The organism is Enterococcus sp. DIV0008 (assembly GCF_050542615.1).
Lineage (GTDB): Bacteria > Bacillota > Bacilli > Lactobacillales > Enterococcaceae > Enterococcus_D > Enterococcus_D innesii.
This window is the reverse complement of the sequence record NZ_CP172937.1, coordinates 1-115,343: the sequence shown is the minus strand read 5'-3', so window position 1 is coordinate 115,343 and position 115,343 is coordinate 1. Positions and strand designations below refer to the sequence as shown.

The window sequence follows — 115,343 nt, the reverse complement described above, 5'->3', positions numbered from 1 at the left end:
CTGATCGGTATTATTTTAGGATTGATATCTGTGGTGGTTGGGATGATTGTAAAAGGTGCCAATGTGGCCGTTTTGATTAATCCGGCAGCCGCGATTATCATTTTCGTCGGTGTGATCGCAGCCGTTATCAATTCATTTCCCAGCAGTGATATCAAAAAAATCCCGAAGATCTTCGGCGTTCTGCTGAAAAATAAAGAATACGACTTAAAAACAACCATCAATACCATCGTTGAATTAGCCAACCAAGCTCGGCGCGATGGCCTACTATCTCTTGAAGGTGCTATCCAAAACTTAGAAGATCCTTTTTTAAAAAAGGGCTTGGAAATGGTGGTGGATGGCATCGCTGCCGAACAGATCCAAGAAATCATGGAAAATGAGATCTATGGGATCGAAGAACGGCATCGCATCGGCTCGGCTATTTTTAAAACCGCCGGCACGAGTTCCCCGACCTTAGGGGTGTTAGGAGCCGTGATCGGACTGATTGGGGCGCTAGGCAATTTAGAGGATGTAGAAGCACTGGGTCATATGATCTCGGCGGCTTTCGTGGCGACCCTTTACGGTATTTTCTTCGGTTATGTGCTGTTCATTCCCTTTAGTTCACGACTGACCTTAAAATCGGAGCAAGAGGTCCAAATGATGTCGATCATCGTGGAAGGGGTCTTAGCGATCCAAGCCGGACAATCACCGAAAAGCATTGAGAAAAAATTATACAGCTTGATCGATCCGAAAAAACGGCAAGAACAATTATAAAGGGTGAAGCGACATGAAACGAAAAAAGAAACATGAAGAACATGTAGACGAAGCGTGGCTTTTGCCTTACTCGGATATGTTGACCTTACTGCTGGCTTTGTTCATCGTCATGTTTGCCATGGCGAAAGTCGATGATGAGAAGTTCCAAGAAATCCGAAGCGAATTCGGCACCATCCTTTCCAGCCACCACAGCAATGCCTCCGTCATCGGGTCAGTGATCGATATGGGCGAGACCACGCCGCGAAAAAAAGCCGCCACTTCTGCCGAAGCACAAGCGCAAGAAGCAGCAGTTCGGACCCAACTGGAAAATCAACAGCTAGAAAAAATCAGCGACCAGCTGTCACAAGAACTCGCCGCTTCTGGCTTAAAAGACCAGACAGAAGTTCGCTTGGAATCTGATGGCTTGCATATCACGTTAGCTAGCAGTATTTTGTTTGCCTCTGGCAGCGCCGAGATCACGGACACCACTCGTCAGTCACTGGATCTACTCTCGGACTCACTGAAAAAACTAAAAGCTAACAAAATCGTGATCGCCGGGCATACCGATAACGTACCGGAAAAAGGCAATGGCCGCTACCAATCTAACTGGGATCTTAGTTCCGCTCGGGCCATTACCGTTATGGAATACTTCATCAGCAAAGGCGCTGTTTTAGAAAAAAATGCTGCCATTCAAGCCTTTGCCGATACCGAACCGAAAGCCGATAACAACACCCCCCAAGGCCGCTCGGAAAACCGCCGCGTGGAGATGATCATTCAGCGGACTGAAACGGCACAATAGTCCGTAATAAGGTTTTATAAATATCATTATGAATAGCCAAGACGACCAATATCCGTCTTGGCTTTTTTGTAGTCTCCTATTCACTAAACAAAAATCACCCACGAGCCATTCTTGCGAATAGCTGATGAGTGATTTTTTTGCTTGGTTTATTTTTCCACTTCAAAACGATTGGTCAATCGCTTCAACTCTTCTGCAATGTCTCTGAGGTCTGCCACATGGTTGGTAAATTCATCCATGGTTGCCAAGACTTCTTCTGCATTTGCGGAAACTTCTTGTGTACCAGCGGCATTTTCTTCCGTTGATGCGGAAATGTTTTCTAAGTTTTCCAGTACACTGTTTTGAATATTTTCGATACGGGCACTGGCTGCTTCAATATGATGGATGCCTTCGATCATATAGCTGCTGCGTTGGAAAACTTCTTTTGAAGACGAGATCGCTTCTTTGATCAAGTTGGTTTGGCGAACGCCACCTTTGACAGACGCCGACGTTTGTTTAACCATTTGACTAGATTGCTCACGAATTTCTTCAATGATCGCTTCGATCTCTTTGGTAGAGGCTTTGCTTTGTTCCGCCAATTTACGGATCTCAGCAGCCACGACGGCAAAGCCTTTGCCCGACTCGCCAGCACTTGCGGCTTCGATCGATGCATTCAAGGCTAGCAAGTTGGTTTGGTAAGAAATATCGTTGATGACCCCAATGATCGAGTTGATATTTTGGATACTATCATTCATTCCCGTCATGTTCGACATCAAGCGCTCCATCTGTGCCAACTCTTGTCGCCAGCTGTCATCGACTTGATCCATGATCGTTAAGTTTTCTTGATTGATCTTCGTAGATTCTTGTGACTTGCTGCTCATGCCGCCAACATTTTCTCGTAATTCTTTCACGACTTGCGACAGATTTTGCATTTGTGACACGCTGTATTCTGTTTCTTGGGCTTGAGCACCGGTCACTTCAGCTATCCCCGTAATGGTTTGAGAGACTTCTTCTGTCGCAATATTGGTTTGTTTTGACAATTCTAATAAAGAATCCGACATTCCTGCGACACTGTTGCTTTCTTTTTGTACTTTTTGGATCAATGCACCCGTGCCTTCGATCATCACATTGTAATTGTCCGCCATTTGCTGGATCTCATTGCCTGCTTTGTCTGGATATACAACTCGGCGTGCCAATTGATCCCATGTCCATTTTTCGCCTTTGGCTCTTTTGGTTTTGCTCATCTTCTCTAGTTTGCCTTCACCGACTTTTCTAAAGTAACGATTGAAGCAATCGATGATCGCTGCGACTACTTTGATCGCGGCATAAGAAACCAGTCCTACAAAGAGCAGCATCAAAATCGTAACGATAATGGTGGTGCGGACTAAAGCTCCTAGCTCTTTGTCTAGATCACTAGCTTTGACTTCGGAGTACGCCCAAACATTGGAATCAGCAGACTTGTCATACAACACATCGTTGACTTTATTCGAGTCGCCTAAACCAACCATGCCTGTCGGGTTTTTAGCTTCTTTGATTTTTTGGAATACTTCTTCTTCTTTGATATTCTTACCGATTTGTTTGGTGTTTTTTGAGGTCACGATGACCCCAGATTCTGAAACTAAGGTGACATTCCCAGTCCGCCCTACGGTAAAGGAAGACAAGATGTTTTGAATGCTTTCATAGGAAACATCGACGCTTAAAACCCCCACTTGATTATGGGAGTTTTTGACCCTGATCGAAGCCGACGTCACAAATTGATTCGACACCGTATCTAAATAAGGTGCTGTCCAATAGACTTCTCCTTCGGCTTTAACGGCCCCTTTGTACCATGGTCGAATCGTGGGCTTATAATCATCTGGTAAGGGATTGAAGGTCACATACTCATCATCTTCTGTTCCAAAAGTCACCGCTAAGAAGCTGTTGCTTCCAGCAATCGCTAAAGAAAGATCTGAACGGATGCGTCCCATACTGAATTCTGTTTTCATCGCTGGCAGTTCAGCCATTGATTTCAATTTGCTTTCCGTCGATCGGCGCAAACTCTTTTCTTCCGCCAAGATCAAATTGACGGCACTTTCTTTGTTCAAATCATTTCGTTCAATCAATAAGTTCTTGGTGGTTAAATAGGAACTTGTCAGCATGACAATGATCGGGATCCCCGCAACCAGCATCAAGGTGATCATCACATAAATTCCTATCGTCTTTTTTCTTTTTTTCACAACTGTGCCACTCCTTCATTTCCAATTTCACACAATCCACTGAAGACTCGTCCGTAGACGACCCTTAGTAAGGATAATCGGTCATTTCTTTGAATAATTAAGAGGATTCATTGTCAGAAACGGCTGCAAGCGCATTTTCTTTTTTGCTAAGGCTTACGGTTGCTGTTGTAACGAATAGAAAAGCTCCTCAGTCATAAAGGAGCGTTGCGACTGCATAAAAATAGCCAGCACGGAAGTTTCCGCACTGGCTGTAGGGTCCCATTTAATGGGACTGCTTTTTATTATCTATAACTCTTTGATGACAGCTTTTTCTTCCGCCGTCAAAGCGAAATCAAAGAGCGCTAAATTTTCGGCTTGATGTTTTTCTGAATGGGATTTCGGAATCACGATCACCCCACGCTCGATTTGGTAACGCAAGACCACTTGGCTCCAGGTTTTTTGATATGCTTCACCGATTTGGGTCAAGGTTTCCCGTGCCGCTTCCGAAATCCCGGAAAGCGGACCCCAGGCTTCTGGCACTACCTGATTGGCTAAGGAATAGGCGATGATCGCATCATTCCACTTGCCTGGATGCGATTCGATCTGATTGACCGCTGGTTTGATCCGACTGTTTGCCAATAAATAGCTAAGTTCTTCTTCTTGGAAATTGGACACCCCGATCGCTTTTAAGACTCCTTTATCGACATAAGCCTCAAGAACCGCCCAGACAGCGGCGATCTCTGCCAAGTTGTCCCACGGATGATGGATTAAATAAAGATCGATCGATTCCGTCTGCAAGGCTGCTAAACTCGCTTCGACAGACGCTTTCACGGCAGCTGCATCTTGCGTATGCTGTGGTTTGCCAGGAATCTTAGAAGTCAGGAAAAATTCGCTGCGGTCGATCCCGCTTTCCTTGATGGCTTTGCCTACCACGGCTTCGTTGCGATAAGAAATCGCCGTATCAAAATGCCGATACCCAAGCTTGATGGCAGTCAATAGCTCTGTCGTATCATCATTGATCGCACCTTGGTATTCTCGGTTTTCTTTCCCAAATGTATTCGTCCCACTGCCGATCACTGGAATCTGAATGCCGGTATTCAATTCAATCGTTTCCATGTTGCTCCCCCCTTTGTGTTGTTTCTAGTCTATCAAAAAAGCAGGAGTAAGGGGAAGAAAAACTCTTATTGCCGCTAAAAAACGGGGAAAAGCACAAAACGCATGTTCAAGCTGCCCCTCCTCCGTTATACTGAGGGTAAGACACGAAACACCCAAATAAGGAGGGTTACTTTTGAAAAAAACACTATTTTTTCTTTGTGGATCACTGACATTCGGTTTAGGTACGTTAGGAATCTTTTTGCCTTTCTTACCTACAACCGTCTTTTACTTGCTGACGGCTTATTTCTGGCTGCGGAGTTCCGATACCTATTATCAACGCTTGGTTCAATCAGAAAATTATCAAAAATACATTGAAAAACCACTCGTACAAAAACAGCTGAGCACCAAAGGAATGCTCCGGATGTTTGCCATGATGCTGATAGTCTTTGCAATTCCTGCACTATTGATCTCCAATCTGCTGGTACGTTTCGTCCTCGCTGCCATCTACCTCGCCCATGTCATTGGGATCACTTGGTATTTAAAAGGACGCAAACCTGCGATCCAAAAAACGGATCAGCCCCTGTAAGTACGACGCTAAACGAACACGCCGTAATCCACCAAGCAAGCGAACCTTGCTAGTGGACTGCGGTGTATTTTTTTCTCCTATTTTAGCGGGTGCTCACTGACGCCTCTTCGATGATGGGGGCCGATTGGGCGATCGCTAACCAGGCAGCAGGGATTCGGTATGGGGAGCAAGAAACATAGTCGATGCCGATCTCTCGCAAAAATGCAATGGAATAGGGATCGCTGCCGACTTCGCCACAAACACCGATCGAGTGCTCTGGCTGACGATCTCTTACGCCGGCGATCGCTTGACGCATCAAGGTGCCAACACCTACCTGATCTAAGTGCTGGTAAGGATCTTCTTGTAAGATCCCCGACTGCAAATAGGCTTGAATAAAGCTGCCGGCATCATCCCGCGAAAAGCCAAAGGTCATTTGGGTCAAGTCATTGGTACCAAAACTAAAGAACGCCGCCTCTTCAGCACACTCCCCAGCAATCAAGCACGCTCTAGGTGTCTCGATCATCATGCCGATCTCGATGCGCAACGGTTGCTGCAGGGTGGCTTCTGCTTGAGCGATCACCTGTGTCAACGTCTCTTTCAACACCTGCAACTCTGCAGGCAAACTGATCAGGGGCAATAAGATCGCCGCCTCTACCTCGACTCCTTGCTGCCGCAACTCCACAGCCGCTTCACAAATCGACGCTGTTTGCATTTCATAAATTTCTGGATAGCTCAGTCCTAAGCGGCTGCCGCGATGCCCCATCATGGGATTGACCTCTTGCAGTTCGTCAATTCGCCGCTCGATCTCCGCCAATGATTTTTGACTACGGCGGGCCATCTCAAGACGTTCATGCTCATGGGGCAAGAATTCATGGAGTGGCGGATCTAATAAACGGATCGTGCACTTCTTTCCTTGCGCGGCCTGCAGCATTTCTTTGAAATCGGCTTTTTGATACGCCTTGATCTCAGCCAACGCCGCCAATCGTTCCGCCTTCGTTTCTGCCAAGATGACTTCCCGCATTTTCCACAAACGCGCTTCCCCAAAAAACATATGCTCCGTCCGTGCTAAGCCGATGCCCGCTGCACCAAAGGCCAGCGCCGCCTCAATGTCATTTTTCGTTTCCGCATTTGCGTAAACCTTTAGATCTGCCTGGGCTTGCGCCCACGTCAAAAGCTGATCCAATAAGACCCGTTCCTGCACACTGGTCATAGGCAGCTGCCCTTGATACAGTTTGCCAGTACTGCCGTCTACCGAAAGCACGTCACCTTCTTCAATCAGCAACTCACCACAGCGAGCCTGCTTCAAAAATACATCGACACTTAATGCCTCGCATCCTACCACACAGCAGACCCCCAGACCACGGGCGACCACCGCCGCATGCGAAGTCATCCCCCCACGAGCGGTAATGATCGCTTCACTCACCACCATACCTTCAATATCTTCAGGTGAGGTTTCCTGCCGCAGCAGCAGGACTTTTTCTCCTGTGCGGCTGGCTTTTTCTGCTGCCTCTGCAGTGAAATAGACATGTCCTGAAGCTGCCCCTGGACTAGCCGGCAAGCCTTGCGCAAAGGCTTCGGCTTGCTGCAAGGCTTCGGGGGCAAATAACGGGTGCAACAATTGATCGATCATTTCTGGTGTAATGCGATCTAGTGCCTGTCTGATAGTGATCCGACCTTCTGCGACCATATCCGTTGCGATTTGCGCTGCGGCAGCGGCGGTTCGTTTGCCGTTTCTTGTTTGCAAGACAAACAACTGACCGTCATCGATGGTAAATTCAATGTCTTGCATGTCTTGATAGTGATCCTCCAAACCCTCAGCCAGTTGCTTTAGTTCCTGATAGATCATGGGATGCTGCTGTGCCAACGCTTGGATCGGTTGTGGTGTACGAATGCCAGCAACCACATCTTCCCCTTGGGCACACACTAGAAATTCGCCGAAAAGTCCCGGTTCCCCGGTTGCTGGATTGCGGGTAAAGGCGACACCCGTCCCACTATTTATCCCACTGTTGCCAAAAACCATTTCTTGAATCGTTACGGCAGTCCCTAGATCGTCAGGGATCCGATGGAGGGAACGGTAGGTCTTGGCCCGTGGGTTGTTCCATGAACGAAAAACCGCCGTGATGGCTGCCAACAATTGCTGAAACGGGTCTTGCGGAAACGCTTCTTGAGTATGTTCCATATAAATACTTTGAAACACGCGGCAGATCATTTGCCAATCATTGCCGGTCATCATTTGGTCTGACGCATAATTCTGCCGTTTCTTATAATCTGTCAAGTAGGCTTCAAAGTGCTCTTTTGCTACACCTTTCACCACATCCCCATACATCTGGATCAAGCGGCGGTAACAATCATAAGCAAAGACGGGGTCCCCTGTCTGCTGAGCCAACCCTTGGACGGTTTCATCATTCAACCCAAGGTTTAAGATCGTATCCATCATCCCTGGCATGGAAAACTTGGCACCACTGCGGACAGAAACCAACAACGGCGACTGCAGTCCGCCAAATGTTTTGTTCCTGCGGACTGCCAATTCTTCGATGGCAGCTTTGACTTGCTTGATGATCGCCTCAGGAAGAACCTGTTCTTCTAAATAGGTCAGGCAAATGGTGGCCGGGACGATAAATCCTTGAGGAACAGGCAAACCCAAATTGGTCATCTCCGCAAGATTTGCCCCTTTCCCGCCTAATAGTGCTTTTTGCTCTTTCGTGCCTTCTGAAAACCATACGACTGCTTTTTCCATCATGTTCCTCCTTTTAAATGTTATATACTATTTCGATTAATTAGCAGTATATAGTATGACACATTTAATCGTCAAGCCAAAAAAAGAAAACTTTTAAGGGATTTATCCTTTTTAAAAGAGAAGGATTGCCTTTTCATTCGGAAAATCATATAATCAATAGCATAGCACATAAAAGAAAGAAGGTGACACATTGAAATTAAGCCAAAGACAAATGAAAATCATTGAGATCGTCAAAGAGCATCAGCCAATCAGTGGGGAGACCATTGCGAAGCAGTTAGGTTTGAGCCGCGCAACCTTGCGGAATGACTTATCGATTTTAACCATGACCGGTTTATTAGACGCCCGACCGAAAGTCGGCTATTTCTACACAGGACAAACCGTTGAGCCTTTGCTTTTCGAAAAACTCTACCATACCAAAGTTGCAGAAGTCATGATCCCACCGTTGCTGATCTCACAAACGGTCTCCGTTTATGAAGCAGTCACGACTTTGTTTATGTACGATGTCGGTTCCCTCTATGTCAAAAATGACCAAGACGAACTGATCGGGGTACTCTCCCGCAAAGATTTGCTGCGCTTTGCGATCAGCAATGCCGCACCAGAAAAAACACCCGTAGCGATGATCATGACTCGCATGCCAAACATCGTGACCATCACACCGGCAGAAACGATCTTGACGGCTGGTACGTTGTTAGGACGACATGAAGTCGATACCTTGCCTGTGGTCGATCCGCAGGAACCAAAAAAAGTCATCGGCAAAATCACGAAGACACGGCTGATGAATTACTTTATTCAAGCAGGTAATGACAGTGACAACACACACTTTTAGGGGGCAAAAACAATGAAGAACGTTCGAATATATTTGATTTCAGATTCCATAGGCGAAACGGCACAAAAGCTGATCGCCGCCGTTTCCGCGCAGTTTCCCACGATCGACCTTTCAGATATCCAGCTCTTTCCCTTTACTAATGATGAAGAGAGCTTAGGCGAGATCCTCAAAGATGCCTTGCTAGACAAATCGATCGTCGTTACCACCTTAGTCAATAAAGAATTAGTCGCTTTTGTTGATGCCTTTGCCAAACGGACTGGTTTGCAGTATGTCGATTTTATGTCGCCTTTGACCACGATGCTAGAAAAAACATTCGGTGTAGAAGCCGTCCAAGAGCCTGGTGCCTTGCATCGCTTGAACCAAGCATATTTCAGCCGGGTGGCAGCGATGGAATTTGCCGTAAAATACGACGACGGCAAAGACCCACGGGGATTTCTCGATGCTGACTTTGTCCTCTTAGGGGTTTCGCGAACCTCAAAGACCCCATTGAGCCTATACATGGCAAATCGTGGCTACAAAGTGGCGAATCTGCCTTTGATTCCTGAAGTCGCTTTGCCAGCCGAAGTGCACCAAGTAGACCCACGGAAAATGGTCGGTTTGACTACGAATCCAGAATCCCTTACGGAAATCCGGCGGTCCCGGATGCATTCATTGGGCTTGAAAGAAGAGACCCATTACACCAATTGTGAACGAATCGAAGCAGAATTAGCCTACGCGAATGAATGGTTCAAAAAGCTGAACATTCCGGTGATCGATGTCAGCAAACGCTCCATTGAAGAAAGCGCGATGCTGATTGAAGAACAAGCCAAAGAACAGGCCCATGTTCAATAAAGACACCTTGGCAAACCTGACCGAGATCATCAACTTGGAAGCCATCCAGCAGCTGCCGAAAGCTACCGAGCATTTTGTCAGCGATCTGCATGGCGAATACGATGCCTTTGACCATATTTTGCGGAATGGTTCTGGCAGTATTCGAGAAAAAGTCGAGACTTTGTTTACCGGTGTCTTGACGAAAGAAGAACAGACTGAACTCTGTTTTGTCATTTATTATCCAGAGGAGCTATTACAAGAACAGGCCTGGACCCCTGCCGATTGGCGCTTGAAGATGGCACAGCTAGTGAAAGTTGCCCGCTTTACTTCCAGTAAATACACACGCTCCAAGGTACGCAAAGCATTGCCGACTTCTTTTGCTTACATCTTAGAAGAACTGTTGTACCAATATGATGCCGACTTCAATAAAGAAGCTTACTATCAGGCGATTTTTGATAAGATCATTGAATTAGAGGCAGCCCCGCTTTTTTGCCAAGAACTGGCGTACTTGATTCAGCGTTTCGTAGTGGACCATCTCCATGTCTTAGGCGATATCTATGATCGAGGACCGGCGCCAGACAAAATCGTCGATCGCTTGATAACTTTGCCTTCACTGGATATTCAGCTAGGCAACCATGATATCTTGTGGATCGGTAGCTTTTGCGGCTCGCTGCCCTGTTTGGCCAATACGATCCGCATCGCTGCTCGCTACGGCAATCTGGCATTATTACAAGATGGTTATGGGATCGATTTATCAAAAGCACTGGCTTTTAGCCAAAAATATTACACAGAAAATGCCGGCTTTTATCCGCAAAAAACAGTGGACCCTTTATCAAGCCAGCAAAAAAAAGCCGCCATGCTTTTGCAGCAGGCATTTGCCATCATCCAATTCAAAGTCGAAGCAGCCGTGATCCAGCGGCGACCGGCATTTGCGATGGCAGAGCGCTGCTTATTGCATCGCTTGTCTCAAGATCGGCAACAAATCCAGCTAGACCAGACCTATCCTTTGATCAACGGCTGTTTTCAACTAGTAGATCCCGATGATCCTTACCGTTTGACAGCCGAAGAACATGAAGTATTGCAAGATTTGCTGCGCCAATTTCAACGCTCGCCCCGCTTAGCTGCGCATATGCGCTTTTTGGTCGAGCATGGCACATTGTACCAGCGCTTCAACGACAACCTACTGTATCACGGCTGCCTGCCTTGTCGGGAAAACGGCGATTTCCTGGCCTTTACTTTCCAGCAGCAGCCCTTAGCAGGCAAAGCGTTGATGGACTTTTTTCAGCAATGTTTGCAGGAAAGCTTTGCCCAACCAGAAAACCAAACAGACCTTGCCACCGATATGATCTGGTATCTTTGGTGTGGCGAAGGCTCTTCCCTCTTCGGCAAAAAAGCCATGAAAACCTTTGAGCGCTACTTTATAGCAGATCGCAACACCCATAAAGAACAAAAAAATGCCTATTATTCTTTAAGGGAAAACGAAGACTTCTGCTGCCGTGTCCTAGCTGCCTTCGGTCTGCCGCCGACAGGCCACATCATCAATGGCCACACCCCTGTCAAAGTGCGTAAAGGCGAGACGCCCATCAAGGCAAATGGTCGTTTATTGGTAATTGATGGCGGACTTTCCCGCTCCTACCAATCCGTCACAGGCATTGCTGGTTACACGCTGTTGTCAAATTCCTTCGGCATGACCTTAGCAGCCCATCAACCCTTTACAGATCGCCAGCAAGCCATCCAGCAGCGACGTGACATCGTCACTCAGAAAAAAATCGTCGTGCGGCAAACGGAAAGAACCACGGTAGGGCAAACAGATATCGGCAAGCGGCTGCAGCAAGAAAGCCGCGTGCTTTTTGAAGAATTAAAAAATCATCCGATCCCTTGACGAGTCATTCGTCAACCAATCGGATGATTTTTTTTACAGTCCTTTGGAACTATGAAAGGCTTTGAGTTTTTCCAACGCCTGCAGCACAATGATCAAGACCAAGATCGCTAAGGCTAAAAAGAGCGTTTCTAACCCTTTTCCCTGCGCTAAAAGCAACTCCCTTAAAATCGCTGTGATACTGATCAAAATCAAGTAGCGCACCGGAATATGGTGACCTTCTTTTACGTAACGCAATAACATCAAAATAATTTCCAGTAAAATAAACAATGTTGCGATCTCTTCGATCAATAAAGAAAGATCGCTAACTTCATGCAGTGGGATCACATGGACAACGATTTTATAGATCGCTTCCGCCATCACCACCAAAACCAACAGAACCAACAGTCCTAACATAATATCAACCACAACACTAATCAATTTTTCGAAGTGCTTAAAATACTTTCCCATAACACCCCTCCTCGCACTTATTATAGCGAAACTACTCAGAATCACTTTATGATATGCTTGCAAGTGCAGCTTTTTTTATGGAGGCAGTGAATAAAAACGTAAGACGGCTCTTTTCTGTTCCAGCAATCCGCCAACAAAACCTTCCTCTTTGCTATTTTTTGATGTCTCAGAGTGAGAAATCGCGCATCTTTCGTTCACTTGGTGTGTTCATGGCTCTGAACATAAGCAAATAAAAAAGCTAGGCACAAGGCCTAGCTGAAATGGTCCCTTTAAGATGAGATTGATTTTTACAGTCAGGCTCAGTGAGCCCCTTCGACTGTTAGATCAACATTTTCACTCGTATCTTCCGCGGCTTCCTCGTCGCTATTGGAGGTTTCTGAAGACGGCTCAGTCGTTTCACTGCTGGAGCTGCTTGTTGTAGTACTGGTCGAACTCGTACTGGAAGAGCTTGAAGAACTGCTACTAGCGCTACTGCTAGAAGTATCGCTGGTGGTGGTTGATCCGCCACTGGGCGCGGTACTCGAACTGCTTTCGCTACTTGCTGAAGTGCTGACGCTAGGCTCTGTCTCTGCTTCACTTACGGAAACAGACGTGCCTTCATTTGTCGACGCTTCGATCGAGCGACTAGTCGTTGAAGACGGTGTATACGAACTAACACTGGCTTCATAAAAAATCTGACTGGAATCAGAGGTTTCTTCGATACTGCTGCTTGCTGTCTGGTAAGGTGGCTCAGAGGAACTACTGGAAGAATCTCGTACAAAGGGCGCGGCAACAAAGGCATTGGCGTCTTGATTGATCGCCACACTCAAAAAAACCGCAACAAAACAACTGACTAATGCCGACTGCATATTGAACTTGAATTTCATCGCACTCCCCATCCTTTCCCCAAAAAAGTGGTTGGACCTTCCGACAACGATCTATCTCATTCTTATATTATACAAAAAAAAGCAACCGTCAACAAATTAAGTTTTATTTTCAAAGATGACAAAGACATGAATGCCCGTTGCGCAACAAAAAAAGCCCGAGGGCGACGGTCGATCACCTGCGGGCCCGTCCCTTTACTAAGGGTTGGCAGGTGCGACGGATGCTCGTTCCTCTGGCTTTAATAGTTCCTTTACTTAAGAAATTCTTTTACTTATAAGTTTCGCAGATGATTCGGGTCATGGATCGGTGCTTCAATATCACTGTCTCCCATGCGCGGTGTTGGATGAACGGACTCATCGGGCATCGCTGTTTCACCTGGTAACGGTTGATCGATGATTGGCTCAGTATCTGCATCACGATCCGTTATTTTGTCCATCGGCTGATAATCGTAGACGCCGACAACGAGTTTGTCTCGTTCGATGTCATCTCGGTAGCCGTATAATGGATCATGTTCATCGTCTCTGTGATCTGAATCGCCAAAAGAAAACGCATCTTTGATTTTTTCCCAAAGCGAACGATCTTCGTCTTCACTAGCAGCATGCTCCACTTCCACATCATCGATGGATTCTAACCCAAATTGATCGATGACTGTTTGATTCGCATACAGCACGATATCGTCTTTGCCATAGCCTTCGTTTGTCAATTGCTCAATAACCGGTAATACTTCTGTTCGAGTGTCGTAACTGCCAATAATCGTTAGGTTTCTGTTGTGCATGTGAAATCCTCCTTATTTTGTGTACGCTTCGATTGTTCTGGTTCTGAAGCAATTCTTTTAAAACTAGCAATTTCTATTGCTTCTTTCATTCTAACGCAGGGTTCTATGATTGACCAAATAGTTTGATTGCGCTTACGAAAAACAAGTAGTTTCTTGAAAAACCGCTAACAGCTTAGTAAAAGCTTGATCCAGCATAAAAAAACCGCGTGAGCCAATGGCTTGCACGCGGTTTTTTTACTTGTTACTTGGAAACGATCAGTTTTTGTCCGACAAAGATCGTATAGCTGCTGTTGATGTTGTTCCATGATGCGAGTTGACTGATACTGGTGTTGTATTTTTGTGCCAGTGACCATAAGCTGTCACCTGATTTCACCGTATGCGTCTTCGTTGAACTACTGCTGCTGGTATTCGTATTAGAAGACCCACTGCTAGCAGCTGTCAAGTAGGCACCGCTGACCCAACCTTTGCCAGAAACATAATACCATTTGTTCGTGCCATTGACGGTCGTCCCGGTTTTTGTTGCGGTAACCGTGACGGTTGCCCCTTTGCTTAAAGAACCAGTAATACTGCTGCTGGTAGAAGCATCGGAACGAACATTTAAAATCTCGGTGGTTTTCATTTGCTGATTTGTGGTTGTTGAACCGTTATTATTGGAAGAGCTGCTGGTTGTTGTCAAGTAGGCACCACTGACCCAACCTTTGCCAGAAACGTAATACCACGTTTTATTGCCTTCCACTGAAGTGCCGTTCTTTTTCGCTGTCACGGTAACGGTTACCCCTTGACCAAGCGTTGTCACAACACGGCTGCTAGTAGAAGCATCGGAGCGAACATTCAATGCGGCCGTCGTTTTCATTTGTTGATTGATACTTGAACCATTGTCTTCTTTTTCCGCTTCAGAAGCATTATTGTTGGTCACTTCAGTAAGGTAGGCGCCGCTGACCCAACCTTTGCCAGAGACATAGTACCAATTTTTATTGCCGTTGACTGATGTACCGGTTTTCATAGAAGTGGCAGTAAAGGTCGTGCCTTTGCTAAGTGAACCAACCACTGATCCGCTAGTGGACGCGCTAGAACGAATATTCATCGCTTCCGTCGTCTTCATTTGCTTATTGATCGTCGTACCAGAATTGCTATTGTCAGAACCGGTGTTGCCTGATCCGCTATTGTTGTTTGAAGAGTCGGTCGAAACCTTCGTCAAATACGCGCCGCTGACCCAACCTTTGCCAGAAATCTTATACCACGTGGTGTTGCCATTGACGCTGGTGCCGGTTTTGGTCGCCGCTGCCGTAAACGTCGTATTAGCTGCTAACGAACCAGTAATAGAGGCACTGGTGGAAGCATCCGAACGAATATTCATAGAGGCCGTGGTTTTCATCTGCTGATTGATCGCTGTTTCATCACTGACGATCGTTTCATTGCTATTGCCGCCACCTGTGTTTGAGCTGCCGGTATCATATTGCGTTAAATTATACGTACTGATCAAATTGTTTAATTTGCTGGCATAAGAAGTATCGGTTGCATAACGCCCTTGTAGCCAAGCGGTCGCTTGTGTGTAAGAGGTCGTATTGCTTTTCCACGCACCGCTGTAATAGTAGTTGCCGCTAGAAAAACTCGTGTTGCGCAACACATATGCATTGTCTTCAAAAGACTCTTTTAATGATGGGTATTTCCGAAACTTAGCGCTGATCAAATAATAATTGCCGGAACCATCATCTTCATAGGTATCCATTGTCACATATTGGCCGTTGTAGCTACCTTTGATCCCAAACATATTGTTGGCCGTGGTCGTCAAAGTCGAGGCGCCCCAACCAGATTCCAAAATCGCTTGTGCCATCATAACAGAGGCATACAGATCGTTTGCTGCCGCCACTTCCGTTGCATAGCCGCAAATCTGACTGATAAAGGCAGCCGGATCGATCGTTGCCCGTGAAAATAATGCCCGACTAGTCAAATCAGAAAGGGCTGATGGTACTTCATCTGCTTCTAAGACTTCATCACTAGCGACTGTTGTGCTTTCTGTCGTCGCTGTTTCTGATCCCTCAGTAACTGCTTCCGTCCCTGACTCCTCCGTCGTTTCCGAAGTTTCTTCGGTCACAACAGGTGCTGGCGTCGATTCTGTGGTTTCCTCAACTGGCGTGCTGTCGGTTTCAGGTGTACTGCTGATTGTTGTTTGTTCAACGACTTTAAGGTCGTTGCTAGTTTCTGCCGTTGCCGTTTCAGCCGCATGCCCTAAGGTCGGGATAAACGTTGATCCCGCTACTAAAGTAGTAGCCATCGTAATACTTTTTTGGGTATATTGTGTGCGCTTCAAGCGCTTTTCTAAGCGGCGTCGTTCTTTACGAATTGTCATTTAATCCCTCCGTCGTATTAGCCTTTTTTTATTGTAACACGATTTATTAAAAAATGGGGGGTTAAGATGAAAAAACAGTGAAATCAACGAGATAAATTCTTGCTATGAAACAGTTTTCTCTTTTGCTTCATCTGCCAATACTCTGTTCTAAAAAAAGAAAAAAGAGTGGTTTTGGCACCAAAAAAGCAGCCTTTATCAAAAAGACTGCTTTTGGTGAATTGTTATTTAATAACAGGTGCGGGCTTTTGGGCTTTTTTTAGCATCGCATAGCCTATGTTGAGAACAAGCCCAAAAACGGCCAAGAAAATTGCCGTATAGAAGGCTTTTGTATAATCTCCTTGGTTACTTTCTGCGATTGCTGCTGCCACTCTAGGACCAAAGAATGCCGCCGTAGAATAACCAACAAAGACGATTCCATAGTTGACCCCTTGATTGATCGGTCCGTAATTTTCCATAACGATCGATGGGAAAACCCCCATCACGCCCCCGAAGCACAGTCCTAAACCGATGATCCCGACAGTGAAGATCACAGTTGTTTGACCAAGCGTCAATAGGAATAAGGACAATGCCACCACACCATAGATGATCATCAACGTATTCGTCCGACCAATTTTATCAGAAACGGTGCCCCAAAGGACACGACCAAAACAGTTGCTCAATGAGTACAAGCTGACATAAAAAGCAGCGGCAGCCGCCGTCAAACCAAACATACTTTGCCCGATCACTGAGGCGTTAGAAGCAATCATCAAACCTGAAAAAGCCCCTACCCCTAACATAACAATAATCAAGTAAAAAGTTGGTGTCTTCAGCATGTCCAGCCAATTCAGATTGATTTGAGGACCATTTTTTCCTTGATTCGCTGGTTGCCAACCCGCTGGACGGTAATTTTCTGGTGCTTTACGAATAAATAGACTAGCCACCAAGACGATCACGATATAGGCAATTCCTAAAATCCGAAAGGCTGCTAAGACATCTTGTGATTCGATCAAACGATTCGCAATTGGTGCGGCAATAATCGCTGCTCCACCCATGCCTGCTGTGATCAAGCCCGAAGCCAGTCCCCGTTTATCCGGGAATAGCCGAATCGTATTGCTTAAACAAGCCGAATAGGCAAAGCCTTGCCCTAAACCAGCAAAAACTCCATAAGTCAGGTACAGCATGGCGGGTGAGTTGACCAAACCCGTCAGGAAGAAGCCCGCTCCGAACAAAACGCCTCCACCAGCGATGACCCACCTAGCAGCTCCTCGGTCTGTCAGCAAACCACCCAAAATCATGGTAATCGGGCCAACTGCGGCATTGATGGTAAAGGCTAGCATGATCTCTTCCATGGACCAACCTTTTAATTGACTAAGAGGTCCTGCAAAAACACTAAAGGCGTATACAGCGCCCGTACACAGTAACACTGCGGTCGAAGCGATCAGAATCAGCCAGCGATTGATTTTTGTTTCCATTTTTTCTCTCCTTTGTTTTAAGCATGTTACTTTATTCACATGTTTTTTCAAAAGCTAGCGCGCGTGACGAGTCACAACGCGCAAGGCTTTTTATTCGAGATGTTCTGCGACTGCTGTCTTTCCAGCAATCCGGCCAAAAGTGAAGATGTCTGTCAACGAATTGCCGCCTAAGCGATTGCCGGCATGGATCCCCCCAGCAACTTCTCCTGCTGCATACAGCCCTTCAATGATTTGATCTTCCTTCGTCAACACGTGGGTTTGCGGATCGATCTTCAATCCCCCCATCGTGTGGTGAACCGCTGGTTTTCTTGGTGTGGCATAGAAAGGCGCTTTTTCCACTTTCAAGTCGAAAACATCTTTGCCAAACTCTGGGTCTTTCCCAGCATCCACATAGCTGTTATATTTCGCAACGGTCGCCTCTAAGACGGCTGGATCAACATTGATCTGCTCTGCCAGGCCAGCCAAGGTCTCACTGCGGAACAGCGTACCAGCAGCTACTTGCTTATCGATTTTTTCTTGGCTCGTGTTATAAGCGGTTTTCTTAATCTCTTCATCCGCGATCAAATAGAACAATCCGCCATTATCGATCGCCGCTTGGGTCAATACATCGCGGCTTTCGTACTCATTGACAAAGCGCTCACCCTTTTGATTGACCATCACAAAGTTAGCTGGTGGCACTTGCAGCCCACTGAATAAAGCCCCTGTGTTTGGATCAGATACGGGCATCATTTGCGAAAAGCCCATGCCAACAAGGTCCGCGCCAGCACTTTCCCCTAGCTTGATCCCGTCACCAGTGATCGCTGGTGAATTTGACGTTTTGATATCGTCTTCGATCTCTGTCCAATAGGTATTGTATTGTTTCAACATTTTCGTGTTCGCTCCGAACCCGCCGGAAGCTAAAATCACTGCTTTGGCATGGATCGTGACTTTTTGACCGTTACGGCCTTCCCCGATGATTCCAGTAACCTTGCCATCTTCGATCAATAATTCTTTGACAGGCGTATCGGTTAAGATCGTTCCGCCATGCTCTTTCACGAATTGATGTAAAGCAGAGACAAAGGCATACCCTTCGTTTTTGACTGGTTTATGCCCACGGCGCCATTTCGCTCCTACTGGCATATCGACATTGTTCATATCAAATTCTACGCCGATTTCTTCTAACCATTTCACTGAGGCCAATGCTTGATCCGTCAAGATCTTCACTAGCTCGTATTTCCCATAGATCGGTTGCCCATTCAAATCTTTGCGTTTTCCGCCTAAATAGGTTTGGATTCGATGCCATAAAGCAGAATCAAACAAGTATTCTTTTTCTGGCGTCGTTTCTGAAAGATAGGCAGTGATTTGTGCCTTCAAAGCTTTGAAGTCTGGCAAGTATTCTGCATCGATCTCTTGTTCATCGATCGTCAGCACTTCTTCTAAAGCACTGCGTTCGCCAGGCAATGCGGAGAAGCCGTTTTGCCATTTTGGATCCGCAGCATTCATCGGTCCGCCAGTACGTACGGTATTGCCGCCGATCGCTGGGAATTTTTCTACTAAGATCACGTCTTTATTGGCTTGCAGCACACTGGCAGCTGCACTCAGGCCCGCGCCGCCGCCGCCTACGACAACGACATCGGTGGTATACGTTTCATCTTCTGTTTGCAAAGCACTGGCGGCTTTTGGACGTTTGCGCAAGATATCTGGGTTCGCACCAGCCATTTTCACGGCTTTTGCTACCCCATCGACGACACCGTTACTAGTAACCGAAGCACCAGAGATCGCATCGACATTCAAGGTTTGCCCTTCAATAATTTCTTGAGGGATCCGTACGAAAACGACATCAGCGATCCCTTCGGATTCACCAGACGTATCGATATCGATAGCTTCGATCCGTTCTTCGCTCAATTTGACGACCATTGGTAGATCCCCGTTATGTCCTGGTGCTGTGACGGTGTATTCGCCAGGCTCATAAACGACTTCTTCTGGTACGTTCAACAAATTAGCGACTTCCGTAAACCGAACGAACTTGCGGAAACAACTTTCCAAAAAGTCGATCGTTCGTTGATCTTTTAAATTGCCTTGTTCATCAAAGGCTTGATGCGCACGTCCCAACAAGAACTCATTTCCTGGCATAACTGTTGCATTGACACCCGGTGCATCAAGGATTTGGCGCAAATGCAGCTGTGCTCGCGAGGAGCCTTGTACATCGTAGGATGCACCGACGATCATCACCGGTTTGCCATCAAAGGGATGGAGATTGAAGGAGAGCCATTCCAAGACGCTTTTCAATGCGGAAGGAATCGAATGGTTATGCTCTGGTGTCGCAATGATCACCCCATCGGCTGCTAAAATCTTGCTATTTAACCGTTGAATCACTTCACTATTGGTTTGATCTTGTGTTTCATTGAACATTGGGACATCCTTGATTTCCAGCAGTTCAATTTCTGCTAGGGCAGCAAATTCCCGCTGCATAAACGCCACTAATTGGCGATTGGTCGATTTTTTGGCGTTCGTTCCGATTAGGCCGACAAATTTCATGACTAGTTCCTCTCTTTCTTATGCTTGTTCCCACGAAAATTTCTTTGCACGTTCTTTAGCCGTTGAATATTCACTGACCAGACGGTTCGTGATTTCGACAAACAAGACAAATTCATTGAAACAATCTTCTAGTTCGGCAACTTTTTCGTTATCGATCAAGTTTCCTTGTTCATCGAAGGCTTGCATGGAATGCCCTAACAAAAATTCCGCACTCGGCATGATTCGGGCTTTGACTTCAGGAGCATCTAAAATCTGACGCAAGTGGGCTTGGGCTCTCGAAGAACCTAGTGCACCAAGAGAAGCACCCGTGATCATCACTGGTTTATCGATCAAAGGGCGCGTCGTATAAGAAAGCCATTCAATCATGCTTTTTAACACCGCTGGGATCGAGTGATCGTATTCTGGTGTACTGATGATCACCCCATCCGCTGCTTCGATCTTCTCTGACAAGGCTTGGACTGCCGCTGGTGCCGTCCGATCTTCTGGTTCATTAAATGCTGGCAGATCACTGATTTCGCAAAGTTCGATCTCCGCTTGGTCACTAAAATGGCTTTGAATAAATTGCAGTAAGCGACGGTTGGTCGAACGCGTCGAGTTGGTTCCTACGATTCCAATCAATTTCATTATCATCTCTCCTAATTGTGAATAATTTAACATTTAACCATAAATAAAAAGTTTTTGACCATTGGCTTTGATTTCTTTTTTCAATCGTTTCTCAAGTTGGTTTTTACGACCTACTGAGATGAAAGGCTTCTTCCTAAACAAAAAAATCTTCCCCAAGTACCCATTTAGTGTACGACTGAATTCTTTATTTGTGAAATATTTATTTAATTATCTATCGATAACAAATTTGTTATAATAAGAAAAATGACTAGGAGGACCACGCAATGGTACTTAAAGATTCCCATCTGATGTTGCAATACCTCGATACCTTGCTAAAGCATAGCAACTACACCAAAGCCGCCAAAGATCTCTACATTTCACAGCCTTACTTGACGCAAACCGTGAAACGTGCCGAACAAGAGCTGGGAACGCCCATCATCAATCGGCTGCCGGGACATTTTCAACTGACGGAAGCTGGTAAAATCTATTATCAATATCTAGAAACCTTGGAAACAGAATCTGCCAAATTGAAAAGTCGGCTGTCTTGGTATACCGCGACCGAGAAGCGTTCTTTGCGCTTAGGCATCTTGCCGAGCCTTGGCTCTTACCTGCTGCCGCTCTTTTTGCCTGCGTATTATGAACACTACCCCAACGTGCACTTTTTCTTGCGGGAAGACCTGCCCAAGCACAATGAAAAACGCCTGCTGAATGGGCAGCTGGACTTTTTTATCGGACAAAATCCTGAGACGATCGCACCGAATCTAACAGTCCACAGTACCAATCAAGAACGGTATCTAGCGATCATTCCGCCTTGTTCTCCCCTGTATCAACCAAAGAAGCGGTATTTAGCACCTGATTCATTGGCTGTCAAAGACTTGCTGCAAAGTCCGTTGATTTTGACCGCCAGCGGCTCGGCGATTCGGCGCCAAATCGATCAATTGCTGCAAAAATACAAAGTAGAGGCGAATGTTCTCATAGAAAGCAGCAATATTTATACCGCAGCGGCATTGGCAGAAAACAACCTTGGGATTGCGATCGTACCAGAAAGCGTGCTGCAAGCAGCGACCGCGACCCCTTTTAATCTTTATCCAATGCCAGAGGAACTCTTGTCCCTCACCTATTTTATTGCCCATCAAGCCGAACGGGCATTGTCAAACAGCGAAGCCGCCTTGATCGAGACCTTTTTGCAACACGTCTAGCTTTCCTTTTTTACCAAAAACAAGCAGCGATCACCTATATTCCTAGGTAGTCGCTGCTTGTTTTCATTCTGCTGTTGGCGTTTCGATCGAACGGGCTAATTCTTGCGGATAGATTAGTTCTCCTTGTTTGGTAATGACTAATCCAGTAATCCCTTCTAACGGCGCCAGCTCCTGTAAGATGGCTTGTGGCTCTTTGCCGAATAAGCGGGTCGTCCAAATCTCTCCATCAACCGATCTGTCGGAGAGAATCGTGACACTGGCAATGGCTGACTCTAACGGATAGCCCGTTTCTCGATCAAAAATATGATGATAGGTCTTGCCCGCTACCTGATAGGTTCGTTCATAGATCCCTGATGTAACAACTGATTGATTGCGCACCTTCAATGCGGCGACAAAATTCCCTCTCGGTAAGAAAGGGTTTTGGATCCCGATCCGCCAATAGCCATCAGCATGGCTCGGGGCATCGCCGTAAGTCATCACATTGCCTCCAAGATCGATCAAAGCGGCTGTGACACCAACCTGTTTGAAATACGTCATCAACAAATCAGCAAAATATCCTTTTGCCACAGCCCCTAGATCAAGCTTCATGCCGGCAGCTAACCCGACGGTTTGCAACGCTTCATCCAAAACGATTTTGGCAGGATCAGTCTTTGGCAGCAGCTCCGCGATTTTCTCAGGCGTTGGTAGATGGGCATCTTGGAACCCGATCCGCCATTCCTGCACTAAAGGACCGATGGCAATATTTAAGTAGCTATCTTTTGGCAAGCTATGGGTTTTCCCTAGTGCGATCAATTCAAACAATTCCGGTGCGGTGGCGATCGCTCCTTGTCCTGCCTGCTGATTGATCTGCATCAACTCAGATGTAGGGTCATTGGCACTAAATCGCTGTTCAAAGGCCGCAGCTCTTTGAGCAGCTTCCTCTAAGATCACTTCTGGGGTTTCATGCTGCACCCAAATCGTGATCACCGTTCCCATTCCCTGTAACACTCGTTGGCCTTCTGGCATTGTCCTTGCTCCTTTGTCCTCTTCTTTTGGCTATCATAGCAGTTTCTAGGAGAAAAAAGTAGTCTGCGGGATGCCGCCACTGCTTTTTTTAAAAAAAAACTGCGAGGTCTCCCTCGCAGTCTGCTGTTTCTATTGCTCAATGATAAAAGTCGAAGCGACCTTTCGCCAATACTTCTTTGACCCCACCAGTTTGGTACAAGGAACGGTCCATAATGGCTTTTTTCACCACGGAAGCGGGATAGCCTTTGATGCCCATTTTCCCTACTAAGCCAAAGGCATGGGTATTGCCGATCGACGCCACTGAACCTAATGATTCAAAGTGGAAATCTGTTGGTTTTTCCCCGTTCATTTGACGTAAGATATTTTTACCCGCATGCTGCCCCATCTTCAAAGCGATTTGAGCCGTTGTTGGATATGGGCGATTGGTCGCTGGGTCCATGACTGCTGAAACATCACCGACAACATAGACGTTACTATGATCAGGGTCAGTTAAGTCTTGATTGACCATCACACGACCCCGGCGAGCAGAAAAGTCTGATTCAGCCATCACATGGCTACCGCTGACGCCTGTGGTCCAAACGATGGTTTTGGCTGATAATTCAGCTGTTGCTCCTGTATCGGCATCATCTTGATAGACAACGACACCTGGTTTGATTGCTTTGATGGGTTTACCAGTCAGGAAGTTCACGCCCCATTTAACGAGATTTTTGATCCCGTAATCCGATAGTTTTTCATCAAACATCGGTAATAAACGAGTCACTGCTTCGACACAATACAGTTTGATGTCTTCTGGCTTGACGCCTGCTGCTTTCGCAAAGGTTTTACGGTTTTCCACCAATGAACCTAGCAATTCGATTCCGGTAAAACCAGCACCGCAGACAACGATTTTTAGGTAGTCAGGATTTTGTGTTTCTTTGTATGCCTTCATTTGTTTCAACAAATGATGATAGATGTTTTCTGCGGAGTCGACATCCACCATTTCCAACGCATGCTCCTCGACACCAGGGATCCCAAATGATTCTGATTCAAAGCCTAACGCCACGATCAAATAATCATAGGTGCACGTGGATTGATCTTTAAAAACGATCACTTGCTGGTTACGATCGATCGACGCCACTTCCTTTTGAACAAATCTCGTCTTTTGGGGACGAACAACATCATTGATGGGATAGCAAATGCGGTCTCTGGGTTGCGTACCAGCCGCAACTTCATGAAGATCGGTTGCCTCATAATGATAATCGTTTTTGTCGATCAATGTGATGTGAAACGCTTCTTTTGCTCCTTGCAGTACGTGCAATGCTCGCAATCCAGCATACCCTGCTCCTAAAATGACAACTTCCTTCATGTTTCCTTACTTCCTTTCTTTGCTGTAAAAATTATAAAATCAAACCAATCGCAAAACTTAGCACTTGTACGCATGCTCCGACCGCAAGGATCCGAACGGCACAAATGAAGGTCTCTCTTTTGATTTGTTTTTGCATAAATCGTTTTGTCTGTTGCCAGACAAAGGGCGCCGCGAAAAAGGTCAGAACCAGTGACCAAGGCGCAATGTTGAGGGCAACTGAGGCAATGATCGCAACAAACGCCAAGACGTTCATCGCGATAAATAATTTCAACGCACGGGCTTTACCAAGGTAATGCACCAGCGTATAGCGCTCATTTTTTTCATCCTCTTCCAGATCACAAATGTTGTTTGCCAACATCAAGTTGGCGATCCATAATGTGTTGGGTAATGAGATCAAGAAAATACTACCAATCGTGGCAACGTTCCATTCAAAGGTTTGATAGGCATTGAGATAGACACAGATCAATGAGATCATAAAGCCCATCGTAAAGCCAGAAAAGAACTCGCCTAAAGGCAAACTAGAAAGCGGCCGTGGACCAGAGGAATAAAAGATCCCGACTAGGTAACAATACAGCCCCATCCAAAAGAGCGGCCAGCCAACCACCATTGCCAAGGCGATCCCCATAGCGGCGGAAATGATGATCATGGAGACCATCAACCAAAAAACCAATTTGACAGACAACTGCTCCCGACCAATGATATTGGTTTTTTCTTTGTAGTCATGCCCTTCTGTGGCATGATGGTAATCGTTGTAGTTATCTAAAATATCCACCGCCATATTGAAAATCAGCATGGCAATGAAATACAATAAGACATAGCCAAGATGAATCGTTTGATAATTGTACCAGCTGTAGCAGACACCAATAAAAAATGGCAAAATACTGGCGGTTTTTGCTTTAAATTCGACAAGTTCTAAAAATACAGGTAGCGTCACAACTTCACCTCCTTTAGTGAGTGCATTAAACTAGTCAATCACGCCCCTTTACGCTAGAATAAGGGCTGAATGACTGTTAGAAAGGGTTATACTATGTTTGACTTTTGGATCGATTATCCGACGATCGAACAACGATTGAAAACCGTATGTTCCATCATTGAAGAACACGTTACTGTTCGTAACAAAGAGATACAAGATGTTTTGATCGACTTTACTTATTCAGGTGGAAAAATGCTGCGGCCAGCGCTCTTTTTTTTGTTTGCTGACTTAGGCGATCCCCATTATAAAAAAACCGACCAATTAACAAAAATTGCTGCTTCTCTAGAAATTTTACACATGGCCACTTTGATCCATGACGACATTATTGACGATTCGCCGCTGCGGCGTAGTCAAGTCACTGTTCAAGCCAAATATGGCAAGGATATCGCGGTCTACACGGGTGATCTTCTGTTCACCCAATTTTTTGAGCTTTTGATCGAAAGCATGAATGGCTCCCCGTTTTTAAAAACCAACGCACAAGCCATGAAACGGCTCCTTTTAGGTGAACTTGATCAAATGCACACTCGCTACAACATCCATGAATCGATTGACGACTATCTGCAAAGCATCAACGGCAAAACCGCTGAACTGTTTTGGCTCGCTTGTCTCGAAGGCGCTCATTTTGGCGGCCTCGATACAGAAAACCAAGAACGGGCAGGTGAGATCGGTCGCAACATCGGGATCGCCTTTCAAGTATTCGACGATATTCTCGACTACACCTCTGATAGCGGCACCTTGAAAAAACCGATTCTAGAAGATTTGGCGCAAGGGGTCTATACCTTACCGCTGCTATTTGCCAAAGAACAGGCACCTGCAGCATTCGCTCCTTATTTGAATAAAAAAGCAGCACTCTCCTTGGCAGAAGCCCAAGAAGTTGCGGATCTTGTCGTCCGTTACGGTGGTGTCGAAAAAGCGCGTGCTTTCGCGGTCACCTACACGCAAAAAGCCTTAGACGACATCGATCTACTGCCAGAAGCACCTAGCAAAGCCAAAATTCGTTCATTAACTGAACTGCTCTTGCAGCGCAATTACTGAGCCATACAGCAATGAGAAGAAAAGCGTCCATCACTGATTGATGGACGCTCTTTTTTATCGTCGTCCTTGGTCAATGGCCAATAAGTGTTGAAAATGTTTATTTTCTGCTGCCAATTCGGCAGGTGTTCCGCTCATGGTCAACTGACCATCTTCAATAAAAAGCACACGATCCATCATCGAAATTCCTTGCAAGTGGTGGGTGATCCAAATGATCGTTTTGTTCTCCAACACTTTGAAAAAGGTTTCGAGCACGCCTTGTTCCGTGATTGGGTCTAAGCCGACGGTTGGCTCATCCAATAAGATGATCGGGGTGTCTTTTAGCAAGATCCGCGCCAATGCCAAACGATGCCGTTCCCCGCCGGAAAAACGCAAGCCGGCTTCATCCACCATCGTCGCCAAGCCGTTAGGCAAAGCTGCCACCATTTCTTTCAACCCGACTTGCTCCAGTACGCGCCAGACTTCTTCTTCCGAAGCCGACTCATTGCCTAGCCGAATATTATTCAAGACGGTCGTATGAAAAAGATAGGGACTTTGATTGATGACACCGATCAAGTCACTGATCGACTCACTCAATGCCGTCACAGGTACGTCGTTTAAGGTGATCGACCCTTGCGTCGGTTGCAGATCGCCTCGCAACAAGGAGGCAAATGTACTTTTCCCAGAACCGCTGCGACCAAGGATCGCTAGTTTTTGATGCGCAGGAATCGTTAGATCCAGCCCATGAAGCACTTCTTTGCCTTCAGGATACTGAAAATGCAAGTCCTTGACTGTGATCGACACGAGGCCCGTCACTTCAGGTACTGACGGTTGCTCCATGGAGACTTGGCGATTTTCTTCTGGCAATGCATTGAAGCGATCGATGGAGTCTTTGTAGCGATTGGTTTCTTGAGCAGCTGACGGTAATGGCGCAAATGCATCAACTAAAGGAAAGACACACAGGACAAAGGCAGCGATCCAGTTGGCTGCTCCTCCGTGGTTACCTGGAAAGCGAATGCTGGTCCAAAGCAGCAATGCGACAGCGATCACCCCAAAGATGCTTTGTAAAAGAAAATCACGCCGGCGATCAAAGGACAGCATCTGTTCATCCACCGCCCGCAACTGCGTTTCCAGTTCCTTATGGGCAGCCACGTACTCGCTCCCTCTTTGAGAGAAGACCCAATCAGAAACCCCTAATACATTATCCGTCAATGTCGTATACAAGTTGTTTTTCATGTGTTTTTGCTTTTCTTGCCGCGCGCCGTTGATAATCACCGACCAAAGCGGCAAGACAAAGACGATGATCCCTAATAGCAGCAGCATCACCAAAGCAAACCACCAAGAAAAATAGCCGAGTCCAATGATCAAGAACGCATACAAGATCCAAGCGATCACAGTAGGAAAGATCGTCCGCAAATACAGGTTTTGAATATGGTTGATATCTTCTGCCAATAAGCCCAAGATATCCCCCGTGCGATGTGCTTGCTTAAAGAAGATCGCATCTTTTTCTACTACGTTGTATAATTTCAAACGTAAATTAGAGGTCATGCGCAAGACCCAGCTATGACTGGTCAACCGTTCCAAATAGCGAAAGACTGGACGGCCGATCCCAAACGCTCGGGTCAGTACGATGGGGATGTAAACCAATAGAATGTTTTCTGGGATCGATGCCGAGCGGCTGATCAGGTACCCAGAATTAAACATCAGTGCGCCACCACAGAAAAAGGTCAAGAAGCCTAGGAATAAGGCCAACGCCAAAACGTTTTTGTATTTTGACAAGAAAGGCTTGACCCAGGTATCGGTTTTCAATGAGCGCAATAAGCCGATTTTATTCAAGCTGTTCCCTCCTCATTCCATTGACTAGTTCTGTAAAAGCACCTTGCTTTTGCTGCAGTTGTGCCAAGGTTCCTTGTTCCACGATTCTTCCTTGATCCATCACGATGATTTCATCCATTTCTTCCATCCAGTGCAAGCGATGGGTTGCAAAAAAGACTAGACGGTTTTCCATCAGCGGCAGCATCCGTTCCTTTAAGGCAACTTCAGTTTCAATATCCAAATGTGCCGTTGGTTCATCAAACAAAAGAATCTTTCGTTGCTGATCTAAGAAGGCACGGGCTAAAGCGATCCGTTGGGCTTGTCCACCACTTAGATGCCGTTCTCCTTCTCCTAACATCGTCTCCAACCCTTGCGGCAGCTCTGCCAAAAGCTCAGTCAAGCCAGCCACTTCAATGGCTTTCAGTACGGCTTCTTTGGTAGCTGTCGGCTGATAAAACGCGACATTTTCCTGCAAGGTCAACCGATAGATATAAGGATTTTGCGGAATATAGATCAGCTGTTCTTGCCAGCTTGCTTGGCGAAAGGCCGTGGTCTTCGCCCCTCCAAGAGTGATCTCGCCACTGTCTGGCACGAGAAAGCCACTCAAAGTATTGATCAAGGTAGACTTGCCAGAACCGCTCAGACCGATGATCCCGATCTTTTTGAAGCCAGTCACGTTCAAGTTGATATCCGTCAAAGCCGCTTTTTCCTCGTAGGAAAACGCCAGCTGATCGATCGTTAACTGGGCGTCTTCCTGCCAACGAGGCACCGTTACTGCCGGTACTTGGGCTTCGGGCTGATGCAAGATCTCCGTCACCGCAGTCATCGCATTTTTCCCGTCTAAGGTTGCATGGTAATCACTGGAAAAGTCGCGGATCGGCAAGAAGTATTCTGGTGCTAAAATCAAGATGGTTAACGCTGGAAACAGCAAGATTCCTTCATTGATCAGCCGCAAGCCTAGCAAGACTGCCACGACGGCAATCGATAAGGTCGTGAAAAAGTCTAAGGCGAAGGTCGATAAAATACCGACTTTTAATGAAGCCATCGTCGCTTTCCGAAACCGTTCGCTGGAAGCAAAGATACTCTTGCCATATTTTTTACTGACCCCAAACAATTTCAGCGTGTCGATCCCTCGCAGGGAGTCGATGAAATGATTGGACAGTAATTGAAACGTTCGGTATTGTTTTTCCGCTTTGCTTTGCGCGGCATAGCCCAAGATGATCATAAAAATGATGATCAAGGGGAACACCAACAGCAAGACCAAGCCCGACTCCCAATCCAGATAAAAAACGAGTGCCAAAATGACCCAAGGAATGATCGACATATTCATGATTTTGGCAAGAATCAATTTCAAGTAGTTTTCGACTTGGTTGATCCCTTCCAAGACCATCGTTGTTACATTCCCCGTCCCTTGCTGTTGTGCGATCTGAGGACCGACCCGAAACAATTTCTCCAACAATTGATCCCGCAGATCGGCGGCTTGCTGGTAACTGTAATCATCGAGTCTTTTGGAACGGAAATAGATAACGGCTTGTCGGGCGATAAACGAACAAAAGAACAGCAGAATCCAGCCCCACTGTTCCTCTAATGGTCGTCCTTCCCATAAGCCAGTGATGGCACGTGCCAATCCATACGCCTGCCCAATAATGAAGAGCGCCTGCAGGAACGAAAGTCCCGCAAGCAGCCCTAAAAGTTGTTTCATTCCTGGGAGCTTCATGATTTGTTTATCAATCATTTATACCCCTCCAACGCCTCCGTATGACTGATCCGTTTACGGAAGATATAGTAACTCCAAGCCGTATAGGCCAAGACGAAAGGTAAGATCGTCAGTGAAAGATAACTCATGATCTTCAATGTGTAGCGGCTTGAAGACGCATCAGCGATCAACAGGTCATAGCTTGAATCGATCGAACTGATCAAGACTCTTGGGAATAACCCTGTGAAGATCAATGCCACCAAAGCGATCAACGTCAAGCCGCTCGCAATGAAAGCCATCATTTCTTTGCCTTTAAAGACGCCGATATTTGCAATCAGTGTCAGTACAACGATCACGAGCAACAAACCAAGCGTTGTCGCAAAATGATTTTCGAAGAAATCCGTTTGGAAGTAAAGCATCACAGCAAAGACGACTAAGCCTGCATATAAGATGCCATAAAAAATACTTGCATAGTTGCGTGCCCGTGCCCGAATCGGACCTTCCGTTTTCAAAGCGATATAGTTTAATCCGTGCAAGTAGCACAACAAAGTCAACGCGATACCGCCAACGATTGAAAAGGGATTGACGTAATCCGTAAAGGTTGCCGTCATGTTGCCATCTTCACCCAAAGGCATTCCTTGGATCATGCTGACAAACATCAGACCGAAGAAAAACGGTACGATCGTACTGCCGATCGTCAACGTCCAGTTCCAAATGTTTTTGTGTTCTTTCGGGAAGTTCGCTCGAAACTCAAAGGAAACACCGCGAATGATCAACCCGACTAAGATCAATAACAAAATCAAATAAAAACCGCTGAACAAAGAAGCATACCAGTATGGAAACGAGGCGAACATCGCTCCGCCGGCGGTCAATAGCCACACTTCATTGCCATCCCAGACAGGCCCGATCGTTTTAACGATCTGGTCTTTTTCCTCTTCATTGTGAGCCAATGTCTGCACAGACATCCCCACACCAAAGTCAAACCCTTCTAAGAAGAAGAAGCCAGAAAATAAAAGCCCAATCAACGTGAACCATAGTAATTGCAGACCGGTCATCCTTCAAACGCCTCCTTATCAAATGGGTCTTCGTACCCTTCTTGGTTGTCTCCTTGGCTGATTTCACCGAAGGCCTCTTTTTCAGGTCCATGATCCATTTCCCGTTTCACCAGATAGACCATCGTTCCACCTAAGCCAGAGAACAAGAGGAAGTAAACGATGTTTGAGATCAAGAGTGAGGTCACGGAAACGTTTGGTGACACACTATCTTCGATCGTAAACAAGCCGTAAACCGTCCATGGGTAACGTCCTAACTCCGTGATCAACCAACCAGCTGTATTGGCAATAAATGGGGTGAACAAAGTGATCGCCACTACCCAAAGCAGCCAGCGTTTTTCAAAGAGCCACGGTTTCTTCTTACGCGTAAAATACAACCCCAGACCAGAAACCAACAGCATCAAGGCACCAAAACCAGCCATGATCCGGAAGCTCCAAAAGAGTGTGTTGACCGGCGGGTAGTAATTACGGTCGCCGTAGGTTTCAATCAATTGCTGATTGACCGTATCCATCCCATCGATTGAGCCGAAGGGTTCATTGAAGGCTAAGATACTCAACATATATGGAATCGAAATACCGAAGACTTGGTGATGTTCCGCTTCATTCGCCCAAGCAACGACAGTCCAAGCCGCAGGACTCCCGGTATCTTCATAAGTTCCTTCCATTGCGGCAAATTTCATTGGTTGTTCTTCAACCAAGTATTTCATTTGTTCATCCCCGGCTAGCAAGACGGTGAATGAACCGAACAATGCCACCGCAAAACCGATCCGCATTGATTTTTTGAAGAAATCGCGGTCAATGTCTTTGTCTTTCTTCAATAGACGAAAGGCTGATAAGCCAGCAACAATGATTCCGCCCATCGTGATGGCTGCGGTGATCACGTGTAAAAACTCATACCACACTTGTGGATTTGCCAATAATGCACCGAAGTCAGTCATTTCTGCCCGGCCATTGTTCAAGGTATACCCCACTGGATGCTGCATAAAACTATTGGCAGCTAAGATCCAAAACGCCGATAGCATCGAACCAAGCGTCACCAACCAGAAAAAGGTGGCGTGCAGCTTAGGACTGACCCGATCCCATGTAAAGATCCACAATCCTAAGAACGTCGATTCTAAGAAGAACGCCAACAAAGCTTCTAAAGCCAAGGGCGCACCAAAAATATCCCCGACAAAACGAGAATAGTCTGACCAGTTCATCCCAAATTGAAATTCTTGAATGATCCCTGTCACGACCCCGACAGCAAAACTCAATAGAAAAATATTCCCCCAAAACTTCGTCATCCGGCGATATTTTTCATCTTTTTTGATCACATAAAGTGTCTCCATAATTGCAACGACGACACCAGTTCCGATCGAAAACGGTACAAAGAAAAAGTGAAAAATCGTCGTCATCGCAAACTGGATTCGCGCTAGTGTCACAATATCCATCCTACATCCTCCTATTTCATAAAAAAGTGCATTAAAATAATTCTAAAGAAAGAAAAATTCCAACTTCGAATATACTCCTCTAATCAGTAAAAAAGAAGCAAATTGCTTGCATTTACTGATTTTTAATCACTTCCTCTCCGATTCTTAAACATAAGGCGCTTTCATCAGCGGAATACAGCTTTTTAGGGATCTTCCCACCCGTAACGAGTTCCCTCAGAAAGCAAAGGATCACTCAATAAAATTCCCGGGAAATCCTCCTTTAAAACAAACGTGCTTAATGACTGATACATGGAAAACGTGGTCCTCATCCCTAATCTTTCCAATTGATCTAACGTTTGTTGCATTAAGTCCGCCGCTTTTGGCTTGTTTTGTTTTAATAGACATGTCCAGCCTTCAAAAAAAGGCATAAAGATCGCTTGCTCAATGTGTTCTTTTTCATAAACATGATCTCGCCATAAATGAAAGGTCTTTTCCGCATAATCCACCTCATCAAAAACAGCAAAGACGGAAAACACCGTCTCAAAGGTGTTGTATAGAATATCTTTGTTGCCGGGGATTTTGGCAAAGCGCTGGCTCTTTTTGATGGCGATCGTCAAACAGCGCCAAAGCAAAGCTGGCTCCATCGAAATTGCTACGCGGGCAAACAGCCGCAGCTCATAAACACCCCATGTATCGGTATTCAGCAAGTAATGCTTGGCAGAGTCCAAACAGTAATTGTGTTTCAGGTAAGCCTCCTCGATGGGCACCCCTTTAAAAAGCTCCTCTTTCATCAAGTAGTCAAAACGGATCAGTTGTAAGAAGTGGTCCAGCTCCAAGGAGTAATGCTGTTGAAAGTACGTGGTCAGCTTTTGATATTTCTTTTTTAATTTAGGTACTTCATCAATGGATTCGATCCCCATCGAACGGACATAGTCAACCATTAGCCTTTGAGCCTCCGAATGATGCTCCCCCGTATGCAGCAGCTGAAATTCGGCAAAACTCACTTCCAATTTATCTAGCAAGCGATGAAATCGTTCGCAGGAAATCGTCGTTTTGCCATTTTCAAATTGCGATAGCAAAGACATCGACAATTGTTCATCCACTAATTCCTTCAACAGCAAGCCTTTACTTTTGCGAAGCTCTTTCACTGTCGCACCATAATTGTTCATTTTTTCACCTTCTTTTTCAATATATTGAAATAAGCAGTTGCTTTTCCCAAAGAGCCTTTATAGTTGAATTATCTTATAGAAACGAGGGAAAAGCTATGGATACCCATATAAAAAAGAAAATGCTTCACGTGAAACATTTACAAAAAAGCTTCAAAGACAAAACCGTTTTGAAAGAGGTCACTTTTGACGTCACTCCTGGCGAAGTATTTGTCTTACTAGGATCAAACGGCGCTGGAAAAACCACTTTAGTCAAAATTTTGTCCACTATCCTACCTTTTGACCAAGGAACCGCGCGGATCGATGGGATCGACTTGACCAAAGATCCAGCAGCGATTCGCGAAAAAATCAGTCTGACAGGGCAATTTTCCGCCGTCGATCAAGAACTGACCGGACGAGAAAACTTGCTGATGATTGCTGCCTTGCGCCATGTCAAAAACAAACAGTTTATCGTCCAACATTTGTTAGAGCGTTTTGATTTGGTGGATGCCAGCAACCGACTAGTCAAAAATTATTCTGGTGGCATGCGACGACGCTTAGACATCGCCATGAGTTTCATCGGCGAACCTGACCTGCTCTTTTTGGATGAACCAACGACCGGGTTAGACCCGCAAAACCGCTTAGCCACATGGCACATGATCAAAGAGATCGCCGCTCAAGGACGAACGATTTTCCTGACGACCCAATACCTCGAAGAAGCTGAATTTTTAGCAGATCAAGTCGCCATCTTGCATGAAGGGAAAATCATCTTGCAAGGAACACCAACGGAAGTCAAAGCACTGCATCCTTCACAAACGATGGAAATCAGCGTATTGACGAAAGAACACTTGCAGACCGTGCGACAGCATCTGTCTGACTTTCCGCTGCAAGTCAATGAGTCCAGTCTCTCTCTGGCATTTCCCGTCAGTCAAGACTTCCAGCATTCCTTCACGCTGTTGCAGGAACTTAATCAACTACCGATCACTATCACTAGTTTCAATCAAAAGAATGCTTCGTTAGAAGATATTTTTCTAACACTTGTCCAAGGAGGAAACCAATGAAAGCAATTATAGAAACCAACACCTTATTCAAACGTAATCTCTTGCTATCGATTCGCAGTATGGAGACTTTGCTAAGTGGGATTTTGACCCCAGCGATTTTAATGATCCTCTTCGTCTATGTTTTCGGGGGAGCCATGAACGTCGGCGATACCTCTTATGTCGATTTTGTCGTTCCTGGTGTTCTCGTCCAATGTATCGCCCAAAGCGCCTCCTCCGTTGGGGTAACGGTGACGGAAGATTTGAAATCCGGCATGGTGGAACGGCTGATGACCTTGAACATCTCTAACTCAGCCTTTTTAAACGGGCATGTCTTCGCTGCGACCCTTCGGAGCTTGATCAGCACCTTGGTCGTGTTGATCGTTGCCATGATCATCGGATTTCGCCCCCAAGCCACAGTTGCTGGCTGGGGACTCGCCTTCCTATTGATCTTTTTCTTCACCTTCGCCTTTACTTGGGTCTCCGTTCTGGTTGGTCTCATCGCCAAAAGCCCCGAGACAGCGACCTTATTTACTGTCTTGATCACCCTTTTGCCCTACTTAAGCTCTGGTTTCGTCCCTACGGAGACCATGCCGCGCCCGTTAGCCGTTTTTGCTGAATACCAACCAATGTCGCCGATCATCCATTCTTTGCGCGGGCTTTTGTTAAACTTGAAAGATACCACCTTGATCAGTGCCTTTAGCTGGTGCGGCGGTATCGTAGTGGTGAGCTGGTTCTTGGCACGGATGCTTTATCAGAAACGGTTACGTTGATAGCGCTGGCTCCCTTTTTTGACTCTCTTATAAAAAAACGGCAACGACTAAGCTCCTGCTTCGTCGTTGCCGCTTATTTTTTAATCGAGGACTTCTCCGTTAGAAGCCGTCACTTTCTTATACCAGTCAAAGCTGGCTTTTTTGTACCGTTTTCCTGAACCATTACCCCAATCATCTAGATCCACGTAAATGAACCCATACCGCTTGCTCATTTCTGATGAGGAGCAGCTGACAAGATCGATCGGTCCCCAAGGATAGTAGCCGATCAGTTCTACGCCATCATAGATTGCTTCTTTCATTTGTTCAATGTGCTGTTTCAGAAAATCAATGCGATACGTATCATCGATCGTCCCTTCTTCATTCAATGTCTCATAAAAGCCCATACCATTTTCTGTGATCATGATCGGCAATTGGTACCGATCATAATACTCATTCAAAGCAATCCGTAACCCAATTGGATCAATCGCCCAGCCCCAGTCATTGGCTTCTAAATAAGGGTTAGGCGAAGCTGCGTCTTCTTTCCCGTAGTTTTCACTATGAATGATCCGCGTGTAGTAATAGGAGAAAGAAACAAAATCGACCGTATGCTTGAAGTCCGCTTCATCGTTTTCCCCAAATTGAATCTCGATGCCGTTTTCTTCAAAAAAGCGATAGGCATAATTCGGATAAGTTCCCCGCGCAAGTACATCTGAATAATAATATTCCATTTGATTATTTTTGAGAGCACTCAGAACATCCAACGGTTTACAAGTAGCTGGATAAACATTGCCATAATAAGACATCATCCCAATTTGAAAAGAAGGATCAATTTCTTTCCCTACTTTGATCGCTCTCGCACATGCTACCAATTCATTGTGAACCCCTTGGTACTTAGCTTGCTTCAGATTGTCGACTCGGTCAGCGGGAATACCAAGGTGGTTAAACGATTCATGGGTAATCAAGTTCATTTGATTGACTAAGATCCAATATTTGACTTTTCCTTGGTAACGCTTGAATACGACTTGCGCAAAATGAACAAAGAAATCAATCAGTTTTCGATTTGACCAGCCGTCATAAGCCATCGCTAAATGGATCGGCATTTCATAATGAGACAAGGTGATCAAGGGTTCCATGCCGTTTTCAAGGATACAATCGATCAATTCGTCATAAAAGCGCAACCCTTCTTCGTTAGGCGTTTGCTCGTCTCCCTTTGGAAAAATCCTCGCCCAGCTAATAGATGTTCGAAACGAATTCATGCCTGTTTCTGCCAAGAGTGCCAGATCCTCACGAAATGTATGGTAAAAATCGATCCCATCCCGTTTCGGGTAACGCCCTTCTTGATCATTTAAAGCAAATTCTACGTCTGCCGTCGTTATCTCTTTGTTGCTTTTCTTTTTTATATCGATATCATCACGAAAGCGATTGATGTCTGCCACGCTCCAGCCTTTTCCCCCTTCAAGATAGGCCCCTTCTAATTGATTTGCGGCAACTGCACCTCCCCAATAAAACTCGGCAGGAAATTGCTTCTTATTTTTCTTCATGTCATTGCTCCTCTTCTCAAAATTTGATTGCTCGCCTCTTAGACTTATGCTTCGGTTTGACCTTCTTCAAGTACTAATTTGCGCTCGTAGGCCTTGAAGAAAGGATAATAAATGCCCAAATAAATCAAGAAATTCACCACAACTAAGACAGCACCGCGAATGCTGGCTGTTGCGATCACTGCTGAAAAAATACTCGGAACCGTCCACACAGCCGCTAATGGATACGCCATTCCGGGAACAAGATTGGACACAAACGCGAAATAAGTCACGAAAGTGGTCACGATTGGTGCCACGACAAAGGGAATCGCCAGTGCTGGATTTAAAACGATCGGCAACCCAAACAACAACGGCTCATTGATGTTGAAGACCCCAGGAATAAAGCTGAGACGACCAAGCTGTTTTAAAAATTTTGATTTGGAGAAACACATCATAGCGCAAAGTGCTAAGGTTCCTCCGCCACCGCCGATCCATAAGAAAGTAAAGATAAACGGCTGTACCCCCAGATTGGGAATCGCTTGTCCGGCTTGTGCTGCTGCCATGTTTGCTTCAGAATTGACTAGCCAGATCGGCAACATCACCGTCGCTAATATTTGCGGATGAATCCCAAATAGCCACATGATACAAGTCAATCCTACATAGACCAATGGTGCTGCTAACGAGTTGGAAGAAACACTTAACAATGGCGTGATCAAACTTGCAATCAGGGCATTGATATCAAAGCCGATCAAGTGAACAATGATCCAAACGATCGTCATTGAAAAAAACACGGGAATAATCACTTCAAAACTGCTGCTGACGTTCGTAGGGACTTGCTCAGGCAGTTTAAACCCGATATTGTATTTTTTACAAAGGCGCATGCACTCGACTGCTAATATAGCGGTCAAAATACTAGCAAACATGCCTTCTCCTCCAAGATATTGCGTAGAGATAAACGTTCCTTCATCTAAAGAGGTGAAGGTCAATGTAGTAAAAAAGGTAAAAATTGCAGAAACGCCCCCTGCCAAACTATCCAGTTGGTAGCTTTGCGCTAATCGTGCGCCAATGCCAAAAGCTGCATAGATCGAAAGCAGTCCCATGCTCATATTGAAGGGAATGATCAGTTTTGCCACTAAGTCGGGATGATTGCCCATAAATGATACATACGATTGAGGCCATGGAATATACGGAATCAATAAAAAGATCGATCCAATCACTGTGATTGGAATCGTTGCAATCAATCCATCGCGAACAGCACTCAAGTGACGTTGATTAGAAAGTTTCATCATTGGCGGCATCACTTTGGTTTCAATAAATTGCATTAATTTATCCATCAGTAAATCCTCCTAAATTTTTTAAGATATATCTTAACTTGAATATAAGCGCTTTCTCATAAGGAAACAATAAAAGCTATTTTCCAAAAATGGAAAATAGCTTTTTACGTTTACTCTTTTCTCATATTCATAATCATAAAAATCATCCATAGATGAAGCACTTTTTGCGAGTAATAATTCGACGACATCAATGGAACGACCTCTTTAAACAAGACACGCTCTTCAAAGAGACTGCTTTGAGCGGCTTGCTCGCTGAACGTCAATAAAACTTTCTGACAGGCCGTTTTTTCAAGCAAGTAGGCCTTTTTGTCGATCCAGCTGCCTGTTAGATTGATCACAAAACAAATATCTGTTTCCCGCAATACTTGATCAATCAGCTGGTCTTCCGCATTACGGTTCACTTCAAAAACGATATAGCCCATTTGACTAAGCAGTTCCCGCAGGAGATTAACAACCGAAAAAGAATAGCTGTTACCCAAAATCGCCACTCGTTTTTTTCGTTTCATTTCTTCTGCGATCCGTGTGCATTGGTGTTGATCAAATTGGTCAAAAATCTGTTTTTGGACCATGTACTCTCGGGCTAAAAATTGGTCAACCATTTCAGATACTTCACTCTTTGTATCGAGATTCGCTAGCATCCCTTCAAACATCGTATTCGCCAAATGGTACTCTTGTTCAAAATAAATCGTGAGGTCATTACGCATTTCTTTAAAACTAGCATAACCAAGTTTCTTACAATATTTAGTGATACTGGCAGGGGTCGTCTGTGCAGCATAGGCGATTTCTTCAATATAGATTGCAGGAAATTCATCGATTCGCTCAATTAAAAGTTTTGTTATCAAAAAATTCAAATCGTATTTTTTACATTTAAATAGATGTTCATTTAAACGAATGTATACTTGACTTGTCGTTTTCATAGCGACCACCTCACTTGCTTATTTACGCTGCCGGTTTCTTCTATCTTAGCATAGGCATCCATTTCTTAGAACCTTTCACTTATCGTACCTTTTAATAGAAATCAAAAAAAGAGTCCGCCTACGCGCAACTCTTCGATTCAGATCCCCAGTTATTTCATTAACTGCTTTAACTGTTCATAAAAATTCTCATGGGTGCCACATAACAAGACTGGAATCACTTGGTCATTGATCACATCATAAGCAATACGATAGGTTACCCCTGCATACTTAACACCCTTCGACCAGATTCCAGCTAAAGCGCCATTTTTTGATCGCCGCTATACGGTTCGACAGCTATTTCATCATAAATGACATGAAGAAACTTTTGTTTCAGCGATTTCTCCTTCAACTTTTTTAAATAATTCACTACTTGTCCAGATGGAATCACCTCATAAGCCAACTTCAGTTGCCAACTCCTCTTTGGTCATTGCTTTCCCGTCGGTAGCAGTATCCTTTGCAATTGTCTTAAATGAAGAAATCAGCTTACTCTTACGCGCTTTAAATTCGGATAAAATATCTTCGTGTTCGTATCCCTCATTAATAATATCAGTCAAGATATCTTCACTGAAATCATCGAATGGTTTTACCGGTTCAATAAATTCATACAAGATTCCATTTTCTACTAGCTTTGCTTCTACTTCCACACCATTGGGAATATCAAAGTCTTTGGGTACCGTCAACATAATGGAATTCCCTTGTTTTCTTGTTTTCGTAATCATCGTTGCACTCCTCTCTCTGTTTTTGTAATTACTCTGTAAGAACATTATATTGTAATCGAATGTAATGACAAGTAATGCCGAAAGCTGAGTGTCAAATTGAGAAAATAAACCGCCTGCTACTTTGCCTTATTTATTACTATCGATGCAGCAGGTGATAAGGCCTATTAAACCAAAGAGCCCAATCTCCTTTTCCAGCGAAATATCGACAAAAATACGGTATACTGGACTTGATTGAATAAAAAGGCAGGGATACCCATGGATCTTAAAAACCGTCTGATCGCCTTCGCTCAGACCTTCAATGATGTTCAGGTCGACCATCCGTTTGCAAAGTTTCCAGAGTACCAAGTCTTGCGGCACCGCAAAAGCGGCAAATGGTTTGGCTTGCTGATGACTGTAGAAAAGCAGAAATTAGGCCTGGAAGGAACGGGAATGATCGAGATTTTAGATGTCAAAGCAGCGCCCGAAATGGTTTCGATCATCAATCAAAGTCGCGGTTATTTACCCGCTTATCACATGAATAAAAACCATTGGCTCACCGCATTACTAGATGGCTCTGTATCAGAAAAACAACTCCAATCTTTATTACGAGACAGCTATGAACATACCCGTTAAACCCAAATATCACCAAAAAACCGATCAACGATGCACCTGTATAGGCGCACCGTCGATCGGTTTTCTTTTATAACGGATCCTGTGTCATCCGTGAGTCTAACGAAACACTTAGGCCAACTCTTCTCCGTTTGTTGCAATGACTTGTTTGTACCAATCAAAGGATTTTTTCTTGGAACGATCCATCGTGCCGTTGCCTTCGTCATCGAAGTCAACATAGATAAAGCCATAGCGTTTGCTCATTTCGCCTGTTGAAGCACTGACAAGATCGATACAGCCCCATGGCGTGTAACCGATCAAGTCTACGCCATCAGCGATCGCTTCCCCCATTGCTTCAATGTGGCGGCGCAAGTAATCGATACGATAGTCATCTTCGATCTTACCTTCTTCGTTAAAGGTATCAATGGCTCCTAAGCCGTTTTCCACGATAAACAACGGTTTTTGGTAACGATCATACAGTTCATTCAACGCGATGCGCAGCCCTTCTGGGTCGATTTGCCAGCCCCATTCACTTGCTTCTAAGAATGGATTGCGGACGCCGCCTAACAAGTTTCCTTGCACTTCATCGGCTTCTTCTGTGGTGATATCCACGGCAGAAGACATGTAGTAGCTGAAGCCAACATAGTCAACAGTATGTTCAGCAATCAAGGCTAAGTCTTCTTCGGTAATCTCAAGATCCTCTTTATTGACGCCGTGTTCTTTGTACAAACGATCCGTAAAAGATGGGTATTTTCCACGTACTTGCACGTCGGCACAGTAGTAGTTGAAGGCTTGATTATGGATCATCGTCGCCACTTGGTTGACCGGGTTCGCATCAATGCTGTAAGTCGTTGCATAAATGATCATACAACCGATCTGTAACTCTGGGTTTAATTCATGGCCGATTTTGACTGCTTTACTGCTGGCAACAAATTGGTTGTGCCACGCTTGAATCACGTTTGTAAAGTCGCTGGCACCCGTGCTATTGACCATTCCTTGACTCAATGCGGAGAAATGGAAAGCAGAGTTAATCTCATTGAAGGTCATCCAGTATTTGACTTTGCTGTGGAACCGTTCCAAGACAACTTTTGCAAAACGTTCATAGAAATCGATCAATGCTCGGTTTTTCCAGCCACCGTATTCTTTGGCTAAATGCAAAGGCATTTCATAGTGAGAGATCGTAACCACTGGCTCGATCCCGTATTTCAAACATTCATCGATCAGCGCATCGTAAAATGCTAGCCCAGCTTCGTTTGGTGTCGTTTCATCGCCTTTTGGAAAAATACGTGTCCATGCGATGGAAAAACGATAGCTCTTGAAGCCCATCTCTGCAAACAACGCAATGTCTTCTTTGAAACGGTCATAATGGTCGATCCCGCGATGATTTGGGTAGGTGTATTTGTCCTCATCGATCGTCCAATCAAACGTATCACTGCCTAAAATCGCTAAACGCTGTTTGCCGCCAGGCATTGCATCCGCCACTGACAAGCCTTTGCCATCGCGATCGAACGCCCCTTCTAATTGATTCGCTGCGGTCGCGCCGCCCCATAAGAAATTTTCTGGAAATTTTGCCATTTGCTCGTTCTCCTTTTGTTTTCTTTTGATAAACCTACATAGCTGATTACTGAAAAATTCCCGATAAAAAACAAAAAACCTAAATAAGAGCCGCTGCTAAAACGAGAAGAGCGCTTTCTTATTTAGGTCTTGCCTGATCGAGTCAGTAACAATCCACGTGGGTTTTCTTTCTTTAACTATAGCACTAACTCATTGGCTTGTCATCATAAAATCGGTTTCTTTTAAACCGTTTCCCCCGTTGCAGGTACTTATATTCGTTTAACACTTGAACCAACGGTGTATGAATAAACATAATCACTCTAATCGAATTCACAGTTATCTCAATCGTTGTTTCTATATTTTGTAAGGCTCTTCTATCCTAGATGTAAGGACATAAGTCGTTGTTTTTCTGGTATGTCAAATACAATTGCTTTGTCTGCTCTTTTTTCAAAGAGCCTCCTTCCCCCTCCTGAGAAATGGCGTGATTGCACCCAGAAGATTCGCTTCACTTTGAAACTTACATCCTTGGATCTTTAATGGGGCTAACATCAAATCGATCAAATCCACTCGGTCACGCAACTCTTGATACTTCGATTGAACTTGATCAATCAAAATACTTTGTCGACTGATCCCTCCCCCAATCACGACGATTTCCATATCGATAACTGCTTGCAGATTGATGATCAGCGTCGCGATACGTTCACAATAGTTTTCAAAAAGCTGCGTTAATTCAAGACTAGCTTCCTGTTGGATTGCCTCAAAAACAGCGAGTCCATCATTTTCATCTTCAAGCCCTAAAAATGCGGCACCTTGCTTCACAAATTCAACCGCCGAATGCGTAAAACCAGTCACATCTGAGACATTCATCAATGAAGGAGCCTGGATCATGAAGCTTAATTCACCGGCTTGAAAATGGCTGCCTTCGAATAATGTATGATTTAAAATCAACCCCCCGCCAACACCAGTCCCTAAAATGATCGCTGCACCATTTTTTACACCTTGCAAATTTCCCAGCCACTGCTCAGCAAGCGCAGCTGCTTTCCCATCATTTGTTAGCTCACACTGAATGCCGCAAGCTTCTTCGATCAGTGCTTTTACCGGAACCTCATGGAGATAACCCAAGGAACCCCCAAAATAGACGATTCCTTTTTCTGCATCCACTTTTCCTGGTAGACTAAGACCTACACCTGCAATTTCGGTTTTGAATCGCTGAACAATCGTTCGGACTACTTCAAGAAAATCCTGCAAGCTTTGAGGCGTTTTTTGTTTGTCACAGGCAGATAAGCGTCCAGAATCATCTACAACACCATATTTAAAAAGTGTGCCCCCGACATCTATACTTAAATATTTCATTACGTTCCTCTAATTTCTATTTTTATTTGCGACTCATTAATCCAATGTCAACCGTTTGCCAATCAACAAATAAATCACCGCAAAAATCAGCATGACCATTCCAGAAAAGATAAAAGCAAAAGCAGCACGCTCATTGCCAAACATGATCGCCGGTAACGAACCGAAGTATGGGGCTAGAAAAGAACCCAGATTTGTGCCGACCATTGCTATTGAAATCGCCAAATTGATCGATCCTTTTGGTGCTTTACTCATGATCAATCCCCATGAATAAGGCAGTAGCAAGGATCCGCCAAAGCCTAAGAAAACAACGATCAGAGTAAATGTAACAAAATTCGTGGTCTGACTCAGAAAGATAAACCCAAGTCCCAGAAATAGATAGCTAATTGGTAAAGAAAAATGTTTTGTATGTTTAACGAGTTTACTGTAAAACAGATTGGCAATGATCGAAACAAACGTGTAGATCGACATGACGATACCAATGAATGAGGGATTGGCAAAGTTTTCTTCTGCGACGAAGATACTTGATTTTAGGAAAAAGACCATCAAAAACGCAAAACTGATTAGTAATGCGATCGCTTGCAAAATAACTGGTAAATTGACGGATTGCTTTGTTTTGTTCCCAATTTCTTCCTCTGATGCGTCGATATCAGTAAGTTTTGGTTCATCATCTCGAGGTCCCCAGATAAAATAAAGTACTAAAGGAATGATTCCGACAAAATTGGCAGCAAAGGCAATTTGCCAACCGTTAAACATCAGGATACCAATCAAAAAGGTAACGGCTGTTTGTCCAGCACTCTGAACGGCACTTTGTAAGCCGATAAGGCGCGCTTTTTCTTCGCCCTCATAATACTCGCCAATCAAACTGACGGCTAAGGAATTGAACAAACCAAAGCCCGCACCTAGGACCAAACGGGAGATATAGATCAATGAATAGCTGCTGGAAAAGACAGGAAATATTCCTGCAAGAAAAGATAAAATCAATCCCAATAATACTGTTTTTCGTGTCCCAATCATTCGAACAAAAAAGGAACTAAGTAACACGAAAATCATTACTGTGAAGTTGGAGGCAGTTACTAATGCCTCTACCGCCGTTGCACTTTGATCGACAAACGATTCTTGCATCAAGCTAACAGTTGCTGCAATTGCGCCACTCGTTGTCAGCATCAATGATAAGGAAAGAAGGGCTACTTTGAACATGAAGTGTTCAGATTTTCTATTTGTTTGCATAATTATCACTCCATCATTTTATTTTGCGATTAAAATAACTCGCTGATACGTTGTCAAAGTGCCATTCGTTAACTCTAAAATCAAATGAATTGTTTGACCAGATTGGATATTTTCTGGAATTTTCACTTCGACGGTTTCTGTGTTTTCTCGAACAAGCTTGATTGGATCAACGGGTGTTTTAGCAAGTTTTTCAGATACCTTACCAAACAATAAGCCCATTGATTCAAATTCAGCGCCTGTGGGAACAGGTGCCGTTTGATAGGTTGATGCCTCAAAATAATGCCACCATTTAAACGCCAAATCTCGCTGATTTGGATCAGATGCTTTTGCTTGAATCTGGACGGTTTCTCCGGGAGTAACTTGTTGATCGTTCCCCTTTTTAATAGATACAACCGGATAGTGGGCCGCTTCATCATACGTTTTGGCAACACACCAGGCTGCCCGACCTTTAAAATCATCTTGAATGTCATCGAACCATCTCGTTAAGGTATATTGTGCTTCATACCTTTGGTTATAAGGATTATAGTCCATTGCACTATTGATGTACTTGCGGGCACCAGCCACTTTTTCAAAACGGCCGCCCCAACCGCCATAGCTGGGATCATCACTATTTCGTAGCCCATTGTTTAAGAAATAGAAGTAAGAAGGGGAATCTCCTTCTGAGATAAAATCAAAGCGCGCATAGTCAGGATTTTTCTCTAAATATTGATCAATCCCTCGCTGTTCTTCTTCAAGTTCGCCTTCTAAAACATTGCCATCACCAATCAATGCATATTTTTTTAATAATGGGCCGTAATTGTCTCTTAGACTTAACTGCCATTTGGGCTGTAATCGTGTAGCTAGCTGAGACTCAACCATTTTCCAGGCATAGGCAAAATACCAGAAATTGAAACGATCGTTGATCACTTCAATCGACCAATTTTTCTCAATATATTCGCTATAAGTAACATCTTGGTCAAGAATGATATAAATAATCACCTTTTTTTCAATTCGTTCTTTGATTGCCGACCAATTTGGCTGATGAGCATACTTTTCCTCAATCGATCTCAATGCCCGTGCCGTTGTGTTCGTTCCTCCCCATGTTTGAATGTATAGTTTTCGTGGATCTGTATCATTGATCAAGTAGTCCTCAAGGAATTTGGAACCCTCGGTTTCTTTGGTCATTTCTCCCGGAGAATCAATGTTGCCAATATAGTAAATACTTTTCAAGTATTCGGGAGAAGGATAGTCTTCAGCGTGTATTTTCAAGTTCGGATATACCTGAGCATAAAGATCGATAAAGTCATTGATCCACTCAGATCCTGTCCAACGATACGGTTCAATGCCTTTATCTGGATCCCCAGCATAATGATAAACTGAACTTGTCAAGACAATCCCCTCGGTATCAAAACAGTCGCTATAAAGTAAATAGCGTAAAAATGAATTCATATCATCGACTTCACCATCGGTCGTTATAATTGTTCTGGCTTTATTATTCATTGTCATCATCTCCTTTTCTTCCAAAAATAGCGTCTTGCTTTATTAAAAATTCAGCCATCCTGTTCATCTCGAAAAAGCAAAACGAGGCATCCTGTTCCTATGATTTTCCTCTATCCTTCACTAAAAGCAGCTGACTTCTCAATGAACCGTTTCCATTTTTCATATTTCAAACGGATCACGGCCTGTTCGGCTTGCGGAACGATCGTGGTTTGCTGAATAGCTGGTTCATTCATGGTTGGATTGGCAACAAGCATCGTGCCGATGGCTGAAAATTCTTCGACTTCGCTGACGATGACGGGTTTATTGATCAAAGTCGCTAATAAGCTCATCAAGGCGCGGTTTTTCGAAACACCGCCATCGATCATTACCTGATTGATCAGTCGTTCAGCGACTTCTTCCATCACATCGATCACTGCTTTGATTTGAAAAATGATGCTTTCTAACACGGCTTTCAACAGCTCATGAGTCGTCGTCGTGCGTTTCATGCCGACAAAACTGGCGGTCATCGTATTATCCCAAAATGGGGCACCCATTCCTTGCAATGCTGGGATAAAATAGATGTCTTCTTGACTGTCACTGGTCAGCACTTCTTGACAGATCTCAGCTACATCTGGCAGCGGAGCCACTTGCTCACTGAACCAGTTGATGGCGTCACCACAGGAACGGATGATGCCTTCTAGCGCAAATGCTGTTTCCTGGCTAGTTTGCCAGCCGACCGTCGTCAAAATGCGGCGATCCCGCAACGTCTGCTCCTGCTGCACTTGCATCATGATCGAACAACCGGTGCCCATCGTGATTTTTACATCCCCAAGGCTTTGACAACCTTCCCCGAATAATGCCGCTTGTGAATCGGCTAAGATCCCTTTGATAGGGATTCCGTGATAGCTACCGAAAACCGTATCAGCAGGTTGGATCACTGGCAAGTCTGCTAAATGGATGCCAAAAAGTTTGACGAGTTCTGCATCCCAACGGCCCTCTTCAATATTGTAAAACAATGTTCGGCAAGCGTTGCTGGCTTCTGTCGCAAATACTGTCCCTTGCGTTAAATTCCACAACAGCCAGCTGTCCATCGTACCGATCGCCAACTCGCCAGTTCCCGACTTTTCCTTGATGGCTGATAATTCTTGGGCCAACCATTTCACTTTGGTGCCGGAAAAATACGGGTCTAAGCGCAAACCGGTCTTTTGATTGATCGTCTTTTCCCAGCCTTGTGCCGTCAATTCTTCACAAATCGCGGCGCTGCGATTGCATTGCCACACGATCGCATTGTACAGGGGATTGCCAGTCAATCGATCCCAAGCAACGATCGTTTCTCGCTGATTGGTCAATGACAAGGAAACGATTTGATCTGCAATGATCGCTTGGTCTTGAAACACTTGTGCCAGCAATTCTTGGACATTTTGCCAAATCTCGAGGGGATCATGTTCGACCCACCCGACTTTTGGATAAATTTGGCGATGTTTTTTATCGTAACGCTGCAGGATTTTCCCTTCTTGAAACAGTAAGAGCTTGGTACCGGATGTACTCTGATCTAAAACAAGCTGATAGGTCTTGTCCATCTTAAGCTCCTAGAAACGCAACCGCTGTTTTCGCTATTGAGGCACCATCTAAGCCATAATGGGCAAACAGTTCTGCCGAAGAACCAGTAATCAAGGCTTCATCCGGAAAAGCAATGATTTTTTGTCGAATGTCCGTTTCTTCTGCCAGCGTTTCCGCCACGGCAGCTCCTAAGCCGTTGTATCGGCTATGTTCTTCCACAGTGATCACGGTGCCTGTTTCTTTCGCCACTCGTTTGACCGTTTCTGAATCAAAGGGCTTCAAGGAATGAACATTTAAAACGGTAGCAGTGATGCCTTGTTTTTCCAATAGCTCAGCAGCATCCAACGCTTGGCGCACGGTTTCGCCGGTGGCGATCAATGCGACATCTTGGCCGCTTCTCAGCTCAATGGCTTTGCCGATCTCAAAAGGATAATCTGCAGAATCATAACAATCTTCAACAGGATTACGACCGAGACGGATATAGGCTGGTTCATTTGATGCCGCTAAGGCTTTAAACATTTGGATCGTTTCAAAGCGATCTGCTGGCAACAGCACTTGCAAATTAGGGATCGCTCGTGCCACTGCGATGTCTTGCAAGGAATGATGACTCATGCCTAATGCCCCATAGCTGACACCGCCGCTGATGCCTACGAGTTTGACATTCTTATTCGAATACGCGACATCGACTTTGATCTGCTCGATACTGCGCATGCTGAGAAAACAAGCTGGAGATGCAACGAAAGGGCGTTTGCCCATATGGGCTAAGCCGGCCGCAATACTGACGATGTTTTGCTCTGCAATCCCTACTTCCACCAATTGTGTCGGTAATTCCTTGGCAAAAGGTGCCAACGAAGCGGAACCACGAGAATCACTGGTCAACACCGTGATCGCAGGATTCTTTTTTCCTTCTTCAATCAATACGTCGCACATCGCTTGGCGATTGGCAATATTATTTTTTCCCATGAGTCAAAACCTCCATTTGCTGATCAAGTTCGGCAATGGCTTGTGCAAGCTCTTCTGCCGTCGGCACTTTATGATGCCATTGCGCTTGATTTTCGGCTGCGGAATAGCCTTTGCCTTTGATGGTTTTGGCAATGATCAGCTTCGGTTGATTGGGCTGATGCGGTTTTTCTAATGCAGCCACCAAGGCAGCCATATCATTGCCATCAACGATATGCACATCCCAACCAAAGGCACGCCATTTTTCATCTAGCGGCTCCACGGCCATCACATCTTCCGAGGCTCCAGTGATCTGCAAGCCGTTGCGATCAATGATGGCGGTCAAATTGTCCAGCTGGTAGTTGGCAGCCGCCATGGCTCCTTCCCATACCGAGCCTTCTGCTAATTCGCCATCTCCCAACAATGTATAGGTTTGATACGTGCGGTGATCCAGTTTGCCTGCCAAGGCGATCCCTACTGCAACAGGTAAGCCGTGCCCTAGCGAACCAGTATTCATCTCAACACCAGCTACTTTATTGTTTGGATGACCGATCAGTCGTGAACCAAATTGCGAAAAGGTGGCTAATTCTTCTTTTGGCAAAAAACCTTTATCCGCTAAAACGGCCCATAGTACTTCTGCCGCATGTCCTTTACTTTGGATATACTGGTCACGATCTTGCTTTTGGGGGTCTTTCGCATCGACATTCATTATCCGATAATACAAGGCCACTAAAATATCGGTACAAGAAAGATCCGAACCAGTATGACCCGTTTTTGCTTGATAGATCAGCTCTAACACGGATTTTCGAATCGTTAAAGCCTTCATCTCCAGCTCGTTTATTTCCATGATTGATCCCCTCTCAAGTATGCTTTGACGTCTTCTTCGATCGGATCATAAAAATCTGGCTGCACGCCGATGTATTTGCACGCTTCGTACAAAATCGGCACCACATTTTTTCTGACCGCCGCAACGTGATGAATATAAGGGCCCTCAACAAGTTTGAATTCCAAGCGATTCAAATTCGCAAATTCCAGATAGAGATAGGTCCCTTGATTGTATGGTCCATCGATCCCTTTACCAGTGCCCATCAGTAGTGAGTACTCGCCGTTGTCCCCATCAAAGCGACACAGCGTATACTCGTCTTTGATTGCCCGAAAAGCGACTGATCCTGGATAGTCAAAAACAAAATGTCGTTGCGGCAAGATCGGTTTGGTCTCTGCGGTGGAATAAGCAAAAACCCCTAAGTGCTGCAGCAATTCGCCATTCTCGTTTTCTGGATGGCGGCAGTTGACATCCGCAAAGATTGCTCGGTGTTCCCCCAACGAAGCGGCTTCGACCAACAGTTCCGAGATCGCCCCATGGACATCCGTCTCACAGACAAAAGGTAAGCCTTCTTCTTGTAACAGCGACAAGGAGGCATACGGTAAAATACCGATTTCGTCTTGTAAGGCCGTCCAACACTGGATGACCCCTGCATTGCAGCCGTAGCTTTCACATAAGTTTTGCAAAGCCACTTTGAGGGCTGCCACCATCTCCAAATCTCTCGCCGAAATTTGGACTTTCGTATTGGTTTCAAAATAATCAATGACTGCTTGCAATTTATCTGGCTGCTGTTCTTTGACTTTCTTGATTTCCTGCACCACTTCTTGAATCGGTACTGGTGATAGCGAGATATTGAAACGCTCCAATAGTTCGCCTTCGTTGCAGATCACGGTCCAAAAATCAAAGGGGCGCGGGCCAACTTGCAAGATTCGTGTTTGTTTGAAGGTCTTGACGACATTGCAGACTTTGATAAAGTCTTGCAAGCCGCGGGCAAATTCTGGTGAATCAATATCAGAATTTTTGACATAGGTGAAAGGCACCTTGAAACGGCGCAAGACTTTCCCAATAGCGAAAAGACCGCATTGCGTATCCCGCAAACGTGAACCGTCGGCGGCTGGCGTCTCATCTTTGGGTCCCCACAGTAAGACGGGAACATCTAGTTTTTTGGCTAGACGAGCACAGGCATATTCCGTACCAAAGTTTTCATTGGCTAGAAAAAGACCGTCGATTTTTGCTGCTTTGAATTTTTCGGCGATTTTTTCAACCCCTTCATCATCGTATAGCAAGCCATCTTCGTTGATATCTAAAATATCTACATAATCAATGGCCAGTTCGTCCATTTTTTGTCGTGTCAGATTGGCGTACTCAATGGCTGCTTCTGCACTAAATAAATTTCTTCTAGTCGGGGCGAACCCGATGGTTACTTTATCCATAAAACCACCCTTTGCGTTTTAGTATATTTAGCTAAATTTTTATTTCTTCGACGATTCGTGCTACATTTTTGCTCAGAAATTCCTCATCCGTCAGTAAAACGATTTTTTTATCAGGAAAGGCTGCGGCGACTTTCGCTTGATTGAAGCGGGTTTGAGGAGCTAAAATCAAAAAATCATAGTCATTCCCCACCATAAATATTTCTGAAAAAGGCGCGGAATTCACTTGGTAATACTGATCATCCGCTAGTTGTTCTTTGAGCGCTTTGACGAGCAGTGCGCTGGAGAGCCCAGTTGCACAAAAGAGACCGATCTGTGTCATCTATTCACTTCCTCAAAATGTAATCCCTTACTTTTCACACCTTAAATATAGCACAAGCTAAATTTTTTGCAATAGTTTTAGATAAATATTTTTGTTTAATAACTAAAAAAGGACAAAACGCTTGCTAAACGTTTTGTCCTTTTTCTTATTTTTATCTTAATTGATGCTTTCACGTTCGACGATCGTCGTGGCGACCAGCATTTTCAGATGGTTTTCATCTTCACTGGTGATTTTCTCGATCAAGCGTCGCACGGCTTGGCGACCAAGGTACACTTTATCTACTTTGACGGTGGTCAGTGGTGGGTTGCAAAATTCCGCCAAAGGAATATCATCGAACCCAACGATGGTCAACGGATGATCGGGAAACACTTCGCGAATGGCTTTCATTGCACCGATGGCGATATTGTCATTGACCGCAAAAAAGGCGCTTGGTAACGGTCGCTGATCGTCACGCATGGATTCCAAATAGACCTTCATGTCTTGATAGGAGCCTTCCAAGGTGGGTTCTACTAAGGCTTCCGTCTCTTCATAATGGATCAGATCATGCTCTTGGATCGCTTGGACGAACCCTTGCTTGCGTTCACGGAAGTTGTTGATTTGAAAGGTTGAATTGATGATCCCGATGTCACGGTGGCCTTTTTCGATCATCTTTTCAACGATCTCATAGGCGCTGTCACGATTATTGATGGCGACAAAATCAAAGTCCTGCGAATTAAAAATCGTATCTAAAATCACTAAGGGTACTTCCAAATGACGGAAGACTGCTAAATCTTGTTTTTCCAATTCCGTTCCTAACAATAGCAAACCATCTGCTAATTCTGGACGGATCTTTTCAATCGGGTCTTCTTCTGGTGCCAGTGTGATATGGGAAATGACCAGTTCATAGCCTAACGTACTGCACTCCATTTCGATTCCTCGGATCAATTCAGAAAAGAAAGGCGTATCCCCTACGACATTTCCTTGTTTGTTCATTATGACAAATTTGATTTTTTGACTTTCCGTTTTTTTAATTTCTCGCTGATCAAAATACCCCATCTCACGAGCGATCTTCAAGATCGCTTGCCGTTTTTGTTCACTGATCCCCTTACGATTGTTGATCGCATTAGAGACTGTTCCGCTGGAAACGCCAGCTTTTCGGGCAATATCAGAGATCACAACTTTCATTTGCTCACCGCTTTCTGCTTCTCATTCTGTTAAAAGTATAGCAAAAGAATTGTTTTTTTACTACCAAAAAAGCTAAAACAAACTAAAAATTTTAGTTTGTTTTAGCTTCTACTTTGATTAGTTACTTTGTTCCGCCAAAATGCAGAAAGACAATGGATCGAGGGTTATCCCTGACGCTGCTACGCCACGAGAAGTGATCCCAGCTCCTTTGGGGTCAGCAACGATGTGCCAAGAAGCATTTTCTGTTGTCGTCGGTAAGTCAAAGGACCAGCTTTCTTCCGTGCTGTTGAGTATAACGAACAAAGAACGCCATGGATGCTGTTTGTCACGATTGGGTACTTGATACGCCAAGCGATTTTCATCCTTTGTCTCATAAAAGACCATGCTTTCAGCCGTTTGGGTCGTGGCATCTCTCAATGGTGCATAGGACTGCCGCAATGCCCACAAGCCCCGATACAGCTCGCGCAATTCTTTGAAGGTTTTGGCACGTGCCCAATCCAGCTGATTGACTGCCAGTGGCGAACGGAAGGAATTTTCATCGCCTTCTTTGGTACGGCCAAATTCTTCCCCTGCTTGGGTCAGCACTGCTCCTTGGCTGGTAAACAAAATGGCTGCTGCTAGTTTGTTGCGGGCTAAAAGCTCAGGATCAAACTCATAATTTCTTTCCTTCGCTGAAGCCTGCATGGTTGCCACCAGTTTGTCCCATAAAGTCAAATTATCATGGACTGACGCATAGGCGATCACTTGGCGGGGCGATTTTGCCCAGCGCTCGGCGCCTTCTTGCCCAGCAACTTTCGTATTTCCTTGAATCGCCGTTGCCAAATTTGCCGCATAAAAGGTTTGCTTAACTTGCGGTTGACCATTCATTCCTTGAATAAACGCGCCGTCTGTGTCTTCAAAGACATCGCCTTTGATACTGTCTCTTAAATCATTACTAAAAACCGCAACGCCTTCTGACAGGGCCCAAACATTGCTTTTATTGGCTGGGATATTCGGCTGAATGATTTGATTGCTGCCGGCATCCCATGGCTCGCCGTATAAAATCACATGGCTGAAGCCAGCATCATCTAGGCGTTGCCGCAACTGGTTCATGGTTTCCACATCGATCAAGCCCATCAAATCAAAACGAAAGCCGTCGATTTTGTATTCTTGCGCCCAATATAAAACTGAATCAATGATAAATTTGCGCATCATTTTCCGTTCAGAAGCCACTTCATTGCCGCAAGCAGAACCGTCCGCAAAATTCCCCGCATCATCTTGGCGGTAGTAATAATCAGGCACCGTCAAATTAAACCATGATTCTTCTGTGATCGCAGTGTGATTAAAGACCACATCCATCACAACGCCGATGGCTTCTTCGTGCAGCGATTGGATCATTTGCTTGCATTCACGAATCCGTGTCTTGGGATCACTAGGATCAGAAGCGTATCGTCCTTCAGGTACATTGTAATTTTTCGGATCATAGCCCCAGTTGTAGGCAGACGAAGTTTCATCATTGTCAAAATCGAAGATCGGCAGTAGATGAACATAATTGATCCCCAGCTCTTTTAAATAAGCCATACCAGTTGGTTGACTTTCATCCCCTATCAGATGGGTCTTTTTTTCAGTAAAGGCTAAATATTTCCCGCGATTTTCTGGTGAAATCCCGCTGTTTTCGGCACCACTGAAATCTTCGACATGTAATTCCCAAATATAGGCATCTGTGATCGACTGCTGACCGACGCCGTGACTTTCCTGCCAACCTTCAGGATCTGTTTCCTTTAAATCAATGATCGCACCGCGGTTTCCGTTGATCCCTACTGCCTTGGCATAAAGATCCACCGCTTCGATTTTCTGCCCACCTCGTTGAAACTCAAAGGTATAAAACAGCTCCTTGACGTTTTCTTCCGTCGTGACTTGCCAACAGTTGTCTTCTTGAACCATTGGCAGCGTCAGCAGACGATCGTCAGTCCCAGCAACACCGCTTTGATAAATCAATACTGACACGGCCTCTGCTTCTGGTGACCAGCATTTGAACGTGGTTTGCTGTCCTTGAAAAGTCACACCAAGATCATTCCCGTGATACGTATGTTCTTCTAAAAAACCGATCCTGCGATCGATCGCAATCTTTTTTTCTCCATACTGCGTGTTTTGTCCCATCAAAATTCCTCCATTCAACGTTGCTAACTATAAAACCCAGTTACTTTTCTGCTATTTCTACCTTCTCATATTTCTTGAAAATTGCCAACAATAACTGACAGCGTGCATACAAAAAATAGCTAAGACCAAAAAAGCAGGCAATGTACATGCTGAAAACCAGCGCATAGGGTGAAAGAAGCATGATGACAATAGGGGCTGCAGTCAGAATATGAAGACTAAGTATTTTAAAAGGGTGCTTTGCGGCGACTTTGATGCTGTTCAAAAGGATCGTTTTGATTCCGCTATCGTAACGTGCGAGTAAGAAAAACGAAACTTGGAAAAATTGAAGCCACATGAACGTACAAATTACTAAGCCTACGGTAAAAAGATCAGGCGTCCCTTTTAGTTGGAAATAATACAACCAATCAGCAGTCAAAAGCCACAAAGAAAAAAGTAGACTGAGCCAGATAAGAGTGCTTTTTCGAAAGCTTTGGCAAAAGACCGACCAAAACTGCTGAACAACAGCCGGTGCTTTTCCTTCTATCAGATCAGTCGCCACTTTAGAACCCGCAGTAATGGCTGCACCGATCGTGAAGAGCGGCAAACTAAAAAACAAGAGTAGTACATTTAATAGGAGCAACTGGCTGAATTTCCAAGCGATTCGTGCGAAGAAGTTTTCTGAATGAAAAAAGTGTATCATGTGGGTTTACTCCTTTACTGATCCGACAACGATTCCTTGAACGAAATATTTTTGTAGAAGCGGATAAATAATCAATAACGGCACCACTGCCACCACGATCTTCGCTGCATTCAAGTTTCGATCAGAGACCGCTAGTAGACTTTGTAGCTGCTCGGAAGTCAAATTCCCGGCTTGTTGCATTGTTTCAGCAATGTTGACTGATAGTGTTTGGATATAGGTCATTAAAGGATAGTTTTCAGTCTTGGTCATATAGATCAGTCCACTGAAAAAATCATTCCAACTACCGACAATACTGAATAGAGAAACGGTTGCCAAACACGGCAAAGACATTGGAATATAGATTCGTCCCAAAATCTGCAGTGGGTTGGCACCATCGATCCGAGCAGATTCTTCCAATGATTTGGGAATTCCCCGAAAGAAATTCATCACCAAGATCACACTGCCGATAGGAACTGCACTAGGTAAAATCAGGGACCAAATCGTATTCAATAACCCTAGATTGCGAACGACCAAATACGTTGGGATCATGCCGCCACTGAAGAGCATAGCGAAAACCATCACACTCATGAATAATTTTCTCGTTCGAAATACTTTTTTTGATTTAGATAGCGGATAAGCCATCGTTACGATCATCACCAAATTCAGCAATAAAGAGATCACCACACGAATGACTGAAATACCAAAAGAACGCCAAAACTGCTGATCGCTCATGATGCGCTCATAAGCCGCTAAGGTCAGATCCACTGGCCATAGCCCCACAGCATTTGCCGCGACCGCACTGCTGCTGCTTAAAGAAAGTGCCACGACATTCAACATCGGTACTAAACAAGAAAGAGCCAAAACAATGACGATCAAATAAATTACTGCATGCCGTATACTAAATTTTTCTTTCATCTCTTTTTTCCTTTCCTTAAAACATCACTCTGTCAGTCTTCTTCTCCGCAATTTTGTTGGAAGACCAAATCAAGAATAGACCGATCACCGATTTGACCAGACCAACAGCGGTCCCTAAGCTATAGTCTCTACCGATCAGACCGATTCGGTAGACATAGGTATCGATAATATCGCCGCTTTGATACACAACCGGAGAATACAGGTTATAAATCTGGTCGAAGCCAGCATTCAAAATATTAGGCAGCGACAAAATCGTCATCAGCAAAATAAAAGGCATCATCCCCGGCAGGGTTACGTGCCAGACTTTTTTTGACCAAGAAGCACCATCCATCGTTGCTGCTTCATATAATCCCGGATCGATCGAGGTAATGGCAGCAAGGTACACGATCGAACTGTAACCGAAACTTTTCCAAACATCGGTCCCGATCAGCAAACGCGGAAACAACTGATTACTACCCAAAAAGTTTAATGGTTCTACACCAAAGTTTTGTAAAATCTGATTCACCGTTCCATCAAGACTGAATAAATTGACCACTACTGAAGCCAATATGACCCATGAAAGAAAATGGGGCAAATAAACGATGGTCTGAATGGAGCGTTTCATCCACTTTACACGTACTTCATTTAATAGAATCGCAAAAAGAATCGGTACGATCGTATTAAAGATAATTTTCCAAAAAGCGATAAAAATCGTGTTTTTAGTCACTAAGAAAATATCTGGTAAACTGATCAAATAGCGAAAGTGCTCGAATCCCACAAATTCAGAACCTAATACACCTTTCGCTGGCACATAATCTTGAAATGCCATCAACAGCCCAAACATAGGACCATAAGAAAAAATCAAAATAAAAATGATGCCTGGTAAAATCATCCCTAAAAAGAAAAGCTGGTCTCGAGAAAACCACTTTTTCTTTTCTTTTTTGCTTTCTTTTTCAACAGAAAGTTCCATTTACTTACTCCTCCATAAATTTTTTGCCTCACCAGCCGCTTGATGAAAAAATTCGAACAAAGAAAAGGCACCTGCAGTCGATTTCCCTGCATACAACCTTGCTTTTCTTTGTTCGAAAGACGAGTGTCAGAACCGCTGGAGTGGCCGCTTAATTATCTGCTCGCTGATCTACTACTTCTTGCATTTCTTCAAGTATGGCTGTCCCACCTTGGCTATTCCAGGTCTCAACATAGTTGTCGAAGTTTTCCAGGGGTTCTTCTCCAGTGATAAACTTAATGAAGGTCTCTTCCTCCAGTTTCCCTACTTGTGCGCCGTTTCGTTCATTGGCTTTGATCGAATCAAAACGCGGTGGTTTCACTTCATTCAAGCGTCCTTGCTCTCTGATACCGCCCATCACATTATTGACGGCTAAATAGCGAGAGGCATAGCGGGTCCAGTCCACCGGATCAGTTTCTTCAGGGCTATCCAGATATTGCTTGATTTTTTCGGCATTTTCTTTGATGAAGAAGTTAGAGATATCATCGATAGATGTTTCGCCAACCGCCGCCTTGGAAGCTTCTACTGCATCATCAATCTCACTATAGGCTTTTAAGAAAACAACATTCCATGGACGAACCGTCCCATCGACATCCACTTTCGCATAGTCATAAATTTCCGGAAACTCGGTTTCAATATCCTCCGAGTTGGCAACTTCACCATAAATCAGATTGATCATCTCCATGATTTTTTCCGGCTCAGAAAAACCTTTGCGCACCACGATGTATTGCCCAGTGCCGCGGTTAGCCACGGCATTGACCCCTCCATCGCCGTTAGCATTTTCAAGGGCATAAGGAACAAATTCAGCATTTGGATCATTTTGTTTAGCTTGTACTAAGCCCCAGTCAGGCATGTGCCAAGGACCAAAAGCGATCCCCGTCTCTCCATTAACCATCATGGCATGGATATCGTCATACGTCCGGGTACCAAATTGCGGATCCATGAATCCTTCATCTTGCCAGTCCTTCAGCAGCGTTAGTGCTTCTTTCATTTCTGGCGTATTGGAGCCATAAAACATCTGCCCGTTCTCATCTTGAAGATACGATTTTGGGTAGGCCCCAAACGCATTCATGATGGCTGTTCCGGTATATGCCGTGCCCCCATGATTTGGCGAAGACAACCAGAAGGCCAATGGCAAACCAACCGCTTTTCCGGTATTGGCTAAATCATTTTCTTGAAAAGCAATCGCTGTTTCCTTCAACTCATCCAATGTGATTGAGCGATTGCCATCTTTATCCAGTTCAATACCCAACTCATCTAGCCAGTCTTGGCGCAACCAAACAAGATTGGGCCCGAAGTCATCGCTAGTAGATGGAATCGCCATCAAGCGATCATCAAACGTGGCTGCTTCTAACTGAATCCCATCAAACGAATCATAGATGTCTTTTAGAAAATCGTCGGCATGCTCCTCAAATACTTCGGTCAAGTCTTCCACTAAATCATTGTTAACTAATTCTTCCAATTCATCTCTTGATCCGACGATCATTGTATCCGGTAATTCCCCTGAAGCGATCGCTAGCGATACTTGCCGATCGTAATCTTCCCCGTGGGCTTCAAAGGCACTCTCCAGCTCGATGCCCAAGCGTTCTTGAATCAATCGAGTATATGCGTTATTGCTGTAAGAATCCCCCTCAGGTAGTTTCGAGTTCGGTGCGGTCTGGCGTCCGATCGTAATCACGGTATCCCCATTTTCATTGGTCTTTGCTTCTTCTGAACTGCATCCTGTCATAATAAGTACTGAAGCAACTGCTGTTAACATTGCTGTCCCCCGCCTAAATTTCATTGTTTTCCTCCTCAAACTTTTTTGATATCCTTATTATACGCAATCGCTTCCACAGAAAATATAGCACTTTTTTCAGATTCATAGCACGATTTCCAGAAAAATAAAACGTTTACAAATTCGCTCTGTTGCTTTTTTTGTTTATCGCTTACTATAGAAAGAAGAAGCGACTGCGTAATATTCTCTATACGAAAGGACGGCGAAAACCATGTACCGACTGCTGCTTGCTGATGACAGCTACGATCAAAGAGAAGTGATCAAATACTTCTTGAGTCAGCATGAAAAAGAATGGCTGATCGAAGAAGCCAAAAATGGCCGCGAAGCCTGGCAACTTTTTCAGAAACAGCCCTTTGACTTGATAATTACCGACGTAAAGATGCCCTTTATGGATGGACATGCCTTCGTAGCGAGAATCAAAGAAGCAGCTCCTGAAATTCCTGTGATGTTTATCAGCGGCTTTGAAGATTTTCATTATGTAAAAAAAGCCATACAGTTACAAGCGGTTGACTACCTCTTAAAACCAATCGACCCTGATGATTTTTATGAACAAATAAATAAAATCATTCTTTTTATTGATCAACAAAAGCAACGTGCTTACACAAAAACAATCGCACAAACTCATTACTTGAAAGAGATTTTGAGTAAACTTTTTTATGGCTATCCTTGGCATTCACTGCCGAAGGAAGAGCAATCGATTGCACAAGATTTTTTTAAGACTCATCCCTCTTTTTTTCTCGTTACTTGGCCGCTGGATTCTTGGAATGCGCCGGATTTCGTCCCTTCACTGTCTGCTGCATTTCCTGAAATGTTCAATTTGTTTTTAGCTCCAGCACAACTGCTCTTTTTCAACGAACCTTTGCCAAAAAGGGAAATCGAAGAGCGAAAAAACAACTTAACTACCTATTTTTCCGAACAGTTTCAGCAAAAAATAACACTTTTTGACAGCGGACCAGTTCCCCACCATTCAGGGGTGTATGGCACCTATCATGACTTACTGAGAACCAGTCAGCGGTCTTTTTATCAGCAAAACAAAGGGAAAATCTGCCAGCTGCTTCCGGGAGATCACTACATCGTCAAGAAAGCGCTTTTTGAAAAAACCGTTTCGTATGTGAATCAATACGAAAGTAAAAAAGCACACGCGCTTGTGAAAACAGTCTTCGACTGCTTTGAAACAAATGGACGTGAAGAACCAACCAATGCCAAATTTTATTTTGCGACCTTTTATCAAACCATCATCGATCAGTGCTCGATCGCCTTTGATGCAGAGCATGGCGCTAATCAGATTGGAAAAATACTGGAAGCGCCAAGTCTGCAACTAATTGCGGATATTTTTGATGCCCTCTTTCGTTATATCCATGATGCATTGCTTCAAATCAACGGGAGCCAGTCAAATGACTATGTGCGCCAAGTAAAATCCTATATATTCGCTCATTTTCACCAAGAGTTGAGCTTGGAGCGCTTAGCAAAGGAAGTCAATATCAATCCTAACTACCTAAGCGAATTATTCAGCACTTCTGAAGGCATGGGTATCACCAAATACATCAAGTCTTACCGTATCAAACAGGCTCAGAAGCGTTTAAAGAACTCGAACTGCAGCATTCGAACTATCTCCAAACAAGTTGGCTTTAATCATTATTCCTATTTTTGCAAAACGTTCCGAGAAATTGTCGGAATGACGCCGGATGCGTATAGAAAGAGAGGTCCCTCTTGTTAAGAAAAGTCCACGATTGTTTTAAAAATTTTCGTTTTCAAAAAAAGATCGCCCTTATTTCAATTCTTTCAAGCATTGTTCCTCTGATCGTTTTGACCTTTGTCGGGGTATCTATCATCCGAGCCTTTATCCAACAACAGGAAAAAAGTGCTTACTCCGATAATCTCAAAAGTATCAGCTATCAGTTAGAAAGCAAAATCCATACCTATCGGGACAGCCTGCTCTTTTTAGCCAACAATACCGCCTTGACGCAAGAGCTTTCTAGTCAACGCTTCTCAAACTTTGATCAATACAATCTCTTTCAAAATACGATCGTGCCTTTGTTTCACAGTGTTCGTTTTCCGCAAGCAGATATTAAAGGCATCACGCTATACACCACGATCGATCTTTATGATCATGGGCAATACGTCAAAAAAATCACGGCTGATACAGCACTGCCTTTTCTACAAGAAAAACCTTCGACCGAGATTCGAACGTATTTTGACAAAGAACGGGAGGAGCTTTCTTTTTATACCAACCTTTTTTTAAAAGGCCATACCGCAGATTCCTTAAACTACATCGTTTTAACCATCGATCGAGCAGCATTGTTCACGAATCTTGATGCAGTCACTGAGGAGCCTTATGATTTGACGATTCAGTCAGAGACCGGGCAGACGCTTTACCGCATTGATTATTTGACGAAGCAGCAACGTACTCAAAAACAGTGGCTGGTTGGAAACGCAGTTATTGAAGAAGCCCCTGTACTGCTGGATAATCATTGGCAAATCGTTTTTGTTAAAACCGCACAGTCATTTTTCAGCAGTTTACTGTATCTAGTTGGTGCGGCATTTATTATCTTTGGTTTTGTATTAATGATATTGGTTTTATCCAGCTGGTGGTTGGCTAAAACCGTGGTACAGCCGATCAACTCTTTGACCCAGCAAATGGCCTCTTTATCAATGGATCAATTCAAAATCGAGCACACATATTCTTCAAAAGATGAAGTCGGGCAGTTATACACCAATTTTCAAAAAATGCTAGATAAAATCGCTGAGCTGATCAATGAAGTATATGAAGCCGAATTGAAACAAAAAGAATACGAATTGCGGGCTCTGCAAGCCCAGATCAATCCGCATTTCTTTTATAATTCCTTAGCACTGATCAGCAATACTGCCACACTAAACGGCAATCACGAGATCCGTGAGATGGCTCAGCTGCTGTCTCGATTCTACCGTCTCAGCCTAAACCAAGGATCCAACCGGCTATCCGTCAGCAAAGAACTCGATCTGACGATCACCTATGCGAAAATTCAGCAAAAAATGCATCACCATTCCTTTGATTTAGTCCTCGAAATTGACTCAAATATCGATGAATATCCGATGATCAATCTACTCTTGCAGCCGTTTGTCGAAAATGCCGTCTTTCATGGGCTTGATCATATTGAAGATGACCGCAGAGGGGTATTGACGATCCGCTGCCTCAAAGAAGGACAGTGGCTACGGTTTGAGATTCAAGACAATGGTCCCGGGATTGATCCTGAACAGCTAAAACAACTGGAGGAACCTTCTGAACAACATTATGGTATCAACAATGTACGCCAACGGCTAGCATTGTACTATGGCAAGCAAGCTTCCTTATCGATTCAATCAGTAAAAGGTGAAAACACCACAATTGTTCTACTCATACCGCAAGACTTACCTCCTCAAAAAAAACCGTCAGTGAAGAATGTTTAATCACTAACGGTTTTTTGGTGTCAAAATATTCAGATATTTATTTTAATGCTTGATTTCAAGTACCTATTCCTCTACAGCAAACGCACCAACCTCTAATAATCCTTGCCGACCCTGGTCTCGCGTCACGCCTTTTGCTTTCTTTAACATTCGTTCCCAATACTCCATGGTATCTTTTATAAAATCCTTGTTGCCGTCAGTACACCCTTCACGAATAAACAGCAATACCAACCCACTAAAAAAAATCAAGGCTTCTTCATGGTACTTCCTCAGATCGTTTTCTTGCGCACATTGAAAAACAGCTGATTCAGCAATTGCTTCTTGAAAATATGCAAAAGAACGCTCTTTTATGTAAGGACCACAACCAATATCATTTAAAAATAATGCAAAAAAGAGGGCCCGATTGCGACTGGCGAACACGTAATAGTCATGCCAAAAACTGTATAAAGGATCTAGTGTCGCCATTGACTCTTTTTTTGCTTCATGAATATCGCGAAACACATCATCGACCATCGCCTGCTTGAAATTCTGCATATTTGAAAAATTCAAATAGATTGGTTGAGTCGATGTTCGTGCGTAATTAGCAATGTCGCGGACAGTGAGTGGTCGATAAAGATACTCCACCAGATATTTTTTTAAGCAATTGATTAAATATTTTTTCGTAATCGTTGCTTTTCTCATAATACCCCTTCCTTTCTGGACGTCACCAATTCTTGCTGACGTTCGTCTCATTCATTTTGACTACTTGCAGCTTTTAGAAACACAACCAACGCCCATTTTCTTACTGAAAGTAATCTTTATACTTCTACTTTAACAAAAAAGAGCACGTTAACCTATACTTTCTGCCGATTTTATTAATTTTATTTTTTATTTTTGACCATTTTATCAAAGAAGCTCTTGTTGTCTTATGGTGCTCAGACTTAAGGCTGATTTTGACTGGTGCTGCTTGTGGAATGATACTATGTAATGTATAGTATGAGTATGAACAGGAGGAGAGCCTTTGGATGCCCAATTAAAAAAAGGATTATTGGAAATTTGTGTTTTGGCCTATTTGCAGCATGGTGACTCTTATGGCTATGAATTAGTCAAAAACATATCTCCTTTACTGCCAATCTCAGAATCAACGCTCTATCCTATCTTGAAGCGCTTAGAAGCCAGCCGAGCGGTTGAGACTTATAATAAAAGCCATCAAGGACGGACCCGAAAATATTACCGCTTGACCAGACTTGGCAAACAGCGGATCGACGATTTTTTAACCAACGACTGGCCCCAATTGACATTGATCCAGCGATTTATTAAAGGAGGAACATTAGATGAACAGAGTTGATTTTATCAAGGCATTGGCTGCAGAATTATCTGAAAAAGTCAGACCTAGCGAGATTCATCAGCTGATCAACTATTATGACGAGATGATCGAAGATTTGATGGAAGAAGGATACACCGAAGAAGAAGCCGTGGCACGCCTTGGCTCCCCAAAAGAACTGATCCAAGCAGTCACCGAAACGGAAGAGGTCGTAGTAGAGATTCCTCGCCGCTTTCATCCCTTTTTGCTTTTGATTTTAGTACTAGGCTTCCCATTGTGGGGCAGCTTATTGTTAAGTGCCGCATTGCTGATCCTAAGCTTTTTAATAATCATCTGGTGTGTGCCTTTCACCACTGGCATGATTGGTGTCACTACGTTTATCGGTGGGATCGCCAGCGTTGTCTTAAGTCCCATGCTGATGGCGGATGGTTTCTATCTCTTTTTAAGTCAGTTAGGTGTGGGGATTTTCTTATTTGGTTTAGGGCTGCTTTGCCTGATCGCCACTTATAGTATGAGCCGACCTTTTTCACGCCTTACCCACTCCCTTGTCGTTTGGCCGAAATCATTTGTTCAAAACTATCGAAAGAAGGCAGTCCTATGATCAAAATCAATAAGCGCTTTTTCGTTTTTCTCAGTCTGTTGTTTATTATTCTCGGACTGGTCATCACCTTTATCGGTTTTTCAATGTCAGGGTACTCACCTGATGCCTACCATATTGAGCATCGCCGCTGGTATCAACTCGTTGGTTTCTATACGGAATAACAGACGGAAAATAATTATAAGTTGATTTTTTCGTCAGAAAAACAATCGATTTTCAACAATTTCATGTTTTGATGAAAAAATTGAACTTTCCTTTTTGATCTCACCATATTACTATATAGGTACATCCTGTATCCTATTTCATAGGGTAACCAGAAAAACCCATACCATCCTATGGGTTTTTTTGCTGTCTATAAAAGCAAAAAAACGTGCCGCAAGTCCAGTTATCGCCAAGCCAGTTATTTTAGCTAACCTTGGCAGAGCCTGTCTGCAGTACGTTTTTTCTAATGATCGATTATTCCCCTAGTGCTGGCTGTTCTTGCACAGTGCCAATAGGAAACAAGGCGCGAAACACCCGGCGAACGATTGGGCCTGCAATAAACAATTGCAAGGGCAATGCGACGATCACATTTTTCCCAATGTTGCTTAGCCAATTGACGAACACCGAGTGATCAGGGTTTGGGTGCATCAACGCACCAAAAAGTGACATACAGATCACCATGCCGGCGATCATCAATGAAGAAATCAAACCGATTTTTTTCCAAGTAGCTGATTGATGGTCCAAAAATCGAAACGCCAAACCTTTTGCCGGACCAGAAACAATGAACCAATCCAAAATAAAGGCGACACAAAGGGCTAATGGCAATTCATTCCACGCCAATTGGAATGCCAATGCAGAAACACCGACTTGAAACATGAGGTTATAAACACTCATAAAATACACCATGAAAATACACATAAGTGTCGTATAGATCAAACTTTCTTTTTTGTTGATGGGCATGTAACAACTTCCTTTCTCTTTTTCGTACTCGACTATTCTAGCAGAAGGAAATTTTTCGTGTAAGTAAAAGTTTGAAAACTTTCAAAAAAGTTTTTTGCTATTTTTTTATCCACTTCTCTTGACACTTTCTTATGAAGTCAGTAGAATAGCGATAGATTAAATCGTACAGATAACAAGCGGGTTCGCTTGTCGAGAGAGAGGCGGTTTCTATGAGAATAGAAACGGTCTCTTTTTTTGCGAATTTTTAGAGGTGAGAATATGGAAAACAACAAAAAACTCGTGGGGGCGATCCTCGCAACCGGATTGATGTCATTTGCAGGCGTGCTGATTGAAACAGCTATGAATGTAACGTTTCCGACATTGATCGATCAATTTACGCTTTCAACATCCGATGTGCAATGGGTGACGACCATCTACTTACTGGTCATCTCCATCATTGTCCCAATATCGACCTACCTTTTGAAACGCTTCTCATTGAGAACCTTGTTTCTAGCTGCCAACGCCTTCTTCCTTGTTGGCTTGGTGATCGACTTTTTATCGCCGACGTTTGCCATTTTGCTGATTGGCCGCTTTTTCCAAGGTGCCAGCACAGGGATCGCACTGCCTTTGATGTTCCACATCATTTTGACTTACTCCCCCTTTGAAAAGCGGGGAGCGGCGATCGGCTTAGGGAATTTGACCACTTCCATCGCTCCAGCGATCGGACCGACATATGGAGGATTATTGACCGCCCATTGGTCTTGGAATGCGATCTTTCTTTTCTTGATCCCAGTCTTACTGATCTCCCTAGTACTCGGCCTTTACTCGATCCCTAAGACGGCTGGGGCAAAAGACACTTCCCTTGATTTACTGAGTGTATTAGGAATCGTCTTGATGTTCAGCGGCTTCTTATTGTTCTTGAATCAAGTAGGCACCTTAGCGAGTCTACTGCCGCTGCTTTTCGGTTGCATTGGTGCTGGCTTGTTTTATCAACGCTCAAAAGGCTCGAACCCATTGATTCGTTTGGCTGTTTTGAAAAACCGCAGCTTCAGTTTGTTTCTGTTTGGCTTTCTTGTTTGTCAATTCCTTTTACTGGGCATTTCCTTTGTCTTGCCGAACTTTGTCCAACTCGTCTTGGGAAAAGATGCCTTTACTGCAGGATTAGTTATGCTTCCTGGGGCGGCCATCGGGGCGGTCCTTGCACCGATCTCTGGTCGGTTGCTGGATAAAGTTGGACCGAAAAAACCAATCCTGTCTGGTTTGACGTTGATTGCCATCGGTTGGCTTGCCTTAGCCCTCGTTTTGCGTTCGCCTTTCATTTGGAGCCTAGTTGCCGGACATGTCTTTTACATGATCGGGATCGGCTTAGCCTACAGCAATATGATGACCACCGGCTTAAACAAGCTGACTCCTGCATTGTACGCGGACGGTAATGCGATCTTTAATACGCTACAGCAATTTTCTGGTGCAGTGGCGACGGCTGTGGTGGCGACCATTATCAATTTGGCACAAAATGCGGCGACTGATTACACCCAAGGGACGGTCATCGGCTCTCAAATCGCCTTATTCTTTTTGTGGGCCCTGGTCTTACTGACTTTCCTATTAACGATCAACTACTTCCGCAAAAACACCGACAAAAAAGCTGTCAGCTAACTGTAGCTTTGCCCATTGAAAAACAACGAAAAAAAGCCGCCTTCTCTCGAGGACGGTCCATAAAAAAATCCGCTTCCGATCCCCCTTCTTAGTCAAAGGGCGCTCTCGGAAACGGATTATTTTTTTAGTTTAATTCAGCTGAACCAACCGCTGTTTTGGCTGTCACTGTGCCTGTAGTCGTCAATGAAAGCTGACGCACTTTTTCGGCATTCGTGATGACCGTCAAGACATCGGTCTGTTTGCCAGCTGCGGTAACGGCATCTAGATCCATCACTGCAAGCTTCGTTTCTGGTGTGACCGTATCACCTTCAGAAACAAGGACCTCAAATGGCGCACCTTTTAGTTCTACAGTATCCAAGCCCATGTGGACGAGAACTTCCGCGCCACCAGGCGTTAAAATCCCGATTGCATGTTTCGTTTCAAAAATGCTAGAGATCGTACCTGCAACAGGAGCATAAATCGTTCCATTCGTTGGCTGAACAGCAAAGCCGTCACCCATCATTTTTTGAGAAAAGACAGGATCAGAAACTTCAGTGATGGCAACTACTTTCCCATCAGCTGGAGCATAAAGGGTTTCTTCTGAAACTTGTGCTGCTTCTGGGGCTGCAGTTGTCGGTGCAGCATTCGTTGGTGCAACAGCCGCTGCTGCAGCTGTATCAGCAGCCAATTGCGGTTCTAATTTATTTAAGAAGGTAACTTTTCTAAAGATGATGGTGCAAACAAACGTGATGGCAATCGTCACCGCCATTGAGATGAAGACCATTGGATAGTTTTCAATTTTAAATGATAAGAAGCCAGGTAGTCCCCCTACACCAATACCTAATGCACGGGTATTCGTTGCAGTGATCAGCATACCACCAAAGGCAGAACCTACCATTGCTGCGACAAATGGGTAAACATATTTCAAATTGATCCCGAACATCGCTGGTTCAGTAACCCCCATGTAAGCAGAAATCGTTGCTGGAACAGAGACTTGTTCTTCTTTTTTATTGCCACGGTGAAGGAACCAAATCGCCAATACTGCCGTACCTTGCGCAATATTTGACAGCATGATCATTGGCCAAAGGTTGGTTGTCCCAAAATCCGCTACTAATTGAGAGTCGATCGCTAGCGTTGTATGATGCAATCCGGTAATAACCAAAGGCGCATACAGGCCACCGAAAATGAAACCAAATAACCAGTTTAATGGTGAGGTCAAGCCAGCATTTACGACCCAAGAAATGCCTGATCCGATTTGCCAACCGATTGGACCTAATACCATGTGAGCTGCTAAAATAGTTGGCAGCAATGAGAACAATGGAACGAAGATCATTGAAACCGCTTCTGGAATCCATTTCCGGAAGAATCTTTCAAGATAAACCAATAAGAAACCTGCCAGCATTGCTGGGATCACTTGTGCTTGATACCCAATTTTATCAATAGTGAAGAACCCGAAGTCCCACGTATAATTTTGAGCAATTTCTGCAGCAGAAGTTGAACTTACTGAATAAGCATTTAATAATTGCGGTGAAACCAATGTAATCCCTAAAACAATCCCTAATATTTGCGTGGTTCCCATCTTACGTGTAATACTCCAAGTAATCCCTACTGGTAGAAAGTGAAAGATCGCTTCACAGGGCAGCCATAAAAAGCCGTTGACACCGTTCCAAAAAGTAGAAGCTTGCGTAATGGTTTGTCCACCTAGAGCTTCTAGCGGTACACCTTCTAAGAAATTTCTCAGCCCTAGCATCAAACCACCGACAATAATCGCTGGTAATAACGGGGTAAAGATCTCAGCTAACGTAGCGATCGCTCGTTGCACGATATTTTGATTGTTTTTTGCAATCGCTTTACTTTGTTCTTTAGAAACACCTTCTATTCCTGATACATCGGTAAAATCATTGTAAAACGTTGAGACATCATTGCCGATAATGACTTGGAATTGTCCCGCATTGGTAAACATTCCTTTGACACTTGGAATTTCTTCAATTGCCTTTTCGTTTGCTTTTGACTGATCGTTCAAAACAAAACGCATCCGTGTCGCGCAATGTGTTACTGCGTCGATATTTTCTTTGCCGCCAACATATTCCAGCAGCTTCTCAGCATCATCACGATACTTTCCCATAATTAATAAACCCCTTTCATATCCACTTGTATATATATGTTTTAATTACGCACTAATCATAACTTGATAGTTTTGATATTGCAAGCGTTTCAAACCAATTTTTTCACTTTTTCTACAAACAATACAAGTAATAAAAAAAAGAACCGTATTAAAACCTTGAAAAATAAACGTTTTTCAAAATATTTGATTAATATAAAATAATATTGCCAATAACTTTATTTACTGTTTATTTGACAAAAAAGAATAAAAAAACAGGTGAGATAAATTGAAATAGCTTACAACTTACGTTATAATCATCTTGCATGTATAGACAAGTTTAAAGGAGGACAACTACTGTGAATACGATTATATTGTCTAAGGAAGAATGGCTATTAACGGATCAAACCGGTACGACCTATCCGTTTTCTGGGACAGACAGTGAACGAGTTGCCGCACTGACCGCGCAGCTGCAGCAAATGGAAGGTGGCGGGATCGTCTCTGAATCGCTGGTGTTTACGAATGAAGAAGGGACTTTTTCACTGGACCAATGGTTGACAGAAAAATTGAATCGTCCCTTTGTTTGCACCACGAAAGAACAGTATGAAGAAAAAAGTGCTGAAATTCCTTGGAGCCTCGAATACTATGGCTACACCCCTGGTAAAGATGAATACTCGGTGGAGTCACTTTTAACCGTCGGCAACGGCTATCTAGGGCTGCGAGGTACAACGCCTGAGATGACCATTTGTGAAGCGAACTATCCAGGGCTGTATTTAGCAAGTCTTTACAATACGGTGGAATCGGATGTTTCGGGTCATACCATCAGTAATGAAGACTTCGTCAATGCACCGAATCTGCAAAAGATGTACGTGAAGATCGATGATGAAGTGATCGACATCGCCAACAATCAGCTCCTTTCCTTTAAACGGACATTGGATCTGAAGACCGGCTTGTTCCAATCAGTGGCAGAAATTGAAACCAAAAAACAAAAGCGTCTGCGAATCGAAACGAAGAAAATCGCCAATATGCAAGACGTTCACCAATACAGCTTGGTCTATCAGTTTACCCCACTGAACTTTTCCGGTACCGTTACCTTCGTCAGTGAAGCCGACGGATCGGTTTATAACTATAACGTCGCTCGTTACCGTAGCTTAACCAACCAGCATTTGACCGTGAAAGAGGCAGCAGCTGAACAAAACAAAGCGCATTTAGTGGTCACCACTAACCAATCACAGATTACCGTTGTCCAATCCTCTGAACTGTTTTCACAGGACCTGCCATTGGCTGAGCTGCACGCTGAAACAAACGACCAGGTCGTCCGTCAGCAAGTAACCCTTGAGGTGACGGAAGGACAAACTTATCGGGTCGAAAAATCAGTCACTGTTGCCGCTTATCGCCAAGAAGAGCCGCAACCGGCATTTACATTTTCTTCCTTAGCATTACCTGATTTTGCGACGATGTATACCACCTCAAAACAAGCCTGGGCTGAATTATGGGCGAAAGCGTCCATCGAAGTCACTGGTGACTTGATGTCACAAAAAATGCTGAATCTGCATACGTATCATCTGCTGGTCTCCGCAGCACCGAATGCTTATCAGGAGTCCTTAGATGCCAGTATCACTGCCCGTGGCCTACATGGTGAAGCCTATCGCGGTCATATTTTCTGGGATGAACTGTTTATCTTACCGTTTTACATTCTACATTTTCCTGACACCGCCAAAGAAATTTTGCTGTATCGCTACCGCCGCTTAGCTGCTGCCAAAAAAGACGCCCAAAAAGCCGGCTACCAAGGCGCCATGTTCCCATGGCAATCCGGATTGGATGGCAGTGAGCAATCCCAAGAACTGCATTTGAACCCTATCAGCGGCGAATGGAAAGAAGACCACAGTCGCTTGCAGCGCCACGTCTCCTTAGCGATCGCTTATAACATTTGGCAATACTGGCACAACACGCAAGATCGGGTCTTCATGGAACAATATGGGTTAGAATTGATGTTAGAAGTCGCCCATTTCTGGCAAAGTGCTGCCACCTGGGATGATGCTACTCAACGTTACTTTATCGATAAAGTCATGGGACCAGATGAATTTCATGAAAGCTACCCAAATAGTGAACAAGGTGGCTTGAAAAACAACGCCTATACCAATATGATGGTAGTATGGTTGTTTGAAGAGATCGAGAACCTCCAACAACAACTATCAGCAGAGAGCTTCCAAGCAGTATTGGAGAAAACGGCTTTAACCCCAGCGGATATTGCTGCTATGGCAGATATTCGTACCAAATTAGGCTTAGAGATCGATCAAGAAGGTATCATCGCACAGTTTGAAGGGTACTTCCAGTTGGAAGATCTGGATTGGGCCCATTACAAAGAAAAATATGGCAACATCTATCGGATGGACCGCATCTTGAACGCTGAAGGTAAGAGTGCTGACAGCTACAAAGTCGCGAAACAAGCCGATAGTCTGATGATTTTCTACAATTTCTCAAAAGAGCAAGTCAATCAAATTTTGGCGGATCTTTCTTACCAACTGCCAACAGACTATATTGAAAAAAATCTCCATTATTATTTGGCTCGCACCTCCCACGGCTCGACTTTGTCGCGGATCGTTCATGCTCAGTTAGCGGCAATGGTGGATGATCAGGAATTGGCTTGGTCGTTATACCAAGAAGCGCTCTCTTCTGATTACCGTGATATCCAAGGCGGAACCACGGCAGAAGGCATTCACGCCGGTGTCATGGCCGCTACGTTGTTTATTCCGTTAACCACTTTTGCTGGGATCGATATTCGAGAAGAGCAGTTGCAGATCACACCGAACTTGCCAAAAGCCTGGGACAGCTTAGCCTTCCAGCTAGAAGTTCGCGGCACCCACTTTGCAATGAATGTTACACATGAAACATTGACGATCACTGCTGATCAGCCAGTCACGATCTTAGTGAATGGGCAACAAGTTTCGTTAGAAGCAAACAAAGAAGCAATGATTACTTACTAAAAGGAGTGTTACACATGAAAAAAGGTTTTGTTTTTGATTTAGACGGCGTTATCACAGATACAGCTAAATACCACTACATTGCATGGAAAGAATTAGCTGCGGAGATCGGGATCGAGATCGATTTGAAATTCAACGAGCAGTTAAAAGGCATTAGCCGCATGGACTCTTTAGAGCGAATCTTAACCCTAGGCAATAAAAATGATGCCTATACAGAAGTCGAAAAAGAAGCCTTAGCAACGAAGAAAAATACCCACTATGTACAATTATTACAAAGCTTGACTCCTGATGATCTATTGCCGGGGGTAAAGACGTTCCTTGATGAAGCCAAAGCAAAAAATATTCCTTGTGCCATCGCTTCGGCGTCCAAGAATGCGCCGTTTATTTTGGACAAACTAGGTGTCATGCAAGACTTTGATACGATCGTTGACCCAGCAACCTTGAAAAAAGGCAAACCAGATCCAGAAATCTTTATCCAAGCAGCGCTGGCACTAGGCATTGAACCGGCAGAAGCAGTTGGCTTTGAAGATGCTCAAGCAGGGATCGACGGCATCAAAGCTGCTGGTATGTATGCGGTAGGCGTTTATTCAGGAGAAGAACTACACGGTGCAGATGTGATCGTTGAAAAATTGACGGATCTAAACATTGACGAACTTTTGGCGAAATAGTCGATTGCATTTCCAAATTGGCCTCGCTATAATAGCCAAAGAGGGGGCAATCCGATGAACAAGTTCAAAGAGATATTTTTAGATTTAGAACAAAAAATTCTAGCAAACGAATACCCTCCGCATTCTTTGCTGCCTAGCGAAAACCAATTGATCAAAACTTATGGTGTCTCCCGCGAGACTGTCCGTAAGGCATTGAATTTATTGCGGGATGCTGGTTATATCCAAAAGAAACAAGGGAAAGGTTCGATCGTTTTAGACTTGAATCGCTTTGATTTCCCGATTTCCGGCTTGACGAGTTTTCGTGAGCTGCAAGATACCCAACGCATTCCTAGTGAAACAAAGGTTGTCGAGATCCGTAAGATCGCCGTGTCGCCAAAGCTGCACGAGACCACTGGTTGGCCTGTCGCTTCTGAGGCATGGAAACTGATCCGTCAGCGGAGAATCGATGGAGAAGTGGTGATTTTGGACAAAGACTACCTTGATGCTTCTATCATCGAAGAGTTGCCAGAAAACCGAGCGAAAGTATCGATTTTTGATTACTTTGAAAATGATCTTGGCCTTGAGATCGCTTATGCACAAAAAGAAATCACTGTTGACCCCGTCAACAAAGAATTGCGGGATCTAATGGATCTGCGTCCTGAAGATCAGCATGTCGTTACGGTTCGCAGCCTCGTGTATCTAGAAGACACGCGCTGTTTTGAATATACCGAATCGATCCACCGACTGGATAAATTCCGCTTTGTGGACTTCGCCCGTCGGCGCAAGATTTGATGGACGTATAGACGTGAAAAAGACAAAACAGACCTAGACTTCACCGAGAAGTCTGGGTCTGTTTTGTCTTTCAATAGCCCCCCACTCGATGATGCTGGATCACTCCTCCCTCTTTTCGCCTCTGTCGCTAACGATTCATCCTTTTGTTTTCCCGGCGTTTGGCTGCCAAGGAACAAAAAAGGCGCGATCATTTATGGGAACGATGAAGCACAGTTGATTTTGAACAACTCAGTCGTCCTTATTAACAGTCAGCCACACAAAAAAGCAGTACCCTCTGAGAGGATACTGCTTTTGCTTGCTATTTGGCGTAATCCGTTGCGCGGGTCTCGCGAATAACGGTTACTTTGATATGACCTGGGTAATCCAAATCATCTTCGATCTTCTTGCGGATGTCGCGAACCAATCGTACAGCATCCAAATCAGAAATCTCTTCTGGTTTGACCATTACACGGACTTCACGTCCGGCTTGGACTGCAAAACTGGAATCGACACCTTTGAAGCCGTTGGCGATATTTTCTAGGTTTTGCAAGCGGCGAATATAATTTTCCAATGATTCGCTGCGGGCACCTGGACGGGCTGCTGACAAGGCATCTGCGGCTGCAACTAAAACAGAGATAACCGATGTTGCTTCAACATCTCCATGGTGAGAAGCGATCGCATTGATCACCACACCATTTTCTTTGTATTTGGCAGCTAACTCAGCCCCGATCTCAACGTGAGAGCCTTCGATTTCATGGTCAAGGGCTTTCCCGATATCATGCAAGAGTCCGGCACGTTTGGCTAACTGAATATCTTCGCCTAATTCTGCGGCAAGAACACCGGTTAGTTTTGCGACTTCGATCGAGTGGTTCAAGACGTTTTGTCCGTAGCTGGTACGGAAACGCAAACGACCTAAAATCTTGATCAAGTCTGGATGAAGGGTGTGAGCACCGACTTCAAAGGCTGCTTGTTCCCCATATTCACGAATATGTTCATCCATTTCTTTCCGAGATTTTTCGACCATTTCTTCAATTCGAGCTGGATGGATCCGGCCGTCTTGAATCAGTTTTTCAAGGGTCATACGAGCAATTTCACGGCGAATCGGATCAAATCCTGATAAGACGACTGCTTCCGGCGTGTCATCGATGATCAAATCGATCCCTGTCAAGGTTTCAAGGGTCCGAATGTTCCGACCTTCTCTTCCGATGATTCGACCTTTCATCTCATCATTTGGTAATGATACGACCGATACCGTGGTTTCAGACACTTGGTCTGCGGCACAACGTTGGATTGCTAGGGACAAGAGATTTTTTGCCTTTCGATCTGCTTCTTCCTTCGCACGCTGTTCAGATTCTTTGACCATGATCGTTAATTCATGGTTCAATTCCTCTTCCGTTGATTTCATGATCAACTCTTTTGCTTCATCTCTAGACAGCGCGGCGATGCGCTCTAATTCTTTCTGTTGTCCATCGATTAAGTTTTCTACTTCTTTTTCTCGCTCGTCAATTAATTGTTGTTTCTCACTAAGTCTGCCTTCTTTATCTTCAAGTGAGCGTTCTCGTTTTTCCAAAGAATCGTCCTTACGATCAAGTACTTGTTCTCTTTGGAGTAAACGATTTTCTTGTGATTTTAAATCAAGTTTGCTTTCTTTCAACTCACTTTCAATCTCTGACCGATACTTCTGATTTTCTTCCTTAGCTTCTAACAATGCTTCTTTTTTAAGAGTTTCTGCTTCTTTCTTAGCGCTTTCGATAATTCCAGCTGCAGAATTTTGGGCGCCGTTGATTTCTTTCTCATGACGAGATTTCGTCACATAAACTCCTAATCCAAGACCGACAATTAAACCGATGATAGCGAGGAGAATGTAAAGTAGTTCCAATGAATCCACCTCCATACTATCTTTTTAAATATTTTGTAATTTTGATTAACAAAGGATAACAAAATTATCAATTCGCTACTTCTTATGTGGAAATCCACATACGTTTATTCTAATGTTTGAACACAAGAGTGTCAACTTTAAATAATAAAGTAAACTTTCGCAACCCTTCCTTTTTACGGATGTTTTTTCAACAATGGACGAATCTAGCAAAAAGCCACAAAAAAGCCAAACAACGAGGTTGTTTGGCTTTTTCAAGACTTAGTCGTCTAATGGTAATTCTTCTTGCGCTTCCTCAAGGGTTACGGTCTCTCCTGTTCCAATCCCGTAAGCATCGCGGACGCGAGCAGAAACTTCTAGCATCATTTCTTGGTGTTCACGCATGTAGTTTTTGGCGTTTTCACGACCTTGACCGATACGATCCCCTTTATAGGCATACCACGCACCGCTTTTATCGACGATATCTTGTTCCACGGCCATATCCAGCAGTTCGCCTTCTTGGGAAATCCCTTGACCATACATCATGTCGACTTCTGCTACTTTAAATGGTGGCGCTACTTTGTTTTTGACTACTTTGATCTTCGTGCGGTTCCCGATAATATCTGTACCGGATTTCAATTGCTCAGCACGACGTACTTCCAAACGGATGGTTGAATAGAATTTCAACGCACGTCCACCAGGTGTCGTTTCTGGATTCCCAAACATGATCCCAACTTTTTCGCGAATTTGGTTGATAAAGATCGCGATCGTTTTCGTTTTGTTGATGGAACCAGAAAGTTTCCGTAATGCTTGTGACATCAAACGAGCTTGCAAACCAACGTGGGTATCACCCATTTCACCATCGATCTCCGCCCGTGGGACTAAAGCTGCTACCGAGTCAATAACTACGATATCAACCGCACCACTTGAAACTAAGGCGTCAGCGATCTCTAATCCTTGTTCCCCTGTATCTGGTTGTGATAACAAAAGATCATCGATATTTACGCCTAATTTTTGCGCATACTGAGGATCTAACGCATGTTCGGCATCGATAAATGCTGCTGTTCCGCCATTTTTTTGGACTTCCGCAATGGCATGTAAAGCAACTGTTGTTTTACCAGAACTTTCTGGGCCGTAAACTTCTACGATCCGTCCTCGTGGGTAACCACCTACACCTAATGCAACATCCAAGGCCAATGAACCACTTGGGATCGTTGAAATTTGTTGATCAACTTTTTCTCCAAGCTTCATGATGGCACCTTTACCATAGTTCTTTTCAATCTTCTTTAGTGCAGCATCTAAGGCTGCTTTACGATCATCTGCCAAACGGATAATCCTCCTTATATTCATCACTTTCGTGTGTCGTTCATAAGATAATAATAGTCCTTCTGAAGGGAAATTGCAAGAAAAAACGAACAAACATTCGCATTAATTTAATAATTCCTTACGTATTTGATTTAAGCCTGCCATGACAGCACTATGCCGAATATAGGCGCGGTCGCGGTTGAAGTGATACAGCTGGCTCGAGACGCCTTTGTCAGAAGCTAAGGCGATCCAAACAGTGCCTTTGGGCTGGCCTTCTAGTTCGTCTGGACCAGCAACACCAGTAAACGCCACCGCATAATCGGTCTCTGCTTGTTTGCGGGCATAGACGGCCATTGCTTCCGCACATTCCTGACTAACAGTCCCATAGCTTTCTAAAAGCGCTGGATCGATGCCTAAGAGCTTGCTTTTTGTTCCAGCAGAATATGTCACGAACCCACCGGGAAACACCTCAGAGACGCCAGGAATCCCTCCTAGGGTCGCTTGGAACAAACCAGCGGTCAAACTTTCCGCTGCGGTGACGGTTTTCTTTTTCTCGATCAGTAGCTCGACGACTGTTTCTGCCAGCGAATTTTGTTCCCCATATCCATAGAAATACGCACCGACCCGTGCTTGGACGTTTTCTTCTAATGCATCCAATTGTTTGATCCCTTGCGCCTCGTCTGCGGTTTTGACCGTCAGACGCAACGTGACCTCATTGGGTTTGGCATAAGGAGCAATGGTGGGATTGACTTGGTTCTCGATCAAATCGGCCAATTCTGTGACCAACGCCGATTCCCCGATCCCGTAATAGCGCAAAACGCGAGAAAGCAAGACTTCTTCTTGGGAAAACTGCTCTAACAGAAGTGGTTTTGCGTGGGTAAGAAACATCGCCTGCAGTTCACTTGGCGGTCCTGGCAGCAGCAAATAACTGGTAGCGGCTGTCTGATAAAAAATCCCGATCGCTAGTCCATTGGGATTTGGCAAAGACACACCGTCTTTGAAGACTAAGGTCTGCCGCAAATTGTTTTCCGTCATCCTCCGTTGACTGTTTTCAAAGAAGGCTTTCAATTGGTGATAACCTGGTTCATCTCGCACTAATTCCTGTCCCACATGGCGGGCAGTGACTTGTTTCGTCAAGTCATCGTCGGTGGGCCCTAAGCCGCCGCACAGCACGATCAAGTCGCTGCGTTTGTCGGCGATCGTCAGCAATTCCTCTAAGCGATTGGGGTTGTCCCCGACAACGCTATGATAAAAAACATCGATCCCTAGACTTGCCAGTTCTTCTGACAAGAAGGTCGCGTTCGTATTCACCACCTGTCCTAAAAGTAATTCGGTCCCGACTGCAATAATTTCTGCTTTCATTCGTTTACTCCTTCATTTATCAGATACGTAAAAGTCTTTCATATTGACAAAAAAAGTCCAGAAAACTTCTGAACTTTCGTGACTTGTATCCTTGTTTTTATCGCTTCTTTATCTAGATATAGAACTTTTACATAGAATCTTTAAAAACATTCGTATTTTTTATGAAATAATCGACCCCGGAATAGATCGTGAAGATCAAGCATAGATACAACATGATTTGATCGACAGGTAAACCGATCATTGAAAAGGGAATGTTGTTCAAGAACAAGAAAATGATCGCAACCATTTGTGTCGCGGTTTTGATTTTCCCCGGCCACGCAGCAGCCATGACTTCGCCGCTTTGTTCCACTAACAACAAGCGTAAACCTGTCACTGCCAACTCGCGGCAAACGATGATCGAAACTACCCAGCCTGGGGCTTTGTTTAATTCAACCAGCATGATAAAGGCCGTCATGACAAGCATTTTATCTGCTAACGGGTCAGCAAACTTCCCGAAGTTGGTAACAAGGCCTCTGGAACGAGCGATCTTGCCATCTAGCCAGTCTGTAATGCTGGCTGCCGCAAAAAGGATCGCTGCAATAAGATGGGTGTTTTCTAATTGTGTCGTACCAACGGTCAGCGTGCCAAGATCGATCGGCAAAACCAAGACCAAAATAAAGATGGGGATCATAATGATCCGTAATACAGTTAATTGATTGGGTAAATTCACGAAATAGACTCCTCTCTGCCGACTATTGTACGAAATAACGGCAAATCATGCCACTACTTCTGCTTTTCACCAGTCGGGTGCAACAGATAACTTTTTAGCTAATGATACCTCAATAAGGCGCATTTGTCAGATTTATGCCGCATCGTCTTGGTATTCAATCACGAGACGGACCGTCTTTTGTAACAATTCAAATTGTGGATCAGAAAAGTCCACTTCCTGTCCATTGGCCTTGATGGAGATATTTTGGCTTGCTCCCAGGGTCAAAGTTGCATTCGTGGCGCCTTCTGGCAGCGTCATCGATTGCGTTTCCCCCGCTTGAACAGTGTATTGGTACACATAAGCGTTGTCGACTTGTACACCGACCCAACAAGAAGCATCTAGCCCAGTAAATGCCAATTCAATAGGGTTTTCCGCATCTTTCATCGTGATCGTGATCGACGATTGCGTCGAATCACTGGCAGTCATCGTCATTTTCGCTTCGCTGGATTCCGTCGTACTTGATGACTCCGTCGCTTCACTCGAAGTACTGGTTTCTTCCGTACTTGTCGTGGTGGAAGCTGTAGACGCCGAATTTTCTACCACGAGAGAAGAACTCCCTTGGATCATCGGCGTCGTGTTCCGGTCTTGCCAAGCCATGTAGCCTACGATACTCACGATCGTAATGGCAACCAGACCTAATAAAATCATCGGCAAATAGCGGACGACAAAGGAGCCGCTTTTTTCTTCTACGTGCTGTGCTTTTCGCGAGCCGCTGACGGTTTCAGGCTGCGGTCTTTTTGGTAAGGGGGCGTCTAACGTCTCTTTGCCATCAAAAACGGCCACCAATTTGTCGCCGTCTTCTCCAACCGCTGCTGCATATTGGCGAATAAACGCGCGGACATAAAAAGTGCCTGGCAATTGATCAAAACGCTCCGCTTCAATTGCTTCTAAATAGCGTTTTTGGATCTTTGTCATTTGTTGTAATTCAATCAATGAAATGTTTTTATCTAAACGGGCTTGCCGTAATTTTGCTCCAATCGTTGTTTCGTTGGCCACTCGATCATCTACTCCAGTCTTTTATTCATCTTTAAAAAAAGCCCTAAAATCGCTGCGCTGCTTGTCGTAAGGTCAGCAAAGCTGCTCTATCATTTTAAAACAGGGGTTCCCTGTATACGTCAATAAAAAAGTTCCGTCGCGCCGATTTCCACTTGGACACGCCGTCTACTAAATATAACATTTTTTCCGTGATTTTTTGCAAGAAAACAAAAAAAGATTTTGCTCCAATAATTAAAGAATACCATAAAAGAAAAAGTCTGAGGATAGCCTAACGACAACTCGCAAACAAATTTTAATACTTTTCGCCAAATTGGCATCAAAATGCAAGGAAAAACCGTCCTTTGACGCAAAAAAGAAAACACTGAATGACCAAAGAGTTGGCCAGCCCTTGATCTGTTGGGCTTTCCTCCTTGAATCATTCAGTGTTGCTTAGATGACAGTTAGTTAACAAAATGCATCTTCGTTTAGGCTTTTTCCGTTGGATACATGTAAAAACGGCTAAACGCTTTAGGATCGATAAAGGAACGAGCCGCTTGCTGAACATCTTCCAAAGTGATCGATTGGATCACCTCCGGTAGATCAAAGAGCGTCGTTTCACCGAATAAGCTTTGGGTAAACTGGTTTGCAATAAACTCCAATGAGTTCAGGGATTGGAAATATTTCCCTAGCATTTTCTTCTTCAATAACGTCAAGTTTTCTTCATTAATCTCTGGGTCGTGCTGGAAATTCATTAAGATCGCTTCGATCTCCGCCAACATTTCTTTTGGCTCCTCAGAATCCCCCGAGAAATCGGCAAAGTAAAAGCCGCGATCCAAGTTCACTTCAAACCCAAACGTGTCATCGATGATGCCTTGATCATACAGACGCAAATAATTGGCGGACGTATTGCCTAAAACCAATTGGCAGAAAAGATTCAACGCATTTTTGAAGCGTAAAAGCTCTCTTCCTGATTCCGGCAGTTTGTTCAAGTCCCCTTTGATCCCTAACACGCCTTTGGCACGTGTCACTGGCATGGTAAGACTTGATTCTGCTTGAATATCGGCAAAGGTTTCTTCAGGAAACTGGCGAATGATCGCCTGCGTTTCTGGAAAGGTCTTGGCCGCTTGATTGGTCCGAATCCACGCCATCGTTTCTTCCGGGTCGATATTGCCTACCACAAAAAGCGTCATATTGCTTGGGTGATAGAAGGTATTGTAGCAAAGATACAAGTCTTCTGCGGTGATCTGCACAATACTTTCCACCGTACCAGCGATATCGATATGCAAGGGGTGCCTTGGATACAGATTTTTGATAATACCGAAAAACTGCTGCCAGTTCGGATCGTCATCATACATTTGGATTTCTTGACCAATGATCCCTTTTTCTTTTTCGACGGTTTCTTCTGTAAAATACGGGGCTTGAACGAAATCGATCAACGTTTCAAGGTTCAGCTTGATTTGATCGGTTGCCGAAAAAAGGTAGCTGGTTTTCGTGAAACTGGTAAAGGCATTGGCAGAAGCCCCCTGCCGACCAAAGGTTTGAAAGACATCGCCGTCTTCTTTTTCAAACAGTTTGTGCTCTAGAAAATGGGCAATGCCATCTGGAACTTGATGCAATGCTTCGGGTGAAAACCCGAAATGGTTGTCGACAGAGCCATAGTTCGTACTGAAAAGTCCGTAAGTTTTATGGAAATCGGCTTTTGGCAGCAAATAAACTTTCAAGCCGTTTGGCAATACTTCTTCATAAAGGGTCTCATTGATTTGCTGATAGACTTTTTTATTCATGGGTCGTCTCCTTATCCAGGAAGAATACAGCTTGCAAGGACACGTTTTTGGCCAATGCTTGGACATCTGCCACGGTCACTTGAGCCAATTTCTGCATAAATTCATCTTCCGTCATTTTCGTATTCGGTACCCACTGATTCAGATAGGCTGTTTCGATCAGTGCTTGTGGGTTATCCAACGAAAGCAAGTACTGGTTTTTCAACATCGCTTTTGTTTGTGCCAGTTCTTCCGCTGTGACTTCGCCACGCTGCAAGCTTTGCAGCTGTTGTTCGATCAATTTGAAGACCTTGTCCCGGTTTTTGCCGTCGATCCCTGTTTGGACCGACAAGTACCCGCGAAACGTATCGATACTGCTGGACGCATAATAAGCCAAACTTTCTTTCTCACGGACATTCATAAACAATTTGGAATGGGGGAAACCGCCAAACAACCCGTTGAAGACCATAAAGGCGATCCGCTCAGCTTGGTCATAATACACGCCAGTATGATAGCCTAAGTTCAATTTGGCTTGAATGATTGGTTCCCGCAAGATTTTCTCGCGAATGATGTTTTCCGCCGCTTGCTGATAAAAGACCGGCATTGCTTGGTCTGGCCGATCGGTAAAGGCCATGTTCTGGAAAATCTCCGCGACTTCTGCTTCAACCACATCGCCGATCACGAAAAGATCGATTTGGTCATTGTCCATCATTGAGCGATAGGTTTGGTAAAGCTCTTTTGCGGTCACAGCTTCTAAGTCTTGGGGACGACCAAAGCTCGGATACTTCTGGTTCTGATCGTTTTCAAAATACAACTCTTGCAGCCCTAAAGAAGCCAATGCTTGCTTGTCTTCGGCCACGCTGTTCATATAGGCGATCAAGTTGTGCTTTTCGATGGTGAAGTTCTTTTCTTCAAATTGCTCCTCGTGAACATTCGGATGGAACAAAACTTCTGCTAAAAAAGCGGCTGCTTGCGGCAAGACGGCTTCATCTGACACATACTTCCCGTTGACAAAGGACATCGCTGCATTGATTTGATGCAGATTGCCTCGTTTGTTGACATTCATACCAAAGCTGGCACCGTAAAGCTCCGCCAGTTGACTGCTAAATGCGGTCTGTGTCGGATAAGCCAAACTAGTCGTTTCTAATAAACTGGTTAATAAAGTCCGTTTGGCGGTCATTTCAGCCTGCAATGGTGCAGTGAACCGAACGAAAAAACGGATCGTTTTATACTTTTTGGTCGGCAGCACCGTTAACCGAATACCTTTTTTTAATTCAATAGACATGTGACACCCCTTCTATAAGCAAAATTATCTCTTCAATTATAGCATAGCCGACAAACTTTCTCCTTGGCTCATTGATTAAACCTACTGCAGCGAGCGTTTTTTTTTATAAATCTTGCATTTTTCGCTATACTATCAGTAAGATTTAGAAGGGAGGATACAGGATGATTAAAGAATTTAAAGAATTTATTTTACGAGGAAACGTCATTGACTTGGCGATCGGGGTCGTAATCGGGAGTGCCTTCACCGCAATCGTCACGAGTTTAGTTGAAGGATTGCTGACGCCATTGGTTTCATGGATCTTATCACTCTTCGGTAACGCCGATGCCTTTTCTGGCTTGGTCTTTGAACCCGCCAAAAATGTGGTCTTTGATTTTGGCCGCGTAATCACTGCCATTATTACGTTCTTGATTACCGCATTTGTTTTGTTCTTGATTGTCAAAGCAGTCAACAAATTACGCAATCTGAAACAACAACCTGAAGAAGAAGAAGTACCAGAAGTCACTGCAGAGGATTATTTAGAAGAGATTCGTGATCTTTTAAAAGCACAAACACCTACTGCCAACACCGTTGATCCACGCCCAACATCATTGGACGATACAATCAGATAAAAAGACGGCTCTTTGTCAATAAGGACAAAAGAAACCATTCGGATTCATCAGATTCATCAATCTTAGCGCTAAAAGAAGCAAGCACGCGAACCTTTCTAGAGAGTCGCTGTGCTTGCTTCTTTTTTCATCCCGACATGCAGGATCCCGTCTTCATAAAAAGGCGGTGTAATGGTTTTAAAGCCATACTGGCCGTAGAATTTTTCTAAGTGGGCTTGCGCTTCGATCTCAATAGGCAAAGCCGGATAACACTGCTCAATGCGTTGCAAAACTTCTTTGATCAGACGATGACCTTCGTTTTGCCCCCGGTATGCTGGTGCCACAATGACCCGACCAAAATGCACCGTTTGTTCCTGCTGGAAAATACGAGCGTAGGAAACGATCTGCCCGTCCTCATCGAGGGCCCATAAATGTTTGGCCTGTTCATCGATCGCATCGATCTCTTGATACGCACACGCTTGTTCCACCACAAAAACCGCTGTACGCAAACGGGCAAGTTGATAAAACTCCACCCCAGTCATTTCCCCTAACTCTTTTAGAAAAAACGCCATCCCATCACTCCTTATCTTATTGAACCAAAAAAGAGTCAACAAAGTGTCAACTCTTCTTGTTTCAAACAGCTTCTGATAAAAATTCAATCTCAACAGTTCTGGTTAAAATATCTGAATAACTATAAGAAACCCGCTCGAATGAATTCTCATTTGGATCCAAATCTACAACAAAAACTGAAGGATAAGTTTCTGTCAAAACGCCGCGACGTTCAGTTTGACGCTTACGTCCAGTCTGAGCAACTAGCATAATCTCACTACCGATACGGCCTTCTAAATCTTTCTTGATCGTAGCTAAAGTTGTTGGCATCGCATTCACCTCGAGCATCATCATACCACGAAAAGCAGAAAATTTCAAGTTTACCATAAAATAATTCTACTTTCAATAAGATTTTTGTTAAACACCCTTGATAAGCGCTATCAACTTTGTCCGTCCGCGACTGAAAGCGCTTTTTATTTTTTCGTAAGGCAGCTTTTCTTGCGCGGCAATCTGATCAAGTTCTAATCCTTTTAAATAATTCATTATAACCATTCGTTCTAAAGACGATAAATTTTTCGGATACGCTGCTAACGATTCATTAACGAACAAATAGGTCTCTGCAGTTTCCGCACAGCGATTATGATCGGTCAAAAACCGATTGCCTTCTTGTGAAAGCTTTTCTTCCAGCGAGCAGGCATCGACTTGGGCTTTGCGTTTTTGGGCATGCTGCGCCCGCAACAAGCTGCAGATACGATTTTCAAAGGATCGCTTAAACAAGATACCCAGCGTCGTTCCCTTGTCCTGATCGTAAGTCTTTAGACACTTATTAAAAACGATCCGACCTTCTTGCAGCCAATCATCTAAGTCATAATCCCGCAGATAATATTTTTTATGCAAAATCTCAACGATCGGTCGATATTTTCTGAACAACTCTTCAAATCTATCTGAACGGTGCGATACTTGTCTTTCCTTTGTGCGCATCGAGATCACTCCTTTTGTTTTGCTTCATTTGCTACAAAAGGAGCGTATCATAAATGGCTCGGTCATCTTCTAATTTACCAGACCAACTTTGTCCCTAACTAAGGTCCCGCAATTTCTTTTCAAGTTCGGCTAATTGTTCCGGTGACCAGGGGGAATTGCGCCGGAAATTTTCAAACCGCAAGTCGGTTTGATGCTCGTGGATGTCTTTTTCCGTTTTTTCCACGCTTTTGTACAATTCCCGTGCCGAAGTCCGCAAGGCACCTTGAGAGAAGATCACCCACTGTTCGGCTAAATCGCTGGTAGCGACGGTGACTTGCGTCAATCGATTGTTTAATTCACCAGCGATTCGTTCGATGTAGCTGTCGGCGGTCTCTCCTTCTTCGGTAAAAATAACTTCCAGCTGATATTTGGTGTAACTTTGTGTCACACCAGGCACCAGTTGGGCATCAAAAACAACGATGATTTTCAACCCTTCATATTTTGCATAATTTGACAGCCGGTTCAGTAAGGCTTCTCGGGCATCTTCTAAACGGTCCTGATTTTTCAAAAGAACCAGCTCCGGCCAAGCGCCAATCATATTGTAGCCATCCACGATCAGCAAAGGGGTTTTCATTGGGACGCCCCATTTCGGCTAGTAAAGGCCTGGTACATTAACAAGCCCGCCGCTACACTGGCATTCAAGCTCTGCACGTGACCGGTCATTGGGATCGTCAGCATTTGGTCCACTTCTTTTTTCAAGCCTTCTCCCATGCCGCGACCTTCGTTACCGATGATCAAACCGACCGCCCCTTGAGCATTCCATGTGCGGTAATCACTGCCGCTCATATCAGTACCAAAGATCCAAAAACCAGCTTTTTTCAGCTGCTGGACTGCTTGGGTCAAATTAGTCACGCGGGCCACAGGAATATGTTCCACTGCGCCAGTCGATGTTTTCACCACGATCGGCGTGATCCCCACCGCACGGTGTTTCGGAATGATGATCCCGTCTACGCCGCTGGCATCAGCGGTTCGCATGATGGAGCCAAAATTATGGGGATCTTCTAGATTATCCAAAATCAGATACAGCGGCTGTTCTTTCGTTTGGGCCAACAATTCATCCAAGGTCAAATACTGGTAAGGAGTGATCGCCAAGATCATGCCTTGATGGACCCCTTGGTCACTCATCGTATCCAGCTTTTGTTTTGGCACCCATTTGACCGGAACTGCCTGTTCCCGCGCCATTTCTTTCAAACGATCGATTTTTTCTCCCCGTGCTTCTTCGGAAAGAAACAGCTTGTTGCCTCGCCCTTCTTTCAAGGCTTCAGCAACCGCATGATAGCCAAAGACAAAATTATCTTCGATGGCTTCTCCAGCGGCTTCTTTGCGGCGATCCGGTCTATTTTCTTGTCTGGCTTCTGATCGGCCAGCTGTTTTTTTATTTGGACGCTTTCTTTGCGGTTTTTCTCGCATCTTCTTCTCCTACTTTCTTTATACACCAGTCTATTAGCTCGTCTAAGCGTTCTTTTTGCTGCGTGAGGTGCAAATACCCGATCAGCGATTCAAAGCCAGTAGCGATACGATACGTCGTGACATCGGCATTTTTGGCACCGGTATGGCTTTTACTATTACGGCCGCGGCGGTAAAAATCATGTTCTTCTTCGGTCAGGATCTCTTCATCCAACATCTTTTGGATCAACGCCGCTTGGGCTTTGGCAGATACATAGTGGGTCGCCATATGGTGCAGTTGGTTCGGTCGAGTTTGGCCTTGGGCGACTAAATAATCGCGAATATAGACTTCATAGACCGCATCCCCCACATAGGCCAATGCCAAACCATTCAATTGTTTATAATCTCTCATGCTTCTCGTCTCCATCGGGTTCCTTGCGGGGTATCTTCTAAGATGATCCCTTGTTCTTTCAACTCATCACGGATTTGGTCGCTGCGGGCAAAATCTTTGGCTTTGCGGGCGGCGATCCGTTCATTGATCAGTTGTTCGATTTCTTCATCCAGCAATTCTTCGGATACAAAATAAATCCCGAAAATCGTCAGCCATTCGCTGAATTTGGCTAATCCAGCGGCTAATAAAGCCAAATCTGTTTCTGGGTCTTCGCTAGCTAAGTTCAGCCACTTCGCCAATTCATAGACCACAGTGATCCCGTTAGCCGCGTTGAAATCGTCGTCCATTTCTTTGACGAAACGTTCTTCAAATTCTTCCAGAACCGCTGCATTGACTTCCTCATCGCTGGCTTGATAGTGACTGCTATTCAAGCGGAATTTGGCATTTTCATAGGTCGTCCGCAATTTTTGCAGATTGGTTTGTGCTTCATGTAAGGTAGTCTCGCTGTATTTGATTGGTCGGCGGTACTGAGTCGTTGCCAAAAAGAAACGCAGCACCTGTGGATCAACTTTTTTGACCATCTCATGCACCGTGACGAAGTTGCCTAGCGACTTACTCATTTTTTCTTCGTCTTCACCGATCGTCACATAGCCATTATGCATCCAATAGTTGGCAAAGGTCTTGCCGGTTTTTGCCTCGCTTTGGGCGATCTCATTTTCATGATGCGGGAAGGTCAAGTCTTGTCCGCCTCCATGAATATCGATGGTCTCGCCTAGGTGTTTGGTCGCCATGACCGAGCATTCGATATGCCAGCCGGGACGGCCGGCTCCCCAAGGAGATTCCCAAGCGATCTCATCGCCTTTTGCCGCTTTCCACAAAGCAAAATCCAACGGATCTTCCTTGATTTTTTGTTCTTCACCGGTCCGCTGGCTTGCGCCGACTTCCAGCTCATCGATGGATTGGTCGCTTAATTGCCCATAGTGAGCAAATTTACGGGTACGGTAATAAACATCGCCATTGACTGGATAGGCATAGCCTTTTTCTACAAGAGCAGCAATAAAGGCAATGATGTCTTCGATATGATCCATCACACGAGGATTCATCGTAGCAGGTTTGACGTTCAGCGCTGCGGTATCTTCATTGAAGGCGTTGATAAAACGCTCTGCCACTTCTGGGGCCGTCGTGCCTAATTCTTTTGCCGCACGAATGATTTTATCATCGACATCGGTAAAATTCATCAAATAGTCCACTGTATAGCCGCGGTATTCGAAATAACGACGTACGGTATCAAATGAAACGGTACTGCGGCCATTCCCGATATGGATATAGTTATAGACGGTGGGTCCGCAAACATACATTTTTACTTTCTTTTCTTCCAATGGCTGAAACACTTCTTTTTCCCGTGTCAGCGTATTATAGATTTTAATCATCGTGGGTAACCTTCTTTCCTTTGATTCGAACGATCTTTGCTGGGATGCCGACAGCAGTTGCTTCTGCGGGGATATCCTTCAAAACCACTGCATTGGCGCCGATCTTTGCACGCTCACCGATTGTGACAGGACCTAAGATCTGCGCATGGGCTGAGAGAAACGCACCGGTTTTGACCGTGGGATGACGCTTGCCTCGCTCTTTGCCGGTTCCCCCCAGGGTGACTCCGTGAAACAAGACGACATCATCTTCAATGATCGCCGTTTCCCCAATCACGACCCCCATCCCATGATCGATAAAGACCCCTTGGCCGATCTGCGCACCAGGATGAATCTCGATCCCAGTCAAGAAACGCCAAAACTGGGCCGTCAGTTTTGCCAAAAAATACCAGCGATGCTGAAACAAAAAATGCGCCCAACGATGCCAAAATAAGGCATGAAATCCTGGGTACGTGATGATGATCTCCAACGTTGATCGTACCGATGGATCGTGTTTTTTTGTTGCCGCAATTGCTTTTTTGAACCAAGTCATCTTCTCACCTACTTTATCCAAACTTCTTGATACGTAAAAAGCGTCTTTCAAATAAGTTTCCTTATTCAAAAGACGCTTTTTTGCGTGGTCCCACTTTTGTTCGCAGTTCGGCACTGCCTTCAAGCGGGTAACGTCCGCTGCTTCGTCTTTGACTTGCGCCAAAGCCACTCCTAGGTGCATTTCTTAGCCTTTTTTGACCACTCTCACCTTCCGTGGCCTCTCTGAAAAAAATCGGCTAGTACTTCGTCTATTCGCTGTGTTTATAACACGTTATTCAAATGATCAAGGGCTTTTTCTTTCCCTAATAATTCAACGGTATCCGGTAGTTCTGGTCCGTGGGTTTGGCCTGAGACCGCCACGCGGATCGGCATGAATAAATTCTTGCCTTTGATGCCTGTTTCTTTTTGGATCTCTTTGATGGCTGCTTTGACTGCCGCAGCCTCAACGACTGGCATCGCCTGTAATTTTTCTTTAAAGGCTGTCAAAACCGTCGGTACAGTTTCTCCTGCCAAGACTTCTTTGGCTGCATCATCTAATTCAGGGTGTTCTTCGAAGAACAATTCCGAAAGATCGACGATTTGTGCCGCAAAACTCATTTGTGGTTGATACAAGGACACGATTTTTTTCAACCAAGCAGCTTTTTCTTCGGTCAATGTTTCTTCGATGCGGCCAGCTTTTACCAAGTAAGGAACGCACATTGCCGTCAATTCATCCAAATCCATTTGTTTCATGTATTGGTTATTGACCCATTCCAATTTCTTGGCATCGAAGGCAGCTGGTGATTTGCTCAACCGTTCAGGATCAAAGATTTTGATCAATTCTTCTTGAGAGAAGATTTCTTCTTCCCCTACTGGTGACCAGCCTAAAAGTGCAATAAAGTTGAACATAGCATCTGGCAAATAGCCCAATTCACGGTATTGCTCGATGAATTGCAGAATCGATTCGTCCCGTTTGCTTAATTTTTTCCCGGTTTCGCTATTGATGATCAACGTCATATGCCCGAATTCTGGTGCTTGCCAGCCAAATGCTTCATAGATCATCAACTGTTTTGGTGTGTTGGCGATGTGGTCATCTCCACGCAGCACATGGGTGATTTTCATATGATGGTCATCCACTGCTACTGCAAAGTTGTAGGTCGGCATGCCATCACGTTTTTGGATGACAAAATCGCCACCGACATTATCTGATTCAAAAACGATCTCGCCTTTGACCATGTCGTGGAATTTGTATTCAGTATTGCGAGAGACACGGAAACGAATCACTGGTTTCAAGCCTTGTGCTTCTTTTTCGGCTTGCTCTTCCGGTGTTAAGTTGGCACATTTCCCTGCATAATGAGGCATTTCGCCACGAGTTCTTTGGCCTTCACGTTCGGCTTCCAATTCTTCTTCCGTACAATAACACTTATACGCACGATTGCTTGCAAGCAATTGATCGATCAGTGGTTGGTAGATATCGCCGCGTTCTGATTGACGATACGGACCGTATTCTCCTGGATTTTCAGGTGATTCGTCCCAATCCATTCCTAACCATTGCAAGTTTTCAAGCTGGCTTTTTTCACCATCTTCAATGTTTCTTTTTTGATCGGTGTCTTCGATTCGGATAATAAATTCACCGTCATTATGACGAGCAAACAAATAATTGAATAAAGCCGTCCGAGCATTCCCGATGTGTAAATGTCCTGTTGGACTTGGCGCGTAACGTACACGTACTTTTGTCATTGTTTTCCTCTTCCTTCATCTGATTTCCAAGCCAGCCAAGCTGCTTGGGGCTTATTGTTCAGTTTAGTGGGAAAGACCCGCGTAAAAAACAGAACCCTCAAGTTGAATTGTACAATCAATAACCCAATTAGTAAAGGCAGCTGGCATATTTTACGCCAGCTGCCTAGGATTATTTCTCTGATTTCGATCCTTCTTTGTTGTCGATGCCGCGACCAGAATGGGCTGGTTTGGCAAAAATCATCCGCCCAGCTGCCGTTTGCAAGGCGCTGGTGACGATCACTTCGATGTGTTCATTCATGTAATGCTGGCCATCTTCCACCACGACCATCGTCCCGTCATCTAGATAAGCGACCCCTTGCTGGCGCTCCGTGCCAGCTTTCACCACTAAGACGTGCATGCTTTCTCCTGGAATCACCACTGGTTTGACCGCATTGGCCAACGCATTGATATTCAAGACAGGCACATTTTGAAATTCAGAAACTTTGTTTAAATTGTAATCATTGGTCACGACGACACCATCCAGCATCTTCGCTAACTTGATCAGCTTGCTATCAACTTCGGAAATGTCTTCAAAATCGCCTTCATACATCTCAACTGCGATGCCTTCTTCTTTTTGCAAAGCATTCAAAATATCCAAGCCGCGGCGGCCCCGAACCCGTTTCAAACTATCGCCAGAATCTGCGATGTATTGCAATTCGTACAAGACAAAATTCGGAATCAGCAAGACGCCTTCTAAAAAGCCGGTTTTGGCAATGTCATAGATCCGACCATCAATGATCACGCTGGTATCCAAAATTTTGTATTTGTGGAAATGGTCCGCGATTTTTCTTTCTAGCATCTGCTGTTCATCTTGCTCTTGCGGCTCTGCCTTTTTGTTTTTCGGGGCAAAGACTTTTTTCCATTCATCGATCCGTGTCGTCCCGATCTGAAAACCGAGATACCCTAACAGGACCATCACTAAGATTGGGGCGATCCCGTTGATAAAAGGAATATCCCAATTGTAAAAAGGAATCGACACGATCACACCGATCATCAGACCGATGATCGAACCAATTGCGCCAAACAAGAGATAGGTTAAGCTCAATTCACTTAGTTTTTCTTCAATTTTGCGAATACCGGCTGCAATATATTTCGCTAATAGTAAAGATAATAAAAAGAAAATAAGGGCTCCAAGCAAACTATTAGTGATGTTATTATTCAGCCATTCATTTTGGGTTTGCCCAATGGCTTGCCATGCGATAGGCATCAGTGAGATCCCCAGACTTGCTCCGGCAAGTACCATTAGTGCGGTAATGACTCGTTTCTGCATACATGTTCCTCCATACTCCAGTAGGTTTCTTTTGTTCAAAAATCCGTGCTGCCAAACAGGCTCTTTCCGCCAGTCAGCGGTTGTCGATCGGTTGTTTAGTTCAAATGAATGAACCAGCAGCGTCAGGGCAAGAGGAAGGGAGATTGCCCCTTGCTCTTGCGTTGACTCCACTTTAACGGAAGACTTTCCGTAAGGTTTCGGCTAAGGTAGACACGCCTTCGACTTCGATGCCTTTTGGCGGCTGCCAACCAGTCAGATTATTTTTCGGCAAATAAACTTTTGTAAAGCCCAGTTTTTGTACCTCTTTGACCCGTTGCTCGATCGCGTTGACTCGGCGAATCTCACCTGTCAAGCCAATTTCACCGATAAAACACTCCGTCGGGCTGGTGCCTTTTTCTTTGTAGCTGGACGCGATACTAACAGCGATCGCTAGATCGATCGCGGGTTCATTTAATTTGACCCCGCCGGCTGCTTTTAAGTAGGCATCTTGATTTTGCAGCAGCAAGCCTGCCCGTTTTTCTAAAACCGCCATGATCAGCGAGACCCGGTTGAAGTCTAGCCCCGTCGTCGTGCGTTTGGCATTGCCGAACATCGTTGGCGTGACCAATGCTTGGATCTCCACCAAGATTGGCCGACTGCCTTCCATTGCCACTACGATCGCCGATCCGGTTGCGCCTTCTAAGCGTTCTTCCAAAAAGACTTGTGACGGATTGGCGACTTCTTTCAACCCGCCTTCTTCCATTTCAAAAATCCCGATCTCATTGGTGGATCCAAAGCGGTTTTTGACGGCCCGCAAAATCCGAAAGCTGTGGTGCTTTTCACCTTCGAAATACAAGACGGTATCCACCATGTGCTCCAGCATCCGCGGTCCTGCGATCGAGCCTTCCTTCGTCACGTGGCCAACGATAAAGATGGCGATGCCATTGGTTTTAGCGATTTTCAGCAATTCTGCGGTCGTTTCTCGCACTTGGCTGACACTGCCTGCCACACTGGTGATATCCGGTTGGGTCATGGTTTGGATCGAATCGATGATCACATAATCTGGACGGATGTTTTCGATCGCTTTACTGATCTCTGACATGTCCGTTTCCCCATAGAGATAAAATTCCGTGTCGATGGCGCCTAAGCGCTGCGCCCGCATTTTGATCTGCTCGGCACTTTCTTCTCCTGACACATACAAGACCGTTCCGCCGATCGCTGCTAATTGCTGGGAAACTTGCAAGAGCAGCGTCGATTTTCCGATCCCGGGATCCCCACCGATCAAAATCAAGGAACCTGGGACCACGCCGCCGCCTAAGACGCGATTCAATTCAGCCAGTTTCGTTTGGACCCGCGGTTCTTTTTTCGGTACGACATCGGCGATTTTCGTCGGCTGCATCTTTTGACCGGTCAATGTTGTTCGTACACGACGATCAGCAGTTTCTTGGATCACTTCTTCTACCATTGAATTCCAGCTGCCGCAATTGGGGCATTTTCCTAAATACTTAGGGGAACTATACCCGCAGTTTTGACAGACAAATTGACTTTTTGCTTTTTTTGCCATTGATCTCCTCCACTACTTCTATCAAACAGACCCCCAGGCAGGATTTACTGATTCGAGGAGCCAAAGCCGCCGGTTCGGCTGGCAGTGGTTGTATCTTGATCAGCTTTTAAGAACGGCAAGAAAATTCCTTGACCGATCCGCTCGCCTTTTTTAATGACGACATCTGTGGGGCCGAAATTGGTAAACTGAAACATGATATGCCCTTCATTATCTGGATTGTCATAGTAATCGCTGTCGATGACGCCGACACCATTCGTCAAGACTAAGAAACGTTTCAAAGGATTGCTGGAACGATTTGTCAGCTGCAAATACTCGTCTTCCCCCATATAGGCTTTGATCCCCGTGGGAATCAAGGTTGGCTTCAACTGTTTTGCGGTCTCTTTTGCCAACAGCGCTTTGACCCCGTCGATCACGCCCGCTTTCCAAATGCTTGGCACCACGATTTCTTCCGCTGCTTCAAAGTCGTAACCAGCCGCATGATGGGTGGCACGTTGAGGCAAGGTGATGCTTTTTTCTTTATATGATGTAATAATTTCAAATCCTCGTAATTTCATGGGTTCCTCCAATAATAAAACATATAGCTATTTTAGCATAGGAAGAACTATTTTCTTCATGGAAAACACAATTATCGAAAAGTCTTTACAATTTCTTCGTTTAAAAATAGCTCAAAAAGAAAAAAGAGCATGACGAAATGCCCATTTGCGAGTACAATAGAAAAAATATCAAAAAATAGGCGGTGGCATATGCGCGCAGATCTTTCAAACAAAAACCGAATCGTTGTAAAAATCGGCACCAGCTCGTTGATTTATCCCAATGGTGCCATCAATCTAGCTGGTATCGATGAATTAGCCTTTGTCTTAGCAGCTTTACAAAACCAAGGCAAAGAAATCATCTTAGTTTCCTCTGGTGCGATCGGTGTTGGCATGAACAAGTTGAATTTGAAAGAACGACCCGTGGAGATCCCGCAGCAGCAAGCCGTGGCCGCCGTTGGCCAATCGGAACTGATGACGATCTACAACCAGCGTTTTCAAAGCTATAGCCAGCAGACTGCACAGATCCTGCTGACCAGAGACATCATCGAATATCCCCAAAGCCGTCAAAACGTTAGCAACACCTTAGAACAGTTACTTGCGATGGGGATCATCCCGATCATTAATGAAAACGACACAGTGGCAGTGGATGAATTAGACCATCTCACCAAATTTGGCGACAATGACCAGCTGTCAGCGATCGTCGCTCAGTTGACGAAAGCCGAGCTTTTGATCATGCTTTCTGATATCGACGGCTTTTATTCCGCCAATCCGCTAAATGATCCTGAGGCTGTTTTGTATTCCGAGATCAATGAAATCACCCCGGAACTTTTAGAACAAGCTACGGGAAAAGGCAGTCCTTATGGAACCGGCGGTATGACCAGCAAATTAAAAGCCGCTCAACGTATCTTAGACTTGAACAGTCACATGCTGCTGGCTAACGGCAAGCAGCCGAAAATTATTTTTGACTTGCTCGCAGGGGAACCTGTCGGCACCCACTTTTATCAACGAACGGAGGATGAGCAATGAGCAATTTACAAACGATCGGTCAACAAGCACAAGCAAGCGCCCAGGCATTAAGCTTACTGAGTGCCAGTGAAAAAAACCACCTACTGGCAGCGATGGCCGATGCTTTAGAAAAAGCTACCGAGAAGATTTTAGCTGCTAATCAACAAGATCTAACCGCCGCAAAAGCCAAAGGAACCAGCCAAACGATGCTAGATCGTCTGTTGCTGACAGAACAACGGATCACCGAGATGGCTAACGGCATCCGAGAAGTCGCCCAATTGCCCGATCCAATCGGTGCCGTGGATAAAATGTGGCGCAATGCTGACGATCTTTTGATTGGTCAACAGCGAGTGCCTTTAGGGGTCATTGGCATCATCTACGAAGCCCGCCCTAATGTCACTACTGACGCGGCTAGTCTGTGTTTCAAATCAGGAAATGCCGTGATTTTGCGTGGTGGAAAAGAAGCCTTCCACTCCAATCAAGTCCTCGTGACTATTTTACAAGAGGCATTAGCTGCCAACGGACACTCCCGCCATGCGATCCAGTTTATCGAAGACACGAGCCACGAAACAGCGGCTGAGCTGATGCGGCTGACAGATTACTTGGATGTTTTGATCCCCCGTGGGGGCGCCGGCTTGATTCGACGTGTCAAAGAGACCGCCACAGTACCAGTGATCGAAACCGGCACCGGCAACAACCATATCTACATCGACCAAGCAGCCCAGCTGCCGATGGCTCTGGCGATCGTCACGAATGCAAAGACGCAACGCCCTTCTGTCTGCAATGCCATCGAAACGATCCTCGTCCATGAAGCAGTGGCGGCAGAATTTTTGCCTATGGTAGAACAGCAATTTGCCGATCAAGTCGAATTGCGAGGAGATCAAAAAGCGTTGGCGTTTTTGAACAACGCGCAGCTTGCCACTGAAGAGGACTGGGCAACCGAGTTTTTAGACTATATCTTAGCGATCAAAGTGGTGGCTTCGCTAGAAGAAGCCATTGCCCACATCAATCGCTACAATACGAAGCACTCTGAAGCGATCATCACTGATGATTATTTCGCTTCCCAATGCTTCTTGAAAGAAGTTGATGCGGCAGCGGTTTACGTCAATGCCTCGACCCGTTTCACCGATGGCTTTATGTTTGGCTTTGGAGCCGAGATCGGCATCTCAACGCAAAAACTCCATGCCCGTGGGCCAATGGGGTTAGAAGCACTGACTTCCACCAAATACATTGTTTATGGCGAAGGCCAGATCCGTAAGTAACGATACGCAAAAACAGCCACTTGCTGTAATGCCCCCCAATAGTTAGACTAAAAAGCTAACTTCAGGAGGTCGCTACATGCGCAAGCGGCTTTTTTTCGTCCTCTTATGCTTGTGCAGCCCGCAGAACGAAGGAAAGCGGTTCGATGCCGAACAATTCTGTCAGCACTCGATTGGTTGTGGCAAAAACGTCAGCTTCGCAACTCTTTTTCGGACAAGCAATCGTCTGTCCTTTGCTGGAAAACGCATCCTGACGGCTGCCCTCTACGAAAATTACTTCTTGCGTTCCTTTTTGATAGATCAGTCCTTCGTCTTCTTCTAATAATAAGCGCGTCTGCCACTGATTGATCTGGGCAATGGGCATTACCAAGGAAGCAGCATCCAAGTTTTCTAGCGAAAAACAACGACCATCTGGCAGCTGCAGCGTGAAGGTATTGAGTTCATAAGGCAAACAGGCATTGCATCCTCCTTCTGTGATGACTTGGCTCGTGAGGATTTCTACGTTCATTCTTTTTGACTCCTTTCATGAATGATTCATGTTTAGTTTATCACAAACCTATGGCCCACGGCGGAGCAATTATTCCGCCTTAAGTTGGATGTGTTTCTTTTTCTTTCTTGCTATGCTAAGGATAAGAAAAAAAGTCTAGGAGGAGTCACTATGAATACAGAAAGTTTATTAGGAAGAATCGTTACTGTCGTGGCAGTTTTAATCGCAGCATCTCTTGTTTTATCCGTCGTATTAGGCATTGTTGGTGGGTTGATCGGATTGATCTTCCGTTTCGGGATTCCTTTGTTGCTAGCCGTTTTGATCGTTCGCTGGTTAACCTCGATTCGCCAAAAGCCAAGAAAATATTATCGTTAATTGCAGGAAAACCAAAAACACCTGACTTTCCAACAGTCAGGTGTTTTTTTATCGATCAGCCTAATGCGACATCTAAAACCATCATTAAGATAAAGCCTAGCATGACGCCAAAGACCGCAAAATGGCGGCGACTCGTCAAGGTTTGCTGCGCTTCTGGAATCAATTCTTCCACCACTACATAGATCATAGCACCCGCTGCAAAAGCCAACGCATACGGCAAGACAGCGGACATACTCGTTACCAACAAAGCCCCGATCACACCGGCGATCGGTTCTACGATCCCGGACGCTTGCCCATACATAAAGGCTTTGGTTCGGCTTAACCCTTCTTGACGCAAGGGGATCGAAACGGCTGCGCCTTCTGGAAAATTCTGAATCCCGATCCCGATCGCTACCGAAAGCGCCGCTAAGATCGCTGCTCGCGGATCATCGGCACTAGCCGCCGCCCCAAACGCTACCCCTACCGCCAAGCCTTCTGGGATATTATGCAGCGTGATGGAAAAAAACAGCAAGATCGTTCGCTTCAAATGACTGGGCAAACCTTCTGTTTCATGATTTGGACCAAAATGCATATGCGGGAGCGTCTTATCTGCTGCATATAGAAACAAACCGCCCAAACCAAACCCGATGCTGACCACGAGCCACGGAATATCGCCATTTTCTTCGGCTCGTGCGATCGCAGGATCTAATAACGACCAGAAACTAGCAGCGATCATCACGCCAGAGGCAAACCCCAGCATCGTATTCAGGACATTTTTATTGATTTCTTTGAAGAAAAAGACTAGCGCTGCCCCAAACGCCGTCATACCATACGTAAAGATCGTCCCCGCCAGCGCTTGCTGCCATGGCGACAATCCAACCAACCAATCCACCATTTGTCTGCTCCTTTGTCTAACTATTCTACCAATACTCTAGCATAGGAAGCCGTCAGGTTCTACTAGGAAGGCAACAGCAGCCAAAATTTTTCTTTCACCAGCCCTAAGCCTTTCCTGATGAAATCCTCGGCTTTACTTGAAAGTTTCAACATTCATCGCTATAATGCTAGGAGACTCCATGTCAATTTATATAAAGTGAGGAAAAGAATTGATTACAGTAAGTGATGTAAGTTTGCATTTTTCAGACCGCAAACTGTTTGATGATGTTAATATTAAGTTTACGCCTGGTAATTGTTATGGTTTGATTGGTGCAAATGGTGCTGGTAAATCAACTTTTTTAAAAATTTTATCTGGTGAGATCCAACCTTCGACCGGGAATGTGTCTTTAGGTCCTGATGAACGGATGGCTGTCTTGAAGCAGAACCACTATGATTACGAAGAGTTTCCCGTGATCGAAACGGTCATCATGGGCCATAAACGTCTCTACGAAGTGATGAAAGAAAAAGACGCGATCTACATGAAGGAAGACTTTTCTGATGAAGATGGGATTCGTGCCGCCGAACTAGAAGGCGAATTTGCGGAACTTGATGGCTGGGAAGCAGAGCCCGAAGCAGCTGTTCTTTTGCAAGGCTTGAACATTCCCGATGAATTGCATCATGTCTTGATGAAAGATCTAACTGCTGGTCAACGGGTGAAAGTCTTACTGGCACAAGCCCTTTTCGGTAAGCCAGACGTCTTGCTCCTAGATGAGCCTACCAACGGATTGGATATCCAATCTATCAACTGGTTAGAAGAGTTTCTGATCAACTTTGACAACACCGTCATCGTTGTTTCCCATGACCGCCACTTCTTAAATAAAGTTTGTACCCATATGGCCGATCTAGACTTCGGCAAAATCAAATTGTTTGTCGGCAACTATGATTTCTGGTTGGAATCAAGCCAATTAGCTGCGAAATTACAATCCCAATCAAATGCCAAAAAAGAAGAGCAGATCAAAGAACTGCAAGACTTTATCGCACGCTTTAGTGCCAATGCATCAAAATCCAAACAAGCAACATCTCGGAAAAAAATGTTGGATAAAATCACTCTTGATGATATTCAACCTTCGTCTCGCCGTTACCCGTTTGTCGGTTTTAAACCAGAACGTGAAATCGGGAATGACTTGCTGCAAGTCGACAATGTCAGTGTGACGATCGACGGCAAAAAGATTTTAGACAATATCTCTTTCACCTTGAACAAAGACGACAAAGTCGCTTTTGTTGCCAATAGCGATATCACCACCACAACGCTATTCAAAGTCATCATGGGGGAAATCACTCCTGATACAGGTAGTGTTCGTTGGGGCGTCACCACGCAGCATGCCTACTTGCCAAAAGATACGACCAGCGAATTTGATACGGATACCCCGATCGTTGATTGGTTGCGTCAATACGCAAGCAAAGAAGAAGACGACAATACCTTCTTGCGCAGCTTCCTCGGTCGCATGTTGTTCTCTGGTGACGAAGTATTAAAACCCGTCAACGTTCTTTCCGGGGGCGAAAAAGTTCGCTGTATGTTGTCGAAAATGATGCTTTCAAAAGCCAACGTATTGGTGTTGGATGATCCAACCAATCACTTGGACTTAGAATCGATCACCGCATTAAACGATGGTTTGATGGCCTTCACCGGCTCATTGTTGTTTGCTTCTCATGACCACCAATTTATTCAAACCCTTGCGAACCGTATCATTGCGGTCTCTAGCAAAGGCGTGGTGGATCGTGCCGAAACGACCTACGATGAATTCTTAGAAAACAAAGATGTCCAAAAACGCGTAGCAGAATTGAATCAATAAGTTGCTTTAAATAAAAGAACGCTCCAGTTGCCCGCCACCAAGGCTGCAACTAGAGCGTTATTTTTATTTTGTCTAATACTTCGGGCAGGTTGGGCAGGTTACGCTTGTTCTAAACGGGCTTTGCCGAATGAAAACAGCGCCAAGCAGCCGTAGCCGGTATGACTGGAGATCGTTGGACCTAATGGATAATGATGAATAATAATGTCAGGAACTTTTTCGGTCAAACGCTTGATGAGTTTCTCCGCTGCTTCGGCATCGCCAGCATTGGCAAAATAAACCGTATTGGTTTTTGATTCGTGAAGATTGGCAATGGTTTGATCCACGATTTTTTGGATTGCTTTGTTGCGTCCCCGCACTCGATCAACGCTGCGTAATTTTCCCGCGGTATCGACGGTAATGATTGGTTTCACATTCAACAATCCGCCAATCGCTGCGGCCGTTTTAGAGATTCTGCCGCCGCGTTCCAACTGTTTTAAATCATCGACGGTGACCCATGAATCTAAACGCAGTTTGTTTTCTTCTACCCATTGGCTGACTTCCAGCAACGAACGTCCTTGGGCTTTTTGTTGGGCTGCTTCAGCCACTAAGAAGCCTTCCCCTAAACTCGCAGAGCGCGTATCGATCAAGGTGATCGCAACTTCTTTGTATTCTTCTTTTAGTAAGGCTACGGCTTGGACGGCACTTTGGAATGAGCCGCTCATTCCTGAAGAAAAACCTAAATAAAGGACCGGTGTGCCCGCTTCGACATATGGCCGAAAATATTCCATATAACGTCCGACATTGATTTGAGAAGTCGTCGGTTGCGCATGCTCTTTTAGTTTTCCTAAAAACCATTCCGTATCAAATTCTTTGCCCATATCATCGATATATTCTTTGCCATCTAATTCAATCAGCATTGGAATATAGGCGACATCTAGCTCCGCTAATCTTGCTGCTGGTAAATCACAGCAGGAATCTGTCATGATTTGAAACATGGTTTCACCCCTCTCGTTACCCCCTATTATAGCAAAAAAAGAACAAGACAGAAGAAATTCTCATCAAAAGCAGCCAAACTTATCGTTGACTGCTTTTGACACAGGAGTTCTTTGTCTTGTTCTGATGCTTTCGCGTCAGGTTAAATTTGCGCCCAAACACTTTCTAAGATGTTGGTTTGGCTGCGGTCTGGTCCTACCGAGAAGGTCGAAATGCGGACACCGACTAATTCAGAGATGCGATGCACGTAATTGCGTGCATTTTCTGGCAGATCCGCCAATGTTTTGCAGCCAGTAATGTCTTCAGACCAGCCAGGAAGTTCTTCGTAGACTGGTTTGCAGCGGTTCAACTCTTTCAAGCTTGCTGGGTAATGATAGATCAATTCGCCGTCTAGTTCATAAGCGGTACAGATTTTCACGGTTTCTAAACCGCTCAAGACATCGATCGAGTTAAGGGATAGGTTCGTGATCCCCGATACTCGTTTTGAATGGCGCATCACGACGGTATCAAACCAGCCCACACGGCGAGGACGTCCTGTCGTTGTTCCGTATTCACGACCGATCTTACGAATTTGTTCACCTGTTTCATCAAACAGTTCCGTTGGGAAAGGACCATCGCCTACCCGAGAGGTGTAAGCTTTGCAGACACCAACGACTTTGTTGATTTTTGAAGGACCCACACCACTACCAATAGTGACTCCCCCAGCAACAGGGTTGGATGACGTTACGAAAGGATAGGTTCCTTGGTCGATATCCAGCATCACGCCTTGTGCCCCTTCAAATAAAACCCGTTTGCCTTCATCTAAGGCATCGTTAAGGATCACCGAAGTATCCGTCACATATTTTTTGATTTGTTGGCCATATTCGTAATACTCTTCAAAAATGTCTTCAAAGGCAATTGGTTCTGCATCAAACATTTTCACGAATTGACGATTTTTTTCTTCTAAGTTGATGCGTAGACGTTCTTCAAAAATTTCCTTGTCTAAAAGATCAGCGATCCGAATGCCGACTCTGGCCGCTTTATCCATGTAGGCTGGTCCGATCCCTTTGATCGTCGTACCGATTTTGTTGTCACCTTTGGCATCTTCTTGCAGTTGATCCAAATGGATATGGTAAGGTAAAATAACATGTGCACGATCAGAAATCTTTAAGTTTTCTGTTATTATATTGTTTTCTTTCAAGTATGCTAATTCTTTAACTAATGATTTCGGGTTCACAACGACCCCGTTTCCAATGACACTGATTTTATCTGCATAAAAGATCCCTGAAGGAATCAAATGCAGTTTATAGGTCACACCGTCAAATTTAATCGTATGGCCGGCATTGTCTCCACCTTGATAACGTGCAATGACTTCCGCGTTTTCACTCAAAAAGTCCGTAATCTTTCCTTTACCTTCATCGCCCCATTGTGTACCTACTACTACTACAGATGACATATAATGACCTCTTTCTTTAATTAGTGCATTCCTTAAGTATTGTAACAAGATTCGCAAGCTCTTTCAATCTAAAATCGAATAATCGTTTTAAATTCTCATTTTTCAGGGGTAAAAAACGAACTATTTTCTTTGGAATAATTATTTATACACGTAAAAACGAATAAAGTCGGCACATAAAAAAAGCCCTACTGCCATCAGCGCAATGCAGACGGCAGCAGGAGCCTTTGTTTTTCAAATCATTGGTGCCTTACCCGAACTCTTCTCGCGGCGAGACCGAGGAGAACTTATTGTATTCTTTGATGAATAGAAGTTCGACGGTCCCTCGGGCACCACTCCGGTTTTTCTCAATAATGACTTCGATCACATTGTTGTTTTGTTGTTCTTCTGGTTCATCGTCATCGTCGCCTTCGCTGCGGTAGTAGTCATCTCGGTACAAGAAAGCAACGATATCGGCATCCTGCTCGATCGATCCTGATTCTCGGATATCACTTAAAACAGGACGCTTGTCTTGTCGTTGTTCCACACCCCGAGAAAGCTGAGACAGTGCGATCACTGGCACTTTTAATTCCTTCGCCAGTTTCTTTAATTGGCGAGAGATCTCAGAGACTTCTTGTTGGCGGTTTTCGCGACCCGTTCCTTCAATCAGCTGCAAATAGTCGATCAAAATCAAGCCGAGATTGCCTTTTTCTTGCGCGAGTTTCCGACAACGTGCCCGGATCTCAGAGATCTTGATCCCGGGGGTATCATCGATATAGATATTGGCGTTAGAAAGACTGCCCATGGCAACGATCAAATTCCGCCACTCTTCTTCTGAGAGCTGCCCCGTCCGCAAGTGACTGGCCTCAATCGAGCCTTCCGCACAAAGCATCCGGTTGACCAATGATTCAGCCCCCATTTCCAGACTAAAGATCGCCACGGAACGATCGGTTTTCGTTCCGACATTTTGTGCGATATTCAAGGCAAATGCGGTTTTCCCTACCGCGGGACGGGCAGCCAGAATAATCAGCTCTTCTTTTTGCAGTCCCGCCGTCATTTTGTCTAAAGCCGCATAACCCGTAGGTAATCCGGTGATTTCTTCATTGTTTTGCGCCAGTTGATCGATCGTTTCGATCGTCCGATTCAAGACTTCCGCTATCGATTGGAAGCCATTGCTGTTGCGCTTTTCGGATACTTCTAAAATACTTTTTTCTGCTTGATCAATGATCGACTGCACATCTTCATCTTGTTCAAAGCCTTTGGTTACGATACGGCTCGCTGTTTGGATCAGATTGCGTAACGTAGCTTTGTCGTCAACGATCTTCGCATAATAAGCAATACTTGCTGCTGATGGTGAAGCTTGACTCAATTCAGTCAGATACGTCAGGCCGCCAACATCTTCAAGACTATTGCTTTTTTCAATTTCTGCTTTCAACGTGATCAAGTCGATCGATTCACTACGGTCGTTCAACTGGATCATTGCTTGAAAAATTATTTGATGGCTGCGGCGATAAAAATCTTCTGGGGCGATTACTTCCATTGCATCGATGATCGCATCAGCATCTAAAAAGACTGCCCCTAGGACCGCTTGTTCCGCTTCAATATCTTGTGGGGGAACTTGATTTTGCCAAACTTCATTCATGCCATTCGCTCCTTCGTCCATTCATTCTACAAGATTCCCATCCAAAGTACAAGATTGCTTGGACGTTTGCCGAAAAAAACCCAACATATGACTGTTGGGAGTAATGCTTATTCTTGAATGGTATGAACATTGATCGTTGCTGTTACTTGTGGGTGCAATTTTACAGGTACTTGCGTGAAGCCTAATGCACGAATCGGCTGATCCAATTCGATTTTGCGTTTGTCGATCTTGATTTTGTATTGCTTGTTCAAGGCATCGGCAATTTGTTTTGATGGGATCGAACCAAACAAGCGGCCATCTTCCCCTGCTTTAGCATTGATCTTCACAACGGTTTCTTCTTTTTCAAGAAGTGCTTTTAACTCTTTCGCTTCTGCTAAGACTTCCGCATCTTGCTTTTCTTTGGCTTTTTGTTTGCCTTTTAATTCTGCCATGCTTTCATTGTTGGCAGGTTTGGCTAAGTTGTTTTTGATCAGGAAGTTTTGTGCGTAGCCATTAGGGACTTCCTTGATATCGCCTTTTTTGCCTTTGCCTTTGACATCTTGTAAGAAAATAACTTTCATCTTGGTCACTCCTTGTTATTGTTCATTTTTCGTTAATTCCGCTCGCAACTGGTTTTCTACATCGCCAATGCTGCTGTTTTTTATTTGCGTGGCTGCGTTGGTAAAATGTCCGCCGCCGCCTAATGCCTCCATCAAGGTTTGTACATTGACTTTTCCGGTACTTCTAGCACTAATACCGATCAAATCTCCTGGCTGTTTCGTAATGACAAACGCGGCATGGATCCCATTGATCGATAGCAGAGTATCGGCCGCTTTTGCAACGGTGACACTATCGTACACCCGATCTTCATCCGCTGCAGCAATCACGATATCTTCTCGGAAATGCTGGCTGCGAGAAACCAGTTCACTGATCATCAAATAGGAATCGAGATCCGTACTCAACATGTATTGAACCAATGACGTATCTGCGCCTTGATTTTTCAAATAGCCAGCAATATCAAAGGTCCGACCAGTGGTTCGCACCGTGAAGTTCTTCGTATCCACGTAGATGCCCGCTAATAAAGAAGTCGTAATAAATTTCGGGACTTGCGATCTGCGAGAAGCACGATACTGGATCAATTCTGCTACTAGTTCTGATGCCGAAGATGCGGAAGATTCAATATACGTCAATAAAGGCTTATCGGGAAACTCATCCCCGCGACGATGGTGATCGATCACTGCGATTTTGTCAAATTCATCATAGACCGCTTGCGAGATCGACATCGATGGCTTATGGTAATCTACCATCACTAAGACACTTTCTTCATTTGATAAATTAACTGCTTCTTCCCCAGTGATCACAAATCGTTCCAGCTCGGGGTATTTTTTCAATTCTTCCAATGCCCGCTGAATGTCGGCGGTGATCTCTTTCGGATTTAAAATGATGTAGCATTCTTTGTCGCTCATCATCGCCATGTAAGCCACCCCAAAAGCCGAACCTAAAGCATCCATGTCCGGGTAACGATGACCCATGATAAAGATCCGCTGGTTTTCAGCAAAAATCTTTCTCAACGCCGTACTCATGGCACGAGAACGAACACGCGTTCTCTTTGGTGTGCCGTCTGTATTGCCGCCAAAGAATTGCGGTTTCGCTTCTTCTTTGGCTTCTTTTAAAACGACTTGATCGCCGCCGCGAACTAACGCAATGTCGAGATTGTTTTGTGCCACTTCCCCGATCTCTTCAAAAGACTCTTCCCCATAGGAGATTCCCATACTGATCGTTAATGCCAGATCATTTTTTTCCGCAACTTGCCGTACTCTAGTCAAAAATTGGAATTTTTCTTCCTTCATCCGCTCAATATCTGAATACTTCGCGACGAAAAGAAACCGCTCGGAATTGATTCGTTTGTAAAAAACATGATTCTCACTTGCCCAATCAGAAATCAATGTCGTGATCAGCGAGTTCAAATAAGAAACTTGTTTGTCGTCTTTTTTCTCAATCAAATCATCGTAATTATCAATTGAAATCAACCCAATTGCTGCCATCTTTTTTACCCCTCAATGTATCATCCCATTTTTTTGAAGCTTTGTTCCTTATTTTACCATAAAACAATCAAATAGGCGATTGATGCAAAAAAGTTCCACGTGAAACTTTTTTGGTGAAACAACTATGAAAAAATTTTTGTCATTCGTTATTCTATCTACATATAAAATAACAAGTTTCTCTTCGATGGATAAAAAAATTGACAAGCTTCAAAAGAAACTTGTCAATGAAAATCATTCGATTTATTCTTCGCCTACGAATGGAAGTAATCCCATGATACGCGCACGTTTAATTGCAATGGTAAGTTTGCGTTGGTTTTTCGCACCAGTACCAGTTACACGACGTGGTAAGATTTTACCGCGTTCTGAAATGAAACGTTTTAGTAATTCAATATCTTTATAATCGATATGTTCAATATGGTTTGCAGCAATGTAGTCTACTTTACGACGTTTGCGTCCGCCTCTTCTTTGTTGTGCCATCCTATTTCCCTCCTATCAATTTCTTAGAATGGTAAATCATCGTCTGAAATGTCGATTGATGAGTTTCCGAATGGATCGGAGTTGTCTCGATCAAAATTAGGCATTCCTGATGGTTGAGAGGATTGAGTTTGATTTGAGTTATTGTTACCAAATCCAGAAGAACTGTTTGAGTTATACGTATTGTTACTGCCAGATCCGCTATCAGTTGTGCGTCTTTGCTCGGAAGCATTCCGCGACTCTAATAATTGGAAGTTGTCAGCAACGACTTCTGTTACATAAACACGTTGGCCTTGTTGGTTGTCGTATGAACGGGTTTGAATACGTCCAGTAACCCCTAATAAAGTTCCTTTGCGTGCATAGTTTGCTAATGTTTCCGCTGGTTTTCTCCAAATAACACAGTTGATGAAATCAGCTTCGCGCTCTCCACTTTGGTTGGTAAAATTGCGGTTTACCGCCAAGGTAAAGGTTGCGACACCAGTGCCATTAGAAGTGTAACGTAAATCAGGATCTTTGGTTAGTCTTCCTACTAGTACAACATTATTAATCAAAGTTCATCATCTCCTCATCGCTTTTGTTTCATGTGAAACAATATTATGCTTCTTCTTTGACAATCATGTGACGGATAATGTCATCATTGATTTTCGCAAGACGGTCAAACTCGTTGATTGCACTTGCAGTTGTTGAAGAAGAAACTTTAACGATGTGATAGATACCCTCACGGAATCCATCCATTTCATACGCTAGACGGCGTTTTTGCCAATCTTTTGATTCGATAACTTCAGCGCCGTTATCAGTTAAGATTGAGTCAAAACGAGCGATCAATGCGGCTTTTGCTTCTTCATCAATGTTTGGACGAATGATATATAAGATCTCATATTTCGTGTTTTCCATTGATTTTTCACCTCCCTGTGGACTTTGGCCCCTAGTTTTCTAGGAGCAGAGAGAGTGGTCTAATTAGACTACTCACAAATAATTATTATACACTTTTTTCGTCCCTACTGCAAGCTGTTTTTTGCGTCCCTGCATCTCCCCATCACTGCAAACAATCGCTTACACTGATAAATACGTCAGCTGCTGCCGATTTTTTGAAAAAGAGTAAAAAGACAGCTAGCTGCAGGTTCGCAGGTTGCTGTCTTCCTAGAAAACGTATTGCTTATTCTTGTGTATCCGTGGTGTCTTCCGTTGTTTCTTCCACAACTGGCACGTCTTGTCCCGCTGTTTCTTCGGCAGTCGCTAGTTCTTCTTCGACTTCTGGTTCAACCGTTGCCATCGTCACTACTTTGGCATTGTTTTCCATCTTCATCAAACGAACCCCTAAGGTTGCCCGACCAGTTTGGGAAACAGTCGCTACATTGAAACGGATCAAGACGCCTTTATCGGTGATCACCATGATGTCTTCCTCACCGCTGACCGTCGTCAAGCCGGCTAATGGACCGTTTTTCGCCGTAATGTTGGCTGTTTTGATCCCTTTTCCGCCACGACCTTTGATTGGATATTCAGAGCCTTTGGTGCGTTTGCCATAGCCGTTCTCAGTGATGACCAAGACTTCACTGTCTTCTGTGATCACAGCAGCGCCTACGACGTAGTCTCCGTCTCTGAGACGAATGCCTCGCACACCAGCAGCTGTCCGGCCCATATCCCGCACAAGGGCTTCTTTGAAGGTCACAGAGTAACCATCGTGGGTTCCAATGATCACGACATCTTCGCCGTGGGTTTCGATCACATTGACCAACTCATCATTTTCCCGAAGACCGATCGCAATCAGACCATTGGCACGGATATTTGAAAAGGCCGTCACTGAGGTCCGTTTGACCACACCTAGACGCGTCGTGAAGAACAAGTAGCGTCCTTCTTGAGGCCCACCAGAAGCCGAAATGATCGCTTCGATCCGTTCGCTAGAATCGATCCCGAGCAGATTGATCACAGGGATCCCTTTGGCTGCCCGACCATACTCAGGAATTTCATAGCCTTTGGCTTTGTAAACTTTCCCTTTATTGGTGAAGAACAGTAATGTGTCATGAGTCGAACAAGAAACCAACGTCTTCACGAAGTCTTCATCGTGGATCCCCATTCCTTGAACGCCACGTCCGCCGCGGCGTTGTGCACGGAATTCAGATTTAGCTACTCGTTTGATGTACCCATTGTTCGTCAAGGTAATGACGATTTCTTCTTCTTCGATCAAATCTTCATCTTCAAGACTTAAGACTTCCCCAACCAATAATTCAGTCCGCCGATCATCGCCAAAGCGTTGCCCTAATTCCTGCAACTCCGTTTGGATGATCTCTAGGACCCGTTGTGGGTTTGCTAGAATGTCTGTCAAATCAGCGATAAATTCTAACAAGCCTTGGTACTCGTTTTCGATCTTGTCGCGTTCCAAACCGGTCAAGCGACGCAAACGCATATCTAAAATTGCTTGCGCTTGGCGATCGGACAATTTGAAGCGCTCCATCATGCTATTTTTTGCTTCATCATCAGAATTTGATGCTCGGATCAAAGCAATGATCTCATCGATATGATCCAATGCGATCCGTAATCCTTCCAAGATGTGGGCACGAGCTTCTGCTTTGTTTTTATCAAACTGTGTTCGTCGAGTCACCACTTCTTGTTGGTGCTCGATGTAGTTTTCTAAAATTCGTTTCAAGCTCAAAATCTTCGGCACGCCTTTTTCAATGGCTAACATATTAAAGCCAAAAGAAGATTGCAGTGCAGTCATTTTGTAGAGATTGTTTAAGATCACCGATGCACTGACGTCGCGACGAACGTCGATCACGATCCGCATGCCTTCACGAGATGATTCATCTCGCAGATCGGTGATTCCTTCGATCCGTTTGTCACGGTGCAACTCAGAGATCCGTTCGATCAATTTGGCTTTATTGACCATATATGGCAATTCAGTCACTAAGATCCGTTCTTTGCCGTTGGGCATTTCAGTCACTTCGACTTTCCCGCGAACAGTGATCGAACCTTTCCCTGTTTCATAAGCACGGCGAATACCGGATTTTCCCATCACGATCCCACCAGTTGGGAAATCTGGTCCTGGTAGGACTTCCATCAATTCACTCGTTGTGACTTCTGGATTTTCCATCAATAGATCGATGGCTGCAATGACTTCATTCAAGTTATGAGGCGGGATATTGGTCGCCATCCCAACAGCGATTCCCGTCGTCCCGTTGACCAAAAGGTTCGGGAAGCGTGCTGGTAATACCGCTGGTTCTCGTTCTGTATCATCATAATTGCTTTGGAAATCAACGGTATCTTTGTTGATGTCCCGCAGCATCTCCATCGCCAGTTTGCTCATGCGGGCTTCGGTATACCGCATCGCAGCGGCACCGTCACCATCGACTGAACCAAAGTTTCCGTGGCCATCGACTAGCATGTAGCGATAGCTAAAGGGCTGTGCCATCCGCACCATTGATTCATAGATCGCACTGTCACCATGGGGATGGTATTTCCCCATGACATCGCCGACGATCCGGGCTGATTTTTTATGGGGTTTGTCTGGTGTCACCCCTAATTCATTCATTCCATATAAAATTCGGCGGTGAACCGGCTTTAAGCCATCCCGCACATCTGGTAAAGCCCTAGCAACAATTACACTCATTGCATAATCGATAAAGGACTCGCGCATTTCACTGGTCAGATTGACGTCATGAATATTTTGTTTTGCTTCTTCACTCAAGCTGTTTCCTCCTCTACGATTGGCTAGATGTCAAGATTTTTCACGTAGTGCGCGTTTTCTTCGATAAAGGCCCGTCTTGGTTCGACGCGATCCCCCATCAGCATTTCAAAAATTTGATCGGCTTCTATGGCATCATCTACGCTGACCCGCAGCATCATCCGGTTTTCAGGATCCATCGTGGTTTCCCATAACTGGTGGTCATCCATTTCCCCTAGACCTTTGTAGCGTTGAACCGTTGGTTTTGGTGTCGCAGGTAGTGATTCAATCGTATTTTTCAAATCTTGTTCGGCATTCTTGCCGGGTTGGATATAGTGGATATTTTTCCCTTGTTTGACACCGTACAATGGCGGTTGTGCGATATAGACATAACCAGCTTCAACGATTGGACGCATATAACGATAGAACAGCGTCAAAAGTAGGGTCCGGATATGGGCACCATCGACATCGGCATCGGTCATGATAACTAGCTTGTGGTAACGGGCTTTTGCTACATCAAAATCAGCACCAAACCCAGTACCCATTGCCGTAAACAGCGAACGGATCTCTTCGTTTGCTAAGATTTTGTCCATACTGGCTTTTTCGACATTTAAAATCTTCCCGCGGATCGGTAAGATCGCTTGGAATTCGCGACTACGGCCTTGTTTTGCTGAACCGCCGGCAGAATCTCCTTCGACGATAAACAATTCGCATTTTTCTGGATCATTACTGGAACAGTCGGCTAATTTCCCAGGTAAGTTACTGATTTCTAACGCACCTTTTCGGCGAGTCATTTCCCGGGCACGTTTGGCTGCTTGACGGGCTTTTGATGCCAAAAGTCCTTTTTCCACGACTTGACGACCCACATTCGGGTTTTCCATCAAGAATTTCGTGAAGTGTTCCGAAAAGAGACGATCGGTGACGGTCCGCACTTCGGAGTTTCCTAATTTGGTTTTCGTTTGTCCCTCAAACTGAGGATCTGGATGCTTGATGGAGATAACCGCCGTCAACCCTTCCCGAACATCTTCTCCGGTTAGGTTTTCGTCGTTTTCTTTCATCAATTTTGACTTGCGGGCGTAATCATTGATCACCCGGGTCAAGGCAGTCTTAAACCCGAATTCATGGGTTCCGCCTTCATAGGTATGGATATTGTTGGCAAAACTTAGCAGATTGCTGTGGTAGCTATCGGTATATTGCATGGAAACTTCAACCGTGATTCCTTGTTGCTCTCCTTCTAAATAGATCGGATCTGGGAAAATCACTGTTTTACTCGCATTCAAATGCTCCACATAGCTCTTGATCCCGCCGTCGTAATGATATTCTTTCAAGACGGGTTTTTCTTCCCGTTTGTCTTCGATCGAGATTTTTAAACCTCGGTTCAAGAAGGCTAATTCCCGAACCCGCGTCGCTAATTTGTCAAAATTGAATACAGTTGTTTCCGTAAAGATCTCTGGATCTGGAACAAAGTGGACGGTCGTTCCGTGGCGGTCGGTTTCATCGATCACTTTTAAGTCATCAACGACTGCCCCACGATGGTATTCTTGATAATACACTTTACCTTCCTTGTAGACTTTTACATCTAAAGTCGTGGATAGCGCATTAACGACGGAGGAACCTACCCCGTGCAGTCCACCAGATACTTTGTAGCCGCCGCCGCCGAATTTCCCGCCGGCATGCAGGATCGTAAAGACGGTTTCTACCGCTGGGCGGCCTGTCTTGGCTTGGATACCAACGGGGATCCCCCGACCGTCATCGACGACCGTAATGCTATTATCTGGTTCAATGATCACTTGAATACTTGAGGCAAAGCCTGCTAGTGCTTCATCGATCGAGTTATCGACGATTTCCCATACTAAGTGGTGCAAACCTTCTGAACTGGTAGAACCAATGTACATCCCAGGTCGTTTGCGGACGGCTTCTAGCCCTTCCAGCACTTGGATCTGACTGGCATCATAGGCTTTCGCACGTTCAACTAAGCTTTTTTCTTCTTCTGTCATTCAGTCTATTCTCCTTTAATATGTCCTTGCTCTACATAAAAAATCTCTGCTTCCACAGACATTTTGTCTTTCACATGTTCTAATGTCGTCGTTGTCAGAAAGGTCTGAACTTTTCCTTCAATGGTTTCCAATAAATGCAGTTGTCGGGAATCATCCAGCTCACTCATGACGTCATCTAATAAAAGGACGGGATATTCTCCCGTTTCTTCTTTCATCAAATCAATTTCTGCCAATTTGACACTTAGGGCCGTTGTTCGCTGCTGTCCTTGCGAACCAAAGGTCTGAACATTTTTCTCATTGATCAAAAAATCCAGATCGTCTCGATGGGGGCCTGCCAACGTGACTTGCCGAAATCGTTCACGGTCTTTGACTTGTGCCAAGGCTTTGACAAATTGCTGTTGGATCTCCTCCAGCGTACTCGCCTCACCAGGCACATTCGATAAGTAGTCGATCTGCAAGGTTTCTTTTCCTTGGCTGATCTTTTGGTGCAGCTGATTTGCCCAATACGCCAAGCGCTGAACAAACCGTTGTCTGGCTAAAATGATTTTACTGCCGAAAGCCACCAGCTGTTCCGTCAAAACATCTAAATAGATCTCATCGGTCTGTTTTTTTTCATTCAGCTGTTTTAAGTATTGATTGCGCTGTTTCAAAACGGATTGGTATTGAACGAGATCATAGAGATAGATTGGATCGATCTGCCCAATTTCCATATCGAGAAATTTGCGGCGGACTTGGGGACTTCCTTTTACAAGGGAGAGGTCTTCTGGAGCAAATAAAATGACATTCAACTGCCCTATGTAACTACTGAGCTTTTTTTGCTCAATGTGGTTTACTTTCGTTTTTCGTCCTTTTTTTGACAAAAACAGTTCTAACGGGATCGTTGAGCGTCCCCGACTGACACTGCCAGAGATCCGCGCACCTTCTGTGTCCCAGCGGATAAGTTCTTGCTCGCTGGAGGTGCGGTGGCTTTTGGTCATCGCCAATACATAGATGCTTTCTAAAATATTGGTTTTTCCTTGCGCGTTTTCGCCTAAAAAAATGACCAGACCTTTCTCAAAAGTCAGTGTCAGCGAATCATAGTTCCGATAATTGCTTAAATGCAACTCATTCAGCCGCATCGGCGTCTTCCTTCTTCACCATAAAAAAAGTACCTTCATCAGGTAGCTCAATACGCATTCCCGCATACAATTTGCGCCCTCGTCGATTTTCCGGCTCGCCGTCGACAAAAACGGTGTGCTCTGCAAGGTACCATTTCGCTTGGCCGCCGCTGCTGATCACACTGACTTCTTTGAGCATTTGTCCAAGTGTCATATATTCCGTTTCTAACGGTATTTGCATTTTCATAATTCCCCTCAATTCTATCAAAGAGCGTTTAGCTCTATTATACTCTTTTTTTGCCAAGAAAACAAATTCATCGGCATATTTTTCATTCTCAGAAGACTTACTGCTTTTAGACAAAAAAGAAGCCAAAATAGAAAAAAGGGCTTAAAAACGATTTTAAGCCCTTTTAACTCATTTATTCATTTTCAGATGATTGTTTCAACTTTTTTCAAAAGACATGAAAAACTAGTTGGTGCGTACCGGTGTGATCAGCTGAATAAAGCTGCCTTTGCTCTCTGTTGGCTCCAACGTAAAGGGCCGGATCGCTGAAATAAAGCGGATTACGATGCTGGTGTCACCAAATGCTCGTAGTGCAGCTTTCATATAGTCAGGATTAAAAGAGATCTCTAATGGGTCGCCGGTCACTTTTTCAAAAGAAAGGTCTTCTTCCACTTTCCCGATTTCTGGTGAGTTTCCATATAAGACAACGGCTTCCTCGGAGATCGCCAAACGAACGATGTTGTTACGGCCTTCATGAGAAAGCAATGACGCCCGTTCGATAGCTTGTAACAATTCTGGCACAGAAAATTCAATTTCAGTATTGAAGCTTGAAGGGATCAGACGGTTGGTATCTGGGTAAGTTCCTTCCAATAAACGAGAATAGAATTTCATAGTTTTCGTTTGGAACAATACTTGGTTATCCATAATGCTGATTTGGATCGCTTCTTCCTCATCCGTTAAGGAACGAGAAAGTTCCGTTAAGCTTTTGCCGGGAATCACGATATTGAAGGCTGTTTCCCCGCTTTCCAAGGGAATCACCCGTTGGCTCAGACGGTGTGAGTCCGTCGCAACAGCTAATAATTTTTGATTTTCTAAGACAAAGTGGACCCCAGTCAAGATCGGACGGCTTTCGTGTTGCGAAACCGCAAAGACTGTTTCACTAACGACCTTATTCAATACGTGCGCTGGAATCTCGATCGAATCTTGACTTTCGACAACTGGTAAATGTGGATAACTATCGGCATCTAAGCCGTTGACGGTAAAGTTGGCTTTTCCAGAAGTGATCGCTACTTGATTATTGTCTAAAACTTCTAACGTTAAGGTACTTTCAGGCAAACGACGAACGATTTCACTAAAGAAACGTGCTTGTAAAACGATCGCTCCTGTTTTTTCGATTTGCATTTGCGCTTTTTCGTTTTCCACACTTAAAAAAGTTTCAATGGAAATATCGGCATTGCTCCCAGTCATGGTCAATCCTTTTTCTGAAAGGGACAATTTTACCCCAGTTAAGATCGGGATGGTGGTTTTGGTTGAAATTGCCCGTTGGACAGTTTGTAATTCTTGCATGAACTCTGTTCGATTTAAAGTTAGCTTCATAGCGATACTCCTTTAATTTATAGTTATTAAATAAAAGTAATAGTAGTAATAGGCTTGTTAGTAATGTGGATAACTCGAGAAAAGAGTGATTAGACTAACGAAAACGCCTGTGAATAACTTGTGGACAACTTTTTTGGTTTTTTATTTATTATCCACAGATCAGCTGAAGAGGATTTGTTTGATTTCAGCGATCTCATTTTTGATCGTAGGATCTGTTTCGACTAAATGCTGAATTTTTTCGTGGGCATGAATGACCGTGGTATGGTCTTTGCCGCCAAATTCGCCGCCGATTTTTGGTAAAGAACTATCGGTCAATTCTCGAGAGAGATACATCGCGATCTGCCGTGGCACGACGATGCCTTTGACCCGTTTTTTCCCTTTTAGATCATTGACATGAATGTGATAGTATTTTGCGACTTCTTCTTGGATCTGTAAAATCGAAACTTGGGTCGAGCCATGGCTTGATTTCAAGGCTTTGATGGCTTCAGCTGCCAAGCTGGTTGTAATGTCTGAGTTTTGCATCGTAGCAAAAGCTTGTACCCGGACGAGTGCTCCTTCAAGTTCCCGGATATTCGAATCGATCTGTCCAGCAATATAACTTAAGGTATCGTCGGGGATCTCCAAGCGTTCGGCTTCGGCTTTTTTCCGCAAAATCGCGGTCCGCGTCTCTAGATCGGGCGGGGTGATGTCAACGGACAAGCCCCAAGCAAAACGAGAAACCAAACGTTCCGGCAAAGTTGGGATCTCATTTGGCAAACGATCACTTGTCAGGACGATCTGTTTATTATTGCGATACAGTTCTTCGAAGGTATTAAAGAATTCTTCTTGGGTTCCTTCTTTATTGACTAAGAATTGAATATCATCCACCAACAAAAGATCAACATTGCGGTATTCGTTTCGAAAATCTTCCATTTTGTTCTTTTGAATAGAAGTAATGAAATCATTGGTGAAATTTTCACTACTAACATACTTGATTTTGGCATTGGGACGTTTCAGCAACATTTGATGACCGATCGCATGCATCAAGTGGGTTTTCCCTAAACCAACGCCACCATAGAAGAACAGCGGATTATAAATAGACCCAGGATCTTCAGCAACAACTAAAGCAGCAGCATGGGCCATTTGATTGCCTTTCCCGATGACAAAGGTATCAAATGTGTATTTTTCATTTAAAATCGATTTCGGCGGCTGCTCGTTTTCTTCTGCAGTTGTTTTAATAGTAGATGGGGCTGTTTTTAAAGCTTCTGCTTCTTCGACAGTCACAAAACTAGGAATCAATTCTTCACCAGTTTTCATAAATCCCATTTCAACAATTTTGGCAGCTAGATTTTTTTCCCAATAAGATTTATGAAGATCGCTGGGTACTTCGATCAGCAGCTGATTTTTTTCAAACGACAAGACATTGGCAGTCTCGATCCAAGCGCTATAACTGGCCGGATTCAGCTCTTCTTTAAAGGATCGTTGAAGATCTTGCCAAATAGAATCAGCAGATGGCAT

General features: G+C 44.5%; 100 protein-coding genes, 1 pseudogene and 1 other annotated feature (1 of these 102 running past the window's edge). Of the genes and pseudogenes, 25 read left to right on the top strand and 76 right to left on the bottom strand.

The window, feature by feature from the left end; translation table 11 throughout:
- Positions 1-750, top strand: partial view of a flagellar motor stator protein MotA gene (gene motA, locus IGI84_RS00505; RefSeq protein WP_005232810.1) — the 3' portion only. 15 nt of this gene lie to the left of the window's left edge; the window shows 750 of its 765 coding nt (coding positions 16-765); its start codon lies beyond the left edge, outside the window; its stop codon occupies positions 748-750.
- Between the two features lie 13 nt (positions 751-763).
- Positions 764-1,528 carry an OmpA/MotB family protein gene (locus IGI84_RS00500; RefSeq protein WP_086293555.1) on the top strand — a complete coding sequence of 255 codons (765 nt, stop codon included), beginning with the start codon at positions 764-766 and terminating at the stop codon, positions 1,526-1,528.
- A gap of 146 nt (positions 1,529-1,674) precedes the next feature.
- On the opposite strand, the gene IGI84_RS00495 is transcribed toward IGI84_RS00500, so the two are convergent.
- Together IGI84_RS00495 and IGI84_RS00490 are read right to left on the bottom strand one after the other, a co-directional pair.
- Complete coding sequence (locus tag IGI84_RS00495; RefSeq protein ID WP_005226571.1) at positions 1,675-3,720, bottom strand: methyl-accepting chemotaxis protein; 2,046 nt, start codon at positions 3,718-3,720, stop codon at positions 1,675-1,677.
- Between the two features lie 285 nt (positions 3,721-4,005).
- Entirely contained in the window at positions 4,006-4,815 is an 810-nt protein-coding gene (locus IGI84_RS00490) for an aldo/keto reductase family protein (protein WP_086293553.1), read from the bottom strand.
- 172 nt (positions 4,816-4,987) lie between these two features.
- Here IGI84_RS00490 and IGI84_RS00485 point away from each other — a divergent pair, with 172 nt between their 5' ends.
- Positions 4,988-5,380: a YbaN family protein gene (locus IGI84_RS00485; protein ID WP_086293551.1), complete on the top strand. Its 393-nt coding sequence runs from the start codon at positions 4,988-4,990 to the stop codon at positions 5,378-5,380.
- A gap of 82 nt (positions 5,381-5,462) precedes the next feature.
- Here IGI84_RS00485 and ppdK read toward each other — a convergent pair whose 3' ends face one another.
- Positions 5,463-8,096 (bottom strand): pyruvate, phosphate dikinase, encoded by a 2,634-nt coding sequence (gene ppdK, locus IGI84_RS00480; protein ID WP_430600594.1) that lies wholly within the window; start codon positions 8,094-8,096, stop codon positions 5,463-5,465.
- Between the two features lie 190 nt (positions 8,097-8,286).
- Between ppdK and IGI84_RS00475 the strand changes: the two genes are divergently transcribed.
- Genes IGI84_RS00475 through IGI84_RS00465 form a run of 3 tightly spaced genes read left to right on the top strand, consistent with a single transcriptional unit; the run spans position 8,287 to position 11,614 of the window.
- Positions 8,287-8,922 carry a helix-turn-helix transcriptional regulator gene (locus IGI84_RS00475; protein ID WP_086293547.1) on the top strand — a complete coding sequence of 212 codons (636 nt, stop codon included), beginning with the start codon at positions 8,287-8,289 and terminating at the stop codon, positions 8,920-8,922.
- 12 nt (positions 8,923-8,934) lie between these two features.
- The gene (locus IGI84_RS00470) at positions 8,935-9,753 is read left to right on the top strand and encodes a pyruvate, water dikinase regulatory protein (protein WP_430600592.1); all 819 of its coding nucleotides are present in this window, start codon (positions 8,935-8,937) and stop codon (positions 9,751-9,753) included.
- On the top strand, positions 9,743-11,614 hold the full coding sequence (locus IGI84_RS00465) for a fructose-1,6-bisphosphatase (RefSeq protein WP_430600590.1): 1,872 nt from the start codon (positions 9,743-9,745) through the stop codon (positions 11,612-11,614). The genes IGI84_RS00470 and IGI84_RS00465 overlap by 11 nt, the downstream gene beginning before the upstream one ends.
- A gap of 33 nt (positions 11,615-11,647) precedes the next feature.
- On the opposite strand, the gene IGI84_RS00460 is transcribed toward IGI84_RS00465, so the two are convergent.
- From IGI84_RS00460 to IGI84_RS00430, 7 genes are all read right to left on the bottom strand, one after another.
- On the bottom strand, positions 11,648-12,061 hold the full coding sequence (locus tag IGI84_RS00460; RefSeq protein ID WP_005232820.1) for a phosphate-starvation-inducible PsiE family protein: 414 nt from the start codon (positions 12,059-12,061) through the stop codon (positions 11,648-11,650).
- Between the two features lie 299 nt (positions 12,062-12,360).
- Positions 12,361-12,927: a hypothetical protein gene (locus IGI84_RS00455; RefSeq protein ID WP_086293544.1), complete on the bottom strand. Its 567-nt coding sequence runs from the start codon at positions 12,925-12,927 to the stop codon at positions 12,361-12,363.
- Positions 12,928-13,196: 269 nt separating this feature from the next.
- The gene (locus IGI84_RS00450; protein ID WP_005226556.1) at positions 13,197-13,700 is read right to left on the bottom strand and encodes a general stress protein; all 504 of its coding nucleotides are present in this window, start codon (positions 13,698-13,700) and stop codon (positions 13,197-13,199) included.
- Between the two features lie 241 nt (positions 13,701-13,941).
- A complete protein-coding gene (locus tag IGI84_RS00445) occupies positions 13,942-16,050 on the bottom strand; it encodes an SH3 domain-containing protein (RefSeq protein ID WP_430600589.1) in 2,109 nt (702 codons plus the stop codon).
- Positions 16,051-16,271: 221 nt separating this feature from the next.
- Positions 16,272-17,501, bottom strand: a complete 1,230-nt coding sequence (locus tag IGI84_RS00440) for an L-lactate MFS transporter (protein WP_096742031.1) — start codon at positions 17,499-17,501, stop codon at positions 16,272-16,274.
- 90 nt (positions 17,502-17,591) lie between these two features.
- Positions 17,592-20,018 carry a flavocytochrome c gene (locus IGI84_RS00435; RefSeq protein WP_368255642.1) on the bottom strand — a complete coding sequence of 809 codons (2,427 nt, stop codon included), beginning with the start codon at positions 20,016-20,018 and terminating at the stop codon, positions 17,592-17,594.
- Positions 20,019-20,036: 18 nt separating this feature from the next.
- A complete protein-coding gene (locus tag IGI84_RS00430; protein WP_008376652.1) occupies positions 20,037-20,642 on the bottom strand; it encodes an NADPH-dependent FMN reductase in 606 nt (201 codons plus the stop codon).
- Between the two features lie 263 nt (positions 20,643-20,905).
- On the opposite strand from IGI84_RS00430, the gene IGI84_RS00425 reads away from it, so the two are divergent.
- On the top strand, positions 20,906-21,820 hold the full coding sequence (locus tag IGI84_RS00425) for a LysR family transcriptional regulator (RefSeq protein ID WP_430600587.1): 915 nt from the start codon (positions 20,906-20,908) through the stop codon (positions 21,818-21,820).
- A gap of 63 nt (positions 21,821-21,883) precedes the next feature.
- Here IGI84_RS00425 and IGI84_RS00420 read toward each other — a convergent pair whose 3' ends face one another.
- The 3 genes from IGI84_RS00420 to IGI84_RS00410 all read right to left on the bottom strand — a co-directional run bounded on the left by IGI84_RS00420 (position 21,884) and on the right by IGI84_RS00410 (position 25,104).
- On the bottom strand, positions 21,884-22,825 hold the full coding sequence (locus IGI84_RS00420; protein ID WP_194195032.1) for an FAD:protein FMN transferase: 942 nt from the start codon (positions 22,823-22,825) through the stop codon (positions 21,884-21,886).
- Between the two features lie 136 nt (positions 22,826-22,961).
- Positions 22,962-24,170 (bottom strand): NAD(P)/FAD-dependent oxidoreductase, encoded by a 1,209-nt coding sequence (locus tag IGI84_RS00415; protein WP_430600584.1) that lies wholly within the window; start codon positions 24,168-24,170, stop codon positions 22,962-22,964.
- 31 nt (positions 24,171-24,201) lie between these two features.
- Positions 24,202-25,104 (bottom strand): prenyltransferase, encoded by a 903-nt coding sequence (locus tag IGI84_RS00410; RefSeq protein WP_081117633.1) that lies wholly within the window; start codon positions 25,102-25,104, stop codon positions 24,202-24,204.
- Positions 25,105-25,197: 93 nt separating this feature from the next.
- On the opposite strand from IGI84_RS00410, the gene IGI84_RS00405 reads away from it, so the two are divergent.
- Positions 25,198-26,178: a polyprenyl synthetase family protein gene (locus tag IGI84_RS00405; RefSeq protein WP_005226544.1), complete on the top strand. Its 981-nt coding sequence runs from the start codon at positions 25,198-25,200 to the stop codon at positions 26,176-26,178.
- A gap of 54 nt (positions 26,179-26,232) precedes the next feature.
- On the opposite strand, the gene cydC is transcribed toward IGI84_RS00405, so the two are convergent.
- The 5 genes from cydC to IGI84_RS00380 form a co-directional block, all read right to left on the bottom strand.
- Positions 26,233-27,990: a thiol reductant ABC exporter subunit CydC gene (gene cydC / locus IGI84_RS00400; RefSeq protein ID WP_081117632.1), complete on the bottom strand. Its 1,758-nt coding sequence runs from the start codon at positions 27,988-27,990 to the stop codon at positions 26,233-26,235.
- The gene (cydD, locus tag IGI84_RS00395) at positions 27,983-29,704 is read right to left on the bottom strand and encodes a thiol reductant ABC exporter subunit CydD (protein WP_081117631.1); all 1,722 of its coding nucleotides are present in this window, start codon (positions 29,702-29,704) and stop codon (positions 27,983-27,985) included. Before cydD ends, cydC begins: the two co-directional genes overlap by 8 nt.
- Positions 29,701-30,720: a cytochrome d ubiquinol oxidase subunit II gene (gene cydB, locus IGI84_RS00390; protein WP_005226530.1), complete on the bottom strand. Its 1,020-nt coding sequence runs from the start codon at positions 30,718-30,720 to the stop codon at positions 29,701-29,703. The genes cydD and cydB overlap by 4 nt, the downstream gene beginning before the upstream one ends.
- Entirely contained in the window at positions 30,717-32,147 is a 1,431-nt protein-coding gene (locus IGI84_RS00385; RefSeq protein WP_005226527.1) for a cytochrome ubiquinol oxidase subunit I, read from the bottom strand. Before IGI84_RS00385 ends, cydB begins: the two co-directional genes overlap by 4 nt.
- Before the next feature lie 182 nt (positions 32,148-32,329).
- On the bottom strand, positions 32,330-33,295 hold the full coding sequence (locus IGI84_RS00380; protein ID WP_081117630.1) for an Rgg/GadR/MutR family transcriptional regulator: 966 nt from the start codon (positions 33,293-33,295) through the stop codon (positions 32,330-32,332).
- Positions 33,296-33,390: 95 nt separating this feature from the next.
- Here IGI84_RS00380 and IGI84_RS00375 point away from each other — a divergent pair, with 95 nt between their 5' ends.
- Both IGI84_RS00375 and IGI84_RS00370 read left to right on the top strand, forming a co-directional pair.
- The gene (locus IGI84_RS00375; protein ID WP_081117629.1) at positions 33,391-34,332 is read left to right on the top strand and encodes an ABC transporter ATP-binding protein; all 942 of its coding nucleotides are present in this window, start codon (positions 33,391-33,393) and stop codon (positions 34,330-34,332) included.
- A complete protein-coding gene (locus tag IGI84_RS00370) occupies positions 34,329-35,081 on the top strand; it encodes an ABC transporter permease (protein WP_430600583.1) in 753 nt (250 codons plus the stop codon). The genes IGI84_RS00375 and IGI84_RS00370 overlap by 4 nt, the downstream gene beginning before the upstream one ends.
- A gap of 80 nt (positions 35,082-35,161) precedes the next feature.
- Here the strand turns inward: IGI84_RS00370 and IGI84_RS00365 are convergent, their stop codons facing one another.
- From IGI84_RS00365 to IGI84_RS00345, 5 genes and pseudogenes are all read right to left on the bottom strand, one after another.
- Positions 35,162-36,601 (bottom strand): glycoside hydrolase family 1 protein, encoded by a 1,440-nt coding sequence (locus tag IGI84_RS00365; protein WP_008376676.1) that lies wholly within the window; start codon positions 36,599-36,601, stop codon positions 35,162-35,164.
- A 44-nt stretch (positions 36,602-36,645) separates the two neighbouring features.
- On the bottom strand, positions 36,646-37,911 hold the full coding sequence (locus IGI84_RS00360; protein WP_008376678.1) for a PTS sugar transporter subunit IIC: 1,266 nt from the start codon (positions 37,909-37,911) through the stop codon (positions 36,646-36,648).
- 110 nt (positions 37,912-38,021) lie between these two features.
- Positions 38,022-38,828, bottom strand: a complete 807-nt coding sequence (locus IGI84_RS00355; protein ID WP_081117628.1) for a MurR/RpiR family transcriptional regulator — start codon at positions 38,826-38,828, stop codon at positions 38,022-38,024.
- A 149-nt stretch (positions 38,829-38,977) separates the two neighbouring features.
- Positions 38,978-39,267 (bottom strand): annotated as a pseudogene (locus tag IGI84_RS00350) (type II toxin-antitoxin system RelE/ParE family toxin).
- Positions 39,257-39,586 (bottom strand): AbrB/MazE/SpoVT family DNA-binding domain-containing protein, encoded by a 330-nt coding sequence (locus IGI84_RS00345; protein ID WP_081117627.1) that lies wholly within the window; start codon positions 39,584-39,586, stop codon positions 39,257-39,259. The pseudogene IGI84_RS00350 and the gene IGI84_RS00345 overlap by 11 nt, the downstream one beginning before the upstream one ends.
- A 255-nt stretch (positions 39,587-39,841) precedes the next feature.
- On the opposite strand from IGI84_RS00345, the gene IGI84_RS00340 reads away from it, so the two are divergent.
- Positions 39,842-40,198, top strand: a complete 357-nt coding sequence (locus tag IGI84_RS00340) for an MmcQ/YjbR family DNA-binding protein (RefSeq protein WP_081117626.1) — start codon at positions 39,842-39,844, stop codon at positions 40,196-40,198.
- 108 nt (positions 40,199-40,306) lie between these two features.
- On the opposite strand, the gene IGI84_RS00335 is transcribed toward IGI84_RS00340, so the two are convergent.
- The 15 genes from IGI84_RS00335 to IGI84_RS00265 form a co-directional block, all read right to left on the bottom strand.
- Entirely contained in the window at positions 40,307-41,749 is a 1,443-nt protein-coding gene (locus tag IGI84_RS00335) for a glycoside hydrolase family 1 protein (RefSeq protein ID WP_005226517.1), read from the bottom strand.
- A gap of 426 nt (positions 41,750-42,175) precedes the next feature.
- The gene (locus tag IGI84_RS00330; protein WP_081117625.1) at positions 42,176-43,081 is read right to left on the bottom strand and encodes an ROK family protein; all 906 of its coding nucleotides are present in this window, start codon (positions 43,079-43,081) and stop codon (positions 42,176-42,178) included.
- Between the two features lie 36 nt (positions 43,082-43,117).
- A complete protein-coding gene (locus IGI84_RS00325; protein ID WP_081117624.1) occupies positions 43,118-44,308 on the bottom strand; it encodes an MFS transporter in 1,191 nt (396 codons plus the stop codon).
- Positions 44,309-44,326: 18 nt separating this feature from the next.
- Entirely contained in the window at positions 44,327-45,787 is a 1,461-nt protein-coding gene (locus tag IGI84_RS00320) for a DUF1593 domain-containing protein (protein ID WP_430600582.1), read from the bottom strand.
- A gap of 110 nt (positions 45,788-45,897) precedes the next feature.
- Positions 45,898-47,346: an FGGY-family carbohydrate kinase gene (locus tag IGI84_RS00315; protein ID WP_081117622.1), complete on the bottom strand. Its 1,449-nt coding sequence runs from the start codon at positions 47,344-47,346 to the stop codon at positions 45,898-45,900.
- A 1-nt stretch (position 47,347) separates the two neighbouring features.
- Positions 47,348-48,289, bottom strand: a complete 942-nt coding sequence (locus IGI84_RS00310) for a transketolase family protein (protein WP_005226504.1) — start codon at positions 48,287-48,289, stop codon at positions 47,348-47,350.
- Positions 48,276-49,112, bottom strand: a complete 837-nt coding sequence (locus IGI84_RS00305; protein ID WP_005231740.1) for a transketolase — start codon at positions 49,110-49,112, stop codon at positions 48,276-48,278. Before IGI84_RS00305 ends, IGI84_RS00310 begins: the two co-directional genes overlap by 14 nt.
- The gene (locus tag IGI84_RS00300) at positions 49,103-50,521 is read right to left on the bottom strand and encodes an L-fucose/L-arabinose isomerase family protein (RefSeq protein WP_081117621.1); all 1,419 of its coding nucleotides are present in this window, start codon (positions 50,519-50,521) and stop codon (positions 49,103-49,105) included. Before IGI84_RS00300 ends, IGI84_RS00305 begins: the two co-directional genes overlap by 10 nt.
- 31 nt (positions 50,522-50,552) lie before the next feature.
- The gene (locus IGI84_RS00295) at positions 50,553-50,840 is read right to left on the bottom strand and encodes a PTS cellbiose transporter subunit IIB (protein ID WP_081117620.1); all 288 of its coding nucleotides are present in this window, start codon (positions 50,838-50,840) and stop codon (positions 50,553-50,555) included.
- 156 nt (positions 50,841-50,996) lie between these two features.
- Positions 50,997-52,004: a LacI family DNA-binding transcriptional regulator gene (locus IGI84_RS00290; RefSeq protein ID WP_081117619.1), complete on the bottom strand. Its 1,008-nt coding sequence runs from the start codon at positions 52,002-52,004 to the stop codon at positions 50,997-50,999.
- A gap of 117 nt (positions 52,005-52,121) precedes the next feature.
- Positions 52,122-54,143, bottom strand: coding sequence for a type I pullulanase (pulA, locus tag IGI84_RS00285; RefSeq protein ID WP_430600581.1), 2,022 nt, complete (start codon positions 54,141-54,143; stop codon positions 52,122-52,124).
- Between the two features lie 40 nt (positions 54,144-54,183).
- Complete coding sequence (locus IGI84_RS00280) at positions 54,184-54,822, bottom strand: DUF624 domain-containing protein (protein ID WP_430600579.1); 639 nt, start codon at positions 54,820-54,822, stop codon at positions 54,184-54,186.
- A gap of 6 nt (positions 54,823-54,828) precedes the next feature.
- Positions 54,829-55,716, bottom strand: coding sequence for a carbohydrate ABC transporter permease (locus IGI84_RS00275; RefSeq protein WP_005232877.1), 888 nt, complete (start codon positions 55,714-55,716; stop codon positions 54,829-54,831).
- Positions 55,717-55,732: 16 nt separating this feature from the next.
- On the bottom strand, positions 55,733-56,665 hold the full coding sequence (locus IGI84_RS00270; RefSeq protein WP_142424523.1) for an ABC transporter permease: 933 nt from the start codon (positions 56,663-56,665) through the stop codon (positions 55,733-55,735).
- A 148-nt stretch (positions 56,666-56,813) separates the two neighbouring features.
- A complete protein-coding gene (locus IGI84_RS00265; RefSeq protein WP_430600578.1) occupies positions 56,814-58,484 on the bottom strand; it encodes an extracellular solute-binding protein in 1,671 nt (556 codons plus the stop codon).
- 205 nt (positions 58,485-58,689) lie between these two features.
- Between IGI84_RS00265 and IGI84_RS00260 the strand changes: the two genes are divergently transcribed.
- Together IGI84_RS00260 and IGI84_RS00255 are read left to right on the top strand one after the other, a co-directional pair.
- The gene (locus tag IGI84_RS00260; RefSeq protein ID WP_430600577.1) at positions 58,690-60,195 is read left to right on the top strand and encodes a response regulator transcription factor; all 1,506 of its coding nucleotides are present in this window, start codon (positions 58,690-58,692) and stop codon (positions 60,193-60,195) included.
- Positions 60,189-61,904, top strand: coding sequence for a sensor histidine kinase (locus IGI84_RS00255; RefSeq protein WP_081117614.1), 1,716 nt, complete (start codon positions 60,189-60,191; stop codon positions 61,902-61,904). Before IGI84_RS00260 ends, IGI84_RS00255 begins: the two co-directional genes overlap by 7 nt.
- Positions 61,905-61,967: 63 nt before the next feature.
- Here IGI84_RS00255 and IGI84_RS00250 read toward each other — a convergent pair whose 3' ends face one another.
- Positions 61,968-62,582: a TetR/AcrR family transcriptional regulator gene (locus tag IGI84_RS00250; protein WP_430600576.1), complete on the bottom strand. Its 615-nt coding sequence runs from the start codon at positions 62,580-62,582 to the stop codon at positions 61,968-61,970.
- A gap of 319 nt (positions 62,583-62,901) precedes the next feature.
- On the opposite strand from IGI84_RS00250, the gene IGI84_RS00245 reads away from it, so the two are divergent.
- From IGI84_RS00245 to IGI84_RS00235, 3 genes are read left to right on the top strand one after another with little or no spacing between them, the layout of a single operon-like run.
- Positions 62,902-63,228, top strand: a complete 327-nt coding sequence (locus IGI84_RS00245) for a PadR family transcriptional regulator (protein ID WP_081117612.1) — start codon at positions 62,902-62,904, stop codon at positions 63,226-63,228.
- Entirely contained in the window at positions 63,215-63,805 is a 591-nt protein-coding gene (locus IGI84_RS00240; RefSeq protein ID WP_081117611.1) for a DUF1700 domain-containing protein, read from the top strand. Before IGI84_RS00245 ends, IGI84_RS00240 begins: the two co-directional genes overlap by 14 nt.
- Complete coding sequence (locus tag IGI84_RS00235; RefSeq protein WP_005226470.1) at positions 63,802-63,966, top strand: hypothetical protein; 165 nt, start codon at positions 63,802-63,804, stop codon at positions 63,964-63,966. The genes IGI84_RS00240 and IGI84_RS00235 overlap by 4 nt, the downstream gene beginning before the upstream one ends.
- Before the next feature lie 292 nt (positions 63,967-64,258).
- Here the strand turns inward: IGI84_RS00235 and IGI84_RS00230 are convergent, their stop codons facing one another.
- A complete protein-coding gene (locus IGI84_RS00230) occupies positions 64,259-64,744 on the bottom strand; it encodes a DUF2798 domain-containing protein (protein ID WP_077453201.1) in 486 nt (161 codons plus the stop codon).
- Between the two features lie 258 nt (positions 64,745-65,002).
- Between IGI84_RS00230 and IGI84_RS00225 the strand changes: the two genes are divergently transcribed.
- On the top strand, positions 65,003-66,376 hold the full coding sequence (locus IGI84_RS00225; RefSeq protein ID WP_430600574.1) for an MFS transporter: 1,374 nt from the start codon (positions 65,003-65,005) through the stop codon (positions 66,374-66,376).
- 124 nt (positions 66,377-66,500) lie between these two features.
- Here the strand turns inward: IGI84_RS00225 and treP are convergent, their stop codons facing one another.
- The gene (treP, locus tag IGI84_RS00220; RefSeq protein ID WP_430600573.1) at positions 66,501-68,480 is read right to left on the bottom strand and encodes a PTS system trehalose-specific EIIBC component; all 1,980 of its coding nucleotides are present in this window, start codon (positions 68,478-68,480) and stop codon (positions 66,501-66,503) included.
- A gap of 335 nt (positions 68,481-68,815) precedes the next feature.
- Here treP and IGI84_RS00215 point away from each other — a divergent pair, with 335 nt between their 5' ends.
- Genes IGI84_RS00215 through treR form a run of 3 tightly spaced genes read left to right on the top strand, consistent with a single transcriptional unit; the run spans position 68,816 to position 72,879 of the window.
- Entirely contained in the window at positions 68,816-71,443 is a 2,628-nt protein-coding gene (locus IGI84_RS00215) for a glycoside hydrolase family 65 protein (protein WP_430600572.1), read from the top strand.
- Positions 71,444-71,457: 14 nt separating this feature from the next.
- Positions 71,458-72,108, top strand: coding sequence for a beta-phosphoglucomutase (pgmB, locus tag IGI84_RS00210; protein WP_005232889.1), 651 nt, complete (start codon positions 71,458-71,460; stop codon positions 72,106-72,108).
- A 54-nt stretch (positions 72,109-72,162) separates the two neighbouring features.
- Positions 72,163-72,879: a trehalose operon repressor gene (treR, locus tag IGI84_RS00205; protein ID WP_005226457.1), complete on the top strand. Its 717-nt coding sequence runs from the start codon at positions 72,163-72,165 to the stop codon at positions 72,877-72,879.
- 298 nt (positions 72,880-73,177) lie between these two features.
- Here the strand turns inward: treR and rny are convergent, their stop codons facing one another.
- From rny to yfmF, 7 genes are all read right to left on the bottom strand, one after another.
- The gene (gene rny, locus IGI84_RS00200; protein ID WP_005232891.1) at positions 73,178-74,752 is read right to left on the bottom strand and encodes a ribonuclease Y; all 1,575 of its coding nucleotides are present in this window, start codon (positions 74,750-74,752) and stop codon (positions 73,178-73,180) included.
- Between the two features lie 243 nt (positions 74,753-74,995).
- A complete protein-coding gene (recA, locus tag IGI84_RS00195; RefSeq protein WP_005226448.1) occupies positions 74,996-76,039 on the bottom strand; it encodes a recombinase RecA in 1,044 nt (347 codons plus the stop codon).
- Between the two features lie 102 nt (positions 76,040-76,141).
- Positions 76,142-77,380 (bottom strand): competence/damage-inducible protein A, encoded by a 1,239-nt coding sequence (locus IGI84_RS00190; protein WP_430600571.1) that lies wholly within the window; start codon positions 77,378-77,380, stop codon positions 76,142-76,144.
- 127 nt (positions 77,381-77,507) lie between these two features.
- Positions 77,508-78,089 carry a CDP-diacylglycerol--glycerol-3-phosphate 3-phosphatidyltransferase gene (gene pgsA / locus IGI84_RS00185; RefSeq protein ID WP_430600570.1) on the bottom strand — a complete coding sequence of 194 codons (582 nt, stop codon included), beginning with the start codon at positions 78,087-78,089 and terminating at the stop codon, positions 77,508-77,510.
- Positions 78,090-78,221: 132 nt separating this feature from the next.
- The gene (locus IGI84_RS00180) at positions 78,222-79,124 is read right to left on the bottom strand and encodes a helix-turn-helix domain-containing protein (RefSeq protein WP_077453211.1); all 903 of its coding nucleotides are present in this window, start codon (positions 79,122-79,124) and stop codon (positions 78,222-78,224) included.
- Positions 79,125-79,588: 464 nt separating this feature from the next.
- Positions 79,589-80,887 (bottom strand): EF-P 5-aminopentanol modification-associated protein YfmH, encoded by a 1,299-nt coding sequence (gene yfmH, locus IGI84_RS00175; protein ID WP_430600569.1) that lies wholly within the window; start codon positions 80,885-80,887, stop codon positions 79,589-79,591.
- Complete coding sequence (yfmF, locus tag IGI84_RS00170; protein WP_430600568.1) at positions 80,880-82,148, bottom strand: EF-P 5-aminopentanol modification-associated protein YfmF; 1,269 nt, start codon at positions 82,146-82,148, stop codon at positions 80,880-80,882. Before yfmF ends, yfmH begins: the two co-directional genes overlap by 8 nt.
- A 161-nt stretch (positions 82,149-82,309) precedes the next feature.
- On the opposite strand from yfmF, the gene mscL reads away from it, so the two are divergent.
- The gene (gene mscL, locus IGI84_RS00165; protein ID WP_077453215.1) at positions 82,310-82,756 is read left to right on the top strand and encodes a large conductance mechanosensitive channel protein MscL; all 447 of its coding nucleotides are present in this window, start codon (positions 82,310-82,312) and stop codon (positions 82,754-82,756) included.
- A gap of 95 nt (positions 82,757-82,851) precedes the next feature.
- Here mscL and IGI84_RS00160 read toward each other — a convergent pair whose 3' ends face one another.
- The 12 genes from IGI84_RS00160 to IGI84_RS00105 form a co-directional block, all read right to left on the bottom strand.
- A complete protein-coding gene (locus IGI84_RS00160; protein WP_081117605.1) occupies positions 82,852-83,304 on the bottom strand; it encodes a GNAT family N-acetyltransferase in 453 nt (150 codons plus the stop codon).
- 61 nt (positions 83,305-83,365) lie between these two features.
- The gene (locus IGI84_RS00155; RefSeq protein ID WP_005226417.1) at positions 83,366-83,611 is read right to left on the bottom strand and encodes a Veg family protein; all 246 of its coding nucleotides are present in this window, start codon (positions 83,609-83,611) and stop codon (positions 83,366-83,368) included.
- Positions 83,612-83,698: 87 nt separating this feature from the next.
- Complete coding sequence (locus IGI84_RS00150) at positions 83,699-84,262, bottom strand: sigma-70 family RNA polymerase sigma factor (protein WP_140966354.1); 564 nt, start codon at positions 84,260-84,262, stop codon at positions 83,699-83,701.
- A 94-nt stretch (positions 84,263-84,356) separates the two neighbouring features.
- Positions 84,357-84,875, bottom strand: a complete 519-nt coding sequence (locus IGI84_RS00145; protein WP_005226413.1) for an NYN domain-containing protein — start codon at positions 84,873-84,875, stop codon at positions 84,357-84,359.
- On the bottom strand, positions 84,872-85,711 hold the full coding sequence (gene rlmB, locus IGI84_RS00140) for a 23S rRNA (guanosine(2251)-2'-O)-methyltransferase RlmB (RefSeq protein WP_010748485.1): 840 nt from the start codon (positions 85,709-85,711) through the stop codon (positions 84,872-84,874). The genes IGI84_RS00145 and rlmB overlap by 4 nt, the downstream gene beginning before the upstream one ends.
- Entirely contained in the window at positions 85,677-86,099 is a 423-nt protein-coding gene (locus tag IGI84_RS00135; protein ID WP_015508687.1) for a Mini-ribonuclease 3, read from the bottom strand. Before IGI84_RS00135 ends, rlmB begins: the two co-directional genes overlap by 35 nt.
- Positions 86,096-87,508 (bottom strand): cysteine--tRNA ligase, encoded by a 1,413-nt coding sequence (gene cysS, locus IGI84_RS00130; protein WP_015508686.1) that lies wholly within the window; start codon positions 87,506-87,508, stop codon positions 86,096-86,098. The genes IGI84_RS00135 and cysS overlap by 4 nt, the downstream gene beginning before the upstream one ends.
- Entirely contained in the window at positions 87,501-88,037 is a 537-nt protein-coding gene (gene epsC, locus IGI84_RS00125) for a serine O-acetyltransferase EpsC (RefSeq protein WP_061054472.1), read from the bottom strand. The genes cysS and epsC overlap by 8 nt, the downstream gene beginning before the upstream one ends.
- Before the next feature lie 65 nt (positions 88,038-88,102).
- Positions 88,103-88,301, bottom strand: a binding site (T-box leader).
- On the bottom strand, positions 88,298-89,755 hold the full coding sequence (gene gltX / locus IGI84_RS00120; protein WP_195265652.1) for a glutamate--tRNA ligase: 1,458 nt from the start codon (positions 89,753-89,755) through the stop codon (positions 88,298-88,300). Its footprint overlaps the feature before it by 4 nt.
- A gap of 169 nt (positions 89,756-89,924) precedes the next feature.
- The gene (locus IGI84_RS00115; RefSeq protein WP_005226396.1) at positions 89,925-91,064 is read right to left on the bottom strand and encodes a PIN/TRAM domain-containing protein; all 1,140 of its coding nucleotides are present in this window, start codon (positions 91,062-91,064) and stop codon (positions 89,925-89,927) included.
- Between the two features lie 172 nt (positions 91,065-91,236).
- Positions 91,237-92,607: a DNA repair protein RadA gene (radA, locus tag IGI84_RS00110; protein WP_005226394.1), complete on the bottom strand. Its 1,371-nt coding sequence runs from the start codon at positions 92,605-92,607 to the stop codon at positions 91,237-91,239.
- 44 nt (positions 92,608-92,651) lie between these two features.
- On the bottom strand, positions 92,652-93,161 hold the full coding sequence (locus tag IGI84_RS00105; protein WP_081117601.1) for a dUTP diphosphatase: 510 nt from the start codon (positions 93,159-93,161) through the stop codon (positions 92,652-92,654).
- Positions 93,162-93,350: 189 nt separating this feature from the next.
- On the opposite strand from IGI84_RS00105, the gene proB reads away from it, so the two are divergent.
- Both proB and IGI84_RS00095 read left to right on the top strand, forming a co-directional pair.
- Entirely contained in the window at positions 93,351-94,166 is an 816-nt protein-coding gene (gene proB / locus IGI84_RS00100; RefSeq protein WP_077453228.1) for a glutamate 5-kinase, read from the top strand.
- Complete coding sequence (locus tag IGI84_RS00095; RefSeq protein WP_430600566.1) at positions 94,163-95,407, top strand: glutamate-5-semialdehyde dehydrogenase; 1,245 nt, start codon at positions 94,163-94,165, stop codon at positions 95,405-95,407. Before proB ends, IGI84_RS00095 begins: the two co-directional genes overlap by 4 nt.
- A gap of 103 nt (positions 95,408-95,510) precedes the next feature.
- Here the strand turns inward: IGI84_RS00095 and IGI84_RS00090 are convergent, their stop codons facing one another.
- A complete protein-coding gene (locus IGI84_RS00090; RefSeq protein ID WP_077453232.1) occupies positions 95,511-95,912 on the bottom strand; it encodes a DUF4809 family protein in 402 nt (133 codons plus the stop codon).
- A gap of 150 nt (positions 95,913-96,062) precedes the next feature.
- Here IGI84_RS00090 and IGI84_RS00085 point away from each other — a divergent pair, with 150 nt between their 5' ends.
- Positions 96,063-96,266 (top strand): hypothetical protein, encoded by a 204-nt coding sequence (locus IGI84_RS00085; protein WP_008376766.1) that lies wholly within the window; start codon positions 96,063-96,065, stop codon positions 96,264-96,266.
- A 55-nt stretch (positions 96,267-96,321) separates the two neighbouring features.
- Here the strand turns inward: IGI84_RS00085 and IGI84_RS00080 are convergent, their stop codons facing one another.
- Positions 96,322-97,140, bottom strand: a complete 819-nt coding sequence (locus tag IGI84_RS00080) for a ZIP family metal transporter (RefSeq protein WP_430600565.1) — start codon at positions 97,138-97,140, stop codon at positions 96,322-96,324.
- A 208-nt stretch (positions 97,141-97,348) separates the two neighbouring features.
- Between IGI84_RS00080 and IGI84_RS00075 the strand changes: the two genes are divergently transcribed.
- Positions 97,349-98,971 carry an ABC-F family ATP-binding cassette domain-containing protein gene (locus IGI84_RS00075; protein WP_081117596.1) on the top strand — a complete coding sequence of 541 codons (1,623 nt, stop codon included), beginning with the start codon at positions 97,349-97,351 and terminating at the stop codon, positions 98,969-98,971.
- 98 nt (positions 98,972-99,069) lie between these two features.
- Here the strand turns inward: IGI84_RS00075 and IGI84_RS00070 are convergent, their stop codons facing one another.
- From IGI84_RS00070 to dnaA, 14 genes are all read right to left on the bottom strand, one after another.
- Entirely contained in the window at positions 99,070-99,945 is an 876-nt protein-coding gene (locus tag IGI84_RS00070; RefSeq protein WP_008376769.1) for a DegV family protein, read from the bottom strand.
- A gap of 140 nt (positions 99,946-100,085) precedes the next feature.
- A complete protein-coding gene (locus IGI84_RS00065) occupies positions 100,086-101,378 on the bottom strand; it encodes an adenylosuccinate synthase (protein WP_005232916.1) in 1,293 nt (430 codons plus the stop codon).
- Between the two features lie 247 nt (positions 101,379-101,625).
- On the bottom strand, positions 101,626-102,996 hold the full coding sequence (gene dnaB / locus IGI84_RS00060; RefSeq protein ID WP_005226374.1) for a replicative DNA helicase: 1,371 nt from the start codon (positions 102,994-102,996) through the stop codon (positions 101,626-101,628).
- Positions 102,997-103,103: 107 nt separating this feature from the next.
- On the bottom strand, positions 103,104-103,556 hold the full coding sequence (gene rplI, locus IGI84_RS00055; RefSeq protein ID WP_005226371.1) for a 50S ribosomal protein L9: 453 nt from the start codon (positions 103,554-103,556) through the stop codon (positions 103,104-103,106).
- Positions 103,557-103,571: 15 nt separating this feature from the next.
- Positions 103,572-105,020, bottom strand: a complete 1,449-nt coding sequence (locus IGI84_RS00050) for a DHH family phosphoesterase (protein ID WP_005232918.1) — start codon at positions 105,018-105,020, stop codon at positions 103,572-103,574.
- Between the two features lie 240 nt (positions 105,021-105,260).
- The gene (gene rpsR, locus IGI84_RS00045; protein WP_005226367.1) at positions 105,261-105,497 is read right to left on the bottom strand and encodes a 30S ribosomal protein S18; all 237 of its coding nucleotides are present in this window, start codon (positions 105,495-105,497) and stop codon (positions 105,261-105,263) included.
- Positions 105,498-105,520: 23 nt separating this feature from the next.
- Entirely contained in the window at positions 105,521-106,045 is a 525-nt protein-coding gene (gene ssb, locus IGI84_RS00040) for a single-stranded DNA-binding protein (RefSeq protein ID WP_005226365.1), read from the bottom strand.
- Between the two features lie 43 nt (positions 106,046-106,088).
- On the bottom strand, positions 106,089-106,388 hold the full coding sequence (gene rpsF, locus IGI84_RS00035; protein ID WP_005226363.1) for a 30S ribosomal protein S6: 300 nt from the start codon (positions 106,386-106,388) through the stop codon (positions 106,089-106,091).
- A 262-nt stretch (positions 106,389-106,650) separates the two neighbouring features.
- The gene (gyrA, locus tag IGI84_RS00030; RefSeq protein ID WP_368256183.1) at positions 106,651-109,176 is read right to left on the bottom strand and encodes a DNA gyrase subunit A; all 2,526 of its coding nucleotides are present in this window, start codon (positions 109,174-109,176) and stop codon (positions 106,651-106,653) included.
- A 23-nt stretch (positions 109,177-109,199) separates the two neighbouring features.
- Positions 109,200-111,149, bottom strand: coding sequence for a DNA topoisomerase (ATP-hydrolyzing) subunit B (gene gyrB / locus IGI84_RS00025; protein ID WP_430600563.1), 1,950 nt, complete (start codon positions 111,147-111,149; stop codon positions 109,200-109,202).
- 5 nt (positions 111,150-111,154) lie between these two features.
- Positions 111,155-112,267: a DNA replication/repair protein RecF gene (gene recF / locus IGI84_RS00020; protein WP_005226357.1), complete on the bottom strand. Its 1,113-nt coding sequence runs from the start codon at positions 112,265-112,267 to the stop codon at positions 111,155-111,157.
- A complete protein-coding gene (gene yaaA / locus IGI84_RS00015) occupies positions 112,254-112,493 on the bottom strand; it encodes a S4 domain-containing protein YaaA (protein ID WP_077453248.1) in 240 nt (79 codons plus the stop codon). Before yaaA ends, recF begins: the two co-directional genes overlap by 14 nt.
- 222 nt (positions 112,494-112,715) lie before the next feature.
- Positions 112,716-113,846 carry a DNA polymerase III subunit beta gene (dnaN, locus tag IGI84_RS00010; RefSeq protein ID WP_005226354.1) on the bottom strand — a complete coding sequence of 377 codons (1,131 nt, stop codon included), beginning with the start codon at positions 113,844-113,846 and terminating at the stop codon, positions 112,716-112,718.
- Positions 113,847-114,005: 159 nt separating this feature from the next.
- The gene (dnaA, locus tag IGI84_RS00005; RefSeq protein ID WP_077453250.1) at positions 114,006-115,343 is read right to left on the bottom strand and encodes a chromosomal replication initiator protein DnaA; all 1,338 of its coding nucleotides are present in this window, start codon (positions 115,341-115,343) and stop codon (positions 114,006-114,008) included.

What these genes read in the sequence shown, in the direction of transcription:
- IGI84_RS00355 (WP_081117628.1), bottom strand. Translation starts at nt 38,828, where the DNA reads ATGAAAACGACAAGTCAAGTATACATTCGTTTAAATGAACATCTATTT.
- IGI84_RS00335 (WP_005226517.1), bottom strand. Translation starts at nt 41,749, where the DNA reads ATGGCAAAATTTCCAGAAAATTTCTTATGGGGCGGCGCGACCGCAGCG.
- dnaA (WP_077453250.1), bottom strand. Translation starts at nt 115,343, where the DNA reads ATGCCATCTGCTGATTCTATTTGGCAAGATCTTCAACGATCCTTTAAA.
- mscL (WP_077453215.1), top strand. Translation starts at nt 82,310, where the DNA reads ATGATTAAAGAATTTAAAGAATTTATTTTACGAGGAAACGTCATTGAC.
- IGI84_RS00490 (WP_086293553.1), bottom strand. Translation starts at nt 4,815, where the DNA reads ATGGAAACGATTGAATTGAATACCGGCATTCAGATTCCAGTGATCGGC.
- proB (WP_077453228.1), top strand. Translation starts at nt 93,351, where the DNA reads ATGCGCGCAGATCTTTCAAACAAAAACCGAATCGTTGTAAAAATCGGC.
- IGI84_RS00265 (WP_430600578.1), bottom strand. Translation starts at nt 58,484, where the DNA reads ATGAAATTTAGGCGGGGGACAGCAATGTTAACAGCAGTTGCTTCAGTA.
- IGI84_RS00250 (WP_430600576.1), bottom strand. Translation starts at nt 62,582, where the DNA reads ATGAGAAAAGCAACGATTACGAAAAAATATTTAATCAATTGCTTAAAA.
- IGI84_RS00070 (WP_008376769.1), bottom strand. Translation starts at nt 99,945, where the DNA reads ATGTTTCAAATCATGACAGATTCCTGCTGTGATTTACCAGCAGCAAGA.
- IGI84_RS00235 (WP_005226470.1), top strand. Translation starts at nt 63,802, where the DNA reads ATGATCAAAATCAATAAGCGCTTTTTCGTTTTTCTCAGTCTGTTGTTT.
- IGI84_RS00375 (WP_081117629.1), top strand. Translation starts at nt 33,391, where the DNA reads ATGGATACCCATATAAAAAAGAAAATGCTTCACGTGAAACATTTACAA.
- rpsR (WP_005226367.1), bottom strand. Translation starts at nt 105,497, where the DNA reads ATGGCACAACAAAGAAGAGGCGGACGCAAACGTCGTAAAGTAGACTAC.
- IGI84_RS00445 (WP_430600589.1), bottom strand. Translation starts at nt 16,050, where the DNA reads ATGACAATTCGTAAAGAACGACGCCGCTTAGAAAAGCGCTTGAAGCGC.
- treR (WP_005226457.1), top strand. Translation starts at nt 72,163, where the DNA reads ATGAACAAGTTCAAAGAGATATTTTTAGATTTAGAACAAAAAATTCTA.
- IGI84_RS00050 (WP_005232918.1), bottom strand. Translation starts at nt 105,020, where the DNA reads ATGGCAGCAATTGGGTTGATTTCAATTGATAATTACGATGATTTGATT.
- IGI84_RS00405 (WP_005226544.1), top strand. Translation starts at nt 25,198, where the DNA reads ATGTTTGACTTTTGGATCGATTATCCGACGATCGAACAACGATTGAAA.
- IGI84_RS00370 (WP_430600583.1), top strand. Translation starts at nt 34,329, where the DNA reads ATGAAAGCAATTATAGAAACCAACACCTTATTCAAACGTAATCTCTTG.
- IGI84_RS00105 (WP_081117601.1), bottom strand. Translation starts at nt 93,161, where the DNA reads ATGAAATTACGAGGATTTGAAATTATTACATCATATAAAGAAAAAAGC.
- IGI84_RS00135 (WP_015508687.1), bottom strand. Translation starts at nt 86,099, where the DNA reads ATGAGAGATTATAAACAATTGAATGGTTTGGCATTGGCCTATGTGGGG.
- IGI84_RS00470 (WP_430600592.1), top strand. Translation starts at nt 8,935, where the DNA reads ATGAAGAACGTTCGAATATATTTGATTTCAGATTCCATAGGCGAAACG.
- IGI84_RS00095 (WP_430600566.1), top strand. Translation starts at nt 94,163, where the DNA reads ATGAGCAATTTACAAACGATCGGTCAACAAGCACAAGCAAGCGCCCAG.
- yfmH (WP_430600569.1), bottom strand. Translation starts at nt 80,887, where the DNA reads ATGAATAAAAAAGTCTATCAGCAAATCAATGAGACCCTTTATGAAGAA.
- IGI84_RS00090 (WP_077453232.1), bottom strand. Translation starts at nt 95,912, where the DNA reads ATGAACGTAGAAATCCTCACGAGCCAAGTCATCACAGAAGGAGGATGC.
- IGI84_RS00260 (WP_430600577.1), top strand. Translation starts at nt 58,690, where the DNA reads ATGTACCGACTGCTGCTTGCTGATGACAGCTACGATCAAAGAGAAGTG.
- IGI84_RS00150 (WP_140966354.1), bottom strand. Translation starts at nt 84,262, where the DNA reads ATGCGCACAAAGGAAAGACAAGTATCGCACCGTTCAGATAGATTTGAA.
- yfmF (WP_430600568.1), bottom strand. Translation starts at nt 82,148, where the DNA reads ATGTCTATTGAATTAAAAAAAGGTATTCGGTTAACGGTGCTGCCGACC.
- IGI84_RS00460 (WP_005232820.1), bottom strand. Translation starts at nt 12,061, where the DNA reads ATGGGAAAGTATTTTAAGCACTTCGAAAAATTGATTAGTGTTGTGGTT.
- IGI84_RS00380 (WP_081117630.1), bottom strand. Translation starts at nt 33,295, where the DNA reads ATGAACAATTATGGTGCGACAGTGAAAGAGCTTCGCAAAAGTAAAGGC.
- IGI84_RS00305 (WP_005231740.1), bottom strand. Translation starts at nt 49,112, where the DNA reads ATGGAAATAAACGAGCTGGAGATGAAGGCTTTAACGATTCGAAAATCC.
- IGI84_RS00420 (WP_194195032.1), bottom strand. Translation starts at nt 22,825, where the DNA reads ATGCCAGAAGGCCAACGAGTGTTACAGGGAATGGGAACGGTGATCACG.
- dnaB (WP_005226374.1), bottom strand. Translation starts at nt 102,996, where the DNA reads ATGAATGAAGTTTGGCAAAATCAAGTTCCCCCACAAGATATTGAAGCG.
- IGI84_RS00415 (WP_430600584.1), bottom strand. Translation starts at nt 24,170, where the DNA reads ATGAAGGAAGTTGTCATTTTAGGAGCAGGGTATGCTGGATTGCGAGCA.
- IGI84_RS00080 (WP_430600565.1), bottom strand. Translation starts at nt 97,140, where the DNA reads ATGGTGGATTGGTTGGTTGGATTGTCGCCATGGCAGCAAGCGCTGGCG.
- IGI84_RS00425 (WP_430600587.1), top strand. Translation starts at nt 20,906, where the DNA reads ATGGTACTTAAAGATTCCCATCTGATGTTGCAATACCTCGATACCTTG.
- recF (WP_005226357.1), bottom strand. Translation starts at nt 112,267, where the DNA reads ATGCGGCTGAATGAGTTGCATTTAAGCAATTATCGGAACTATGATTCG.
- IGI84_RS00065 (WP_005232916.1), bottom strand. Translation starts at nt 101,378, where the DNA reads ATGTCATCTGTAGTAGTAGTAGGTACACAATGGGGCGATGAAGGTAAA.
- IGI84_RS00360 (WP_008376678.1), bottom strand. Translation starts at nt 37,911, where the DNA reads ATGGATAAATTAATGCAATTTATTGAAACCAAAGTGATGCCGCCAATG.
- IGI84_RS00225 (WP_430600574.1), top strand. Translation starts at nt 65,003, where the DNA reads ATGGAAAACAACAAAAAACTCGTGGGGGCGATCCTCGCAACCGGATTG.
- IGI84_RS00275 (WP_005232877.1), bottom strand. Translation starts at nt 55,716, where the DNA reads ATGAAAGAAAAATTTAGTATACGGCATGCAGTAATTTATTTGATCGTC.
- yaaA (WP_077453248.1), bottom strand. Translation starts at nt 112,493, where the DNA reads ATGAAAATGCAAATACCGTTAGAAACGGAATATATGACACTTGGACAA.
- IGI84_RS00270 (WP_142424523.1), bottom strand. Translation starts at nt 56,665, where the DNA reads ATGGAACTTTCTGTTGAAAAAGAAAGCAAAAAAGAAAAGAAAAAGTGG.
- IGI84_RS00160 (WP_081117605.1), bottom strand. Translation starts at nt 83,304, where the DNA reads ATGGCGTTTTTTCTAAAAGAGTTAGGGGAAATGACTGGGGTGGAGTTT.
- IGI84_RS00295 (WP_081117620.1), bottom strand. Translation starts at nt 50,840, where the DNA reads ATGACACAGATCGGTCTCTTTTGTGCAACTGGGCTCTCCAGCGCACTG.
- IGI84_RS00230 (WP_077453201.1), bottom strand. Translation starts at nt 64,744, where the DNA reads ATGCCCATCAACAAAAAAGAAAGTTTGATCTATACGACACTTATGTGT.
- IGI84_RS00145 (WP_005226413.1), bottom strand. Translation starts at nt 84,875, where the DNA reads ATGAAAACCCCTTTGCTGATCGTGGATGGCTACAATATGATTGGCGCT.
- IGI84_RS00320 (WP_430600582.1), bottom strand. Translation starts at nt 45,787, where the DNA reads ATGAATAATAAAGCCAGAACAATTATAACGACCGATGGTGAAGTCGAT.
- IGI84_RS00365 (WP_008376676.1), bottom strand. Translation starts at nt 36,601, where the DNA reads ATGAAGAAAAATAAGAAGCAATTTCCTGCCGAGTTTTATTGGGGAGGT.
- IGI84_RS00330 (WP_081117625.1), bottom strand. Translation starts at nt 43,081, where the DNA reads ATGAAATATTTAAGTATAGATGTCGGGGGCACACTTTTTAAATATGGT.
- IGI84_RS00500 (WP_086293555.1), top strand. Translation starts at nt 764, where the DNA reads ATGAAACGAAAAAAGAAACATGAAGAACATGTAGACGAAGCGTGGCTT.
- rlmB (WP_010748485.1), bottom strand. Translation starts at nt 85,711, where the DNA reads ATGCGAGAAAAACCGCAAAGAAAGCGTCCAAATAAAAAAACAGCTGGC.
- IGI84_RS00430 (WP_008376652.1), bottom strand. Translation starts at nt 20,642, where the DNA reads ATGAAATTGATTGGAATCGTAGGAACCAACTCGACGCGTTCGACCAAC.
- IGI84_RS00280 (WP_430600579.1), bottom strand. Translation starts at nt 54,822, where the DNA reads ATGATACACTTTTTTCATTCAGAAAACTTCTTCGCACGAATCGCTTGG.
- rny (WP_005232891.1), bottom strand. Translation starts at nt 74,752, where the DNA reads ATGGAGGTGGATTCATTGGAACTACTTTACATTCTCCTCGCTATCATC.
- IGI84_RS00340 (WP_081117626.1), top strand. Translation starts at nt 39,842, where the DNA reads ATGGATCTTAAAAACCGTCTGATCGCCTTCGCTCAGACCTTCAATGAT.
- cydB (WP_005226530.1), bottom strand. Translation starts at nt 30,720, where the DNA reads ATGACCGGTCTGCAATTACTATGGTTCACGTTGATTGGGCTTTTATTT.
- cysS (WP_015508686.1), bottom strand. Translation starts at nt 87,508, where the DNA reads ATGATTAAAATCTATAATACGCTGACACGGGAAAAAGAAGTGTTTCAG.
- IGI84_RS00190 (WP_430600571.1), bottom strand. Translation starts at nt 77,380, where the DNA reads ATGAAAGCAGAAATTATTGCAGTCGGGACCGAATTACTTTTAGGACAG.
- IGI84_RS00310 (WP_005226504.1), bottom strand. Translation starts at nt 48,289, where the DNA reads ATGGGAAAAAATAATATTGCCAATCGCCAAGCGATGTGCGACGTATTG.
- IGI84_RS00325 (WP_081117624.1), bottom strand. Translation starts at nt 44,308, where the DNA reads ATGCAAACAAATAGAAAATCTGAACACTTCATGTTCAAAGTAGCCCTT.
- cydD (WP_081117631.1), bottom strand. Translation starts at nt 29,704, where the DNA reads ATGATTGATAAACAAATCATGAAGCTCCCAGGAATGAAACAACTTTTA.
- dnaN (WP_005226354.1), bottom strand. Translation starts at nt 113,846, where the DNA reads ATGAAGCTAACTTTAAATCGAACAGAGTTCATGCAAGAATTACAAACT.
- IGI84_RS00115 (WP_005226396.1), bottom strand. Translation starts at nt 91,064, where the DNA reads ATGCAGAAACGAGTCATTACCGCACTAATGGTACTTGCCGGAGCAAGT.
- rplI (WP_005226371.1), bottom strand. Translation starts at nt 103,556, where the DNA reads ATGAAAGTTATTTTCTTACAAGATGTCAAAGGCAAAGGCAAAAAAGGC.
- IGI84_RS00290 (WP_081117619.1), bottom strand. Translation starts at nt 52,004, where the DNA reads ATGAAAGTTGTGATCTCTGATATTGCCCGAAAAGCTGGCGTTTCCAGC.
- IGI84_RS00435 (WP_368255642.1), bottom strand. Translation starts at nt 20,018, where the DNA reads ATGAAATTTGTCGGCCTAATCGGAACGAACGCCAAAAAATCGACCAAT.
- IGI84_RS00300 (WP_081117621.1), bottom strand. Translation starts at nt 50,521, where the DNA reads ATGGATAAAGTAACCATCGGGTTCGCCCCGACTAGAAGAAATTTATTT.
- IGI84_RS00455 (WP_086293544.1), bottom strand. Translation starts at nt 12,927, where the DNA reads ATGAAATTCAAGTTCAATATGCAGTCGGCATTAGTCAGTTGTTTTGTT.
- IGI84_RS00440 (WP_096742031.1), bottom strand. Translation starts at nt 17,501, where the DNA reads ATGGAAACAAAAATCAATCGCTGGCTGATTCTGATCGCTTCGACCGCA.
- IGI84_RS00155 (WP_005226417.1), bottom strand. Translation starts at nt 83,611, where the DNA reads ATGCCAACAACTTTAGCTACGATCAAGAAAGATTTAGAAGGCCGTATC.
- pulA (WP_430600581.1), bottom strand. Translation starts at nt 54,143, where the DNA reads ATGGGACAAAACACGCAGTATGGAGAAAAAAAGATTGCGATCGATCGC.
- IGI84_RS00315 (WP_081117622.1), bottom strand. Translation starts at nt 47,346, where the DNA reads ATGGACAAGACCTATCAGCTTGTTTTAGATCAGAGTACATCCGGTACC.
- pgmB (WP_005232889.1), top strand. Translation starts at nt 71,458, where the DNA reads ATGAAAAAAGGTTTTGTTTTTGATTTAGACGGCGTTATCACAGATACA.
- IGI84_RS00085 (WP_008376766.1), top strand. Translation starts at nt 96,063, where the DNA reads ATGAATACAGAAAGTTTATTAGGAAGAATCGTTACTGTCGTGGCAGTT.
- IGI84_RS00240 (WP_081117611.1), top strand. Translation starts at nt 63,215, where the DNA reads ATGAACAGAGTTGATTTTATCAAGGCATTGGCTGCAGAATTATCTGAA.
- radA (WP_005226394.1), bottom strand. Translation starts at nt 92,607, where the DNA reads ATGGCAAAAAAAGCAAAAAGTCAATTTGTCTGTCAAAACTGCGGGTAT.
- IGI84_RS00450 (WP_005226556.1), bottom strand. Translation starts at nt 13,700, where the DNA reads ATGCACAACAGAAACCTAACGATTATTGGCAGTTACGACACTCGAACA.
- ppdK (WP_430600594.1), bottom strand. Translation starts at nt 8,096, where the DNA reads ATGGAAAAAGCAGTCGTATGGTTTTCAGAAGGCACGAAAGAGCAAAAA.
- epsC (WP_061054472.1), bottom strand. Translation starts at nt 88,037, where the DNA reads ATGACTTGGTTCAAAAAAGCAATTGCGGCAACAAAAAAACACGATCCA.
- IGI84_RS00385 (WP_005226527.1), bottom strand. Translation starts at nt 32,147, where the DNA reads ATGGATATTGTGACACTAGCGCGAATCCAGTTTGCGATGACGACGATT.
- treP (WP_430600573.1), bottom strand. Translation starts at nt 68,480, where the DNA reads ATGGGAAAGTATCGTGATGATGCTGAGAAGCTGCTGGAATATGTTGGC.
- rpsF (WP_005226363.1), bottom strand. Translation starts at nt 106,388, where the DNA reads ATGGAAAACACGAAATATGAGATCTTATATATCATTCGTCCAAACATT.
- IGI84_RS00345 (WP_081117627.1), bottom strand. Translation starts at nt 39,586, where the DNA reads ATGATTACGAAAACAAGAAAACAAGGGAATTCCATTATGTTGACGGTA.
- gyrB (WP_430600563.1), bottom strand. Translation starts at nt 111,149, where the DNA reads ATGACAGAAGAAGAAAAAAGCTTAGTTGAACGTGCGAAAGCCTATGAT.
- gltX (WP_195265652.1), bottom strand. Translation starts at nt 89,755, where the DNA reads ATGACAAAAGTACGTGTACGTTACGCGCCAAGTCCAACAGGACATTTA.
- IGI84_RS00465 (WP_430600590.1), top strand. Translation starts at nt 9,743, where the DNA reads ATGTTCAATAAAGACACCTTGGCAAACCTGACCGAGATCATCAACTTG.